Genomic DNA, 115,343 nt, shown 5'->3' with positions numbered 1-115,343 from the left:
GCGTGGAATACGAGCTCACCGCCTTCGGCCGCTCCCTCGAGCCGGTGCTGCTGGGGTTGCGGGATTGGGGTGAGAAGTACAAGGGCCGGTTGGAGCGCATGGGGTGAACGCACCCGACTCGGGCAGGCGGCGCCGACGACGCCTCAGTAGTTCCAGGCGACGCAGTCGGTCGTCGTGCGCGTGACGAACTCGGCCAGCGTGCGCATGTTCCTGACGAACGTGCTCGTGTCGAGATAGTCGCCGGGGGTGGCACCACTTCGCGGGCCACCCGGGCTGTACGTCGTGATCCACCGCTCGTTGTTCACCGCCGTGTCGACGGCTTGCGCCGTGTCGGCGCGAAGCTGCTGGCACGAGCGCTTCATCATGCTCGTGTCGCTCGCCAGCCGGTCGTACTCCGCATGGATCGCGGCGAGCTGCGACGGACCCTCCCACCCGTAGTTCTGGTAGGTCGGCGGCGCGGAAGAGAACTGGGCCGGGTAGCCGCCGGGCTTCACCGTGTAGAAGCCGATGTTCGACGGCGAGGTGTCGTCGAGCTCGATGTAGCGGTGGATGAGCGTGTTGCCCGCGTGGTCGACGTTCTCCAGGTACGCGAGCGCGGTCCCGACCGCGGCGCGGTTCGCCGGCACGCTCGGGTCGAGCTGGTAGAGGCGAAGGAGCGCCCACATGACGTCCTGGCTCTCCTGGCCCGCGATCGCCGGAACCTCCCAGTTGCGCGCCCAGCGCGGCTGCATCTGGAGGTCGTACTGCTGCGCCCAGGCGGGCTGGGGCTGGGGCATCTGCGCACGGCGAAGGAAGTCACCGTACGCGGTGAGCATGGCCTGATAGGTCGCTGCCTGCGCGGGATAGACCTCTCTTGCCTGGTACAGCATCTCCACGAAGGCCGACGCGAGGTTGTCGTTCAGGGTCGGGTCGTCCCAGTACTCGGTGGTGTACGAGTTCGCGTAGCAGGTGGCGAGGCCACACGAGGTCCCGATCGACGGCGGATAGCTCGCCGCCAAGGCCGGCCGCGCGGCGACGGGACCGGCGAACCCCTGTGGAAACCCGCCATTCGTCGGGAACTGCGAGGTCTCCACCCGCGCGCGGGCGTACGCGGAGGCGCCGGAGATGGCCGTGTTCGCGAACCCGAGGAGCTGATCGGTGCGCATCATCGCGATGAGCGCATTCTGGGTGACCTGGTCGTCGTAGGTCGTCGTCGTGCAGCCGCCGCAGCTGCAGCTTGCAGTGGTGTTGAGGTAGCACCCCTTCAGCACCGGCGTCGGTTTGAAGTCCGCGTAGAGGCGCCAGCCCCCCGACTTGATCTGCCCATGACGCAGCGCCATCGCCGCGTCCGTCGCGTAGGTCTTGAGCGCCGGTGTTGCCGGGTCGGCGAGGGCGGCTTCGACGAAGGCGATCGTCACGTCCGCCGTGCCGGGCGACTGGATCATGATCTGGTCGTCGTCGAGCTGGATATCGCCCCAGCGCTCGCTCAGGTTGGTGGCATTGTGGTGCCACGCATACCCGCCATGGCGCGCGACCAGATCGTGGAAGTACTTCGCCGCGTTCCGCATGCGTCCGAGCGCCTTCGTACGGAGCGGAGTCGTGGCCGCCTGCGCCGCCTCACCGAGCTCGATGGTAGAGGGCGAGCCATCGCCCTCCAGTTCGGTGTCCGCGGAAACACAGGCGAACGTCGAGATGGCAGGGGCGAGAACGAGCGCGAAAAGTCTTCTCATGCATGCAACGCATAGCACACCGGGCACTCAGGGCGCGGTGGTGGTGAGGGGAAAGTCCGCGCGCGCCCACGCCTTCTCGAAGTCCGCGCGGGTGCGTGCCGCGTCGTCCTTGCGGCCCTGGCCCTCGAGCGCGAGGGTGAGGCCGAAGAGGCTCCAGCCATTCTTCGGGTTGCGGCGGAGGTCCTCGCGGTAGACGGCTTCGGCCTCGCGGAAGCGTTTGGCCTCGAGCAGCGCGGCGCCCTGGTAGTGGCGCACCGGGTAGAACCAGTCGGCGGGCTCGGCATAGGACAGACGGTCCGCGGCGTCGACGGCCTCCTGCCACAGGGCCAGTGACTGTGGGCGGCCCTCCGCCTGCGCCAGCCGGGCCTTCAGCACGCGCGCCGCGACACCGAGTACGTCGCGAGCGGTGTTGAGGTTGGCGGCCACCGTGGGGGGCACCTCGGCGGCCAGACGCTCCAATTCGGCGAGCTCGGCGCGCGCCTCCCGCAGCTGCCCCTTTGCCACCAGGGCCATTCCATGCGCGTGCAGCCACAGGCCCGTCTGCACCGGGTACTTCTCCTCGGGACGGGGCTCGACGAGCAGGTCGTCCCAGCGGCCGAAGCGCACCATGGCGAAGAGGGGCTCGGCCACGAAGAAGTCCATGCCTGGCATCACCGAGAGCATCCCCGCGGGGAAGTGGTGCGCCGAGGCACGCGCGGCCGCGAGCGTCTCCTCCATACGGCCCTCCATGGACGCGGAGAAGGCGAGGAAGCCGAAGTTGTGCGCGGTGTACATGGGGTAGATGTGGCTGCGCGGCTGCGCCTTCTTCATGTAGGCCAGGTCCACCTCCGCGGCCTTCCTGTTGCTCGCCGAGGCGTCCGCGTAGCGGCCCACGCGCTGGTAGATGTGCGCGGGCATGTGCACCAGGTGCCCGGCGCCCGGTGCGAGCGCCCCGAGCCGGTCCGCGGAGGGCTCCGCCTTCTCCGGATGCGACGAGGCCTCCACCGCGTGGATGTAGTAGTGATTGGCACCCAGGTGATTCGGGTCACGCGCGAGCACGGACTCCAGCACGGTGACGATTTCCCCGGTGCCAGGCGCGGGCTTCCCCTCGAGCGACCACAGCTTCCACGGGTTGAGGTCCATGAGGGCCTCGGCGTAGAGCGTCTGCACATCGAGGTCGTCGGGGAAGCGCCGGGCCACCTCGCGCATGGCGCGCGCGTAGGCCTCGTTGAAGGGCTTCATGGCCTCGGGGGCCACCGCCTCGGCGCCGGGGTAGCGGCGAGAGAGCGCGGCGATGAGGGCCTGCTCCACCAGGGAGGCGCTCGGCGCCAGCGCTCGCGCCCGCTTCAGCGCCTCCCAGGCAACCGGGGCGTTCTCCGCCAGCATGGGCATGTTGTAGTTGGGCCCGAGCACCAGGGCGATGCCCCAGAAGCACATGGCGCAGGTGGGGTCGAGCTGCGCGGCGCGAGCGAACGAGCGAGCTGCCTCGTCGTGGTTGAAGCCGTAGGCCAGCCGCAGGCCCTGGTCGAAGAAGTCCTGGGCACCGGGCGAGGCCGTGGTGACGGACCGCTCATGGGTGCTCAGTCCGTCGAGCAGTACGGCGCCTTCGGCCAGGCCGTCCAGGGTGGGCGCGGCGGGGGGACCGTGGGAGAAGGCGGGCGCAGCGACGAGCGCCAGCGTCAACATGCAGGCAAGGGACAGGGAAGCACGCATCGGGAGGCGCTCCGGTGAAATGAGCTCCGTCCAAAGGTGGGCGCGCGAACGTTCCCCGCCCATGCGGCGCCGGGCCGTGCGCTCGCCATGCCGCTCCCGCCAGGGGGGACGGGCTTCCGGAAGGCCGCGAAGCAGGGGGCTTTCGCCCGCGAGGGGCAGGCCCTCGGCCTTCTCGACGAGAGCCTTCCCGGTGATAGGAAACGTTCCCGCCATCCTCCAGCCAGGGGCGCCTCAGGTGGCGAAAGCCACCGGCGCGGCTGACATCATCCGGTCCAAGCCAGCTATCCTACGACGTGTCCGGCCCCCCAGGACGTTCACACCTTCCGATCACTCGACCGAGACCTGACATGAGCCTCCCTTCCTGCGCGCGTAGACTGTTGTCGAACCTGTGGCTCATGGGGGCGCTCGCTCTGACGGGATGTGACTCCTCTGTCGACAGCGACGGGCCGTACGGATGCAACAACTCCTGCGTCGAAGACTACGACTGCCCCGGGGCGCTCTACTGCCTCGACGGAGCATGCTTCGGGACGGAGTGCTACTCCTCGAACCAGTGCGCGGACGAGGGGAGCTCCTGCTCGGTCGGCGGAGACTGCTGCATGGGGAACTGCAACGGAGGAGTCTGCCGCTCGGGTTGCTCGAGCGGAGCGGACTGCGCCAACAGCGGGCAGTGCTGCAACTCCTACAGCGACGGAAAACGCTGCGGGCTGTGCTAGACGGCCGAGCGCGATGTTCGCACGACCTCAGGCGGTGCGCCTGAGGTCACCTCGGCGCAGGCTTGGACTTGCAGAGCGCATGCGTCCGATACGTCCCATCCGTATCGCGCCGAGGGCTGGTTGCCGTCGCCGCGCTCGTCGCCTGTGGCGTGGCGCTCACATCCGCATCGTCCGGGAGGATGAGGCGTAGGAATGCCCATCGGAGGCAGCGGCCTGCCCAACCCGGGAAGGCGCGTCGCCACAGGCGCAAAGTGACACGGCCGCGTTCCCGCCGGTTTTCTACCCGGAGGGCAATTGCGCTGTCGCGCCAGGCGTCCCTTTCCGGGCCGCCCGCGACGGGCTCGCGCCGTGCAACCGCCCGCCCCCGCCGGAATCGTCGCGTGCAACGGGGCCTCGGGGCCCTGGCTCGCACTCGCAAGGAGGGGCGGATGCAGCCGGGAGGGCAGCAGTTGAACGAGAGCAGGAAGGCGGAGCGGCTCGAGCTGCTCACCGGCACAGCCGCACGGGGTCCGTCGGCCGTGGCGGAGTTGGCACCGAGGCGGCGGCTCAGCGCCGGAGGTCCCAGGCCGGGCCTGCCCTCCTGGACGCACCTGCTCCTCCTGCTCGCGCTGCCCACGCCACTGCTCGCCTGCGGTGAGGCGCGTCAGCTCTCGCTCCCGTTCGCCGCCCAGGTGCACAACAAGCCCCTGCGCTGCGATGCGAGCTACGAGAAGATCGGTGCCTCGAGGACCTCCCTCCAACTGCAGGACTTCAAGGCGTATGTCCGCGACGTCGCGCTGGTGCGCGAGAACGGGGCGAGGTACCCCCTGGTGCTGGAGCAGGATGGACACTGGCAGCGCGACACGGTCGCCCTGCTGGACTTCGAGGACGGCACCGGCAACTGCAACACGGGCAGCCCGGAGCTCCGCACCGAGGTGGTGGGCCTGGTGCCCGACCTCGACGACTACACCGGCGTGGAGTTCACGCTGGGGGTGCCTCCCGAGCTCAATCACAAGAATGTGGAGTGGGTCGACCCACCCCTCGACGTTCGCAGCATGTGGTGGAGCTTGACGAACGGCTACAGGTTCCTTCGTCTCGACGTGCGCGCGGGTGGCAACAGGCCCTATGCCTTCCACGTCCGTGCCGACGGCTGCACGGGGACGCCAGACATCGGCGTCCACTGCAGCGCGGAGAATCAGGGCACCGTCTTCCTCACGGGCTTCGTTCCGGGGCAGAGCCGGGTCGTCTTCGACGTGGCGGCACTCTTCGCGCACACGGACTTCGAGAGCTCCGGGGACGGGACGACGGACCCCGTCGCAGGGTGCCTCTCCAGCGCCGACGACCCGGAGTGTGCCGCGCTGTTCGGCCAGATCGGGCTCGGCGGGCCCCATGCCGCCAGCGGCGCGGACGCCTTCATCCGTGTCGAGTAGGTCCGGCGATGTTCGCATGGACCGGACTGTTCGCCCTTCTAGCAACGGAGTAGTGAGACATGCCGCGACGTTTGGGATTGAGAGCAGCAGGCGGTGCTTTACTCATCGGCCTGCTCACGCATTGCGGGAAGGCGAAGGAGCCGTCGCAGGAGCTCGACTCGGCGCAGGTGCTGAACATCGTCTGCGGGCACGAGGATGCGAACCCCGCGCAGGAGAAGGGCTGCGAGGGGAAGGCGTGCGTCGTGAAGGGCCACGTCTTCGGAACGGAGGTGGCCTACTTGTGGTTGGACGAGGGGGACCTGGAGAGCGCGGACCTCATCCTCAAGGACACCTGGCCCGTTCCCCGGTTCGACCCTGTCCACCTGCCGCCGCCGCTGACCTGGACCGAGGACCCCTACGGCGAGAAGTTCTGGCGCTACGTCTTCTACGGGTTGCGGCCCACGGCCCACCTCCTGTGGGCCTTCCGGGAGACGGGAGACCGGCGCTACCGCGACAAGCTCATGGACGTCTTCAGGAGCTTCGCCGCCGACAGCAAGAACTCCGTCTTCAGCCAGGACAAACACGGCACCGCCTACCGGGCCATGGTGCTCGTCAACTCGTACTGGAAGCTCAAGCACGCGGACGCCCTCTCCTTTCAGGAGTCGAGGCTGCTCGAGCAGCTCATCCTCCAGGACGCGCGCTTCCTGGAGGACCCGGAGCATTTCGAGGCCGGGTTCAACCACGGGTTCGCCGAGGCGGCGGCGTTGCTGCTCATCGCGGAGAACTTCCCGGACTTCAAGGACGCGCCCCGCTGGCGTGAACTGGCGCTCGCCCGCTACGACGATCTGCTCTCGGACATCATCGGCTCGGACGGCTTCATCATCGAGAACTCCGCCTACTACCAGTTCTACGTCTTCACCCAGGTGTATCAGCTGGCGCAGTGGGCCCGGAGCCACGGCGTGGAGCTGCCCCCGCAGGTGTGGCCCGTGCTGGAGCGGATGGCCCACTTTGCTTCCTACATCGTGCAGCCCGACGGGCGCATCCCCATGCTCGGGGCGAGCCAGCGCCTCCTGGTGCGCAAGCATCAACCGGTGTTGCTCGCGCGGATGGGCGCGGCCTTCCCCGAGCTGGCCCACATGCTGACGGCGGGCATGTGCGGCAGCGCGCCCACCGAGCGCCTCGCCTTCTTCGGGAGCTCCGGCGTCGCCGTGCTGCGCTCCTCGTTCGACCCTGGCATGGACTACCAGGCCCAGACGCACCTGGTGTTCGACATGGGGCCCTACCGCACGGACCACAGCCACCTGGACGCACTCAACGTGGTGCTCTACTCGGCCGGGCGCACGCTGCTGACCGACTCCGGGATGTTCACCGAGGAGCCGGGGGAAGAGGAGACCTACTTCCGCAGCACCCGCGCCCACAACACCGTGACGGTGGACGGGCTGGACCAGCGCGCGGGGAACGCCACTCCTGGTCTGTCCGCACAAGGGGGGCGGTGGCTCTACCAGTCTGGCTACCACACGCTGTACGAGGGAGTGCGGCACTGGCGCGCGGTGATGCTGCTGGAGAAGGACGTCATCCTGGTGTTGGACCGGCTCACCTCGGAAGGCTCGCACCGCTTCGAGCAGCGCTGGCAGTTCCAGCCCGACCTCACGGTCTCCACGCAGGGCTCCTCCGCTTCCGTCACCGACGCGACGGGCAAGCGCGTCCTCCAGGTCGCCCAGGCCCTGCCCGAGGGGCTGTCCGTCTCCACGGTGCGCGGGGCCACCAAACCGTACGACGGGTGGTACTCGGAGGACTACGAGGTGCGCAAGGCGGCGACGGTGCTCGTCTACCCGCGCGAGGGCGCCCAGGGCCACTACGCCACCCTCTTCACGAGTGGTCCGAGCGCCATGTCGCCGGCCCGCGTCTCGGCCCGGCCGCAGCCGGACGGGCTCGAGGTGTACGTGTGTGCCGCGGGCCGCGGCTATCACATCCAGGTGCAGCGGCCAGCCGAAGCGGACGAGGCCCTCACCGTCACCGCTGCCCCCGCGGCCTGTGGGCCGGAGGGCGCCCCTGCGTACAGAGGCGCCGTGGAGTGAGGGCCGACGGGCCCCTGGCCCGTCCTACGGTGCTTGGGGGCCGACGTCCGCGGGGGTGAGCGGACGGCGCAAGGCCGAGCCGCTCGCCACCTGGTCCGCGCCCACGTCCAGCGCGCCGGCGCGCACCTGGCCATCCATGTCCGTGGTGAGCTTCAGCCCGCTGGTGGAGGGGCGGGCCGCGCCGACCACCGGGCTTCCGGCGGACGGACGCAGCAGCCCATCCGCCGCGCGCACCAGCCTGGGGTCTGCCCGCACGTAGCCATTGGACGCAATGTCGCCGGGCGAGGCCGCGCCCCAGAGCATGTTGCCGGTCGCGGTGAAACCTTCCGGGGCCCGCTCGAAGTCCACCAGCGTCCCCTGCGCACCGACGAGGAGGTTGTTCTCGATGCGCAGGTCCCGGGCCGGGATGGGCCGGGTCGAGGTCGAGGCGCCGATGACCAGGTGGGTCGGCTGATTGCCCACCAGGGTGTTGAAGGCCACCGTCACCCGGGCGGCCACGCTGCAGTCGGTGCCCTTGCCCGTGTCGTCCTCGGTGCAGCCGCTGCTGAGGATGAGCGTGCCCTGGGCGCCCGTGCCGGTGCTGCCCTCGAAGTAGTTGTTCGTGATGAGGTGGTCATGGCCGTAGACGCGCATGCCCCCCGCGTTGTTCAGGATGAAGTTGCCGTCCACCACGTTCTTGTTGCCGTGGCGCAGCACCAGCGAGCCCTTGTTGTTGCGCAGGGTGTTGCCGCGGAAGACGTTCTCCGAGCTCTTGTTGGAGATGACCTCGGGGTCACCGTTGCACGCCTCGAAGAGGTTCGCTTCCACGAGCGTGTGCGCGCTGATGGGACCGCGCTTGCTGTCGCCGATCCGCAGGCACTCGCCACCCTCGGTGTCGAGCGTCAGCTTGTGGAAGTAGTTGTGGTCGATGCGGTCGCGCTGCGAGATGCCCAGGCTTCCGTCCGCCGCATCGCCATAGACGGCGAAGAAGACGTTGGAGCTCGTCTTGTCGTGGAAGTCGTTGTGGTCGATGCGGTTGTAGCCACTGCCCGCGCCTTCGAGCCGCAGCCAGGTGCTGATGGACGTCGTGTCCTTGAGGGCGAGCTCGTTCCGGGTGAAGCGGACGTGGTTCGAGCCGACGATTCTCAGCCCGACGTCTCCCTCTTCCACGCCGTGCGTCAGCTTGAAGCCCCGCAGGATGACGTGGGAGGCGTCTTCCACGTGGAAGCCCGCGGCGCCACTGAGGGTCGCCTTGCCCACGGTCTGCGCAGTGATGACGATGGGGTCCTGCTCCGTCCCCTGGACCGACACCTCGATGGGGGTCTGGTTTGTATAGCTGCCGTCGGCGAGCTCGATGCGATCACCCGGAACGGCGGAGGCAATCATGCTCCGCAGCTCGGTAAGGCTGCGTGCGGTGCGCGTGCGCTTGGGGGTGGGAAGGACATCGGCCTGCTCGGCGGGGGGCGGCGGCGTCCCGGGGGTGGGTTCAGGCGTGCCGGTGCCGGGCGTGGGATCAGGAGTGCCAGTGCCGGGCGTGGGATCCGGGGTGCCGGTACCGGGCGTGGGCTCCGGCGTGCCGGTGCCAGGCGTGGGTTCAGGAGTGCCAGTTCCGGGCGTGGGCTCAGGGGTGCCGGTGCCGGGGTCAGCAGGTTCGGGGACGGGCGCGGAGGGGTTGGTGCCCGGGGAGGAGTCATCCGGCGGGGTTGCCTCTGCATTTCCGCCCCTGTCACAGCCTGCCGTCAGAAGGAGCGAGAAGGTCATCACAGCGCATGCCACTTGAAGTTTACGCAAACGTCGTTTCCTCCAGCGGGCCCCGCGCGAGGCACACCGCCACGCGCGGGAGAGGTCTCCCGGACGTGGCAGGCGCCACCCTTGGCGGCGGGTCCTGCCTGGTTGTTTGAGTGGAAGGCCTCATCCCTCGCGACGGCAGGCGAGCGACGAGCCTTGCGACGCATTCCGTAACGCATCCAAGGTTATTGAATTCCGCTCCACCGTGGCTGCTCTCGGGCCGAGAGGACGTGCGCTCCAGCGGCCGCGCCTGGAGGAGCCGAGCGGCGATGGGACGACTCGCCAAGGCCTCAGCGCGTCACGGTGGGGAGTGCCCTGCCCTCCAGCCACGCGTCGAGCATGGCCTCCTCCAGCAGGCGCCCGACGACGTGGTAGCGCGAGAGCATCGCCGGTGAGGTGAGCGCGTCCTCGCAGAGGACCTCCGCCGTCCCGAGGTAGGACGCATGGCACATCGATACTCGCGTGCCGTCGTTCCACAGGAAGCCCACGTGGTAGTCGAGCCCGACGAGGTAGAGACCCTCCCCCTCGCGCTTCACCCGTTCGACGACCTCGCTGACGGGACGGCTCCGGAAGCGCCACGTGCGACGCGGAGGCACGAGCGTCTTCACGATGTACTCGGCGGGCTGTTGGGCCATCCGGACGCGCTCGACACGGAACCCCGCATCCGCGAGCACGGTGGAGACGAGGTAGCCACAGGCAATGCTCCCGGAGCGCGGCGTCCGGGTGTCACCGTAGAACTCCCACGGCGTGCCGTACCAGGCGGGCAGGAGCTGCCGGGTGAGGGCCTGGAGCACGACGGCGCGCGCCTCGTTCCGGATGGCGTCACGGTCCACTCCCGGCTGGAGCCACCTCGTGGCGAGCGCACCGCGCCGGGCCGAGAGGTCCGCCAGGACTTCCGCGTAGGGCTGCTCCCTCGCGGAAGGGACGTCCTCCGCTGGCAGCGCGGTGAGGGCCACGAACAGGAGCGTGGAGAGCATGTGGAGGTGGACGCCTGGACGCGGCCCACCGTTCCCTCCGCACGGAAGCTCGGACCGCCTCACCCCACGCATGGTGCCACACGCCGTCGCAGCCACTCCGCCGCCGAGCGCAGGTCCGCCTCGAAGTGGATGCGCGCCTCCGCCCGCTTGCGAGGGTCCGGCATGCGCAGCAGTGCCGCCGGATGAAATGTCGCCATCCACCCGTCCACCCACGGTGTCTCGAACACCTGCCCGCGGCTGAGGTGGATGCGGAACCCCGGCCCCAGGAACGCCTGCGCCGCGGTGTCCCCGAGCGCGACGATGAGCCTCGGCCGCACCGCCGCCACCTCCGCCTCCAGCCACGCCCGGCATGCCAGCACCTCTGTCCGCCCCGGTGGCTGGTGCAGCCGCCGCTTCCCGCCCGCCCCCTCCGTCCATCCGAAGTGCTTCACCACGTTGGTGACGTACAGCGCCGAGCGCTTCAGCCCAGCCCGCCCCAGCACCTCGTCCAGGAGCTGTCCCGCCGGCCCCACGAAGGGGCGCCCCTCGCGGTCCTCCATGTCCCCTGGCTGATCGCCCACCAGCATCAGTGGCGCCCCCGCCGGCCCCAGCGGCTCCAGCACGTCCCCCTCCGGTGCCTCCGAGCGCGGCATGCCCGCGCCGAAGGTGAGCCGCTCCAGGTCCCAGTGCACGCAGGCGTCCGGCGTGAGGATGCTCCAGCGCATGGACGGGAAGCGGCGCACGAAGAACGGAGCCACATGCCGGACGATGCGGTGGTCCGGCCGGTGCCACGCGATGAAGTGCTCCGCGCCGTTCCGCTCCACCCTGCGGAAGCGCACGAAGGCCGTCATCTCGTGCACGTCCCGCCGCACCGCCCGCTCCATCATCCGCAGGCGGTGGACATCCTCGTCGCGGTCCACCTCCAGCAGGTTGCGCTCCCCATGCGTCAGCCGCCAGAGCACGCGGTACAGCAGCGCCCAGCGCTCCGCGTCCCGGTGACACACCACCTTCTCCGCCAGCCCCAGGAAGTCCCGAGGCACCGCGGGCGTAGGCGGCCCCGAGGCCAATCCCAGCTCCGTCACGGGGACGTCCAGTGCCAGCAGCGAGCCCCGCGCCGCTCCGGCATCCTCGAAGAGCACCCGCTCTGGTGGCTCTCCGCGCGCAATCAGCCCCCGCGCCACCGCGCGGAAGGACGCCAGGTCCGGCCCCATGCGCACCCGCATCAGCGCGGACTCACGCTGGCCTCCTCTGCTCGCGCAAGAGACGTCGTACTTCGCCGCGTCGGCGAGAATCTGAAGCTTCTGGTGGACGGCCATGAACGCTCGGTCGTGGTCTCCGGACGGCCCCACTGGGACACCCTCCCCTCACCGCACGTCCTACCTCTCCGGTCTGACATCCGCCACCCTCCCTCCAGCGTCTGACCGGGAAGGCCCCGTCCTGACGCTCTCCGGGCAACCCACCTGCCAGAAAGTCCCGGCCGGCGCCCCCCGGACGGACAAACGGAGCAGGAGCGCCGCCCTTCTCCCCAGCGCCTCCGAGAGTGCCCGGACGTGGCCCGACTCCTGCTCATTCCTGGCCCACATGAATGTGTTCGAATGCTGGGCACTGACCCTGGCCTCCGCTGGCGGCGGTGTCGGAATGGGGCTCGGCTACAGATGGGCAAGGCCGTCCGGCGCGTCCGCGTCGAGAAGGCCGAGTGGCAGATTCGCATCCGTGACGTCGTGGACGACGGAGCACCGGACCCCACTCCTTCCGGCTTCAATGATGAAACCATGAAGAGTCCGTGAGGAATGGCACCCGTGTCTGCCTTTAGGGTCATCACAGTCGATCCTGAAGGGAGCACGCGATGACGCAGCAGAAGCGGCAGTGGGCGAAGTCTGTCGTTGGGTTCATCCACGTCGTCCTGGTGCTGCTGTGCCTCGGGCCCGGGACGGCGGCCGCGGAGCTGCCCCTGCTCTCGCTGCCGGCCATGGGCTCGGAGAGCTGGCGGACGGACCTGCTCGCCGGCACGAACCAGGTCGGCATTGGGACGTACCTTCCCTTCCCCTGCACCCATGAGTCGGACGGCCTCGTCCTCGAGGCCCGGCAGGGCTTCCACCGCGCCGCGTTCAGCGCCGACGCGGCCTACCACCTGCGCATCACGCCGTCGTACCGCGATGTCCTCTCAGACGAGCTCAACGTGGCAATGCAGTGGGGGCTCCACGTCCACACCGCCACCCGCGCCAGCGACGACGCGGGCGTGGGCCCCGCGCTGGGATTCTCCGTGTCGCGCCTGACACGCGACGTGCCCGTGGCGGAATACCTGGAGGGCTTCGTGGGCGTGCAGGGGGCCACGGTGATGGCGCCGGGCAGCGCACGGCTCGACGTGCCCGTGCGCGCCAGCCTCGGCCTCCAGGGACGCGTGGGGAAGGTCCACGTCCTGCTCGTCGCCCGGGGCGGGTACGACGACCTCCGGCTCGTCCTGGGGAACAAGCCCACCGTGGAGGCCACCCTCGCCGTCGGCCTGTGGCACTTCGAGGAGATGTTCAGCCGCTTCACCCGGCAACGCTGACACCGTCGCTCGCGAGCCAGGGATACGTCGGGAGTGGGCTCCAGCGCGGGAGCCCACTCCCGCCGTGCCTTCGCCTACTGGCAGTCGTCCAGGTTGTAGTTGAAGTCCTTGCGCGGCGTCTGGCCCGGGTCCTGGTTGATGGCCGCGATGCTCAGCTCGCTGTAGGAAACCGTCTGCGTGCCGCCAATCACCATCTGCGTCTTCTGCACGCGCGTGGTGGACAGCACCACCTTGCCCGTCGTGCCGTTGGGCTCGATGCGGAAGCAGTTCATGATGCGCGGGTCCACCGTGGACTTGTAGCAACGCGTGTACTGCCCCAGCACCGTGCGCTTCGTGTACGTGCAGCGGCAATCCCACGGGTCGTACTCCTCGGACACGTGCGCGGCCTCGTAGCCGGTGGCCGTCTGCACCACCTCCAGGTACGTGCCGTCCTGCGGCTGCTCACACCGCAGCAGCGTGTCGCCGACCGCGCCCTGCTCGACCTGCACCAGCTCCGGCACGGCCTCGGCCGTCGGCTGCTGCGGCTCCTGCTGCGGCGCGGCCCCACAGCCCAGCCCCAGGAGGGAAGTCACGAAGATGAACGCCGAGAAACGCAGGGAGGAACGCATGGCAGCTCCAAGTGTGGAGTCAGGGTCATTCCCGACTCACGCGCATGGGAGCCTTTCCCGCGATTCCACGCAATACACTTCTGTGTGAATCCCGCAGCGGCCCGCGTTCGGGGCAGACGCGGGCACCACCTCGTGCGTCCCGGCCGAACGCCGCGCCAGGTCGTTTCGAGGCCCCGCGCTGGGACGACCCGTGGGCACGGCGGTTGCTCAGGCACGCGGCGCAACCCACGACATTCCATGAGGAGCGCCCCATGAACGAGCTGACCCATCTCCAGGTCCCCGTGGCGAAGCAGGAGCCGGTGCCCGCACCTCGGTCCCCCGCCGCGCCCACGCAGTCCGCGCAGCCTGTCCCGGCCACGGCCAACACCGGGTTCACCCTGGTCAACACGACGCCCACGTCCGCTGAGTTCCGCGTCATGCAGGGCTCGAACCAGGTTGCCAAGGTGAGCGTCGCCCCGGGTGCGAGTGCCAGGATGCCCATGGGCGATGCCTATTCGGTCTCCGCGACGACGATGATCAACGGCCTCGCGCTCACCACGGCCACCGTCAGCTTCAAGGCCCACTCCGCCTTCCTGATCGCGCGGGTGAAGTTGAGCGCGCCCGGCCTCTACGGCTTCGAGCTCCTGCGAATCGGCGCCACCCAGCCGAAGGCCATCGTCCTCGAGAACACCTGGCGCGCGCCGGTGACGTTCAACATCACGCGCAACGACAGCCCCTTCGACATCGTCACGGTGGTGGACGCGTACGACGAGCTCCCGGTCAGCACCGCGCAGCAGTGGCAGATCTTCGCCATCGTCAACGGCATCACCACGCCGTCGGTGCAGACCACCAACCCCGACGCCACCATCACCGTGTACCCCGACACCGACGACGACAACTACACCCTGACGGTGTCCTGAGGGGCGGCGCTCACTCCTCCTTCGTGAGCGCGTCCACCTGCTCCTGAAGACCCGCCGTGTCCTCGAAGAAGTCCTCCACGGGCTGCGCGCGGGCGAGCCGGAAGGCCGGCGGCAGCAGCGTGCGCGGGAAGTCGAGCCCCTCGCTGAAGCCCTCGTTGCCCAGCCAATCCCCCGCGCGGGACAGCGCGCCGAACACGAGCGTGACGACGACGAGCACGCGCATCAACCGCCGGGGGTCCCACCGCGTCACGTAACGCAGGTGCCAGTAGAGCCCCCACCCCATCAACCCGAGGAAGGCGAGGTAATGCACTCCCGGCAGCCCGCCGCCCAGCGCCAGGCTGAAGCCCACCAGCGTGAGCAGCGCGGGGATGACGATGGAGCCCAGCAGCACCAGCGTGCCGATGGCGGCATGCGTGCGGTAGTGGAACTGCCGGCGGGCGATGCGGCTCGCCACGGACCAGCCGCCCGCCCACACGAACATGAGCGCCAGCGGCGCCACCACCGCCACCGTCAGCTCGCCCCAGTCGGTGCGCCCGTAGTTGGTGAGGTACCCCTCCAGGAGGCTCGCGCCCACCAGGGCCGCCAGCGCCAGGGCGAAGGTGCGGGGCTGCTCGAAGACGCGGGGGCGCGGCGCGGTGGGCGCGGGCCCGACGACGGTGTCCTCCACCGGGTGGTTGCGCGGGCGGAAGCGCAGCACGGTGTCGCCCACCGCCACGCGGGTGTCGGGTGTGAGCTCCAGCTCGGCGAGCGGCGCCCAGGGCTCCACGCGGAAGGTGCCGTTGTGGCTGCCCACGTCGCGCAGCATCAGCACGCCATCCTCGCGGCGTTCGATGCGCAGGTGCTCGGGGGACACCTTCGGGTCGTCGAGGATGACGTCGTTGGAGTAGCCGCGCCCCACGCTGACGGGGAAGCGCTCCAGGCGGTGGCGGGCATGGACGGCGTCGCCCTCCAGCACCTCCAGGAAGATCACTTCGTCCACGACAGCCCCTCCAGGTAGCGGCGGGCAATCTTCCGGCCGTTGTCCGCGGTGAAGCCGGCGAGCGTCAGCGAGGTGTCCACGCCGCTGGTGCCCGCGTTCAGCGTGGCCGCGCGCAGCACCACGTCGTAGAGGCCGGGGAACTTCCGGTAGGCGCGGAGGCACAGCGCGGCGCGCACCGGCAGGCCGCCCACGTCCACGAACTCCGACTTGCAGCGGTAGTTGGTGACGTCCTGGCGCGTGGCCTCCACCGCGTCCGGGTCCTGAGCGAACAGCGCGCTGTAGAGCGCGGAGAAGCGCAGCGCGCCCAGCTTCTGACTGGTGGCGTGCTGGTGCAGGTAGGCCACCACGCCCGTGCGGTGGTTCGAGGACACGTAGATGTCCTCCTCGGACGAGCACTGGTAGTTCGTCACCGTGTACGGCACCTCCGGGTCATGCGGCGTGTCTCCCCAGCACTTGAGGAAGGGGCTCCAGCGGCCGGGGACCTGGTAGCCGCCCAGTGCCTGCTTCGGCAGCGGCGCCTCCATGAGCCGCTCGGTGAGGCGCTCCTGGTTGTCCATGAGCTGCGCGCGCACGCGGTCCAGCAGCGCCTGCGGGTCCGCGGCCGTCTCCTTCAGCGCGCGGGCGAGCAACTCGCGCGCGTAGCGCACCGGCACGAGGAAGCCCACCTGGTTGCCCATGGTAGCCACGTTGATGCCCACCACGCGGCCCTCTCCGGTGAGCGTGGGCCCGCCGCTCATGCCGGGGTTGATGGCGCCGCTGAAGTGGAGCCGCTCGTAGAGGGCGTCCTGGATGAAGCCGTTGTAGGTGCCCTCGACGATGGTGGTGCCCAGGTCCCTCGGGTTGCCCATGGCGAACAGCCGCGCGCCCTGCGGCGGCTCGCGGTCCTCGAGGGCGAAGAAGTCCGTCACCGGCGTGCCCATCTGGATGACGGCCAGGTCGTGCACGACGTCCACGTCCACGAGGCGCACGGGGACGGGCTCCGGGCTGCCGCTCAGCACCAGCTCCGCGGTGTAGTCCTCGGGGTGGATGACCACGTCGGAGACCACGTGGTAGTTCGTCACCGCGTGGCCGGCGGCGGAGACGAAGAACGCCGAGCCGATGGACGACCGCGTCCCGGAGCGGCGCTCGATGATGCGCACCTGGGCGACGCGGCCCTGGATGCGCTGGAACAGCTCATGGGTGGCGGGCGGCAGCGCGGAGATGGGCACCGGCAGCGCGGCCTCGGGGGCTCCGGCGTCCGGCGTTGGCGGGCCGGGCTCCACGGGAGCCACCGGCGCCTGCGCGAGCACGGCGGCGAGGATGAAGGCGAACATGGATGCGTCCCACCCTACCCCACCCCGCCTGGCTCGGGGGCTCGGAGCGGCGGGGGGAATGTCGGAGGCGGACAGGGCGGTGGGCCGCTCCCGGGGCGGGCGCCCCATGCACGCCCGGCCTCCCGTGCCGGGAGTGCGGGTGTGCTCACTTCCTCGCGACCACCACCCGAGCACCCTGGCGCATCTCCCCCGGAGACGTGGCGTCGAAGCGCCGGGCCCATTCGTCCGTTCCCGTATCCGAGCTGACGTGGAAGCCCACGGCGCCGAGCTCCGCCGCGATGACCTCCGGCGTGTGGAGCGAAATCTGCGGCTCCTTCCAGAAGCGCAGCAGCAGGCTCAGCGCGTGGGGGCCGGAGGGGCGGGTGTTGTACTGGATGATGGCCGTCGACCCCGCCGCCGAGCGAGCAGCGAGCACTCGCAGCGTGGCGCGCATCGCGGTGGAGGTCAGGTACATCACCACGCCTTCCCAGAGCCACACGGTGGGGACGCCCGGCTCGTGGCCGGCCTGCGTGAGTGCGGCGTCGAGCGAGTCGCGCTCGAAGTCGACGGGCACGAAGGTGAGCGACTTCGCGAGGACGGGCAGCACGGCGGCGCGGCGCCGCTTCCAGGCTTGCGTGGAGGGATGGTCGACCTCGAAGACGCGGACGTCGGACAGCTCGCGCAGCCGGTACGCGCGCCCGTCCAGCCCCGCGCCGAGAATCACGACCTGCCGTGCCCCTTGCGCGAGCGCGTCCCGCAAGTGGGCGTCAATCATCAGGGTGCGCAGTGCGAGCAGGTCCGCGCCCTGCCGAGCGTTGGCGAGCGACTCGGAGAGCGGACGCCGCCGCGCGCTTCGCCGGAAGAGTGCAAGGAGCTGCGACCACGGTGCGGGCAGCAGGTGCTGCGCGGTGGGGTCCTGGAATCCCTTGGCGCTCGTCACCCCGAGGTCGGCGAGCGCGCGGAGGAAGGCCACCATGGCCGCGGTCTGGCTCGGCTTTCCCTCTCTCATGGGCGCGACTTGTACCAGGGTTCGCCTGCCCGGACGCGCAGTGCAGTGACCAGGGCGAGCGCGCGAGGGTCACCTCGATGACAGGGAGCGGGCGGGCTCCACGCCTGGGTGCCTGCCCTCGCATTCAACGGCGGCGCGGGCGAAGAATGCGCCCTCGCACGGGCACGGCTTGTGGACAGCGCCTGCCTTCACACCTCGGGAGATGAAGACGACATGGAGATCAAGGGCACGGCGCTCCTGGCGAGACAGGATTCCGTGGTGGCCGACTTCGGTGAGCCGGCGTGGCGCTCGTTCCTGACGGAGTACGCGAAGAAGGACTCCGTCTTCACGAAGCCGGTGATGCCCATGACGTGGATTCCGGCGGAGTCCTACGTGCGCTTCTCGGAGGCGCTGCTCGCGCGCTTCTACAAGAACGACCCGATGGCGTACTGGACCTTCGGTGAGAACGCCGTGGAGCAGGCGCTCACGAAGGGCCAGCTCAAGGCCATGTTCGCGCAGGCCGACTACCGCCGCTTCCTGCAGTTCTTCCCCGGCGTGTGGAAGGCGTACTTCAGCGCGGGCGTCGCCCACGTGGACGCGGGCGAGGGCTACGCGGAATTGCGCATCACCGGCGTCCCCAGGCCGCACGCGTACTTCGAGTACATCACCATGGGCTTCATGAAGCGCGGGCTGGAGGTGCTCGGCGCGAAGAACGTGAAGTCAGAACGCCTCAAGGGCTTCTCCCAGGGCAATGCGGAGTGCCTCTACCGCTTCCAGTTCACGGGCTGATTCAACCCACCGAGCCGTGGCGCACGCGACGCCTGCGCCACGCGGTGTACGAAGCCACCAGCGCTCCCGCCAGGGCGCCCGCGAGCGCGCCCAACAGCCTGCGCGGCACAGGCCCCGCAGCTGTCGTCGGCTCCAAGCGAAACGTCTCCAGCGAGGCGCGCACGCGGGGCTCCAATTCCTCCCACCGCACCGCGGGCGCACTCACCGCCACCACCGCGTGACGCCCCTCCGACGCGAGCCCCGCCACCAGCACCGTGCGCACCTGCCCCGCCTCGCGCAGCGTGCCGAGCACTTCCACGCGCGGCACCGCTCCGCCCAGCCGCTCCACGCGCTCGGGTGACAGCGTCAGGCCCAAATCCCTCTGGAAGTGCTGCATCACCGCCGCCGCGAATTCGTCCCGCGCGGAGGGACTCGCGGAGAAGCCTCGCTCCACCACGGACACCAGCAGCGTGGCTGCCTCCGGGCCATCGCCATCCGCGAGCGCGGCGGAGAGGGCTCGCGGTGCGTCCGCCTCCAGCGCCACCGTCCCCGCGCGCGAGCCGGCGTACTGCTCCCAGCGCACCATGTGGAAGCCCTCGGGCGGACGGAACTGGTAGCCGTCACGGCGCAATTCGGAGCCGAGCGCGCCAGACAACGCCACGAGTCCCACGGCCCAGAGCGAGGAGTGCACGGCGCACAGCATAGGGCGCCACGTCCCGCCTGCCGACCCCTGCCCCCATCCATGCAATCCACGGCATCCATGCGATTCGCGTTATCCTGGAGGCTCCCCGCTTCGAGCCCCGAAGCAGCAAGGAGCCATTGCGATGCGCATGTCCCCGACGCGAATCCTCTTCCTGGCAGCAGGCCTCCTGCTCGCATGTGGAGGCGCGGCGACGCCCGGTGCCACGGACGACAGCCCTGGCGAGCCCAAGCCGACCCGCGACGCCAACGTCATCTGCTACTCCGTCTGCGGCGACAACTACTGCGACGTCAACGCGGAGTCCTACAGCTGTCCCCAGGACTGCGGCAGCAACACGTGCGGCGACCACATCTGCTGCAACGAGACGCCCTCGCTCTGTCCCGAGGACTGCCCGTACGCGTCCGACTACTGCTACTTCACGCCCATGGGGCTGACTGGCGAAGCCCCGGAGCGACTCGTCGGCGAGCAGGAGCGCCCGCGCTTCACGCCCAGCCTCGTGTGCTACCCGGAGTGCGGTGACCACCTCTGCGATGTGAACTCCGAGGCCTACAGCTGCCCCGAGGACTGCGGCACCAACACGTGCGGCGACAATGTCTGCTGCAACGAAAACCCCTCCGTCTGCCCGCAGGACTGCCCCTACGCGTCGGACTACTGCTACTTCACGCCGCAGTGGTGAGGTGAGCCGCGCGCTCTGGGGCGGCATTCACCCTGCCGTCCCGGGTCGCTTCCAGGCATTCGACGCTCGCACGCGTTCGTTGTGACATCCCCCCGACGTCGCGGGTAACCTCCCCGGCCTGATGAACCCAGCAGCCCGGGCCGACATGGAGGCACGCGCCGATCGCGCCCTGCGCCGGGGTGAGCTCGCCGAGGCGCTCCACCTCTATGAGTCGCTCGCACGGGCCTTCCCCGACGACGCGGCGCTCGCCCTCAAGCTCACCAACCTGCGCGACTCGCTCCAGCCCTCGGAGCTGCAGGCCCTCCAGGCCTTCCAGCCGCCAGAGGAGGAAGCGTCCCTGCCCCTCGCCCCCTCCTCTCCCGCGCAGGAGGGCGAGCGCCTCTTCGCCCTCGGGGACTACGTGGGAGCCGCCGCCGCCTACCGCCGTGCCCTTCAAGAGCGCCCGGACAGTGAGCTGCTCAAGGAGCGGCTGATCGAGCTCTACGCCCTCGCGCGCGAAATGCCCCTACAGTCACCCACAGACAAGGCCCTTCCCAAGGCGGCGGAACCCCGCCTCCAGGCCCTGCTGGACAGGGTCGCCTCGCGGCGCCGCCTCAAGCGCGACTGACGGAAGAGCCCGTCTTCACTCGCAATTCCGCCGTACCGGGTGATTCGCGCGTTGCACCCCCCGGAGGGCACCCCTAGAATCAGGTCCGACGTCGCTGTCATGGTGTCACATCGTCCCTCTGACACCCGCGTCCGACCTGTATGCCCCAATCCCTCCGACTCGGCGTCCTCACCGGTGGTGGCGACTGTCCCGGGCTCAACGCGCTGATCCGCGGCCTCGTGAAGCGGGGCACGCACGAGTTCGGCCACGAGTTCGTCGGCATCGAGAATGGCTACATGGGCCTGGTCGAGCCGGGGCTCGCCCACCCGCTCACCGAGGAGGACACGCGCGGCATCCTCCCCAAGGGCGGCACCATCCTCGGCACGTCGAACAAGGCCAACCCCTTCGCCTACGCCTTCCATGAGAACGGCCACTGGGTGGAGCGGGACGTGTCCGACCAGGTCCTGCGCCGGTGCGAGGAATTGAAGCTGGACGGGCTCGTCGCCGTCGGCGGTGACGGAACGCTCTCGATTGGCCACCGATTGGCGGTCAAGGGTCTCAAGGTCGTGGGCTGTCCGAAGACCATCGACAACGACCTCTCCGGCACGGACCAGACGTTCGGCTTCGACACCGCGCGCCTCATCGTCACCGAGGCGCTGGACCGGCTGCACTCCACCGCCGAGGCGCATGACCGCGTGATGGTGGTGGAGATCATGGGCCGCCACGCCGGCTTCCTCACGCTGGACAGCGGCATCGCCGGCGGCGCGGACGTCATCCTCATCCCCGAGATTCCCTACCGGGTGGACGCCATCCTGGAGAAGCTCCGCCGCCGGCACATCCGCCGCCGCAGCTTCTCCATCATCGCCATCTCCGAGGGGGCCTTCCCCGAGGGCGGCGCGCTCGCCGTGCTGGAGAAGGCCGAGGACGTGCCCGGGCGCGGCGTGGTGCGGCTGGGCGGCTCCGGCAAGGTGTGCGCGGACCTGCTGGCAAAGCACATCGAGGCGGAGATTCGCGTGACGGTGCTGGGCCACCTGCAGCGCGGCGGCAGCCCGAGCGCCGCGGACCGGGTGCTGGCCACGCGCTACGGGTGCAAGGTGTTGGATCTCGTGCGGGACGGGCAGTGGAACCATATGGTGGCGCTGCGCGCCAACGAGGTGGTCGCGGTACCGTTGAGTGAGTCGCGCAAGGAGCGCCGGGTGGACCCATCCGGGGAGCTGGTGCGCTTCGCGAAGTCCATGGGCATCAGCTTCGGGGACTGAGGGGGAGGACTGCCGCACACCATGACGCTCGTCGGCCGCCATATCGGTCGCTATCGCATCCTCGAGCAGCTCGGCTCGGGGGGCATGAGCGTCGTGTACAAGGGCCTGGACACGGCCCTGGACCGCGAAGTCGCGGTGAAGGTGCTGCACCCGCACCTGGCCGGCAAGGACGAGTCCCGCCGCCGCCTGGCGCGCGAGGCCCGCGCGGTGGCCAAGTTGCACCACCCCAACATCCTCGAGGTCTTCGACTTCTCCTCCGCGGACGCGCAGGACGCGTTCATCGTCACCGAGTACATCCGCGGCGTGACGCTGAAGTCCGTCCTCGACGAGGGGCCCATGGACCCGCCGGAGCTGGCGGCCATGGTCATCCACGAGCTGGCGGCGGCGCTCGCCCATGCCCACGAGGCCGGCGTCATCCACCGCGACCTCAAGCCGGAGAACGTCATGGTGCGCGAGGACGGTGTCCTCAAGCTCATGGACTTCGGCATCGCGAGGCTGCTCGACATCGAAGAGCGGATGACGGTGACGGGCACGCTCGTGGGCTCGCCGGCCCACATGGCGCCGGAGATCATCGAAGGGCTGGAGGCCGGTCCCGAGGCGGACGTCTTCAGCGTCGGCATCATGTTCTACGCGGCGATGACGGGCCGGCTGCCCTTCACCGCGGCCAACACCACGGCCACGCTCAAGCGCATCCTCGACGGCGACTACGAGGACCCGCGCCGCCGCGTGCCCACTCTGTCGGACGAGCTGGCGGAGATCTGCGGCACCTGTCTTCAGCGAGATCCGACGCGGCGCTATCCGGACGCGGCGAAGCTGCGCGATGCGCTGGCGGACTACCTCGCCGGCCTGGGCTTCTCTCGCGTGGGCGAGGAGCTGGTGTCCTTCTTCGCGGACCCGCACTCGTACCGGAAGCTGGCGCGGCAGCGCATCGTGGCGTCGCTGCTGGAGCGCAGTGAGCGCCTGCTCGCGGAGAAGCGCACGCCGCGCGCGCTGGGCAGCCTCAACCACGTGCTCGCGCTGGATGCGACGAATGCCCGCGCGCTCGCGCTCCTCAAGGGGTTGCAGCGTGCCCAGCGCGTCAAGACGTGGCGCCGCCGGGGCATTCGCGCGGGCATTGGCCTGGCCACCCTCGGCCTGCTCGGACTGGGCGGCTGGAAGGTCCATCAGGCTCGCGCGGGCCAGGACATCACGGGCCCCGTGGAAGGCCCCCGCGGTGACGGCACGGGTCCTGGCGCAACGGGAACGGGCGCGCTCACGCAGCCGGGCAACTCGGGTACAGGCGCCACGGGCGGGCTGATGCAGCAGGGTGTCCCGGGCTCGGGCGCACCCTCCCAACCGGGCGCGAAGGGGAGCAACGCGACGGGGACGGGCGCTGTCGCGCCGCGGCCTCCCGCGATGGCGCAGCCGCCGTCCCTCAAGGACGAAGAAGCTCCGGCACCCATCGGCTCCGCCACTTCGCAGGGCCCGCGCACCACGCCTCCGGGCGGCCTCACCCCACGCGAAGACTCCTCCCCCACTCCGGGCGGTGCTCGCACCGGTGTCACCCGCCCCGCGCTCGCCTCTCCGGATGACGCCGCGCTGCGCAAGCCGCTGGTGCACAAGGTGCCGGTGTCCATCCTGGTGCGGCCGTATGGCATCATCCGGGTGGGCGACGGCGTGCCCAGCGCCCAGCCGCTCCAGAAGCACGACCTGGAGGTGACGCCGGGGCGTCACGACGTCACCATCTCCTGCGACTACTGCGAGGACGTGGTGGACACCATCGACGTGAGCGCGGACGGGGAGAACGTCTTCCACCTGCGCGCCCAACCCAAGCCCACGAAGCTCTCCCTCGAGTACGAGCCCGCGGACGCCATCGTGCGCGTGGGCGACGAGCAGCGCACCGCGCAGGAGAGCCTCCAGAAGCCCTTCGAGGTCCGCTCCCCGCGCGGCCCCGCCGGCTTCCAGCACACCGTCGTGGTGGAGATCTCCCACCCCGGCTTCCTGCCGGAGCGGCGCGTGGTGCACCTGCGTCCCGGCAAGCCCGAAACCCTGAAAGGGAGCCTCCGCCCCGAATGAGCCGCGGACGCTTCCTGCTCCTCTTGTGGGCGCTCGTCCTCGCGGCGCCCGCCGCGCTCGCCCAGGACTCCGGAGACCCGGAGGTGGACGCCCTGCGCGCCAGCTTCGAGTACGGCAAGTACGCCGAGGTGTTGGACCGCGCGGGCGCCCGCATCGACCGCGGCGGGCTGGCCGAGGACGACCTGGTGGAGTTGCACAAGCTGGCGGGCCTCGCGGCCTTCAACCTCGGCCGCACCGAGGACGCCACGCGTCACCTACGCGCCCTGCTCCGGTTGGATCCGGACTACGGCCTGGACCCCTTCGTCGTCCCGCCCCCGGCGGTGGCCTTCCTGGACGCGCTCAAGGAGGAGATGTCCAGCGAGCTGGAGTTCCTCCGTCAGGAGCGGCGCCTGCGCCAGGAGCGCGAGAAGGCCGAGGCCGAGCGCCGCGAGCGCGAGCGCGTGGAGGCCGAGGTGCAGCGCCGCCGCGCCGAGGAGCTGGCCAGCCAGGTCACCGTGCGCACCGTGGAGAAGCGCAACTTCCTCGTCAACTTCGTGCCCTTCGGCGCCGGCCAGTTCCAGCAGGGCCGCAACAGCCTCGGCATCGTCTTCGCCGCCACCGAGGGCGCGCTCGCGGTGACGAGCATCATCTCCTTCTTCGCCTACGACTCGCTCTTCGAGGAGCAGACCATCGACCTCGACAACGTGCTCGACCCGGACGGCAAGGCCTCGGTCCGCATCCGCTACATCCCCACCAGCCGCGGACGTCAGCGCGACACGTGGCAATTGCTCAAGCTGTCCTCGGCCGCGGGCTTCTACACCATCTATGCGCTGGGCGTGGTGGACGCGCTGTACCACCACGAAGACCAGGTCATCCGCACCACGGTGGAGCCCCGCCCGGAAGCGCCCACGCCCTCGCCCAACCCTCCCCGCCCGCCGCGCGTGGAGGCGAACACACCTCCGCCGCGCTTGAGCCTGTACTCCACCTCCGGCGGACTCGGCGCCGGCCTCACCCTCTTCTTCTGAGCCTCTCCAGGTACGCGACGCCATGGCCAGCCTCACCGTCCGCTCTCCCGATGGCAAGGTCCGCTCGGTCTCCCTGCTCAAGCGCATCACCAGCATCGGCCGGGGCCCGGACAACGACGTGCAGCTCGAGGACCCGGGCGTGCCCGACAGCGCCCTCCATGTCACCTACGACGGCAGCCGCTACGAGGTGGGCAGCCTTGGCGCTACCTTCCACGTCAACGGCAAGAAGCGCGACGCGCACGCCCTGTCCACCGGCGACGTGGTCCGCGTCGGCGGCACCGAGCTGACGTTCGCCCGCGAGGACGCGCCCCGCGCGCCGCCTCCGCCGCCCACCCCGCCCCGCGAGGTGAGCCGCACCTCCAGCCCGGACTCACACACGTCGGAGCTGCCCGGCGTGCCGGGCCGCGAGCTGGTGCTGCTGCGCCGCCTCACCGCGTTCAGCGAGCGGCTGCTGGGGCTCTACGACGTGGAGCGCATCCTGGAGGGCCTGATGGACGAGGCCATCGAGGTGACGCGCGCCGACAAGGGCTTCCTCATCCTCATGGAGAGCGGCGACCCCCGCGTGAAGGTGGCCCGCAACGTGGCCCGGGAGAACATCGAGGACGCGGTGGAGAAGCTGTCGGACTCCATCATCGCCAAGGTGGTGAAGGACCAGAAGCCCATCATCGTCGCGGACGCGGTGGACGCCCCCGAGTTCAAGGCCAGCGAGTCCGTGGTCAACCTGCGCGTCCACTCCGTCATGTGCGTGCCGCTGATGCACAAGGGCGACCTGTTCGGCGTCATCTACGTGGGCAATGACCGGCTGGTGAATCGCTTCGAGCCGAAGAGCGCGGACATGCTCACCATCTTCGCGGCGCAGGCGTCGCTCGTCCTGCAGAACGCGATGCTGGTGAACGACCTCAAGCTGGACAACACCGAGCTGCGCCGGAAGCTGGAGGACCAGCGCTACGGCGACATCGTCGGCGCGTGTCAGGGCATGCGCGACGTGTACAAGCGCATCGACAAGATTGCCCCCACGGACATCTCCGTGCTGATCACGGGCGAGACGGGCACCGGCAAGGAGCTCATCGCCCGGGAGATCCACCGCCGCTCTCCGCGCGTGAAGGGCCCGTTCATCACCATCAACTGCGGCGCCATTCCGGAGAGCCTCCTGGAGAGCGAGCTGTTCGGCCACGTGAAGGGCGCCTTCACCGGCGCGGTGGCCACCAAGGCGGGCAAGTTCCAGGCGGCCATCGGCGGCACGCTCTTCCTGGACGAGATTGGCGAGATGCCCCTGCAGCTCCAGGTGAAGCTGCTGCGCGCGCTGCAGGAGAAGATCGTCTACAAGGTGGGCGACAACCGCGGCGAGCCGGTGGACATTCGCGTGGTGGCCGCCACCAACAAGGTCCTCGAGGACGAGGTGAAGAAGAACGCCTTCCGCGAGGACCTCTACTACCGGCTCAACGTCGTCACGCTGAAGCTGCCGCCCCTGCGCGAGCGCGGCGAGGACGTGGTGGTGCTGGGGAAGTTCTTCCTCTCGAAGTACTCGCGCGAGTTCAACTCCAAGGCCCGGGGCTTCACGCCGTCCGCCGCGGTGTCCATGCGCAAGTACGGCTGGCCCGGCAACATCCGCGAGCTGGAGAACCGGCTGAAGAAGGCGGTGGTGCTCGCGGACAAGCCGCTGCTCGGCCCGGACGACCTGGACCTCAAGCCGGAGAACCTGGAGCCCATCATGCCGCTGCTCCAGGCCAAGGAAGAATTCCAGAAGCGTTACATCAACGAGGTGCTCGCCCGGAACAACGGCAACCGCACCAAGACGGCCAAGGACCTGGGCGTGGACCCACGCACCATCTTCCGCCATCTGGAGAAGCTGGAGGCGGAGAAGTCGGGCCGGCCCCTGCCGCCCGAGGAGGGCGACGAGCTGCTCTAGTGCCAGCGGAGCGGACCGCACGGACGATGGAACGCACGACGCGGCGACAGACCTGGGCGGTGCTGCTGGTGGCCACGGCGTGGGCCGCCACCGGCTGCCTCATTCCCCAGGACGACACGCAGCTGGACCGCGTGCCCGAGTTCATGAACCGGCCTCCCCGCATCGTGGAGAGCCTGGTGTCGCCGCAGGCGCGCATCATCTCCGACTTCGGCGCCGGCCAGTGCGACCTCACCTTCGAGGTGGTGGTGGAAGACCCGGACGTGGACGACCGCATCGTCGTGCACTGGTACGTGGACTACAACCCGCAGGACCCCCGCCAGGCCTACCGCCAATACGAGCTGACGAACACCCGCGAGCCCCGGCGCGCGGACCGGGGCACGCTGCTCATCAGCCTCGCGTCCGCCAACAACCCGCTGAGCACACCCGGCCCCCACCTGGTGGAGGCGCTCGTCAGCGACTCGGAGCTGGTGGACCGGGTGCCGCGCTCGGAGACGGTGGAGCTGCCGGACGGCACCGTCATCCAGAACCCGGGGTTCGTCACCACGTACGCGTGGGCGGTGAACACGGTGCAGGGGGACTGCCGGTGACGCGCCGGGGCGCGGGGCTCGCGCTGCTGGCGGTGCTCGCGGGCGCCGGGTGCGCGCTAATCGAAGAAGAGCCGGACCCCAGCCAGCTGGTGTGCAGCTCGGATGACGAGTGCGGCGTCGACGAGGTGTGCTTCCCGGACGGCTGTGGAGATCCGGGCCGCGACATCGTCGTGGAGGTGGTGCCCAACCCGCAGAAGCGGAGCAACGCGCAGGACTTCCGCGTGGAGGACCTGCGGCCGGAGCAGAACCTGTCGCTGTTCGCCCCCTCCTCGGTGGCGGGGCTCGTGATGCGAGCCACGTCGCTGCCGGCGGCGGACGGCGGCGTCGCCATGCGCCCCTACTCCGAGCCCCTTCGCCTGCGCGCCACGGGCGAGAGCCTCCTGCTGCCCGGCGTGGTGCGGCAGTACGACGCATCGCTGGTGCCCATCAATGGCACCTGGGCGCTGCCGGTGGGCACCGGCCGGTACACGGTGACGCTGACGGCCGATGACGTGGAGATGCCTCCGGTGCGGGGCACCAGCAGCGTGGAGCCCGGCGCCACGGCGCCGCTGGACATGGTGCTGCCCGCCCCGGACACGCTGGCGTGGCTGAGCGGAAGGGTGGAGCGCGAGGACGGCGTGCTGGTGGACGCGCCGCTCGACATCCAGGCCCTGGACGCGGACCTCACGGCCCTGTCCCAGCGCGTGTCGGTGGCGCGCGGCACGGGCGACTTCACCGTCGTCATTCCCCGCGAGGCGTCGCGGCGCACCGCGGTCCTGCTGCGCGTGACGGCCACCGGCACGGCTCCGTGGGTGCCGCAGAAGACCTTCACCGTGGACCCGCGCGCGCCGCTCACCGCGCCGCTGGAGCTGGGCGACTACGGCACGCCGGTGCGGGTGACGGGCCGGGTGGTGGGCCTGGACGGACGGCCGGTGGCGGGCGCCACCGTCTCGCTCCAGGGCGAGGTGGGCGGAGGCGGCACCTTCCGCGGTCCGCTGGCCACCTCTAGCACCGAGGGGCGCTTCACCGTGGACACGTTGCCGTCCGCGCCGGGTGGGACGCTGTCGCTGGTGGTGGTACCGCCGCCCGGCTCCACCGCGGGCCTCACGGTGCAGTCGGTGGAGGTGCCGCGCACCGGGGCCGCGCTGCCGGACGTGCTCTGCCCGGACCGCCGTGTCGTGCGGGGCGCCCTCCTCCAGCCGGACAACACCACCCCGGCGGAGGGCGTGCGCGTGGTGGCCGAGCCGGTGGGCCAGGTGCCGGGCTGGCCCCGTCCGCCCTCGGGCGGCGAGGCGCTGGGCGCCACGGCCGACGGGGGCGTCTTCGAGCTGCGGCTGGACCCGGCCGTGTACCGCGTGGACTTCGTGCCCACGGAGAACCTGCCGCGCGTCAGCCGCACCGTCACCGTGCTGCCCGGCGAGGACGACAGCAAGCAGGAGCTGGCCACCTTCCCGCTGCAGAAGGGCCGCACCGTCAGCGGCCGGGTGACAGAGGGCGACGCGGACGCGGGCAGCGCGCGCGTCGTGCCCTATGCCTCCATCCGCTTCTACCGGGTGGTGACGCTGGAGGGCCGGCCCACCACGGTGCTGCTGTCGCAGGCGGTGTCGGACCAGGAGGGCCGCTACACCGCGCTGATACCGGTGCGCTGACGGCTCAGGGCAGCCGGCCGGCGCCCGGATTCTTCCGCGCGGTGGCGAAGGCGGCGTGCAGCGCGTCCACCGCGCCGCCCACCTCGCCCGCGTACTGCACCGCGTGGATGGTGTAGAGGTCCTGCACGCCCTCCAGGCGACGGAACACCGCGCGCAGCGACTCGCGGTCTCTCGAATCGAGCCCGCACATGGACTCGCGCTGGCGCAGCCGCTCCAGCCAGGCTGTGCGGAAGCCCATCCACTGCCGGTCCACGTTGCTGGCGGGGGAGACGCGCACCAGCTTCTCGCGCTCGGACTCCAGCTCCGCCCACAGCGCCTGCGCGCCGTCCAGGCACTCGCGGAAGGTGAGCAACTGGGCCGCGGCGGGCGGCCTCTCCGGCGTCATGGCGGCCACCGAGCGGCTCACGTTCCAGAGGATCCACACCGAGAATAGCGTGGTGAGCAGGATGTAAACGCCGTACGCGCCACCGCGGTAGCGGCGGAAGCGGGGGTCTTTCCGGGGGTCGGGAACGGACACGGGGCCCAGGTCTTACGACCGTGGACCCCGTGTGGCAACGCTTCCGTGTCTCCCACCGTCAACCGGTGGGAGGTTTCGGGCCCCTCCGGACGCCCAGGGGCCTACTGGCCGGCGGGCGTGGCCACCGCGGGCGCGGCGGCGGGGGCGCCCGGGGCCGCGGCGGCCTCGGGGTTCATGGCGCGCTTCACCGTGGCGATGCGGCCACGGAACTGCGGCTGGTACTGGCTGTTGGGGTAGGTGCCGGCCGCGTCGCGCGCGGTCTCCAGCGCCTTCTCCATCTGGCCGACCTCCTGGTACGACTGGGCCAGCAGCAGCATGGCGTAGTCGCGCGTCTTGGAGGCCTTGTCGCCCTCGACGAAGCGGGCCAGCAGGGGCACCGCCTTGTCGTGCTGACGGGAGTTGTTGTAGGCCGTGCCGAGGAAGAAGGACGCGTCGAGCGCCTGCTCCTGCGGCGGGTTCATGGCCAGGAAGCGCTCCATCTCCGAGATGACGCTCGCCATCTCGTTCTTGCGGAAGGCGATCTTCCCGCGCTCGAAGGCGGCGTCGCCCGTCTCACGGCGCAGCGCGGTGGCGCGGTCGTTGAGGGCCTGGCGCTCCAGGGAGGACAGGCGGGAGGTGTCCAGCTTCACCAGCGCGTCGATGCCCTTGAGGCGCTCGTCGCCGGGGAGCGTGGTCATCATCTTGTAGACCTCGCCCGCAGCGCGCTGCGCCGTCTGGTGCGTGGCCACGTCCCCGCGCTGCTTCTCCAGCTGCGAGGACAGGTCGGCGACCATCTTCTCCAGCCGCTCGCGCTCGTTGGTGGCGCTGGAGCTGCGTGCGCTGGTGATCATCAGCGCGGCGCCCACGGCGATGACAGCGAAGAGGACGTAGGCCACGGCGGACGAGAGCCACTGGCGCTTCTGGAAGTCCTCGTGACGCTTGCCGACCGCCTTCACCTCCGCATGGAGGTTCTTCAGCAGGTTGTCGCTCTTGATGACGAGGTTGCGGGCCTCGACGATTTCGCGGCGGAGATCCGCCAGTTCCTTCTCCACATCGGTCTTCGGCTGCTCTGGCATGGACATCTTCCTGGGCGCGGAAACGACTTCGGCCGACTCACGCATCGTAAGGAGTTCTCCGGGGCGTATGGCGATAAATTCCGGAGCGGAACAGCCCCGCGCGGCCAGTCCATTTCCGGAAAGCAGACAGACGGGCCTCGCCCGCCCGCCTCCCCTACCTGCTACCGGGCAGGGGCCGCGACGGCTCGGCCGGGAAGCTGTATGTCACTCCCACGGCGAACCAGCTACCTCCATTGCTGAAGCTGCCGATTCGGGCCTCCTTTTCGTCCTTGGGGCCCACGGGCCCGCGGAGGAAGGCGAGCCGGTACTCGGCCGTCACGCCCCAGCGCGGCGACAGGCGCAGCGTGGTCCCGAGCGAGCCCATCCATATCTGGGTGGTGGTCTCCTGTACTGTCTCGCCTCGGCGCTTCGACGAAGCGAGCGAGGGCCCGGTGGAGATGCCCGCGAAGGGCAGGAGCCCATACGGGCCCACCTCCGGCAGCACCGTCTGGAAGCGCAGGCCCACGGCGGCGCCGTAGCTCAGGGTGTCGATGGTCTGCTCGCCCTCGGGCGAGTTGACGTAGAGCCGCCCGCCGGTGACGAACAGGTCGATGCCCAGCTCCACCAGGTCGTTGATGGCGTAGGCGAAGGTGCCCACCGCCAGCGGCCCGCCGGAGGCCTCGCGGGCGCGCGGCAGGTCCTTGTTGAGGTCGCGGCTGTACCAGCCCTTGTAGAACGTCTCGTTGGACGTGAAGCGGTAGCCGCCCTGGATGGAGATGCGCCCCACCCCGTCCAGCGACGTGGAGACCTCTTCTTCGGCCTCGTCGGAGTCCTGGGCGACGGCGGGGGCGGCGATGAGCAGGGCGAGCGGCGGGAGGAGGCGGCGGAGCATCAATGGACTCTGGGGGCCCTGGCGCAAGGCCGGGGCTTCAGGGGCGCTTGGGACGCAGCGCGATTTCCAGGAAGGTGGTCTGCTTGCGGCGCAGCGATGCGAAGAGGCAGCGCACGACGCACAGCGCGCCGAACTCGCGGAGCACGACGTCCAGGTTGGCCACCACGTCCCGCAGGGTGATCACACCGCGCATGTGCCCGCTCCTGTGCGTTGCCGTGGGTGTCCGTCGCGTACGTCCTTGCAGGGTCCGCCCGGTGCTACAGGCGTGTGGCGCACCGTAGCAGGGGACTCCCACGCGTCAATTTTCCGGCGGGCGCAAGCGCGCGGTGTCACTGGGGATTCCGCTCGGGCGAATCAGCGGGCGCGGCGCTCCAGCTCCAGCAGCGGCATCTCCAGCACCACCACCGTGCCGTGGATGCAGGGGGGGTGGAAGTCGGCGCGGTCCAGCTCGCCCAGGAGCGCGCGGAGCTGCGCGTCGGTGAGGGGCGTGGCGCTGGCGCGGCGCGCGGCGTGGCAGGCCATCACCCGCACCGCCTCCGCTAGGGACACCGCGTCCAGCGTGGCCCCCTTGGGCGGCAGCGCGCGGGCTAGCGCCTCCAGCAGCGAGCGCGCATCCGCGCCCTCCAGCCCCGGCGGGGCCGTCTTCAGCGCCACCGTGGTGCCGCCGAAGGGCTCCACGTCGAAGCCCAGCCGCGTGAGCGCCTCACGTCCTTCCACCAGCGCCTTCGCCGCCGGCAGCGGCATCTCCAGCGTGGTGCCGAACAGCGACGGAGCTGGGGGCGGCTTCTCGTCCTCCAGCGCGCGCAGGTAGCCCGTCAGCCGCGCCCGCTCCAGCGCGGCGTGCGGGTCCAACACCACCAGTGTGCCGCCGGGGCCCTCGCACACGTGGAAGCGTCCGCCCAGCATGCCCATGGGCCGCAGCGCCGCGAAGTAGCCGGGCGGCGGGGCTTCATTGAGCTGGGGCTGCGCCTGACCGAAGGCGGGCGCCTGTCCCGCTCCCGGCGCGAAGGGCAGCCCTCCCGGCCGTGTCCCCGGCGGGATCGGCCCGGACGGAAGTGGCCCCAGCGGCGCGCGGCCAGGCCCGGCCGGCGCGCCCGGTGCGTCCATCGCCGTGGGCAGCGGCGCGCCCCACGTCGCCTCCTGGGCGCGGGTGAGGAAGCGCTCCACGGCGAGCGCGTAGTGGGCGGCCTCGCGCGGCTGGCCCGGCTGCGGGGCGTTGGCGTCCGCCGCGGCGCCCAGCCACGGGGCGGCGCGCAGCATGCGAGTGAGCGCGGCGGTGAGTGCCTCCTGCACGCCGCGCGCGTCGGCGAAGCGCACCTCGAGCTTCTGCGGGTGCACGTTGACGTCCACCGCGCGCGGGTCCACGTCGATGTGGAGCACCACCACCGGCTGCCGGCCCGACGCGAGGAAGTCCTGGTACGCGCGCTGGATGGTGCCGATGAGGCCGCGGTCCCTCACGTAGCGGCGGTTGACGTAGGTGTAGAGGCCGCGCGCGTTGTTGAAGGTGAATTCAGGTGACGCGGCGTACCCGGTGACGGTGACGCCCAGCCGCCGCTCCTCCACGGGGAACAGGTGCGGGTGCGCGGTGGGGCCCAGCGCCGCGGCGATGCGCTCGCGCGGGTCGTCCGGGCAGGCCCCGCTGGAGAAGAGCGTGCCGCCCTCGTGCGAGGCGAAGAAGCCCACCTCCGGGTACGCCAGCGCCAGGCGCACCACGGCCTCCTCCGCGTGCTTCAATTCGGTGTCGCCCCGGCGGAGGAACTTGCGGCGCGCGGGCACGTTGAAGAAGAGGTCCTCCACGGTGATGACGGTGCCGGTGCGCGGCGGCGCGTCCTCCACCAGCGGCGGGCCTCCGCCCTCCACCACCACGCGCGTGCCCACCTCGGCGCCGACCTCCGCGGTGTGGAGTGTGAAACGGGAGACGGAGGCAATGGCCGGAATCGCCTCGCCCCTGAAGCCCATGGAGTCGATGTGGAAGAGGTCGTCCAGCTCGCGCAGCTTGCTGGTGGCGTGACGTTCCAGACACGCGACGGCGTCCTGGCGGCCCATGCCATGCCCGTCATCGGACACGATGATGCGGTCCACGCCCCCGCCCTCCAGCTCGACGCGAATGGTGCTGGCCTCGGCGTCGAGCGAGTTCTCCACCAGCTCCTTCACCACGGAGGCGGGGCGCTCCACCACCTCTCCGGCGGCGATCTTGTTGATGAGGACGTCACTGAGGCGGGCGATACGAGCCATGACGATCGTTCACCCTCCGCCACACAGAAGACGTTGTAAAGCGCGACGGCACCGGTGTTGGCTGACATTCCCGAGCGGCTGGGCTAACACCCGACACCGCGAATGGACGTGTCACGACCAGGCAAGGGGCGGCTTCGCGTCGCGATCACCGGCGCGAGCGGGGACTACGGAAAGCTGCTCATGCATCGGCTGGAGAGAGATCCAGACGTGGAGAGCATTCTCGTATTGGACGTGGCACGTCCCGAGGGTTCCAAGGTCGAGTACCACCGGGTGGACCTCACCCGGTACGACGCGGAGGGCGAACTGACCGACGCGCTCACCGACCGCCCCGTGGACGCGCTCTACCACCTGGCCTTCCTCTTCGGGCCCATCCGCAACGGCTCGCTGGCGCATGAATTGGAAGTCATCGGCACCATGAACGTGCTGACCGCGGCGGGGCGCGCGCGGCTGCCGCGACTGGTGGTGCCGTCGATGACGGCCGTGTACGGCGCGCGCGGCAACAACCCGGCGCTCCTGCGCGAGGACTCGCCGCTGCAGGGCTGTCCGCACAGCCGCTTCGTCACCGACAAGGTGGAGGTGGAGGGACAGGTGCGGGCCTTCCGCGAGCGCCACCCGGACATGCGCGTGCTGGTGCTGCGCTTCGCGCCGGTGCTCGGCCCCTCGGTGGACAACCCCGCCACGCGGCTGCTCAAGCGCGGCGTGGTGCCCACGCTGCTGGGGTACGACCCGCTCTGGCAGGGGCTGCACGAAGAGGACGCCGCGCGGGCGCTGCACCTGGCGCTGCGCGCGGAGACGTCTGGCGAGTTCAACATCGTGGGCCGGGGCGTGCTGCCGCTGTCCGGCCTCATCCACCAGGCGGGTGCCCGCCCGCTCCCCCTGCCGGGGCCGCTGTTCCGGGCCGCGCTGCGCACATTGGACGTCGTGGGGGCCGGCACGTTGCCCATGGCCCTGCTCGACTACATCCATTACTCGTGGGTCGCGGACGGCGAGCGCGCCGACTCCGGACTCGGTTTCATCCCCTTCCACCACGTCAGGGACGCCGCTGCGGCGCTGAGGAGGAGCTAGTCATGGCCAAGGGAGTCCTCGGGAACGACCCCTTCCAGCGTGGCGCCGCTTCTCGCGCCAGTGACGGTGGGAAGGAGCCCACCGACGACACGCGCGCGAAGCCCGCGAACAAGGGGGCCGCGAAGAAGGCCCCGGCGAAGACGCCCGCGCGCGCGAAGGCCGGAGGGGGTGCGAAGGCGGTGTCCGCGGAGGCCGCATCGGCGCACGCGGGGAGTGGCAAGGCGGCGTCCGCCGCGAAGCCACCCGTGGCCGCGAAGGCAGGGAGCGGCAGGAACGGGGCGGCGTCCACGAAGCAGCCGGCGGCGGCGAAGACCGGAGGCTCGGCCGGCAAGGTGCGGAAGGAGCCCGCGGCGCATGAGGCCGAGGAAGCCACCGCGTCCGCGAACCGGCGGCACGTGACGGCTGACGCGAGGCGGAACGCGGGCACCCACGAGCAGCAACTCGGAGCCGAGGCCACCCACGCGGCGCACGCCTCCACTCCGGTGGAGGAAGACGCGGGCCTCCCCCTGCGCGAGCCCGCCGCGCCCGTCACCCCGCGCAGGCCGCCGCCGCCTCGCAAGCCGGTGCTGGCGGAAGAACTGGGCGCGCGCACGGAGCGGCAGCGCGAGGTGGACCACGCGCTGGCGGAGGCCCTGGCCGCCGAGGTGGCCGAGGCCACGGCGAAGGTCGCGGTGGACGAGGCGTTGGAGCGCCGGCCGGGCCAGGAGCAGGACGTGGACCGGCTGATGGCCACGGAGATGGCCACCGAGCTGGCCGAGGCCGCGGTGGAACAGGTGCTCGACCACAGCCCGCCCTCGCAGCGCCCGGAGCGTGAGCGTGAGCTCGCCGCCGCGGTGGCCGCGCAGGTGGCCGAGGCCGCCGCCGAGGTCGCCGTGGCCGAGGTCCTCGACCGCCATGCCAGCTCGCAGGCGCAGTCCACCTTCGGCGTGGGCGAGGACGAGGAGGAGCGCGCGGCCGACGCCGATGAAGGCATGGACGGCGCGGGCTACGACCTGGAGGCGGAAGCGGAGGGAGGCTTCGGCCCCGGCGATGACGACGAAGAGGAGGAAGAGGAAGAAGAGGAGGACGCGGAAGGCGCCTCTCCGTGGGACACGTCCGGGATGGAGCTGTCCGTGACGCTCTCGGTGCAGGACCCCGAGGACCGCGACGCCTCGACGCTGGAGCCGGAGGAGGAGGTGCCGGACGTCTCGCGCGACGAGCTGCCCCTGGGCCGCCGGACGCCGCCGCTGTCGCTGGTGCCCCCCGCCGACGAGGGAATTGGACCGCGCGAGCCGTTCTTCACGGACCAGGCCCGCGAGCCGGAAGGCCCGCGTCCCCTCGCCCAGCGCGCCGCGGGGATGCTGTCCCTCGCCAGGGACATCGCCGGCCATGCGCTGGCGAGCCAGGGACTCGGCCGGGCGATGGGCGCGATGAACGGGCTGGTGGGCGCGCTGCGCGCCGGGCTCGGCACGGGCGGCGGCGCCAACATCGACGAGTACGGCAAGGACCCGTCGCTGGTCGATCGCCTGGACCCGGTGCTCGAGTTCCTCTACTCGCAATACTGGCGCGTGTCGGTGCAAGGCGCGGACCACGTGCCCCAGGGCGCGGCCATCCTGGTGGCCAACCACTCGGGCGCCCTGCCCTACGACGGGCTGGTGATGTCGCTGGCCATCACCCGCGAGCGCCCGGACCTGCGCGAGCCACGGTGGCTGGTGGAGGACCAGGTCTTCCACGCGCCGGTGCTGGGGACGCTCTTCAACCGCCTGGGCGCGGTGCGGGCCTGCCCGGAGAACGCTCTGCGGCTGCTCGACGAGCACCGCCCGCTGGTGGTGTTCCCCGAGGGTTACCAGGCGCTCAGCAAGCCCTTCGCGGAGCGCTACCGGCTCAAGCGTTTCGGGCGCGGCGGCTTCGTGAAGCTGGCGCTGCGCACGGGCGCGCCCATCGTCCCGGTGGCCATCGTCGGCGCGGAGGAGACGTCTCCGCTGCTGGGCCGGCTGCCCGCGTCCTTCCTGGGCCTGCCCTACGTGCCGCTCACCCCGCTGGGTCCCCTGCCCCTGCCCGCCAAGTGGAGCATCCGCTTCGGCGAGCCGCTCGGCATGGAGGGCCTGCCGCCCGAGGCCGCGGACGACATGGGCGAGGTGCAGCGGCTCACCGAGCGGACCCGTGAGTCCATCATGGGCATGCTCCAGTCGCTGCTGCGCGAGCGCCGCTCCGTCTTCGCGGGCTGAGCACGCACAGGGCCCCGGTTCCCCGGGGCCCCGCGACTTCAGCCCACCACGCGGTTGCGGCCCGCCGTCTTGGCCTCGTAGAGCCGCTCGTCCGCCGTGCGCACCAGGTCTCCCGCCTCGCGGTGCTGGGGCTCCAGCGTGGCGATGCCCACCGACACGGTGACGGGGATGGGCTGCTTGTCGAACTCGAAGCGCTGCTTCTCCACCAACCGCCGCGCCTTCTCCGCGAGCTGCCGCGTGCCGCCCAGGCTCACCTCCGGCAGGAGGATGGCGAACTCCTCGCCGCCGTAGCGGGCGAAGACGTCCTCGCGGCGGATCTTCGTGCGCACCGTGGACGCCAGCTGCTTCAGCACCGAGTCACCCGCCAGGTGCCCGAACTGGTCGTTCACCTTCTTGAAGTGGTCGATGTCCAGCAGCACCAGCGACAGCACGCGCTCGTAGCGCCGGCTGCGCGACAGCTCCCGGTCCAGCTGCTCGTCGAAGTAGCGGCGGTTGTAGATCTGCGTCAGGCCGTCCATCGTGGTCAGCCGGTAGATTTCATCGTGGTACGCCGCCTCGATGTTGCCGCCGGCGATGTACTTGAAGATGGTGCGACCAATCTTCACCAGGTCGCCGTTGCGCAAATCGCGGGTGCCCTCCACCAGCTCGTCGTTGATGAACGTGCCGTTGGTGGAGCCGAGGTCACGGATGCGCACGCCCTCGCGCGTGTTGGTGATGCCCGCGTGGTTGCGGCTCACCGACTCCTGGTCGATCTGGATGTCCGCCTTCGACGAGCGCCCGATGAGCGTCTCCTCGCGCGTGAGGTCGAACTTCCGCCCCAGGTCCAATCCGTAGATCACCACCAGCGCCGCGTCGAGGTTGACCGGCCGGTCGGAGATCTTCGAGATGACCGTGACGACCGTCTCCTTCTGCACCGTGCCTCCCGAGGGTTTCAACGCTACCACCCGGTAAATCCCGAAAGCGAGTCACACACGGGAGTCCGGGTGGGGCTCTCCCGAGGGTGCAGCGGCGACCTACCACGCCCTACCCCATCAGGGGATATCCACGCCACGCACGGCGGCGACGGGCGGGCGCAGGGGGACGCCGTCGCGGTCCGCCAGCTCGGCCGTCAGCGTCACCCCCATGCCCGAGCAGGTGGCCGGCAGCTGCAGCTCCACCTGGCCCTGGCCCTGGGACACATCCTCATCCCCGAGCAGCACGGTGCCCGCGCATCCGGAGCCCCCTTTCAGGGACAGGCGCACATGGCCGTCAGCCTCGTTGCCCGAGCCCACCTTGAAGCGGGTGACGACCACGCGCACGGCGCTGCCCCGAACGAGCGCCTGGCCCTCCAGCTCCGGGTACAACCACGTCACCTCCGGCCGCCCCACATCCAGTGCGGACACGGCGCGCGTCAAGTCACTCACGTGCTCCATCCCCGGGCCCTCCGCCGCGGCCAGGCGGGCCGGGCCCAGCCTGTCCCCGGAAGCCGCGCCACCCACGATGAGCACCTCCACCTGGAGGCGCGCGCGCGAGCCCAGGGCGTCGCCCCAGGCGGTGCGGTCCTCGATGCCGGCCGGCGGACGGGGCACGCGAAAGCCCTCGCGGGCGGACGCCGGGTCCGTCAGCACCGTCCAGCGGCGGCCGGAGCGGTCGGTGAAGACGACGCGCACCAGGCTGGCCTGCTCGTCCACGTCGGCGCGGAACTGCCGGCCCGCCAGGCCCTGGTACGTGGTGGAGTTGAAGTTGTAGGCGGCGCCCTCGGGGATGCCGAGGAAGCCCGAGCCCAGGTCCACGGGCCGGTCACCTCTCGGGTCGAAGTCCAGCGTCGGCAGCTCCGCCACCAACGTGGTGGTGGCCACGGCGGAGGCCGCGTCGTCGCGTGAAGCGCCGGAGGTGGCGGCCACCACGAGTCGGTACGGCTGTCCCTCCAGGCCGCCGTGCGCGGGGGCCATGCGCACCAGCACCAGCCCGGCGTCGGACAGCCGCGCGTCCTTGTCCGTGTTGGGGTCCGCCGGGTCCACGTTCGACGCGGCGCCCAGTCCCAGCGGCACCAGGCCCCGGCCGGGCGCGGCCACCATGGCCAGCACATAGGCGCGGTCCAGGTATGCGTCGCGGTAGCGCGGCAGCTCCGGCACGCGCACGGCGAAGGGGAAGGCCAGCCGCACGCCGCCTGTCTCGAAGGACACGGCTTGCGAGTACTTCACCGCCTCCAGGTCCGGCGTCCCGGTGTCGATGCCGGGCGTGGGGGCCAGGGAGAAGCGCGTGTCGCGCCGCACCGTCGAGGCGAAGCGCGGCGAGCCGGGCACCAATTGCCCCAGCAGCAGCAGCGGGTCCGTCCCCGGCTCCAGCGCATTCAGCGGCAGCTCCCGCAGCGGCAACGCTCCTTGCAGGGCCCACGCGGCGCGGGTGCCACAGGCGCCCTCGCGCACCGCCGCCTCCGGCTCCAGCTCACCGTCCGGGGACGTGTCACAGACACCAGTCACGCCGGGCGCGCGTACCTCCGTGGGCAGCGTGCCGGCCAGCCACACGCCCGCGCCCGAAGGCAGCTTCAGGCGCCGCCGGCTGCTGCCCAGGCCGACCTCCACCTCGCGCTCGGGCCCCAGCAGCGCCTCCGGCGACAGCTCGGCGGGGAGCCCTGGCACCGACAGGCCCGCGACTCCCATCCGCAGCGCCTGCGCCGATGCATCCGGTTTCTCGCCCGCGTCGAAGGCGCCGCGCACGCCGCCGGCGCGGTCCAGCGGATTGCGCCGCAGGGCCAGCCGCACATCTCGCGCGCCCGTCGCGTCATGGCGCGACAGCGTGAGGTAGCCGTAGCTCGGGTGGAAGACGGACAGAGCCACCTCGCCCGTGGCCGGCACCCATGCGGCGCCCTGGGGCCCCGTCACAGTGCTGGCCGTCACGCTGCCGGCCATGGAGGACACCGCCACGGTGGCCAGCGGCACCGGGCGCCCGGTGAGCTCATCCACCACCAGCACGCGCACGCCGCCTGACGGCACCTCCGCGGGCAGCACGGTGATGCGGGCGCGGCAGGTGGCGTTTCCGACGCGGGCCTCCACCGCGTCGCGCTCGTCGCCGGGCTCGGAGAGGGTGAAGGCGGCGCGGAGTCCCGTGCCCGCCCCCGTCACCGCCGGCGCGAGCGAGCGCCACGTCGCGCCCTCACGGGTGACCAGCGGCGTGCCCGCACGCGCGTGGGCCCACACCGTGAACACGACGGACATGCCTGGGCGGCCCACGACGACGTCCGGCGTCACTTCGCAGCCATCCGCCAGCTCCGCGGAAGGCGGCGTCACGCAGGCGCCATCGCGGCACACCCCGTCCGCACCGCAGTCCGTGTCCTCCGCGCACACACCCGGCAGGCACCGGTTCAAGTCGCACTGGCAGCCCAGGGGCGAGCCGTCGCACTCGGGCAGCGCGTACTCGCCACGCCGGTCCGCGCGGCAGTCCGAGGGGGTGCGGCACGCGGGGGCACAGCGCGCGACGGCGGTGTCGCAGAAGAAGAACGCCGCGTTCGGACAGTCCTGGTCCACCGCACACGTGCGCGGCGGCGGCGTGTCTCCGGGGATGTCGAACCCCTGGTTGTCGTCCGCCGCGCAGCCGGCCAGGGCCAGCAGCAGCAGCGCGCACGCGGGGCCGACCAGCGGGTGGGAACGAGGTGAGGGGCTCATGCGGTGCGGCTCCAGGGGGGACCGTCCGCGACCTTACAGGCAGGCCGACCTCCGTGCGACGGTCGCCGACATCCACCGCTCTCCTTCCGACAGCCAGGGTGCCCGCCCGCCCGCTTTCCCCCTCGGCACACAAGGCGAGGGTTGGCTTTCGGGTGGCCGGGAACCACAATCGCCCGCCATGGCGCGCAGCGAGCCCAAGACTCTCGAAAGCCTCCTTCCCCGTGTGCTGGCCCGCCTCGCGGAGGAGTCCGGCCGTGGCCAGGCGCTGAACCCCGTGTGGGCGTCGGTGGTGGGCCCCCACCTCGCCCGCCACACCCGCCCTCATGCCCTGCAGGGCACCACGCTGGTGGTGACGGTGGACGGCGATGAATGGGCGCGGAGCCTGGAGGCCGAAGCCACCTCGCTGTGCGAGCAGCTCAACGCGCGGCTCGGGGCGGGCTCGGTGAGGGCCCTGACGTTCCGGCTGGAGGGCCGATGATTGCCCTGCTCGCGCTCGGCGTCTTCCTGACCGCGGCTCCGCCTACGTCCGTGGGGGACATGGAGGCCGCGGGCGCGCGCCACGTGGTGCGCGAGTTCGAGCGCGTGGGCCGTCGCGCGCCAATACAGGATGCCACCCTGGGCGCGGCGGCGCGGCGGCTCGCCCAGGAGGCGCTCACCGAGGACACCACCGGCGCGCCGGACCTCTTCGCCCTCACCGAGGCCGTCAGCGACGCGGGCGGCGCGGACCCGACACCGCGCACGCTCGTCATCCGCGCGTGGACACCCAAGAATGGCCTGGAGACCTTCCTCGCGCGCACGGACTTCAACGCGGAGCGGGCCTCCCACTTCGGCCTGGGCGTGGCGCGGGTGGGCGAGCGCACCGCCTTCGTGCTGCTGCTGTCGGACCGCAAGGCGGAGCTGCAGCCCTTCCCGCGAAACCTGGCTGGCGGCGAGCACGCCGCGCGCACGCTCTGCGGCACCCTGGTGTCGCCCCTGCGCAACCCGGACGTCTACGTCACCCGCCCGGACGGCGACGTGGACCGCGTCTCCATCACCCGCCGCGGCCCCAACGGAGAGTTCTGCGCCCGCCTCGAGCTCGCCACGCCCGGCAGCTACACGGTGGAGGTGGTGGGCAAGGCGGGCGCCGGTCCGGAGGTGGCGGCCCTCTTCCTCACCCAGCTCGGCGTGCCCCGCCAGCGCGGCGCGCGCGCGGAGGACACCGAGCCCACCACGCTGAACGAGGCCCGCGCGGCCGTGTACGAGCGCATCAACTCCCTGCGCCGCGCGCACCGCCTGCCAGAATTGGCGCCGGACCGGGTGCTGGACCGCGTGGCGCAGGCGTACAGCGACCGCATGGCGTCAGAGGGCTTCTTCGCCCACGTGGCGCCGGACGGCTCCACGCTGACGCAGCGACTGCCGGACGACGCCCGCTACGTGCGCGCCGGGGAGAACCTGGGCCTCGCGTCCGGGCCGCTCGCCGCGCACTTCGGCATCGAGCACAGCCCCGGCCACCGCCGAAACCTGCTCGACGCCGGCTTCCGCTTCATGGGCGTGGGCGTCACCTTCCGGAAGGTGGACGGAAGGGAAGAAGCCATCCTTACCGAGGTCTACACCGCCGCTTCCCCCGCCGTGCAGAACTTCGCGGACCCGCAGCAGGAGGCCTACGACACGCTCGCCCGCTGGCGCACGTCGCACAAGCTGCCACCGCTGGAGCGCAGCGCGGCGCTGGACGCCCTGGCGCAGGCCCACGCGCGGCGCGCGCTGGATTTGGACCAACCGTCGGCGCAGCCCGGTGGGGCGCCGCTGCACGAGCGGGTGTTCCAGGTGCTGCCGGACGCGGGCACGGCGGCGGTGGACTTCTTCGTCGTGTCGGACCCGACGGCGCTGCCGGAGTCTCGCAGCCTCGCGGACGCCACCAACAACCGGGTGGGCGTGGGCGTGGTGCGGGGAGACTCCCGTCGCTTCGGCGTCAAGCAGTACTGGGTGGCCGTCATCTACGCCGCGGTCCCCTGAAAGACACGTGGGCGCGGCGACCGTCACCGGCGTGACGCCCCTCTTCTAGAGAGCAGGGGCGACCCCGGGACGTGGAGCAACACTCGCTAGACGGGACGACGCTGTGTGGCGTAGGCCTCGAGCCCCATCTGGGGCGGCGCCACGTGCTGGTACATGGGGCACTTCATGCACGTGAAAGACTGCCAACCCCGCCGGACGGCCTCGTCCAGACAGTTGTCATAGTGATGGCAGTTGAGGTTGCGATGCGTCTCGACGCCGGCACGCTTCGGCCCGGCCTCGGGGTTGATGGTTTGCGGCAGATCGGCTGGACACGGCTTCATGGAGCCCTCCCTCTGAGCTGTTTCCCCCCCCGAGCGCTGTGAACGAGCAGTGCTACCGGACGACGTACCCACCTATTTGGTGGGAGAACCGGAGTGGCGCGTAACGGCCGCGCAAAATAGTGATTCACTCCAGGTGACGCAATGGGTCGACTTCTCCTACCCAAGTGCACGTAATCGCCTGGACTCTTTCGGCGAATGTTGACGGGTGACGAACAGTCCGGACCGCCTCGATGCCGCGGGGATCTAGGACTTGTCGCTCGTTCTGTCAAACCACCCCCCTGAGAATGCAAGGGGAATGATCGGGCTTCGCATCTCGTTGGCAGGCCGCAAAGCCGCGTCAGGAAAGGAAGACCACATGAGTTGGACCGGGCTGGTGGCGGGTCTGGTTGCCGGGGTGGCCCTGGGACAGTCTCCAGCGACGCTGGAGGCAGTGCGGCTGCACAAATCCGAGGCGGCGAGTCTTGCGCGGGACGAGCTGGCGGCCTGTGTGGCGAAGAAGTGCCCGGACGCCGGGCGGCTCGCGCTGCTGGCGGGCACGCTGGCCCTCTCGGACGGGCAGGCGGCCGAGGCAAGAGAGCTCCTGTCCGCTCACCCTGCCCCCGCGGCCCTCGCGCCCTACCACGCCTTCTACCTGGGCCAGGCGCGCTTCTACGCCGGGGACCCGGTGGGCGCCGCCGCGGACTTCGCGCGCGTGCTGGAGGCCCAGCCTCCCGCGCAATTGGCGGCCCGCGCCCGCGCGCGCCTGGGCGAGTCCCTGCTCGAGGCCGGCAAGGCGAAGGAGGCGTCCGCGGTGCTGGAGGGCGCCGCGAAGGCCATGCCTACTGCGGAACTGTTGTATCAGCGTGGCGTTTCTCGCGGCGCCTCGGGCAACCGCGCGGGCCAGGTGGCGGACCTGCTCGCGGTGGCGCTGCGCTTCCCCACGCACCCCTACGCGGATGACGCGGTGAAGTGGCTCACCGAGGGCAAGAAGCCCGCCGCGAAGCTGGGCTTCGCCGAGCGCACCCGCCGCGCGGACGGCTTCCTGGACGCGGGCGCGTCGCAGCGGGCGCTGGACGAGCTGGAGGCGCTGGAGAAGGGCTTGAAGCTGGCGAAGCCCCAGCAGGCGAAGGTGGCGCTGCTGCGCGCGCAGGCCTTCTTCGGGCTGAAGCGACTGGAGGACGCGGAGAAGGCACTCGCGGTGGCGGAGAAGGGCCCGCCGGACGTGGCCTCCGAGGCGGCGCTGGTGGTGGCGCGGCGCGCGCTGCGCTCCGACGACAACGTGCGGGCCCGGACGCTGATGGCGGCGCTGGACGCGAAGTACCCCTCGCAGGCCGCGGGGGATGAAGGCGCCTTCTTCGCGGGCTGGTTGGACTTGCAGGGCGGACGCTTCGCGGACGCGGTGAAGTCCTTCGGCGCCTTCGACACGCGCTACCCGCGCTCGCGCCGCCGTGACGAGGGGCTGTGGTTCCGGGCGCTCGCGCACCTGCGGCTGGAGGAGTACGCGAAGGCCCGCACGACGCTGGAGTCGCTGGTGGACGCCTTCCCGCGCAGCAGCATGGTGCCGCAGGCGCGCTACTGGGTGGCGCGCAGCCGTGAGTTGGAGGGCGCCAAGGCGGACGTGGTGGGCCCGGCGTACGACGCCCTCATCACCTCCGCGCCGGCGTCCTTCTACGCACTGATGGCGGCCGAGCGGCTGAAGGAGCTGGGGCGCACGCCGCCCGTCCACTTCCCGCTGCCGCCGAAGCAGCTGGAGCTGCCCCGCCCGCCGGAGCTGGAGCTGGCGATGGAGCTGACGCGCGCGGGCCTGTTCCGCGACGCGGCGGACGAGGTGGAGGCCCACGCGGCCCGGCTGCGCACGGCGGACCAGGCACTGCCCTTCGCGCACGCGCTCTTGAAGCTGGGCGAGTACGGCCAGGCGCACGCGGTGGCGGCGCGCTACCTGTGGGGCCGCGCCTTCGGCTCGCGCGAGCCGGACGCGCTCGCGGCCTTCTACCCGCGCGCCTTCTCCAACGCGGTGGAGCAGGCCGCGGCGCAGGCGAAGGTGGACCCGTTCCTCGTCTGGGCCATCATGCGCCGCGAGAGCGCCTTCCGGCCGGAGGTCATGAGCGCGGCGGATGCGCGCGGGCTGATGCAGATCATCCCCCCCACCGCCACGGCCATCGCCGAGCGCCTGTCGGAGCCGGCCCCCGCGCCCGCGGACCTCTTCTCGCCCGAGCGCAACATCCGTTACGGCGCCTGGTACCTCTCACGGCTGATGGAGCGCTTCGGGCACCCGGTGCTCGCGGCCGCGGCCTACAACGCCGGCCCGGGCCCCACGGTGAAGTGGACGCAGGAGCGCGGCACGCTGCCCCTGGACCTCTTCGTGGAGACGATTCCGTTCAAGGAAACGCGCGGCTACGTGAAGCAGGTGGTGGCCGACCTGTTCCTCTACCACGCGTTCTACGACGCGAATGGCAAGGGCCTGCGCCTGTCGCTCAAGGTGCCGGAGCCCTCGGTGGAGGGCGTCACCTTCTGACGGACGTGGCGTCCTGACGACGTACGGCCGCGCGGCCTACTTCCGCGCGGCCATCCGGCGCAGGATTTCGGCCTCCAGCGAGTGCACCACCTCGGAGAGGGGGCTGCTGCTGGAGTCCACGCGGAGGGCATCCTCCGCGGCCTTGAGCGGGGCCACCGCGCGCGCGGAGTCGTCCTGGTCGCGCTTCATCTGGTCGGCGAGCACCTCTTCCAGCGTGCTCTCCACGCCCTTCTGGAACAACTCCTCGAAGCGGCGCCTCGCGCGCACCTCGGGGTTGGCCTCCAGGAAGAACTTGGCGTCCGCGTCGGGGAACACCACCGTGCCGATGTCGCGCCCCTCCAGGATGGCGCCCTTCCCCGCCTCCAGCGCCAGGCGCCGCTGGAGCTGCAACAGCCCCGCGCGCACCACCGGACGGCCCGACACGCGCGACGCGGCCATGGAGATCTCCGGCGTGCGGATGTCCCCGGACACGTCCTTCCCGTCCAGGAACACGTGGTTCTCCTCGCCCACCACCTGGAAGTGGATGTGCACGCGGCCCAGCAACACCTCCAGGGCCGCGTCATCGTCGAGCGCAATCCCCTCGCGCGTCGCCAGCAGCGCCACACAGCGGTAGATGGCGCCGGTGTCCACCAACGCGAAGCCCATCCGCCGCGCCAGCAGCTTGGACACGGACGACTTGCCCGCGCCGGCCGGGCCGTCGATGGCGACGATGAAGGGACGCGTGCTCACGTGAAAATCTCCTTCAGTGCCACCACGCAGCGCTCGTTTTCCTTGGGAGTCCCCACGGAGATGCGCAGGCAGGTGGGGAAGCCCTGGCTCGCGAAGGGCCGGACGATGACGCCCTTGCGCAGGAGCAGCTCGTACAGCTCCACGGCCGGCCGGTGGAAGTCCGCGAACACGAAGTTGGCGTGGCTGTGCGTGAGCGTCGCGCCCAGCTTCGGCAGCTCCTCCGCGTAGTAGCGCAGGCCCTGACGGTTGTTGTCGCGCGTGCGCTGCACGTGCTCCGTATCTTCCAGCGCGGCCATGCCCGCCGCCTGCGCCACCACCGTCAGGTTGAACGGCATGCGCGTGCGGTGCACGTAGCCCGCGAGCTTCGCGTCCATGATGCCGTAGCCCAGACGCACGCCAGCCAGCCCGTGAATCTTGCTGAAGGTGCGCAGCGCGACGAGGTTGGGGTGCTGGTGGAACAGCTCCACCGCGCTCACGTACTCGGGCCACTCCACGAACTCGAAGTAGGCCTCGTCGTGCACCACCAGCACCTCGCGAGGCACCGCGGCGAGGAAGGCCTCCAGCGCCTGGCGCGAGAAGGCCGTGCCCGTGGGGTTGTCCGGGTTGGCCAGGAACACCATCCGCGTGCGCGGGGTGATGGCCTTGGCCATGGCCTCCAGGTCGTACTGGTAGCCCGCCTTCATGGGCACCTCCACGAACGGGCGCCCGTGCGCCTGCGCGGAGATGCGGTAGGCGGAGAACGAGCCCTTGCAGAGGAGGATTTCGTCTTCCGCCGTGGTGAAGGTCCGGATGAGCAGCTCGATGAGCTCGTTCGAGCCGCTGCCCAGCACGACCTCTTCCGGGCGCACGCCCACGTGCGTGGCCAGCCGGCGCACGAGGTGGAAGGACGTGGCGTCCGGGTAGAGGTGCGTCGCGGTGGAGGCCGTCCGCATGGCCTCCACGGCACGGGGCGAGGGGCCCAGCGGGTTCTCGTTCGAGGCGAGCTTGATGACGCCCTTCAGGCCGTACTCACGCTCGGTCTCTTCAATCGGCTTGCCCGGGACGTAGGGCTTGAGGGTCTCGACGTAGGGTGGAACGAGAGGTCGCATGCAGGGCCTGGAGTAATGCCTTCAACGCCCGGAGAACACGCCCAACGCGCGGAACTTCTCGTACCGGTCCTTCACCAGTTCATCGGGCGACAGCTCGGCGAGCTGGCCGAGGTGCTTGCGAAGAACCTTCCCCAGCGCCTCGGCCATCTTCGGCGCGTCGCGGTGCGCGCCGCCCGCGGGCTCGGGTACCACCTCGTCGACAATCTTCATCTCCAGCAGGTCCTTCGCCGTGAGCTTCATCGCGTCCGCCGCCTTGTCCGCCTTGCTGGCGTCGCGGAAGAGGATGGAGGCACAGCCCTCCGGGGAGATGACCGAGTAGACGCTGTTCTGCAGCATCAGCACGCGGTTGCCCACGCCAATGGCCAGCGCGCCGCCCGAGCCGCCCTCGCCCACCACGGTGGAGATGATGGGCACCTTGAGCCCGCTCATCACCTCCAGGTTGACGGCGATGGCCTCCGCCTGCCCGCGCTCCTCCGCGCCGATGCCCGGGTACGCGCCCGGCGTGTCCACGAAGGTGAGGATGGGCTTCTCGAAGCGCTCGGCCAGTTCCATCAGCCGGCGTGCCTTGCGGTAGCCCTCCGGGCGCGGCATGCCGAAGTTGCGCGCCATGTTCTCCTTGGTGTTGCGGCCCTTCTGGTGGCCCATCACCATGACGGGCTTGCCGTCGAAGCGCGCGAAGCCGCCCACAATCGACGGGTCCTCGCCGAAGTGCCGGTCTCCACACAGCTCCACGAAGTCCGTGAAGAGGTGGTGGACGTAGTCGAGGAAGTACGGCCGGTTCGGGTGGCGGGACATCTGCACCACCTGCCACCGCGTCAGGTCGCTGAAGATCTCCGTCTGGAGCTTCTTGGCCTTCTTCTCGAGCTTGGAAATCTCGGACGAGAAGTCCACCGAGCCGCTCGTGGACAGGACCTTGAGCTCCTCGATCTTCTTCTCCAGCTCGATGAGGGGTCGCTCGAAGTCGAGCGCATAGCTGGTACTGGTTGCCATGGCGCGGGACTAGCACCAGGGTAAGGCCGCTTTCAACGCGCAAGAGGTTACGCACCCCTTGGAATCGGCAGGCCCGCCTTCCGTCGGAGGTACATGCTCACCGCCCCGCTGCTGCTCGCCCTGGCCCTGACGGCCGCCGTCCCCGCCCCCGCGGCGAGGACGCTGAACACCGAGGGCTACCGCCTGTACCAGGCCGGCCGCTACCCGGAGGCCCTGGAGAAGTTCCAGGAGGCCGCCCGGGAGGCGCCTGACTATGCGCTCGCCCGCTACAACGTCGCCGCCACCCTGGGCCTGCTGCGCAAGCAGGGCAAGGTGTGCGAGTACAGCGCCCACCGGGACGTCATCGTCGAGCACCTCACCCAGGCGGTGAAGCTGGACGCGCGCCGGCTGGCCCGGGCGAAGGTGGACCGGGACTTCGACGCCATCCGCGACACGCTCGGCTGGCAGCGGCTGCTGGGCCGCACCCCGGAGCGCGAGGCCGACGTGCCCCGCCTGCTGACCGCCGTCTCCTGGTTCGGCCCGGGCGTGGGCGTCTACGGCACCACCCAGGGCCTGCGCTTCCAGGCCAACGGCAGGGCCGTGCTCTGGACGAAGCAGGTGGGAGACGACGGGAAGCCCCGTCCCGGCGAGGTGCCCGGCACCTACGTCGTCCGAGGCCGCCAGGTGGAGCTGCGGCTGAAGGGCCGGGCGCCGCTGGTGGGTACGCTGACCGACAAAGGCGCCCTCACCTTCCCCGAGCTGAGCACGTTCACCGACTCACCGTCCGAGTGCGATGCCTGAGACACCCCGGCGAGGAATGACAAAGGCCCACCACTCGGGGTGACGTGGCCCGCACGCTTACACGTCGAGCGGGCAGGCGGCCCTTGGCACCTACGACGCAAGTGGTCATCGTGCGCGTCGGGGGGCGGGGCGGCAGTTCTTTTCGGGGCGGATACCGGGCGGAGGCACGCGGGTGGCGGGCCCCCTTTGACTCACCAGCAGGCGCCTCAGGCGGCCTTGATCTTCGCGGCCGGCGGAGACAGCGCGTACCACGCGGTGCGGAACGCCTTCAGCTCGCGCAGGCCCGCCGGGTGACGGCCGAGCGCCGGAGCCATGGTGACGGGCAGGCCGATCTTCTTCTCAATGGCCTTCGCCGCGTTCAGCTCCAGCTTGCGCCGGTTCTCGCACTTCTCGCAGGTGGACTTGGGGCCCACGCGGTTGACGAGCACGCGCTCCACCGGGAGCTTCTTCTCCTTGAGGTACTCCACCAGCCGCTCGGTGCGCGCCGCGGCCAGCTCCTCGCCGCGCGTGACGACGACGAAGCGCGCCTCGCTGGGAGAGGCCAGCGCCTCCTCGAAGCGCTTCACGTGCTTGATCATCGCGGCGATGTCGTCCGCCAGGTCGCCCAGGCCCTTCGCGCGGTGCTTGCTCAGCGCGGTGTGCAGCGCGTTCAGCCACGTGGTGGCCGTGTCCGCCAGCTCCACCACCCGCACCGACGTCACCACCGGCGAGGAGTCCACGACGATGCGCTTGAAGCGCTCCTGCACCAGCGCGTCCGTGAGGCAGGACAGCGCCGCCAGCTCGTCGATGCCCGGGGGCGCGCAGTCCAGCAGGTTGCGCAGGTAGAGCAGATCCGCCGGCACCTCGCTGCCCGCCTTGGGTGCGCCCTCGAAGGCCTTCTCCGCCTTCTCCTTCAGGCGCTTGCGCAGGGCATTGAACCAGCCGGAGATGTCCAGCTCGCGGGCGTACAGGCCCTTGGTGCCCTTCACCTGCGTCTCGGTGTCCGTCAGCCGGCTCTGCAGCACGTCCGACAGCGAGTGCGCCGGATCCGTAGAGATGAGGAGCACCGGCCCCTCCTTCTCCGTCAGCGTCACCGCGGCGGCGGCCGCGCACGAGCTCTTGCCCACGCCGCCCTGGCCCACGAAGAAGATCAGCCGGGTGGGAGGCAGCGGCGGCGCGGCGATGGGCGGCATGGACGGCGCGCGCACCAGGGCCGGCGGCCCTTCGGCGGCGGCGAACTCCAGCGCCTTCGTCTCCTTGCCACCCGCCCACGCCTTGGCGAGCAGGGCCAGCCCGTCCAGCCCGCGCGGCGCCAGCTCGCGCCGGCCCAGCAGGTTCACCGGGACGGCCTTGTCCAGCGCCTGGTACTTGCGAACGTGAGGGGCCTGGAGGCCCCGGCGGCCCATGCACGCCGGACAGCCGTCGCGGTCCTCCACCTGGTTGACGATGATCTCCGTCACCGGCAGCCCGCGCTCGCGCAGCTGCGTGAAGAGCATGCGCGTCTGCGCCTCGGGCACCGGCTCGGCCAGCGCCACGAGGTGGAAGGCCGTGCGCGCGGGGTCCTTCAGCAGCGCCAGCAGCTTCTCCGCCTTCTGGCCCAGCTGCTCCAGGTAGCCCGGCGCCGCGGGCTCCGCGGCCTTCTTGCCCTTGCCCGTGGAGGCCGACTTGTCACCGCCCGCCTTCACGAAGCCCAGGAACTTGCGCAGCCCCACCGGCAGATCGAACAGCCGCAGCGTGTGGCTCGTAGGCGAGGCGTCGACGATGATCCGGTCGAACTCCTTCTCCTTGCCCTCCAGCAGATCCACGACGTGGAAGAGCCCCACCAGCTCCTCCAGGCCCGGGACGGCCTGCTGGTACAGCTTGCCCATGTCCTCCTCGGAGATGTGCGTGCCCTTCGCCGCGGCCTTCTGCAGCGCGGGCAGGTAGTCCGCCAGGAAGGGCTTCATCAGCGTGGCGGGCTCGAGCTCCATGGCGTAGACGCCACCCTCGCCCTTGCCCGGCACCAGCTTCGTCGGCTTCGCCGTGAGCTTCTTCTTCACCAGGTCCGACAGGGAGCGCACCGGGTCCAACGAGACGAGGAGCACCCGTTCCTTCGGCGCGTCCTCCGACAACCGCAACGCGTACGCTGCCGCGAGCGTGGTCTTGCCTGCCCCGCCCTTGCCGCCGAAGAAGTGAAGAACTCGCGCGTCGCTCATTGGGTTGTGGCCTTCCTTGTGCCCCCCCGGCGGCACCTGATGCACACTCCTGGACGGCCTGGAAAAAGGCGTCGGAGTTGCCCGGTGCGTACGTCCTGCGGCCGGGCCCTCCCTGTGGGTGGGAGATTACCGCAGAATCCCCCGTCCAGAGGTCAAAAGTCAAGAATTGACGCGGGGTTTCGAGGCTGGAGGGGCCCTGTTCGGGCTCACCTTTCGAGCCCCCTCCGAGTCCCGCCAAGCGTGCGGAATCCGGAGGGGAATTCCTACCTGACAGGTCAGCGAACGACCAGGCTGTTGGCGCCCATGGGTCCGTCGCTTCCCTGCCCGCCCAGCGGGCCGCCGTGGCCGCCCGGAGACTGCTGGGCGCGGGCCTCGGCCGCGTAGCGATTGAGCTTGTTGTACAGCGTCTTCTCGCTCACCCCGAGCACCTCCGCCGTCCGGGCCTTGTTGTTCCCGTTGCGCTGGAGGCTGCCGAGGATGTACTCGCGCTCCACCGCGTCCAGGCTCAGGCCGAAGGGCAGCCGGAAGGTGTGGCGCTCCGGGGCCTTGCCCGCCATGTCCGGCGGCAGGTGCTCGCGGGTGATCAGCTCCCCGTCGCAGAGGATCACCGCGCGCTCCACCGCGTTGCGCAATTCGCGGATGTTGCCCGGCCACTCGTAGTTCTTCAGGACCTCCATGGCCTCGGGGTGCACGCCGTTGACGCGCTTGGCCGAGTCCCCGCGGTACTTGTCCACGAAGTGCTGGACGAGGATGGGGACGTCCTCACGCCGCTCGCGCAGGGGCGGCAGGTGGATCTGGAACACGTTGAGGCGGAAGTAGAGGTCCTCGCGGAAGCGGCCCGCCTTGATCTCCTGCTTGAGGTCGCGGTTGGTGGCGCACAGCACGCGCACGTCGACTTCAATCTCCCCCTTGCCGCCCAGCCGGCGCAGCTTCCCCTCTTCCAGGACGCGCAGCAGCTTGGCCTGCAGCTCCAGGGGAATCTCGCCCAACTCGTCCAGGAACAGCGTGCCGCCGTGCGCCATCTCGAACACGCCGGGGCGGCGCTGATCCGCGCCGGTGAAGGCGCCGCGCTCGTGGCCGAACAGCTCGGACTCGATGAGCGTGGCCGGAATGGACGCGCAGTTGATGGCGATGAAGGGCTTGTCGCGGCGCAGGGACAGGTTGTGCACCGCGCGCGACACGACTTCCTTGCCCGTGCCGGACTCGCCGCTGATGGACACGCTGGCCTTGGACGGGGCCACCTTCTCCACCAGCTCAATCACCTTCCGCATGTTCGCGGACTGGGCGATGAGGTCCGAGGAGCCGAGCTGCTTCAGCCGCCTGCGCAGCGTCTGCACCTCGCGCATCGTCTCCTTCTTCTCCAGCGCCCGGTCGATGCAGACCTTCAGCCGCGCGGTGTCGAGCGGCTTGACGATGAAGTCGTAGGCGCCTTCGCGGATGGCCTCCACGGCGGCGTCGATGGTGCCGCGCCCCGTCAGGAACACCACCGGGCAATCCGGCAGCTCTTCCTTCAGGTTGCGCAGCAGCCACAGGCCATCCGTCTCCGGCATGGCCAGGTCCGACAGGACGACGTCCGGCCGGAACTCGCCCGCCTTGCGGAGGGCGTCGTGCCCGTCGAATGCGATCTCGACCTTGTGGCCCCAGGTGCTGAGCATCTCTGCCAGCGCCTCGCACGTGTCGCGTTCGTCATCCACGGCCAGGATTCGTGCGCTACCCAAGATGAAGACCTCCCGTACTGCGTCGTGACGCGAAGTTGTCTGAATCCAAAAGAAGAAGTCGCCGTGAGAAACGGCGCTCTAGCCGCGAGGGAACACCAGCCGGCACTGACCGCCGCGGATGTGCGGCTCCACGCCCAGCTGCGCACAGCGCAGCTCCAGCGCCGCCACCACCTCCGGCATGGGCTCGGCCGCGCTGCCCGAGTCCTCCACCTCCAGCACCGCATGGGGTCCGTCCGCGCGCACCAGCACCCGCACCGACCCGCCCCCTTCCGCCCGGCGGAAGGCGCGCAGCAGCGACTGCACGAGGAAGAAGCCCACCTCCGAAGTGTCCGGCAGCCGCACCCGCACCCCGGCCTCCACCGCGGACTGCACCTGCACCCGGCGCTTGCGGCCCTCGTGGCCCAGCACACCCAGCGCGCGCGTGGCGGCCTCGGACAGGTCCGTGTCACCCGGCGTCGCGCCGCGGTGGACCACGAACTCGGAGAACAGCTTCAGGATGCCGTCCACGCGCTGGATCTGATCGCGCATGGCCTTGAGGTTCTTCTCCTGCGACGGAGGCACCTGGCCCGTCTCCGCTTTCAGCTTCTCCGACAGGACTTCCAGGTGGATGGCGAGCGCGTTCAGCGGGTTGCGCACGTCGTGCATCAGGCTGTCCATGAGCGTGGGGACGGCGCCATAGCGGGCCGCGCCCACCATGGGGTCCGCCGACTCCTGGACAGAGGGTGCAGAACTGGACACAGCCGTCGAGCTAACCAACGGAAACTCCTCGGGTTTTTGCCGCCTTCCCACGCCGCCGCCCTTACCGGAGCCAAGAGTTAGGGAGCCCCTTCCGGAACGTCAACCCTGGGTCGGTAATTCTTGCCGGAAGCGGCAAATTCCCGTGTAGGGACGCCTACTTGGAGGGCCCCCCGAGTGTCCGTCAGCCGACGAATCCGGGCCGTCCGCGATCAGCGCGGGCCGCCGGATGTCTGGCACTGGACGAAGGTACGATTCACACCGTCGTCGGCGGGGGGCGCGCGGCCTCGCCCAGGCCGACGAGCTCGAGCTTCAGCCGGGTGGCGAACTCGAAGATGCGCGGGTCCCTGTAGAACTCGCCGAAGACGATGCGCACCAGGCCCGCGTTGGCGATCAGCTTGAAGCACGGCCAGCAGGGGCTGGCGGTGGTGTAGATGGTCGCCCCGTCGATGCTGACGCCGTTGGTGGCCGCCTGGATGATGGCGTTGGCCTCGGCGTGGACGGTGGCCACGCAGTGGCCGTTCTCCATCATGTGGCCCACGTCGTCGCAGTGCGGCAGGCCGCGGATGGAGCCGTTGTAGCCCGTGGAGAGGATGGTCCTCTCGCGCACGATGACGGCACCCACGTGCTTGCGATCACACGTGGCCCGCGTGGCCACCTGCTTCGCGATGTCCATGAAGTACTGATCCCACGAAACGCGTCCGGACATCCCTACCTCCGGGCCGGGGTGTAACCCGGCCGGGGCGGGATGCCAGTTCTCCGCCAGGGCCCGGGCGGACGCTTCGTGGGCTGTCTAACGCCCGGCCGCCTGGGCCACGCCGCCCTCGGTGGAGGCCGCGCGCTCGAGCAGCCGCGCGAAGCCCTTCGTCTGGAGGAACAGGCGCACCTTGGCGCTGGGCGCGGCGAACGTCTCACCGGGCATGGGCACGTCGAAGCTGTAGCTCTGCTCCTGCACGGCGAAGTCCACCTTCGCGGTGCGGTAGCCCTCGACGATGGCCAGCAGCCGGCCCGTCTCCAGGCTGAAGATGCCGCCGCCCGACGCGCCGTAGCCGATGGGCGCGTCCGTCTTCACCATGCTCGGGCGCTTCGTCTCCTTGTCCCACTCCACCTGCGACAGCATGCCGCCGGACAGCGACAGCGCGCGGCCGAAGGGGGACGCCGCCACCACCACGTCCTCGCCCAATTCCAGCTCCGCGTCGTCCGCCAGCTCCACCGCCGGCAAATCCAGGCCCGGCACGCGCACCAGCGCCAGGTCCAGCTCCGGCACGTGGCCCGTGGCCGCCACCTCTCCGGTGTGCTCGAGCACCTCGCCCTGACGGTCCACCATCACGCGCAGCACGGGGTCCTTCAAGTGGCCCATCTCCACCGCGTGCGCGTTGGTGACGACCCAGGCCACCGCCCTGCCCTGCTCGTCGCGCTCGGAGCCCACCACCACGCCCGACGCGGTGCTGCGCGCCTTGCCGCCTTCCACAATCTGCAGCCGTACGTTGTGCGGGAGGATGCGCCGCACCTGCTCCTTTCGGGAGGGACGCGGGGCCTCGGCCTTCGCGACGACGCGCTCCGTCACCGTGGCCGCAAGGGCCGCCGGCTCCACCGGCGCGGGGGCGCTGGCGGACTGCTGCGAGGGAGCACTGGCGCAAGATACGAGGGCGAGCAGGGCGGGGACGCCCGGGAAGAAGCGGCTCATCGACTCTCCGGCGAGGGGGGACGGCTGCGCTGCGAAGGTTCAACTCACTTGCAGCCCGAATCATCCCGGGCCTCTCCCGGCATTGGAAGCAGGCGTCCGGCGTGGCCCCGTCCGCCTGCCCGCTCATGCGAAGGTGTGTTTCACCCGTAGCGCTTCTTCATCAGGAACAGGATGGCGTCCTTCGCGCAGAACTCGCAGTAGCCGTAGCGCTCCGACATCGCCTTGAGCGTGCTCTGCACCTGCGTCTGCTCGCGCGGGGTGAGCTGGTTGCGGTCCTCGGAGAGGTACTTGAGGACGTTCTCCTTGTTCTTGCGCAGCACCCGCTTGCGCTCCTCGAAGTAGTGGTCTCTCAGGCGCCGGAACATGTCCGGGAAGATGCGCGGGTAGTCCATCTCCAGATCGGGATTGTCCAGCCGGTGCGCGCCGATGGAGGAGATGAGGCCGCGGCGGAACTCGGCGGCCTCCTCGCCCTTGGGCATGACGATGGCTTCCACCTCCGCCATGCGGTGCTCGTCCGGCTTCTCCATCTCCCCGGTGACGCGGTTGCGCATCTTCTCGCCGCGCACCCAGTGGCTGACGTTCTGGATGTAGCGCTCCACCAGCTCGCGGTACTGGCCCTCGGAAACCAGGCCCATGGACTCGCGGACCTCGCCGTCCACCCGGTCCAGGTACTCCGTCTCCGCCACGCGCACGAAGGCGTCATGGTCGTGGTAGCCGTCCACCACCTCCTGCAGGAGGAACTCGTAGACGCTCTTGTCCTTGCAGATGGCCTCCAGCTCCTCCAACACGGCCAGGGCGTTGAGGCACTTGTAGTCGGGGTTCTGCGCGGCGTTGAACAGCGCCGTCTTGATTTCACGCGCGCTGGCGCCCGAGCGGCCCTCGTAGTTGGGGTACGCGTCCGACTCGGTGAAGAGCTCTTCGCGCAGCTTCCGCAGCTCCTTGGTGTTGGCCAGGCTCAGCCGGTCCGGCGGGGCTCCCTCCTCGTAGAGGTGCAGCTTCTCCACCGGGGTGACGTGGTCGATGAGCTCCTTCACGTCATTGGGGTAGCGGTCCGGAATGGGCTTCTTCAGGCGCGTGAGCACGGCCCACATGGAGGCCACCTCGGTGGCGTGCGGCGCCACGTGCTTGCCCACGGTGGTGGCGGTGATCTGCGCGTCGTAGATCTGCTGCTCCGTCCTGTAGCGGCGCAGGTAGGGCACGCGGACCAGCTCGATGCGGCCCTTGAAGGACGCGAAGTCCGGCAGCTCCTTGAAGGCGCCCAGGTGCTTCTCGTTGGCGGAGGCGATGAGCACCTCGTCCAGTTGGAGGACGAAGGGCTCCAATGGCACCTCGCCCGTCTCGCTGAAGCCGAGCAGGTACTTGAAGGCCTCGAGCGGCCTCTTGAGCAGGTCCGCGTACTCGATGAGGCCGCGGTTGGCGTGGACCAGGGGGCCGTGTGGCTCGTAGAGGACGGTGCTGTGCAGGGGGGCGGGCACGTTGAGCTGGGTGCGGTCCGCGGTGATCTGCTGGACGACGGCGTCCACGCTCATCTGCGGCTCCACCGTCACCGTGCCCACCTGGTAGCGGCGCGACACGTAGAAGCGCTCCACCTGGACGTGGCGCATCACCTTCAGCCAGTCCCCGCCGTAGGAATTCAGCAGCGCGGTGTAGATGCGGCGGCACTTGGAGCACAGCTCCCCGTCCCGCACGTAGTCGGAGAGGATGAAGTCGCCCGTCTCCCCGTCCCCGTTGCCCAGCCCCTTCTTCTTGAGGGCGGACTCCAGCAGCTTGCGGCGCTCGCCTGGCGGCACGGCGAAGAGCGGGTGGTCCCTGAGCTCGCACGGCATCCGCAGGTCGATGGACTCCGCGTCCAGGTGCGCGTAGGTGGTCACCTCCTCCTGGCCGCTGTCGCGCTCACCGAAGCCGATGGAGCCCTTGATAAGCTTCTCCGAGGGGAAGACCCAGGCGATGCGGTAGAGCGCCCCCTGCGGCTGTCGCGAGTACGCCTCCATGCCCTCCTTGAGGGCATTGACGAGGGTGGACTTGGCGCTGCCGTTGGGGCCGTGCAGGAGGATGAGCTTGTTGATGCGGCCGGCGCGCACGAAGTTGCCGAGCAGGCGGTAGATGGAGTTCTGCACCTCCTCCTGGCCGGCCACCCGGTCGCCCTTGTCGCCCCCCGGGGCATCGAACACCTTGAAGCGCCGGATGGTGCCGGTGGGGTGCGGCACCGTCTGGGTGCCGAAGTGGTCCATCACGTCCCGCAGGTACTGGGCGGCATTGCGCGCCTGGGCCTTCGGGTCATTGAAGAACAGGGAGAGGTATTCCTCGAAGGACAGGATCGACCGGTTCTTGACGAAGTCGGCGTTCACCTGCGCGCCCACTTCCTGCAGATAGCCCTTCGCGTCCACGGGTGTCTCTCCTCGGTACGGGGTCAGTTCGATGTAGCCATGGCGCCGGACGGCCGCACGCCCCCGTCACGCTGGCGAACTTTTCCGCCGCCCGCGCGGATGTCCAGCCCCCGTCAGGGCGTGTGTTCGGGGCCACGCGATCCGTCCTGGCGAGGAGCCACGCCTCCCACCCGGGGGAGCAGGGGACCGGGGTGTAAGCATACTCGCGCAGGTGTTCGCGGTGAGATAGCGTCCATTCTTCTCCCCTGCGACGCCCCCCACCCGGAGTCCAAGCACGATGCACAAGGAGCCCATCATCGGCATCGATCTCGGCACGACGAACTCGTGCGCGGCGATTGTCGAGGACAGCGGGAACGTCAAGCTCATCCCCTACAAGGGGGGCGAGTACACCATCCCCTCCATCTTCGCGATCGACGACAAGGGGAACGAGCTGATCGGCTACGAGGCCAAGCGCCAGTGGCAGCTCAACCCGCGCAACACCGTCTATGGCGCGAAGCGCCTGGTGGGGCGGACCTTCGGCAGCGACGTCGTCGACACCATGAAGAAGGTCGTGGCGTACAACATGCGCCCCGGCAAGAAGAACGAAGTCACCCTGGACGTGGGGAAGAAGGAGTTCACCCTCCAGGAGATCAGCGCGAAGATCCTCGCGAAGATCCGCGAGGTGGCCTCCAACTACCTGAAGATGCCCATCAAGCGGGCGGTGGTGACCGTCCCCGCCTACTTCAACGACCGGCAGCGCCAGTCGGTGAAGGACGCCGGGAAGCTCATCGACCTGGAGGTGGTGCGCATCATCAACGAGCCCACCGCCGCGGCGCTGGCGTACGGCGTGGGCAAGGGGCTCAAGGAGAAGGTCGTCATCTACGACCTGGGCGGCGGCACGTTCGACGTGTCCATCATCGAGATCCGGGACAGGGTCTTCGAGGTGAAGTCCACCGGCGGCGACGTCTTCCTGGGTGGTATCGACTTCGACAACGCCATCATCCACCACGTCCTCAAGGACTTCGCGGCGAAGACGGGCATCGACCTGGCCACGGACCCGGTGGCCATGCAGCGCATCAAGGACCTGGCCGAGCGCACCAAGATTGACCTGTCCGCGCGCGAGGAGGTGCCCTTCAACATCCCCTTCATCACGATGACGTCTCAGGGCCAGCCCCTGAACATCGAGATGAAGTTCACCCGGAAGATGCTGGAGCAGCTCACCAACCAGCTCGTGGACCGCACGCTGCAGATGGTGGCGCGCGTGCTGGTGGACTCCGGGCTGTCGACGAAGGACATCGACGAGGTGATGCTGGTGGGCGGGCAGACGCGCATGCCCATCGTCCAGGACCGGCTGACGAAGTTCTTCGGCAAGCCGCCCAGCAAGGGCGTGCACCCGGACGAGGCCGTCGCCATCGGCGCGGCGCTCTACGCGCACTCGCTGCAGGACGACACCAACCTGCGCATCCAGCTGCTGGACGTGATTCCCATGGCCATCGGCCTGGAGAAGGCGGGCGGCGCGTTCCACGTCGTCTTCCCGCGCAACGCGCCCATCCCCAACGCCAAGCAGCTATTGGCCACCACCAGCATGGACAACCAGACCGAGCTGGCCATGCGCATCTACCAGGGTGACCACGAGCTGGTGGCGCGCAATGACATGCTCGGCGAGTTCACCTTCTCCGGCATCCAGCAGGCCCGCGCCGGCGGCGTGCAGGTGGAGATCACCTTCGACGTGAGCGTGGAAGGCATCCTCACCATGCGCGCCAGAGACCCGTCCACGGGCAAGGAGATGAGGACCACGGTGCGCGTGACGCAGAGCTGAAGCGCCCTGCCCTCCCCGCTGCTACCGGGAGGGCCTTGCCGCGAGCACCGGCGTCCCCGGCGCGTCGTGAGCCGGAGGCTGGGACGACACGAAGGGCGTGGCCTCGTCCGGGGCCACGCGGGTGTCGCCTGCACGGCGCACCAGCTCGAAGATGACCACGGGCGCGCCCGCCCCGTGCAGGGCCTGCTCTCCCTGCGGCGTGTACTCGAAGGGCTGCTTCGCCAGCTCGCGTGCGCGGTCGCTGACCAGCACCTGGCCCCGCGCGGCCCGGGCGGCGAGCCGCGAGGCGGTGTTCACCACGTCGCCCAGCACCGTGTAGTCCAGCCGGCCCGAGGCCTTGGCGCCGATGCTGCCGGACACCAGCTCCCCCGAGTCCAGGCCGATGCAGACGCCGTGGGCGTACGGGGCGCTCTCGCCGCCCCGGTCCGCGAGCGTGCCGAGCTGCCGGCGGATGGCGAGGCACGCCTCCTGCGCGCGGTCCGCGTGGCCCGGCCCCCGGAAGACGGCCATCACGGCGTCCCCGATGAACTTGTCCACCGTGCCGCCCCGCGACAGCACCTCCGGGACGATGGCCTCGAAGTTGGCGTTGAGCCGGCGCAGCGACTCCGCGGGCGGCTCCTGGTGGAGCACGGGCGTGAAGGCGTCCACGTCGACGAACACCACCGTGCCCTCCACCCGCTCTCCGGCCAGCGCGTCCGAGCCCTGCAGCAGCGGGGGCAGCCGCTCCAGCACGCCGCCGGGGACGAACATGCGCAACAGGCCGTTCTCCTCCGTGGAGCGGATGGTGCTGCGCAGCTCGCGCACGTGCTTCAGCGTCTTGACGAGCGTCGTCTCCAGGTCCGGGAAGTCGATGGGCTTGGTGATGAAGTCGTAGGCGCCGCGGTTCATCGCCGTGCGGATGTTGTTCATGTCGCCGTAGGCCGACACGATGACCACGCGAGTCAGGGAGCTGACCTCGCCCACGCGCGACAGGAAGGTGAGCCCGTCCATGCGCGGCATGTTGATGTCGCAGAGGACGACCTGCACGTCGGGGTGCTGGCGCAGTTGCTCCAGCGCCTCCTCGCCGTCCGCGGCGAAGAGGAACTGGTAGACGGAGCGGCGGATCTGCTTGCGGAAGCTCTGCTCCATCAGCACGACGATGTCCGGCTCGTCGTCCACCACCAGCACCTTCGCCGGGCGCGACGGGCGGCCCGCGTCCACGCGCGAGGTGAAGGCCGCGGCCAGCTCGTGCGCGGACTGGTAGCGCAGCGAGGGCTCCGGGTCCAACGCGCGCGCGAAGAAGGCGTCCACCTCCGCGCCCAGCTCGGGGACGATGCTGGAGGGCGGCGGAGGCGGCGGGGGCACCTGGCCCAGGCGCATCTGCCGCAGGGACTCGAGGGCGAACGGGTGCTGCCCGGTGAGCGCGCGGTACGCAACGACGGCCAGCGCCCAGAGGTCGCAGCGGTGATCCAACCGGGGCTCGACGCCGCGCAGCTGCTCCGGGCTCATGTAGCGGGGCGTGCCCGCCATCTCCTCGTCCGGGTGGGGCTTCGCCGCTCCGCCGGACATCAGGAGCGCGAGCCCGAAGTCGAGCACCTTCACCAGCTCGCCGCTGGCGGAGCGGGCGAGGAAGATGTTCGCGGGCTTGAGGTCCCGGTGGATGACACCGGCGGCGTGGGCGGCCGTCAGCGCGCGGGCCGCCTGGGTGAGGACCCGGTCCACCATGGCCAGGGACAGCCGCTCGCGGCGCAGGAGGAGCGCCTCCAGGTCCTCCCCATCGAGCAGCTCCATCACGATGTAGGGCGTGTCGCCGGCGAGGTCGCAGTCGTGGACCTGGATGACGTGCGGGTTCTGCAGCCGGGCGATGGCCTGCGCCTCCCACTCGAACTGCTGGCGCGCGAGCGGGGCCGGGGCACAGTGGGACGCCATCAGCTTCAGCGCCACGTGACGCTGGAGCTTGGGATCCAGCGCCACCCAGATGGTGCCCATGCCGCCCCCGGCGAGGCGTCGCTCCAGGACGTACCTGCCGCCAACGGTCTGGCGATCGGACATGCCGTGTTCATCCATGGTGGTGGCCTCGGGGGGGTCCGCCCCGTGCGACGGGAGTGGGGGGCTCCCGCAAGACGCGCGAATCTTCTCACACCCTGTCTGCCGGGGGTACTGCGTCACGCAGGTATCACCCTGCCTTCCTGACCGGACAGGCAGGCGGATCCACCCGGTGCGACCGTGATCACGCCTGAGCCGACACGGCGGCCTCACGCCCGCTCCTGGATCATCCCGAGGCCCGAGCCCGGGCATGCCGCACACCAGGCGAAGGTCCTGCCATCCCCACCTCCTTCCCGGGTCGGGTTGCGAGCCCCGGAAGGCAGGGATAGCCTCGCCTCTCACGAGGGGCCGCCCCTTGGCGCGCACGGGTGGAGCAATGACCGAGGTCCCCGGCTACCAGGCTGTCATCGAGCTGGCGTGCGCTCTCTCCAGCGAGCTCGTCCCGGGCAGGCTGATGGGCAGGTTGCTCACCTGGGCCCTCGAGCACACCGGCGCGCTGCGCGGCGTCCTCATCCTGAAGAAGCCCGAGGGCCTGTTCATCACGGCCGAGGGCTCGGCGGAGGCCGAGGACGTGGTGGTGGAGCAGGCGGTGCCGGTGGAGTCGTGCACCGTGCTCCCGGCCTCCGTCATCCTCCACGTGGTGCGCACGGGCGAGGCGGTCCTCCTCCACGACACGGCAGCCGGCGAGGCCTTCTCCGAGGACCCCTACTTCCGCACCGCCCGGCCCGCGTCCCTGCTGTGCAGCCCGCTCGTGAAGGACGGCTCGGCCACCGGCGCGCTCTACCTGGAGAACGACGCCACGCGCGGGCCCTTCACGCACGAGCGGCAGGAGGTGCTGCGCCTGCTGTCGCGCCACGCCGCCGTCTGTCTGGAGAACGCCGCGCTGTGCGCGCGCCTGAAGGAGCAGAACCAGGCGCTGGAGAGCAATGTCGAGGAGTTGCGGCAGCAGCTGGTGGCGCAGGACAAGCTCGCGTCCCTGGGCGCGCTCACCGCCGGCATCACCCACGAGCTGCAGAACCCGCTCAACTTCGTGACCAACTTCTCCAACCTGTCCACGCGGATGGCCGCCGAGCTGGAGGAGACGCTGCGCGGACGGGGCGGCCAGCTGGATGCCGAGACGCTGGAGGACGCCCTGGGGCTGCTGGAGGACCTGCGCCAGAATGCGCAGCGCATCCACTCCCACGGCAAGCGCGCGTCGGACATCATCAAGACGATGCTGCGCCACTCGCGCCGCTCCGAGGGGACGCGCTCGCGCGCGGACTTCAACACGCTGGTCCGCGACAGCCTCGGCCTGGCGGAACAGGGGCTGCGCAGCCGCTCGAGCGGCGCCACCGTGCAGACGGAGTCCGAGCTGGACGCCTCGGTGGGCACGGTGGAGGTGGTGGCCAGCGACATCAGCCGCCTGTTCATCAACATCCTCGAGAACGCCTTCTACGCGACGCTGCAGAAGCAGGCGAAGGCCGGCGTCGGCTTCACCCCGTGCGTCACCATCCGCACCCGCCGCCTCGGAGACACGGTGGAGCTGCGCGTGCGTGACAACGGCACCGGCATCCCCGAGCACGTGCGCGAGAAGCTCTTCCACCCGTTCTTCACCACCAAGCCCGCGGGCGTGGGCACCGGCCTGGGCCTGTCGCTGTGCCACGACATCGTCCAGGAGCACCACGGCCAGATTCGCGTGGAGAGCACCCCCGGCGAGTACGCCGAGTTCATCATCACCCTGCCCGCCCCCGCCGCGGCCTCCGCGGCCTGAAAAAGCGAAGGCCCCTCTCCCCGGGCTGGGAAGAAGGGCCTTCTGGCTTCGAGGAGAAGCTTGGGCGGCTAGGCCGTCTTCTTCTCCTTCTCCATCACGAGCTGCGGAGGCTCGTGCTTGGTGATCACCTGCTCGGTGATCTTGCACTCCTTGACGCCCTCGCGGAACGGCACGTCGTACATGATCTCCAGCATCGCGTCCTCCAGGATGGCGCGCAGGCCGCGCGCTCCGGAGTGACGGCGCATCGCCTCGCGGGCGATGGCGCGCAGCGCTTCCTTGGTGAAGGTCAGCTTCACCTTCTCCATCTCGAAGAGCTTCTGGTACTGCTTCACCAGCGCGTTCTTCGGCTGCGAGAGGATGATGACGAGGTCCTCTTCCTTCAGGTCGTTCAGCGTGGCGATCATGGGCAGGCGGCCGATGAACTCGGGAATCATCCCGAACTTCATCAGGTCCTCCGGCTCCGTCAGCGCCAGCAGCTCGCCCACGCTGCGCTCCTCGCGGTGGGTGATCTTCGCGCCGAAGCCCAGGCCCTTCTCACCCACGCGGCGCTTGATGACGCCGTCGATGCCGTGGAAGGCACCACCGCAGATGAAGAGGATGTTCGTCGTGTCGACCTGGACGTACTCCTGCTGGTTGTACTTCTTCCCGCCGCGCGGCGTGACGTTGGCGCGGGTGCCCTCGATGATCTTCAGCAGGGCCTGCTGCACGCCCTCGCCGCCGACGTCGCGGGTGGCGCTCGGCATGTCACCCTTGCGGGCAATCTTGTCGATCTCGTCGATGTAGACGATGCCGCGCGCGGCCTTCTCCACGTCGTAGTCGGCGTTGTGGAGGAGGTTCTGGATGATGTTCTCCACGTCCTCGCCCACGTAGCCGGCCTCGGTGAGGCTGGTCGCGTCGGCGATGGTGAAGGGAACATTGAGAAAGCGCGCCAGGGACTGGGCCAGCAGCGTCTTGCCGCTGCCCGTGGGGCCGATGAGCAGGATGTTGCTCTTGCTCAGCTCCACGTCCTCGCCGCCGGGACTCTTCACTCCGGGGCGCGGCCGGGCGGCCGGCTTCTTCTGGTAGATGCGCTTGTAGTGGTTGTAAACCGCCACCGCGAGGACCTTTTTCGCCTGGTCCTGGCCAATGACGTAGTCGTCGAGGAACGCCTTGATCTCCGCCGGTGTCGGCAGGGAGACCTGGGGCTTGCCTTCCTCTCGCTCGTTCTCATCCGCGATGATGTCGTTACAGAGCTTGATGCACTCGTCGCAGATGTAGACCGTCGGCCCGGCAATCAGCTTGCGGACCTCGCGCTGCGATTTTCCGCAGAACGAACAGGACAGGTTGACGTGGTGCTCCTTCTTCACTGCCGCCTCCGAGTTCACCGACCCCGGGTCCCCCGGAGCCTGCTACGCCGTCCACCGCTCCCCTACCCTCACGGCCTGCCCACGTCTCGAACAGCCGTCAGGCCCACCTACACGGGGCCCTGAACCACTATAGGGCCCTCCCCTTCGGGCAGGAAGCCCGGCGGTACAGGCCCGTTGCCGAGCGTACATGCCCGGCCACGGGTCAGCGTTCAGTAACAGCGGTTCAGGCGTCCGTCACGCCCGCGGCGATGTCCTCCACGTCCTCCGCCAGGGCGGACGCTCGCTCGGCGACGGCGTTCGGGATCCGACGGCACCCCGCCAGCTCACTGGCGAGCTTCCGAGCCATCTGCGCCAGCTTGCGCACCTGGGCGCTCTCCGGCGGGGGCTCGGGGGCCGGGCGCGGGAAGCGCTCGGTGAACTCCTTCTTCAGCTCTGTCGGGGACTTTTCCGGGCTCCAGATGCTGTCGCGGAGGGACTTGTACTCGGTGGGTGAAAGCTGCCCCCGCTCCTCGGCGTCGGCCAGGACTTCAATCACCTCGAAGGCGGGCGCCTTCTCGGGGAACTCCTGCGCCTTGAGCTCCTCCTCGGGCTCGTGCTTGGCCAGGAAGCTGAACGACCGGGTGAGCTTCAGGGCCGTCTGCTTCTTGATGTGCAGCTCCTTGAGACAGTAGGCCTCGAAGGTGGGATAGCCCCACTCTTCGAACTTGGCCTCGTCCCGGACCTGAACGAGCAGCTGGCCCAGCTCGGCCCAGGTGGACTTGAAGCGCTTGGCGGCCACCAGGACGGTGTGCCGGAAGGTCCCCGGGGGGACGCTCAGCGCCTTCTTCGCAATCTCGACCTCGGCAACGGAAGCAGCGGACATGGCCCTGGTATCGGCCATGCCCGGGGGGTGGGCAAGAAAGTGTCCCTACCCCCGCTTGCCGATGGTGAACGACAGACCCACCGTGGCTCGCTCGCCCTCGTAGGCCCGGAAGGGCCACTTCTGCAGCTCCATCAGGAGGCACTCGTAGAGTGGCCCCTTCTTGAACTGCGGGTTGTCCACCCAGAGCTTGGACACCTTGCCGTCATTGCCGATGACGAACTCCAGGGGGATTTTCGCGTACAGGCCCGGCGTGCGCTCGGCCTCGTCCTTCAGGCACTTGAAGAGCGTGGACTTGTTGCCGGACACCACCCGGTTGATGGCGGACTGGTCGAACTGCTGCGTCATCTCCAGGCCGTCCGGGTCCGTCCCCACGCTGCCGGCCGGGCGCGGCGGGCGCTTCGGGTCGGCGCGGGTGGCGGAGGCCACGGCCGTCTTGCCGGTGCCGTTGGTGCCGGTGGCGGGCTTGGTGGTGGTGCCCGGCTCCGTCCCCGGGCGGCGCGTGCCGTTGGTGGGGTAGTCGAAGAGCTCCTCCTCGTCGGCGCGGGCCTGGGCGAGGCGGATGGTGGGCGCCTCCATCTCGATGCCCTCGAACTCGTCCTCGCCGCCGAGCCACCCGTAGACGGCGGCGTTGCGCGCCACCCACAGGCCGCCGATGCCGAGCAGCACCACCAGCACGCCCGCTCCGGCGCTCAAGTAGGTCAGCCGCTTGCGGGACTTCTCACGCTCCACCTGGACGGCGGCGTCCACGCGCGCGCGGGCCTCCGCGCGGGCCACGTGCACCCGGAAGGCATCCACGTCCGCCAGGCGCTGGAAGTGGCGCTCCCCCGCGGGAGCCACCGGCGTGTCCGGGGTCAGCTCCCCCGAGACGAGCTTCTCGACAATCTGCCCGCCGCTGACGGGCCCCAGGACCAGGTCCCCCTGTCGAAAGAGCCAATGTCCTTCCACATCCACCGCAAAGTCTTGTCCGGCCGCCATTTCGCGCGCGAGTATCCCGTGTTCCCCCACACACTCGCAACGCCGTGCTCCAATCGACTTCCAAGCGGATTCCCGTCGCACTGTGGATCTGGTACCGCGGCGGAAACTTCCGTGGCTTCCAGCGTCAGCCGGAGGGGCCCACCGTGCAGGCGGCCCTCGAGGAGGCGCTGGCGTCCGTCGGCGTACCCGCCACCATCATGCCGGCGGGGCGTACAGACAGGGGCGTCCACGCGCGGATGCAGGTGGTGAGCGTGCGGCTGGAGCCGGGCGATTCAGCGGAAGCGCTGGAGAAGCGGCTGCCCGCCCGGTTGCCGGACGGCCTGGGGCTGTGCGCGGTGCGCCGGCCCGGCTCCTTCCATGCGCAGTGGAGCGCGAGCGGCAAGGCGTACCGCTACCGGCTGCGGCTGGACGGGACGCCCGACGCGGCGTGGGCGCCCTACTCCCTGGACGTCGCCGGTGAGCCACTCTTGCAGAGCGGCGCGCGGGTGATGCCCGAGCGGCTGGAGGCGCTGCTGGGCCAGGCGGTGGGGACGCGGGACTTCATCGCCTTCCATGAGAAGTCCAGCCCTCGCAAGCCGCGCACCCTGGAGTCCGCCACCCTGCATGCGCTGGGCGGGGGACTCTATGAAGCGAGGCTGAGCGGGGACGGCTTCGCGCGCTACCAGGTGCGCTACCTCGTGGGGAGCGCGCTGAAGGTGGCGGCGGGACTCTTGCCGGAAGCTGAGTGGAAGGCGGCGCTGGAGACGGGGGCGGCCGTGGAGGGCTTCAAGGCGCCCGCGCACGGCCTGGTGCTCTGGGAGGTGCGCTACCCTCCCGGGTTGGACCCCTTCACGGCTGGAGAGCGTCTCCACCCTCCGGGGCTGCCGCTGGAGCCACCCTTCATTTCGGGGTGACGTGCGGCGGGGTCCGAGCAGCGGTCGTCAGTCGACCAGCCGCTCCTCGTACTTCGCCAGCAGGTCCGAGATGGCCTCCCGCAGGTACTCGCTCTGACGGATGCGCGTGGAGCGCGACAGCTCCTTCAGGGCATCGAGCTTCTCGCGGTTGAGCCGGAAGACGACCGAGGTGAGGCGGGGATTCATGTCCAAGTGCGCAACCTCCTACAGATGCGCACACCATCTCACAGACCTCGGGGATCGCAATTTTTTCACTGCGATCCTACCGGGAAGATCCACTGCACCCCGGTGAAGGCTTCGGCATCCCCGCGCAGGCCTGATCCGAACCCGAGCGTCAGTCCCAGCCCGCCGAACACCGCGAGCCGCTCGGAGAAGGTGTGTCTGAGGCCCAAACCTACGCGAGGCCCCACCCACGGCCCAGAAAACGGCCTCACGAGCACGCCCACGTCGAAGAAGGTCTGCCACGCGTCGACGCCGAAGAAGTTCCGGTAGCCCCCGGCGAACGACAGATCCGGCCCGCGCAGGCTGCCTCGGATCAGCACGAAGAGCTCGTCCCCGTCGTAGCCCACGGTGCGGGTGCCGCCGAGGTCCAGGTGCGCGTCCACTCCCTTCTCCGCGTCGCCGTCGTCCCGGTCGATGTACTCGGTGTACGCGGCGCCCGGGCCGAGGATCAGCGAGAGGGCGCGGCGGTCCTCGTAGTACGGCGTGTCGACGGGCTCGGCGGAAGCGGCCACGGGCAGGCCCACCGCGAGGGCCGGGCCCACCGCGCGGATCATCCATGTCAGCCAGCGCCCTCTTCCAGACGTCATGCACCGCTCGCGAGTCATCGGGTGGGCGCGCTTTCTACCAGCCTTCCCTGGACGCGAACGGGGGTCCGAGGCGACCCCAATGTCTCTCATTTGACAAGACAAACCCGCGAAATCTAGGGTCCGCGCCTCTCCAGGAGTTTCAATGTTGAAGTTTAATTTCAGTGCAATTGCTATTGCGTTGCTCATGGCGGCTTGCGGTGGGGCGCCGTCCACGCAGCAGGAGCCTCGGGAGCCCCAGGCTGGCGAGGGCGTGCTCCAGCTGCCGCTGACTTCGACGACGTCGGAAGGCCAGCGCTACCGGCTGGTGGGGGCGACCTTCGCCATCACCGGGCCGCAGTCGGTCAACATCACGGACACGTCGCCGGACACGGTGAGCGTGCCGCTGCCCGCAGGCGCCTACTCCATCCGGCTTGAGGGGCAGTGGCATCTCGAGCGCGCGGACGCGCCCGGACAGAGCGTGCAGGCCAGTCTGATCTCGCCCAACCCGATGGCCTTCTCCCTCGATGAAGGTCAGGCGCGCGCGGTGCGGTTCATCTTCAAGGTCCCTGGGAGCGCCACCGCGGACGTGGGTATCTCCGTGGACACGGCGGGCTGGGTCACCGGCACGTTCGACTTCGCCCCGAACGATCCGGAAGGAGATCCCCTGAACTCCCTCGCATCACTGGCGGGGACGAGCGTGCCGTTCGTCATCAACTGGGATACGGCCACGGTCATCCGCGTGAATGAGGGGTACCCCAAGGCCATCACCGTGGAGACAGGTCCCATCACCGTCCAGTTCGGGGGTGCCTACTCCGAGTTGCTCCACGACAGCCTTGCGACATCGCTGCAAGGCGCCCAGGCCCGGTTCTCCGTGTTGGCAATGGGGGGAGGGCTGCTCGCTTTCAGCGGGGTCCAGTTCCAGTTCCCAGGCGGTCAACGCGAACCCTTCAACCTGTCCATCGGACCGTCGAATGGTCCATTCGCCGGGGTCGTGGACGAGAACGGTCTCCCCGCAGCGCGACCGTTTGATGTCCAGACTCCATGCTACCTGTCGCGGTCGACGCCTGGGCTCTTTGGACACGTGGAGGGCACGGCGCGGATAAACGTTTCGGCTCAGTAGGTCCAGCCCTCGTGAGGCGGTGAAGAGCCCGCGGCCCGTGTGGCCGCGGGCTTTCCTTTTTCAGCCCACCCCGAAGGGCCGCGCAGAGAAGGTGTCCAAGCGGCCCCTCCCCTGCCGACCCCCACTTGAAGTGACACGCCGCCCTAGCGCTCCGCGTCTTGCGGTTTCTGTCGGGCGACGACGAAAATGCCGCCATTCCTGAAACGGCGTTCAAACCCTGCATCAGGGTCTTCCAGGCGGGAGGCCATGGTGGGAGGGGGACGAGCGCCCAGCGGGCACGAGGAAGCCGTGGCCTTCGAAGTAGACGAGCGAACCATCGCCGCTGACGTGGACTCCCTGTTCACGCCGAGCACCGGCCCCGGCACGGGGGAAACTCCCTCCAATCCGTCGTACGGGGACACAGCGTCGGAGGGCCATGAGCACCTGCCCCGGCCCGGCACGCGCATCCACCACTACGAGCTGATTCGCCAGCTCGGCAGTGGCGGCATGGGCACCGTCTTCCTCGCGCGTGACACCCGGCTGGGCCGCCGCGTAGCCATCAAGTTCCTGCACACCACGGACCCGGATGTCACCCGGCGCTTCATCCGCGAGGCGCAGGCCACCGCGCTCTGCAGCCACGAGAACATCGTCATCATCTACGAGGTCGGCGAGTTCCAGGGCAGCCCGTACATGGTGCTGGAGTTCCTCCAGGGCCAGCCGCTCAACAAGCTCGTCAAGGGCAGCCAGCGCCTGCCGCCCTCGCGCGCCGTGGAATTGATGGTGCCCGTCGTCCGCGCCCTCGCGTGCGCGCACGAGCGGAAGATCGTCCACCGCGACCTCAAGCCCGACAACGTCATCGTCACCGACGCGGGCGGCATCAAGGTGCTCGACTTCGGCATCGCCAAGGTGCTCCAGGGGGCGGAACCCTCGGTGGAGGTGGACCTCGACGAGGCGCGGCCCGCCGAGCCCGCGGCGCCCTCGCCCGCTGACGCCGACGGGGGCCGGGAGAAGGCCGAACTCACCCGCAGCGGCGCCATCATGGGAACCATGCCGTACATGTCCCCGGAGCAGTGGGGCATCGGCGTGGACATCGACCACCGCACGGACATCTGGGCGGTGGGCATCATGCTGTTCCGGATGCTGGCCGGAAAGCACCCGCTGGATCCGCTGTACGGCCCGCAGCTCATGGTGACGGCGCAGCTCGACGAGCCCATGCCCCGCCTGGGCGACATGTGTCCGGACGTGCCGCCGGACCTGGCGGCCGTCGTGGACCGCTGCCTCTACAAGCTCAAGGACCTGCGCTTCCCGGATGCGGCGTCGCTGCTGCAGGCGCTGGAGCCGTTCCTCCCCGGCCGCTACACCCGGGAGCTGCGCATCGACGAGAGCCCCTACGCGGGCCTCAGCTCCTTCCAGGAGTCGGACGCGGACCGCTTCTTCGGCCGCTCGCGCGAAATCGCCGCGCTGGTGAACCGCATCCAGGACCGGCCGCTGCTGGCCATCGTCGGTCCTTCCGGCACGGGCAAGTCGTCGTTCGTGCGCGCCGGCCTCGTGCCCGTACTCAAGCGCTCCGGCGAGACGTGGGAGTCGCTCGTCATCCGCCCCGGCCGCCAGCCGCTGGCGGCACTGGCCAGCATCGTCGCGCCGCTGGTGAGCAGCTCCACCACGCTGGAGGGTGACATCCAGGAGCAGCGGCAGCTCGTCGAGCGCCTGGCCCAGGAGCCCGGCTATGTGGGCACCGTGCTGCGCAGCCGCGCCCGCCGCTCGCGCCGCAAGCTGCTGCTCTTCGTGGACCAGTTCGAGGAGCTCTACACGCTGGTGCCGGACGCGCAGGAGCGCCTGGCCTTCACCGCGTGCCTCGCGGGCCTCGCGGACGACGCCACGTCCCCCGTGCGCGTGGTGCTGTCGCTGCGCTCGGACTTCCTGGACCGGGTGTCCGAGGACGAGCGCTTCATGGCGGAGCTGAGCCAGGGCCTCTTCTTCCTCTCCCCGCCCAACCGCGAGGGCCTGCGCGACGCGCTGGTGCAGCCGGCGGAGATGGCCGGGTACCGCTTCGAGACGCCGCAGCTCGTCGAGCACATGCTCGAGCACCTCGATGCGACGCAGGGCGCGCTGCCGCTCCTCCAGTTCGCGGCGACGCTGCTGTGGGAACAGCGCGACACGGCGAGCAAGGTGCTCACCGAGCGCAGCTACCAGTCCATGGGCGGCATCGCCGGAGCGCTCGCCACGCACGCCGACAGTGTCCTCGGGGAGCTGTCCCACGCGCAGCAGGCGCTGGTGCGGGCCGTCTTCCTGCGCCTGGTGACGCCGGAGCGCACGCGCGCCATCGTCTCCATGGGAGAGCTGCGCGAGCTGGCGAAGGACGCGGGCGAAATCCAGCGCCTCATCGACCACCTCGTCCAGGCGCGCCTGCTGGTGGTGCAGACGGGCGGCGGCGCCACGGGCGCGACGGTAGAGCTGGTCCACGAATCGCTGCTGCACAGCTGGCCCACGCTGCGCCGCTGGCTGGACGAAGGCCAGGAGGACACGGCCTTCCTGGAGCAGCTGCGCAACGCGGCCCGGCAGTGGCAGGCGAAGGGCTTCGACGCCGGCCTGCTCTGGCGCGGTGAGGTGGTGGAGGAGGCGCGACGCTTCCAGCGGCGCTACCGCGGGGAACTGCCGAAGCTCCAGCGGGACTTCCTGGAGCACGTCCTCGCGCAGGAGCAGAAGGCCGCGCGCCGCCGCCGGGCGCTCGTCATCGGCAGCACGGCGTTCCTCGGCATGCTGGCGCTCGCCGCGGTGATTGCGCTGGTGGTCATCCGCAACGCGCAGCAGGAGGCGGAGCGCCAGGCCGTCATCGCCAAGAGCGCCGAGTCCGAAGCGCGCGAGGCGGAGACGGTGGCGCGCACGCGCCTGGCCGAGGTGCAGGCCAAGGAGCTGCAGCGGCAGAAGGCCCAGGAAGAGGCAGAGGCCGCCAATGCCCAGGTCGCCGTCGCCAACAACGAGCTGCAGAGCAAGAACGACGAGCTGCTGGACGCGCTGGAGAACGCCAACAAGGCGCAGCTCCGGGCGCGCTTCGCGAAGCGGTACGCGGAGAAGAACGCCGTGGCCGCGCGCAAGGCCCAGGATGAAGCCATCCATGCCGCGAAGCAGCTCCAGTCCCTGCTGCGCCGGGAGCAGGAGCGCGTCCAGCGCCTGCAGACCCAGCTCGGCAGCCCTGTCATCGACGAGTTGAAGTGAAGCCCCCGGGAATGGTGATGAAGCGCTCCACAATCGGACTCCTCCTGTCGCTCGCGCTCCTGGTGCCCGTGGCGACTCCGGCCGCCGCGCAGGGCGAGTCGCCGGCCTCGGCCACGACGAAGAAGCCAACGCGCAAGGGCGTGAAGCCGTCCCCTTCCACGAACGGGACGAAGCGCGTGCGCAAGGCCGCGAAGTCCACCGACTCGCTGGCTCCGGACGCGCCGCGCGCTGCCAAGACGACGAAGCGTCGCCTCCGGAAGGGCGCGGCTCCCACTCCCGCCGAGCCCACCGCCGAACCTGTTGCCGCGGAGCCCCTGGAGGCGCCGGCACCCGAGGCGCCCGCGGTCGCCGCCACGCCTCCGGAAGCCGCGCCCGCCGAGCGACGCTCGACGGTGGTGCTGTCCGGCGACGAGCGCCCCTGGGCCCGGGGCGTGCCCCAGCAGAAGCAGCAGGTCGCCATCGACCTGTTCCGCTCGGCCAATGCCTTGTTGAAGGAGTCCATCTTCCTGAAGGCGGCGGAGCAGTACCGGCAGGCGCTCGCGTCGTGGGACCACCCCGCCATCCACTACAACCTGGCGCTGGCGCTCTTGAACCTGGACCAGCCCATCGAGGTGCGCGAGCACCTGGAAGCGGCGATGCGCTACGGCGAGGCGCCGCTGGATGCCGAGAAGCTGGAGAGCGCCCGCGCGTACAAGGCGCTCGTCGAGAAGCAGCTCGCTTGGGTGGAGATCTCCTGCGAGACGCAGGGCGCCTCGGTGGTGATGGACGGCAGGCCCCTGTTCGTTGGCCCCGGTCGCCATTCAGGTTGGGTCCGCGCCGGCCCGCACTCCCTCGTCGCCACCGGCGAGGGCTACCTCACCCAGGAGCAGAGCCGCACGATGTCCCCGGGCGAGAAGGTGACGCTGGACCTCAAGATGTTCACCTCCGAGGACCTCATCCAGTACCGGAGGAAGTGGTCCGCGTGGAAGCCCTGGGCGGTGGTGGGCGCAGGCGCGGCGCTCGCGGCGGGCGGCGGCCTGCTGCACATGATGGCTCGCGATGACTACACCCAGTTCGACACGGCCATTGCGACCTGCGGAGGCTGTGTGCCGGAGCCCGCCGTCGCGGACCAGCGCACACGCGGAGACACCTTCCAGAAGGGCGCCTTCGCCGGGTACGCCGTGGGCGGCGCGGCGCTGGTGACGGGCGTGGTGCTCGTCTATCTCAACCGGCTCCAGCCCCACCAGGTCGACCCGTCCGAGGCCGCGAAGCCGTCGGCGAGCGTCACCCCCCTTCTCGGCGCTGGCGGCGGCGGCGCCTCCGCGACGTTCCGCTTCTGAGGCCCACCATGCGACGCAACGCCTCCCCTTCCCTCTCCCCCGGGCTGCTCGTCCTGCTCGCGCTGGTGCTGCCGTTCCTCGCCTGCGTGAAGCCGGAGAGCGTGACGTGCCCCTCGGGCCTCGTCTGCCCTTCCGGTCAGCAGTGCGCGGCCCGGCAGGACGTGTGCATCAAGACCTCCTGTGGCGACGGCATCGTCCAGACCGGCGAGGCCTGTGACGACGGCAACATCCTCGAGGGCGACGGATGTAGCGCGGACTGCGGCTCGGATGAGACGTGCGGCAACGACACCGTGGACGTCGTCGCCGGAGAGGTCTGCGACGACGGGAACACCCGGAACGATGACGGCTGCAGCGCCAACTGCCGCTCCAGCGAGATGTGCGCCAACGGCACGGTGGACAGCACCGTGGGCGAGAAGTGCGATGACGGCAACTCGCGCTCGGGCGATGGCTGCAGCGCGGACTGCCTCTCCACGGAGTTCTGCGGCAACGGCTACGTGGACGTTACCCGCGGCGAGAAGTGCGACGACGGCAACAACGACAGCGGCGACGGGTGCAGCGGCGACTGCCGCTCCGAGGAGAGCTGCGGCAACAACATCGTCGACGTCGCCCGGGGCGAGAAGTGCGACGACGGCAACAACGTCAGCGGCGACGGCTGCGGCTCCGACTGCCGCTCCGACGAGTCGTGCGGCAATGGCATCATCGACGTCGCGGCCGGGGAGGTGTGTGACGACGGCAACGCCGCGGATGGCGACGGCTGCGCATCCGACTGCCGCTCGGGCGAGGGCTGCGGCAACGGCGTGCGCGACCTGGACGAGGAGTGCGACGACGGCAACGCCGTCGACACCGACAACTGCCTCCACAACTGCAAGCTGCCCCGCTGCGGCGACGGCGTCACCGACCGGCAGTCACCCGGGCTGGAGCAGTGCGACACGGCGGGCGAGTCACCCGAGTGCAACGCCAACTGCACCGTGCAGGCCTGCGGCGACGGCTTCGTGAACGTCAGCGCCAGCGAGCAGTGCGACAACGAGGGCGCGGTGAACTCCGCCAACTGCGACGGCGACTGCACCATCGCCTTCTGCGGCGACCGCTACCGCAACCCCGCGCGGGGCGAGCAGTGCGACACGGGCGGCAACTCCATCACCTGCGACTCGGACTGCACCCTGCCCCTCTGCGGTGACGGCCTGCTCAACGTGACCGCCAACGAGGCGTGTGACTCCGGCGGCGAGTCCTCCTTCTGCGACTCCGACTGCACGCCCGCCTTCTGCGGCGACGGCCACCACAACCCGGCCGCGCGCGAGGAGTGCGACGACGGCAACGACACCGAGGAGGACGACTGCCTCAAGGGCTGCGTGCGCAACACCTGCGGCGACAGCTTCGTGGACCTGGAGGGCCCCTCCGTGGAGGCGTGCGACGACGGCAACCGGTTCACCGAGACGGAGTGCTCCTACGGAACGCGCAACTGCACGCGCTGCAACGCGGCGTGCTCCGCGCCCCTCACGCTCACCGGCCGCTTCTGCGGCGACGGCGCCCGGAATGACGACAGCGAGGTCTGCGACGACGGCAACAACACCACCGAGTCCGAGTGCGTCTACGGCACCCGCAACTGCACGACGTGTGACGCGACCTGTGCGACGTCGCTCAAGCTCACCGGCCGCTACTGCGGCGACGGCGCGAAGAACGACGACAGCGAGGTGTGCGACGACGGCAACACCAACACGGAGTCCGAGTGCCCCTACGGCACCGCGAGCTGCACGCTGTGCAACAGCACCTGCGGTGCGCCCCTCACGCTCACCGGCCGCTACTGCGGCGACGGCAGCCAGAACGACTCGAGCGAGGCCTGCGACGACGGCAACAAGGTGACGGAGACGGAGTGCGAGTACGGCACGAAGAACTGCCGGTCGTGTGATGCCACCTGCTCCGCGTCCCTCAACCTCACCGGCCGCTACTGCGGCGACGGCCAGCAGAACGACCCGCGCGAGGCGTGCGACGACGGCAACACCACCACGGAGACCTCCTGCGACTACGGCACCCGCACCTGCACGAAGTGCAACGCCACGTGCACGGCCCCGGTGGAGCTGACCGGCGCCTTCTGCGGCGACGGCCGGAAGGACCCGAACGAGGCGTGCGACGACGGCAACACCAACAATGAGACGTCGTGCGACTACGGCACGCAGAGCTGCCTCGCGTGCAACTCCACCTGCACGGGCGTGCTGAGCCTCACGGGCCCGGTGTGCGGCGACCGCATCCGCAACGGCAACGAGGTCTGCGACGACGGCAACACGACGACGGAGGACTCGTGCGACTACGGCACCGCGAGCTGCACCCTGTGCAGGTCCGACTGCATGGAGGAACTGGAGCTCACCGGCCCCGTCTGTGGCGACGGCTTCAAGAGCAGCACCGAGGTCTGCGACGACGGCAACACCACCAACGAGAGCACGTGCGCCTACGGCACGCGCAACTGCGTGGCCTGCAACTCCACCTGCAATGGTGAGCTGAGCCTGTCCGGTCCCTTCTGCGGCGACGGTGCGAAGAACCACGCGAGCGAGGTCTGCGACGATGGCAACGGCATCGACGAGACGGAGTGCCCCTACGGGCAGAAGACCTGCACGCTGTGCAAGGCGGACTGCTCGGCACCGCTGAACCTCACGGGCACGTACTGCGGCGACGGCGAGCTGAATGGCGGGGAGTCGTGCGACGACGGAAATGCCGACGCCTGTGGCGCGTGCAGCGCCACGTGCTCGCGCACCCAGCTCACCCAGGCCCGGGGCCGGATCCACGCCGCGTCCGGCTCGAACATCGTGGACGGCGAGGCCTTCCTCGTCTCCGACGGCATCCACTCCTACGCCATCTTCGAGTTCGACCGGAACGGCGTCTTCAATGCGGCCAACATCCGCATCAGCTACACCGGCGGGTCCACTGACGCCCAGGTGGCCCAGGCCATCGTGACGGCCTTCCAGAACGCCCCCAACCTGGACATCACGGCCACGGCCGCGGCGGGCTCGAAGACGGTGGAGCTCGTCAATGACCAGAACGGCTCGCACGGAAACCAGGCCATCATCGAGTTCGTGCAGAGCTCCCGGTTCCAGGTGGAGAGCATGTCCGGTGGCTCCGGACGGGACTGCCCGGAAGGGGTCCGCTGCACGCAGAACGTGGACTGCGAACCCGGGCTGACCTGCGGCGCTGACGGACTGTGCGGGACGCCCTGAGGCCATCGGCCTCCGTGACACCCACCGTGCCCCCAGAGCGCTCGGGACGGTGGGTGCTGCTCGCGGTGGGCGCGGGCACGTTCATGTCCGCGCTGGACGGCAGCGTGGTGAACGCGATTCTTCCAGTGCTGCGCACGGAGCTGCGCACGGACGTGGCCACCATCCAGTGGGTGGTGACGGTGTACCTGCTGGCGGTGAGCGGGCTGTTGCTCGGCTTCGGCAGGCTGGGGGACACGCGCGGACACAAGCGCGTGTACGTGCTGGGCTTTGGCGGCTTCGTGGTCAGCTCCGTGCTGTGCGGACTGTCTCCCGGAGTCGAGGCGCTCATCGCCTTCCGCGCCCTCCAGGCCGTGGGAGCGGCGATGCTCCTCTCCAACTCGGCGGCCATCCTCACCGGCAGCTTCCCGCCCGAGCGGCGCGGGCGGGTGCTCGGCCTCCAGGCGATGATGACGTACCTGGGGCTCATCGTGGGGCCGTCGCTCGGCGGCTGGCTCACGCAGCACCTCGGGTGGCGCTCCGTCTTCTACATGAACCTGCCGGTGGGGCTGCTCGCGATGGGGCTGAGCCTGCGCTTCGTACCGCGCGATGCCCCCATCGCCCGGGATGAGCCCTTCGACTGGACCGGCGCGGTGCTCTTCCTCACGGGCATGGTGGCGCTCCTGCTCGGGCTCAACCAGGGCCATGCGTGGGGCTGGGGCTCGCCGGGCATCGTGGGGCTGCTCGCGGGCGCGGCGGTGGTGCTGGGCGCCTTCGTCGCGCTGGAGTGGCGGCTGCCCGTGCCGATGCTCGACTTGAGCCTCTTCAGGAACGTCACCTTCCGCGCGGCCAGCGCGACCGCGCTACTCAACTACATCTGCATCTACTGCCTCGTCTTCCTGCTGCCCTTCTACCTGCTGCAGGCGCGCGGGCTGGACCCGGCCCACGCGGGGCTGCTCCTCACGGCACAGCCGGTGGTGATGATGGTGGCCGCGCCGCTGAGCGGGGCACTGTCGGACCGCATCGGCTCGCGCTGGCCGGCGATGGTGGGCATGGCGGTGCTCTCGGGCGGGCTCCTGCTGCTGTCGCGGCTGGGCGCCTCGACGCCGCTCTCGCACGTGGCCGTGGGGCTCGCGGTGTGCGGGCTGGGTGCGGGCATGTTCATCGCGCCCAACAACAGCGCGCTGCTGGGCGCGGCCCCGCGCCACCGGCAGGGCATCGCCTCCGGAGTGCTCGCCACCTCGCGCTACGCGGGAATGGCGCTCGGCGTGGGACTCTCCGGCGCCATCTTCACGACGATGCTCGCCGGACACGCGGAGCCGGACTCGGCCGAGGCGCTCACCCGGGCGGTGGGCCGAGGCTTCCAGGTGGCCTCGGCCCTGGCCGCGCTCGGAGCGCTCGCGGCCGCGGTGCGAGCACCGGACGGCGCCGGACGCTGAGCGCCTCTCGCCGTCGTTCCCGAGCCGCCGCCAGCGCCGGTACCGCTAGCCTGCCCTCGCGAGCTCCGAGCGCGCATCGGCTGAGACGGGCGGGTGAACGGGGGACTCCCGTGGGTCATCGAGTGCGCCGCGCAGCTTCTTCGCGAGGCTCCGGACGTGAGGCTCCGCCAGCATCGTGACGTGGTTGCCGGGCACGACGTGGACCTCGACGCCCTCGGTGGCGAGCGGAATCCACGCCAGCTCGGGATGCGGTGGGTTGGTGGCGTCCCGCTCCCGGGCATGGAAGAAGACGAGCCGGCCCGGGTACGGGCGCGGTGCGTACGCGAACATGGCCGCGGCGTTCTCCTGGAACACCCGGAGGAACACGTCGCTGCGAGGCAGCAGGGTCTCCAGCGAGCCTTCGTGTCCCGTGGGACGCAGGAAGAGCTCGCGGAACAGCTCGGGCGCCATGCGGCGGAAGTACTCCTGGATTTCGTCAGGAGAGCCCAGGCTGACCGGCATCTGTCCGGGGCCGGGGGTGTCCATGAGCACGAGCTGCTCCACCTGCTCATGCCGCGCGAGTAGCTGCTGGGCCATCTCGTAGGCCACCACGCCTCCGAAGGAATGTCCCGCGAGCAGGTAGGGCCCGGACGGCTGGCGCGCGCGCACGGCGTCCAGGTACAGCGCCGCCATGCTCTCGATGGTCCCCGCGTGGGCTTCCCCGGGCTCCAGCCCCCGCGCGCGCACGCCGTAGACGGGCAGGCCCGGATCGAGCATTCGCGCCAGCGCCTGGTACGTAAAGACGGTGCCGCCCACCGGGTGAAGCAGGAAGAGCGGACGTCGGCGGGGGTCTCCCCGATTCAGCTCGACGAGCAGCGACGAGTCCCTGGCGGGTGCACCGCGGGTGGCCTCCTGGATGAACGAGCCCAATCGCGCAATCGTCCGGTGCTCGAGCACCCGCTGCTGCGGAAAGTCGATCTGAAACGTCTCGCGAATCCGCGTGCCGAGCTGCACGGCGAGCAGCGAGTGTCCGCCCAGGTCGAAGAAGTCATCGTGGCGGCCTGGCTCGCTGATGCCCAGCAGCTCACGCCAGATGCGCGTCAGGGCTTCGTGGGTGGGGTCTGCTTCCGTGAGCGGAGCACTCGCGGTCGCCGGAAGGACGGGCTCGGGCTCCTCGACTTGCTGGCGGGTGGGCACCCGCGAAGGGACGGCGTGCGTCCCCACCTGCTCGGCCCAGTAGCGTCGCCGCTCGAACGGGTACGTCGGCAGGGAGACGCGCCGGCCCCGCTCGCCCGGCGTCAGCTCCCGCCAGTCGACCGTCGCCCCACGGCTCCAGGCCTCGCCCACCTGGGACAGGAAGAACTCCGCGTCGTCGGCCCCCGTGCTCGGGCGAGGAAGCGACGAGAGCACGGCATGGGCCGCGCCAAACCCCGGGCACTGGCGGACGAGTCCGCCCAGGGACTGGCCCGGGCCCACCTCCACAGGCAGCCGCTCCGCTCCCTCCAGCAGACACGTCAGTCCCTGGGTGAAGCGCACCGGCTGGCGCAGATGCTGGACCCAGGAGTCCGGGTCCATCGCCCGCGCGGCCGTCATCCACGTCCCCGTGACGTTCGAGACAATGGGAATGCTCGGTGCCGCGAGCGGGATGCGCCGCACCTGCTCGTCGAACGGCTCCAGCGCCGACTCCATCATCGGCGAGTGGTAGGCGTGAGAGGTCCGCAGGCGCCTGCATACAGTGCCGCGCGCTTCCAGCCGCTGCTGCAACCCGGAGATGGCTTCCACCGAACCGGCCACCACCGTCTGCGCGGGCGCGTTGTACACCGCGACGGAGAGGTGCTCGTCGAGCAGCGGGCGCAGGGCGTCGGCGTCCAGCCCGACGGCGAGCATGGCTCCGACGGGAGCGGCCTGCATCAGCCGGCCCCGGGCGCAGACGAGCCCCAGCGCGTCCTCCAGTGAGAACACACCGGCAAGGCACGCGGCCACGTACTCGCCGAGGCTGTGGCCCACCATCGCCTTCGGAATCACGCCCAGGGACATCCAGAGGCGGGCCAGCGCGTACTCGATGACGAAGAGGCAGGGCTGCGCCAGCGCCGTCTGGTGGATGCGCTCGTCGGAGGCGTCCTCCAGGAGGAGCAGCTCGCGCACGTCCTGGCCCAGGTGTGGCAGGAGAAGCTCGGCGCACCGGTCCACCTCGGAACGGAAGACGGTGTGCGCGGCGTAGAGCCCGCGCGCCATGCCGGAGTACTGCGCGCCCTGACCGGGAAACATGAACACCACCTCGCGGTCCCGGGCCATGCTCGAGGAGCGCTCACCTTCCGCGAGCTCACGCGTCAGCCGCTCCAGGCCCCGCACCGCACCCGGCATGTCCCGGCAGACGAGCGCCGTGCGCTGCTCGAAGGCGGTCCTCCCCTGTTGAAGCGTGTGGGCCACGTCGGACAGCGGCACGTCCGACCGCGAGGCCAGGGCCTCCCCCAGGCGCTTCGCCGTCGCAGCCAGCGCCGCGGGGGTGCGCGCGGACAGGGGCAGCACACGCCAGCCTTCCGTCTCCTGCACGGTGGGAATGGCCGGGGCCTCGGCCACCACCACGTGGGCATTGGTGCCGCCGATGCCGAAGGAGCTCACCCCGGCGATGCGCGGCAGGCCGTCGGGCGGAGTCCAGTCCGACAGCCGCGCGTTGACGGAGAAGGGCGTCCCGTCCAGCCCGAGCGCGGGATTCGGCTGATCGAAGTGCACGACGGGCGGGAGCTGGCGGTGGCGCAGGCAGAGCACCGTCTTGATGAGCCCGGCGATTCCCGCCGCCGAGTCCAGGTGGCCGATGTTGGGCTTGGTGGCGCCCAGCGCGCAGGCGCCCTGGAGACCGGTGCCACGCTGGAAGGCCCTCGCCAGTGCGGCGACCTCGACGGGGTCGCCGAGCGGCGTGCCCGTGCCATGGGTCTCCACGAACGAGACTTCGTGGGGCAGGACGCCGGCCGCGTCGTGCGCCCGGCGGATGACTTCGGCCTGTCCGGTGATGCTCGGCGCGGTGTAGCCGAGCTTGCCCGCGCCGTCGTTGTTGAGGGCAGTGCCGCGAATCACCGCGTGGACGGTGTCCCCATCGGCCAGGGCCCTGTCGAGCCGCTTGAGCACGACAGCGCCCACGCCGTTGCCTCGCACCGTTCCCCCGGCCCGTGCGTCGAAGGCGCGGCAGTGGCCGTCGGGCGAGAGGATCATCCCCGGCTGGTAGACATACCCTCCCACCAGCGGCACCGAGATGGACACGCCACCCGCCAGCGCCAGGTCGCACTCGCCGGAGAGCACGCTCTTGCACGCGAGGTGCACCGCCACGAGCGAGCCCGAGCAGCCCGTACGCACCGTCATGCCCGGCCCGCGCAGGTCCAGCTTGTAGGAGACGCGGGTCGCCAGGAAGTCGCTCTCCAGGCCCAGCTTGAGCTGGTAGGCATCCGCGGGCTCCGAGGAGACCGGGAGCGGCTGATAGCTCGTCGCGCTGGAGGTGGCGAAGACGCCGACGGAGGCGTCGTGCGTCTGGGGCGGATAGCCCGCGTCCTCCAGGGCCTCCCACGCGCACTCGAGGAAGCGCCGCTGCTGCGGGTCCATCTGGCTCGCCTCGCGCGGGTTGACGCCGAAGAAGTCCGCGTCGAACAGGTCCGCGCCTTCGAACACGCCCTTGGCCCGCACATACCCCGAGCGGCCCGACAGCGCAGCGGGGACACCGGCCTCGGCCAGTGCGTCGTCACTCAGTTGCGAGATGGACTCCACGCCCCCTGCGAGGTTGCGCCAGAACTGCTCCAGGTCCTTCGCCCCCGGGAACTGCCCGGCCAGGCCGATGATGGCCACCGCGTGTTCCCCTTCCGTCTGGGGCAGGACCGTGCGGCGCGGGAGCTCCGGCGCGGGCGCGGCGGAGAGATGCGCCGCGAGGGACTCGACGGTGACGTGCTCGAACAGCTCCACCATGGAGGGCTCGCGACCGAAGGCCTGCCCCACCCGGGCGCGCACCTGCGTCAACAGCAGCGAGTGTCCACCGAGGTCGAAGAAGCTCTCCGTCGCACCGACCCGCTCGAGCTGGAGGACCTCCTGCCAGATGCGCGCGAGGATGCGCTCGGCCTCGGTGGTGGGCGGCCGCGAGCGGGGAGCGCGCGTCCGCTGGACGGGGATCGCGAGCAGCGCCGCGCGGTCCACCTTGCCGTTGGACGTCAGCGGCAGGCGCTCGCACGCGACGAAGGCGGAGGGCACCATGTACTCGGGCAGGGACTGCTTGAGGAAGGCTCGCAGCGCGGCCTCCTCCGGCTCGCGCCCCTCGTGCGCCACCGTGTAGGCCACGAGGAACTTCCCACCGGAGGGCTCCTCCCGGGCGAGCACCGCCACGTCACGCACGTCCGGGTGCGCGCGCAGCCCGGACTCAATCTCTCCGAGCTCGATGCGGAAGCCGCGAAGCTTCACCTGATGGTCCACCCGCCCGAGGAACTCGAGCCGTCCGTCGGGTAGATGGCGCGCGAGGTCGCCGGTCCGGTAGAGGCGGCTCCCAAACGTGCCGCTGAAGCAGTCCGGGATGAAGCGCTCGGCGGTGAGCTCGGGGCGGCCCAGATAGCCGCGCGCGACTCCGTCGCCGCCGATGTACAGCTCGCCCGCCACGCCGCGCGGCACCGGCTGGAGCCGTGCGTCCAGCAGGTACACCCGCACGTTGCCGACGGGCCGGCCCAGCGTCACCGGCGCGCCCGCGGTGCACAGCGCGTAGGTGGCGTAGATGGTGGCTTCGGTGGGCCCATAGCCGTTGAAGTAGCGACGGCCCGCGCTCCAGCGCGCCACGAGGGACTCCGGGCTGGCCTCGCCGCCCACCATGATGGACTTCAGGGCCGGGTATTCCCCCGAGGGCAGCGCCGCGAGCGCGGACGGAGAGAGGACGGCCGCGGAGATGCGCCGCTCTCGCAGGAGGCTCGCGAGCTCCGGCCCGGGCACGAGCGACTCCCGCCGCGCGAGGCAGAGGGCAGCCCCCGAGACGAGCGGGGAGAAGATCTCCTGCACCGCCATGTCGAAGCTCACCGAGGCGAACTGGAGCATGGTGTCCCCCGGGCCGAGGGGAAGCACCCGGGGCTGCGTCGCGAGCAGGTTGCTGACCGAGCGGTGCTCGACGGTGACGCCCTTGGGCCGGCCCGTCGAACCCGACGTGTAGATGACGTAGGCCGCGTTGCCAGGGCCCACGCCGCTGTCGGGCGCGTCGCAGGGGCCCGTCAGGTCCTCCCCGCCCGCGCCGATGAAGAGCCGCGCGGCGTCGCTCACGGGCAGCCGCTCCGCGAGCGAACGCTGCGTCACGAGGGCCGTGAGCCGCGCGTCCGCCACCATGAAGGCGAGGCGCTCGGAGGGATAGGCCGGGTCGAGCGGAACGTACGCGCCCCCCGCTTTCAAGACGCCGAGGAGCCCGACAATCAGCTCCGGCGAGCGCTCCACGCACAGGCCCACGCGGACCTCGGGCCCCACTCCGAGCCGACGCAGGCGATGCGCGACGTGGTTGGCGCGCGCGTCCAGCTCCCGGTACGTCAGCGCCTCGTTCTCGAACAGGAGCGCGACGGCATCCGGCGTCCGCTCCACCTGCCGGGAGAACATTTCGTGGAGACAGACCTCCGACTCGACGTCCGTCGCGGTCGCGTTCCACTCCACGACGAGTTGGTGCTCCTCCTCTCGCGGAAGCAGGCGCAGCGCGGCGAGAGGCTGGTCGAGCCCGGTGAGGAGGGACTCCAGCAGCGTGACGTAGCGCGCGGCGAGGCGCTCCACGGTGGCCGGCTCGAAGACATCGGCATTCACCGCCCAGAGGAACTGCGTCCCGGAGTCGCGCGTGGCATGGACGTGGACCGAAAGGTCGCCAGCGAGTCCGACGTTGGAGGCGGTGAGCCGGTCGACCTCGAACGGGGTCGGCTCCGCGGACGCGTCGAGCCGGAGGCGCGGCATCTGGGTGAACGTCGCCTGCACGAGCGGAGAGCGGCCCGCGTCGCGCGGCGGCTTCAGCTCTTCAATCACCTTGGGGAGCGGGTAGTTGCCGTGGGCCAGGGCCTCGCGCAGCGTGCGCGCGGTGTCCTTGTAGAACGAGCGGAAGGACACGTCCGCCGGAGCCCGGGAGCGCACGGCGAGCGTGTTGACGAGATACCCCACCACCCGGGAGTGCCACTCCTCGCTGCGCCCCGAGGAAGGGACTCCCACCAGCAGGTCCTCCTGTCCGCTGTGCCGGTGGAGCAGGGCCTGGAAGGCCGCGAGCAGCAGCGCATAGAGGCTGGTGCCCTCCCCCTTCGCCAGCGCCGCGAGCGACTGGGCCAGGGGCTCGGCCAACGTCGTCACATGGGTGTGTTGACGGAAGCTCTGCCGGGCCAGCCGGGGGCGGTCCGTTGGCAGGTTCAGCACCGGCGTGCAGCCCGCGAGCTGCTCGCGCCACCAGGTGCGCGCCCGTGCACCTTCGGCGCTGGCCAGCCACTGCGATTGCCATTGGACGAACTCGTCATACTCACGAGTGGGCGGGGGCCCGAGGTCGGCCTCGCGACCGCTGGCGACGGCGCTGTAGCTGCGCTGGAGGTCCTGGAGCAGCAGGCCCAGCGAGCCGCCATCGAGCGAGAGGTGGTGGCAGGCCAGCAGCAGCACGTGCTCACCCGGGCCGCGAGCGTAGAGCGCGCTGCGGAGCACCGGCCCGTGCTGGAGGTCGTAGGGGCGGGCCGCGTCGGAATACAGGCGCTGGAGCATGGCGGCCTCGTCGAGGTGCGCCGCCTCGACGTGCTGGAACTCGAAGTCCATCCGGTCGTGGAGGACCCGGTGCGGCGCGTGCTCCGTCTCGGAGAACGTCGTGCGAAGCACGGGGTGCCGCGCCACGAGGAGCGACAGCGCGCGCTTCAGCAGCTCCGGGTCCAACGCGCCCCTGAGTCGAAACCCGTACGCGAGGTTGTACGCGATGGGGTCCAGCTTGGAGGCGAACCACAGTGCCTGCTGGTTGTACGAGAGGGGCCCGCAGCTCGACTCCAGGCCCGTGGCGTGGTGGGACTGCGACTCAACGGGATGCGACATTCGCCCTCAAGTCTTCTCGGTGGGTCGGGAACGACGTGCGCTGCCAAGGGGGCTGGGTTCGGGGCGACACGCCTTTCGGCCAGCCGACCCCGAACACACATTGGCTGTTGTTCAGAGACTCCTAACGACCCGGGGCTCGCTTGTCCGGTTACCGAGCGGCACGCCAAACAGGCGCACCTGGCTGTATCAGCCGTCTCGGCGACTCAAGCCCCGGAGCCTGGAGCTCACTCGCACTCCAGGTGAAGCGTCTGCTAGCCTTGGCGGATGCTTCCCCGCGCGCTCGTCCCCAGCGTCCTCTGCGTCTTGGCCCTCTGGCCGTTGGGTGCCTTCGCCTGCATCAACTCGATGGACGTCAGCGCCAGGGACTTCAGCCACTTCTTCTGGGCCGACCTGTTCCTCTGGACCGCTGGGGCGGTGTTCCTGAACCGTGTGGTCCTGTTCAACGTCCTGGGCCCGGCTGCCATGGGACAGCCCGAGCCGTCAGGGTTCCGCCGGGTCTTCTTCCTTCTCGTCGGAGCCGCGCTCTTCCTGCTGGTGCTGGTCTCGGCAGCCGGGCCGCTCCTCAATCTCAACGCGGATGACCTGGCCAGCTGCTCGCCGAGCCTCTCCACGGTGTTGTCGCTGGTGGCCTTTCCCGCGGTGCTCTTCAGCCTCCACGCCGCATTCTTCCACAGCCCGGGCAGGCGGCTGTTTGGCGATACGGGGCGGAGGAATGTCGTGAGCATGGTTCTCACGTCAGCCCTGCTGGTGGTGGGGTTGTGGATTGCCCGTGAGCTCTACATCATCCCGCGGCTCTGCCGGACCGGGACGAGCTTCTTCACCGGGTCCGATTACTGAGCATCCTTCGTGGCCCGGCGCTCCCTCCCGCTCGACTATGTGGCCGGTGCCGCGCTCCTGGTGGCCACGGCGGTCGGCGTCTTCGTGCTGGTCCGTGACGCCGACGTGCTGGCGCTGCGCTTACCGACGCGGGTCCTTGCCCCCACGAAACGCTCGCTGGAGAGCCCGCGGGACGCCGTGGAGCACTTCCAGTGCAATCGGTGTCACGTGGTGCCCGGCCTCGAGCCGGCATCGGCGCGGCTGAACGAGAACTGCGTGACGTGCCACCAGGCCATCACCGCCGGTCGACTCGACCTCTGGTACAAAGAGGCGGACGTCCAGCGGTGGAAGGAGCATCTCACGCACCTGGTGCGAACCCCGGACCTCGGCTCGCTGGGCCAACGGGTCAAGCGCAGCTGGCTCACCACCTGGCTCCAGGCGCCGCACGTGGTGAGACCGCTCTACGGCGCCACCATGCCCAGGATGAGGGTGGGCCCGAGGGACGCCGAGCTCATCGCGGACTTCTTCGCGGTGACCGAGGAGGAGTCCGGAGAACCCGCCCGAGGTGACGCGGCGGCGGGCCGGGCGCTGTACGAGAAGAGCCAGTGCGCCAGCTGTCACTACCGTGGGGACGCTCCGCTCGCATCCCTGCGCTACGGCGCGCCGGAGTTCCACGGCCCCTCGGCCCGGAGGCGGGCCCCGGACCTGCGTCATGTGCGCGAACGAATGTCGCTCGCGCAGCTGCGAAGCTGGCTGGGCGATCCACAGCGCGTCCTCCCCGATACCGAGATGCCCACCTTCGCGTTCACCGCGAAGGAGGTCGAGGACCTGGCGACCTTCCTGCGCGAGCCCCTGCCGGAGGTGGCAGCCAGGCCGCACCCGCAGTACAGGCCCCGCCTGCTCGAGCGCGAGGTGCACTACCCGGAGGTCGCGCAAAAGCTCTCGCGCCACCTCTGCTTCCACTGCCATTCCGACATGAGGCGTCCCGGGGATCAGGGACCGGGCAACACCGGCGGGTTCGGCTACGACGGCGTCTCGCTCGACCTGGCCACGCGGGCCGGCATCCTCCGTGGCATCAAGCGGGACGGACGGTTCCGCGGGCTCCCGGATCGGCTGGAAGATGGCACGCCCCGGTTGGTGGCCAGCCTGCTCGCCCGCCAGGCCGAGCTGGAAGGTCACTCCCATCCGGAGGTGCTGGGCATGCCCCTGGGCCTTCCGCCCATTCCCGACGAGGAGATCGATTTGATTTCCACGTGGATCGAGCAAGGCGCCCCCGAGTAGTCACCTCCACTGACGCTCACGGGCCGCATCCCCGGCTGCGCCCGCTGGCGACGGGGGACGTGCTCAGGCCGCGGCGCCAGGGCCCTGCGATGAGTCCAGGCGGGCCGGGCGTTCCATCGGCAGCGTGACGATGAACCGGGCGCCACCGCTCTCCCTGTTCTCGGCGGTGATGGTTCCTCCTACCCGCTCGACGTACTCGCGGCAGAGCGCCAGACCCAGCCCGGTCCCCTCTCCGGGGGGCTTGGTCGTGAAGAAGGGGTCGAACATGCGCTCCAGCACGGGCCCGGAGATTCCCGGCCCGTTGTCCTCCACGTAGAGAACGACCGTTTCCTGCTGCTCCTTCGCACCGATGCGGATCTCCGGCCCGTTGGGGGCTTTCGTGGCGGCCGTCGCGTCCACCGCGTTCGTCAGCAGGTTCAGCACCACCTGCACGAAGCGGCCCTTTCCGAGCCGCACGAGCGAGAGCTGGGAGGGAACCTCGTCGATGACGCGCACGCCTCCGTGCAGCTTCGACCTCCCGAGCCGGAGCGCTTCCGCGACGACCTCGGCGGCGGAGCTGGTGTCGCCATCGCTCGAGTCATCGCGCGCGAAGGACTTCAAGTCCTTGACGATCTGATGGATGCGCCGCACCCCTTCGAGCGTCTCGTCATGAATCTCCGCGAGCTCCTGAGGGTCACACGCCTCGCCACGCGCTCGCAGCTCCTCCAGATGGCGCAGGTTCGAGCTCACGAAGGTGAGCGGGTTGTTGATTTCATGCGCCACGCCCGCAGCGAGCTGACCGACCAGCGCGAGCCGCTCGAAACGGCCTCGGCGCCGCTCGCTCTCGGCGAGCTGCCGCAGGGTCTCCGCGCGCTCCCGCTCGTGGCGCAGCTTTTCCTGGAGGACCCGGTGGTGCGCGTAGGTGCCGTACATCCCGATGAGGCCGGCAACCACGCTCATTCCGCCCCAGAGCGCGGCCTCGCCCACGCCGACGCCGCCGCGTCCGACGATGACCATGACGCCGACCGCGTTGAGGACGGTGCTGACAACGACCGCGCGCAGGTCCCCATGCGCAATCGCCATGAAACACAGCGGGATGGCCATGTTCCAGAAGAAGAGCGGGCTCTGCGAGCCCCCGGTCTGGAGGACAATCACCGGGAAGCAGAACGCCGTCACCACCGCGACGAGGGTCGCGTGCCAGGAATGCTCATCCAGCGGGGTCCGGCTGAGCAGCCCGAGCAGGACCATCGTGCCACCCCAGACGCACCGGGCTGGCAGCGTGGTGAGGGTCACCTGGCCCAGGATGGCCCAGTCCATGACGACACAGGCGATACAAAGAACTCCGCAGAACACGTACCCGGCGCGAATGGCGTCGAGGCGGCTGGGAGCGCCCCCACCTCCAGCGGAAGCGAAACCACCGAGCCTCTGAAGCCATTGTCGTGTGACGGTCCTCATCCGAGAGAATCATCGCACAGCCGTTCCCGGTTGCCCCCTATGGTATCCGTGCGAGCCGTCGCACGATGTATCAGCCTGCCGACGCCGCTGGAGTGAGTGGGCCTGGAACCCGGTGTTCCCTGGTATCCCCTCGACTGGCGTGAGTGCCAGCCTGTCCTCCGAGGAGCCTCATCGGCCGAAGAAGGGCCCTGACATGCGCGTCCGCTGGAGAGCTCGGCGCGCGTGCCAGGAACGGCACGTTCCGCCACCTGGCGTCACGTCCAGGAGCGGCTCGACGACTCCAAGTCGCTGATTTCCGAGCGGGTCTGCCCCGCCACGCGTCCTGGCCCTGCCCTTGCTCATGTGCCTTCCCGTACCCCGCCACGAACGCGAAGGCGCTCGCGGCACACCCGGAGCTGCACATGAAGAAGACGCTGATGGGCTGGCTGGTGATGTTCGCTGTGGCTGGCTGCGGTGAGGATGTGACTGCGCCGGAGGACACGGCGGATGAGACCGCCCGGAGCCACGACTCGCTCGTGACAGACATCCAGTCCATCCGAGGCGACACGGTGTGCCCTTTGAATGAGTACCTGATGCCCGTCGCGGAGGCGCGCGCCCACCAGGAGCAGCTCTGCGCGCAGCTCGGCACCTGGGACATCGTCCGGCTGGCGGATGGGGGCTCGATGGCGGGCCCCGGCTATGGCTGCACCGTGGAGGACCTCGACTTCCGCGCGATGGGAACCAGCCTCTGCACGCCACGGCCGCTGCCGGTTTACTTCAAGTCGCAGGGAGACTACGTGTGCCCGGCGAACTCCACGCTCATGAGCCCGGAGACCGCGGTCTCCAAGCGCACCGAGCTCTGCGCCTACCTGGGCAAGTGGGACATCGTCCGTCTGTCAGGAGGCGGCTCGATGGTGGGCTCCGGCGCTGGCTGCGTCATCCGGGTGCAGGACACGCAGCCCATGGGCTGGTCCCTCTGCGAGCCCACCGGCTTCCCCTTCTCCAGGGTGTCTGGTGACGGGCCGTGCACGCCCGGAACTGCCGAGCTCTCCCCCCAGGAGGCCCGGGCCCGGCAGAGCGAGATCTGCGCAACGCTCGGCAAGTGGGACATCCAGCGGCTGTCGGGGCGCGGAACGATGAAGGGCCCGGGAGCCGGCTGCGTCATCAAGGACTGGGAGCCCAACCCCGTCGGCGCGACCCTCTGCAAGACGCGCTAGGCCCACCGAGGCCTCATCCCGCTTCCGAGCAAGGCTCGAGGCCCAGCGTCTCGCTCGCGAAGCGGGGACATCTGCTCGATGAGCTTCTGCGTCTCGTCGAGGGCGCTCCGCTAGATGTTGATGCGGGAGCTGACCGTCCGGATGTCCAGCCCGAGCGCGGCGAACTCGGAAGCGTGGGTGCGTAGCAACTCCACGAAGCGCGGATGCACGTCGGCCTCTTCGTTGGCCAGGAGGAGGCCGTAGTTCGTCTTGGAGAGCATCCAGGAGATCCACAGCATCTCCGTGGCCGCGTCGGGCGGAGGGGCGACGTCCAGGTCCGCCTCGGTGGACAGCGCCCCGCCCTTTCCCCAGCGCAATCCCAGACAGGTGTACAGCACCTCGCCAGCGTCCTCCCACTGGAGGTTGTTGGCCCACGCATGCCGGAAGGTCGCGAAGTAGATGACGTAGCGGCAGAGCTGCTTGAGCGCGTCCAGCTCTCCCGGCTGGGGCACGTCCGTCCGGGTCACCGCGCTGACTGCCTTCGGCGCCGGCTCCACGGCCTTCTCATCCAGATTCATGCGCTCCGAGCGCACGAACCAGGGAGCGTCCTTCCCCGGTACCTTCGCCCGAAGGTAGCGGCACACGAAGGCGGGCGCGGAGTGCGCGACGAGGTCGTCCGAGAAGCGGCGCACCTCGCACCACTGCGCCTCCAGCTCGGCCCCATGCTCCGCGAAGAAGGCGTCCACGTGCTCGCCGAGCAGCTTCCAGAACAGTCCCGCGGCCCGGGCATAGCGGTGCCCCTCACACACGGGCGGCGCGGGCGCGAAGCCCCGCCAGTCGTAGCTGCCCAGCAGATGCTGCAGCCGCGACTCGATGGCCCGCTCGGTCAGCGCGCTGGCCCGGGTGATGTAGCCCGTCGGCCCGACGAGGAACCCGTTGGCCGCGTGATTGATGAGGACCACCTCGCGCAGGTGGGGCATCAGCAGCCAGCGCAGCGGGCTGTGCCGCAGGTTCCGGTGCGCCGCGATGGCATACTGCTCGACGTTGAAGTGGCACTGCCCCAGGTGGTTGCCCAACTCCGTGTCCAACGTCGCGCTCACCCGGGCCATGCGCTTGGCGGCCTCCCAGTCCGCGCCGTCCGCGGGCGTGAAGCTCCGGCGTGTCACGGGTGAGCCGGGCGCCGTCGCGCCGGGCTCCCGCATCCCCAGGATGATGCGCACCGGCACGAGCCGGCCTTCCACCAGCCGCAGCCTCACGTCCACGTCGGGCAGGCAGTGGATGCCGTCCTGCTCGTACGCGTTCCAGGGGAGGTAGAGGCGGAAGGAATGCGCGTCCCCGGGGACCTCGGGGTCGCGGTCCAGGATGGTGGAGAACATGCCGTTGAGCAGCCGCTCTCCGAAGTAGGCATCACTCCGGGTGGAGCCTGGCGCCTCCCGCTCCATGCGGACCGTCATCGACTCCGGGTAGTCGGCCTGGATGCGGTCCAGGCCAGGCGCGTGTCCCAGGCGGGCCTGGAGCAGGTGCTGGCGCTTGATGATCTCGATGGGGGCAACGGCCTTCAGCATCGCGAGGGCCCGCCCCGGGGCATAGGCCGTCGGCGGCGTCCCCTCCTCCGTCACGAGCAACCGGGCCAGCGGTGTCCCCGGCTCATATTCCCAGTAGGGCAGCCGCAGGATGCCGAAGTCGTGATGGAGCCCACCATGGTTGTCGGGCCCCTGCTCCGAGCCGATGCGCCGCCAGGTCTCCACCACCCGGCCATCCTCGCGGAAGGTGTGCTGGGGCTCGAAGAAGCGGACCTCCAGGTCCGGCAGGTCTCCAGCGCCCGCATCCTCCGGGTCATAGCGGATGGAGAAACCGCCTTCGGAGTCCGTGAAGCACTCGCCCAGGAAGTCATCGGGCGCGCCGAAGTCCCGGTCCCAGAGCTCGACCTTGAGGTGATGCAGGGGAATGGGGCCGTGGGGGCCGTCCTGCTGGAAGACGATGCGCCCCACGGCGACGGCGGGAAGGCTCGCGGGCTCCCTCGGGGTGCGGGGCGCGCGGACGCGGGGTGCCAGCTCACGGCTGAGGGCGAGCCGCTCCTCGAGCGCCAGGCCGGAGTACCACCGGGCAAGCTCCTCCGGCTCGAGGACCTCGTTGCCCTTCCCCCGGCCCTTGAACCCCAGGGACTCCATCAGGCGTCGCAGCGCGGTGAGCATTTTCCATCGAGAGTACCATGGCTTGCAGTGTTCACTTTTTCCGACCTACCTTCTGGCCGCGCCAGGCCGAGGGTTCCATGACTGTCGATTACAAGCTCACGATTCGCACGGACGCGCGGCTCGGGGCGGGGACGGACTCCACCATTTCCGTCGTGTTGGTCGGCACGCGGGGGGAGAGCGGACCGCACACGCTGGACAAGCGCTTCCACAATGACTTCGAGGCCGGTGCCGAGGACGTCTACACCGTCGCCGCGGAGGATGTGGGCGAGCTGGTGCTGCTGCGGTTCAGCAACTCTGGAGGCGTCGCGGGAGACTGGCTCCTCGACACCGTCTGGGTGACTTCGGGCGGCCGGAGCTGGTTCTTCCCCTTCTACCGGTGGGTCCTGGGCGGCTCGACGACGGAGGTCCTGGAGGGCTCGGCGAGGCTGCCGCAGCAGGTGAAGAGCGAGCGCGAGGCCCGGGCCCGTCACGCGCAACTCCAGCTCCGCCAGAACATGTACCTCTGGCGTCCCGCCGAGTCGACCGCCGAGCTTCCCGGCTCGCTCGACATCAGCAAGGAGCGGCCCCTGCCGAAGGACGAGCTGTACCGGGGCCTGAGCGAGGGCAGCTACGAGGTCGTCATCGCCAAGACGCTGGCGTCCATCAAGCTGCACCTGCCCGTGCTGTCCAAGGCGTGGAACGGGCTCGTCGACATCTTCGACTTCTTCAAGGGCATCGAGATGCCCAAGCTCGCCGAGCGCTGGAAGGACGACCTGGAGTTCGCGCGGCAGGCCGTCCAGGGCATCAATCCCCTCCACATCCAGTCCATCCCCCACCTGCCCGCGGGCATGCCCCTGTCAGAGTCGGACGTCCACGGCCTGCTGGCGCCGGGCGACACGCTGGCGCGCGCCTTCGAGGCGAAGCGCGTCTTCCTGCTCGACTTCGAAATCCTCGAAGACATCCGGATGTTCCGGAAGGTTGGCGAGGACGGCGTCGAGGAGCGGCGCTGGGCGCCCGCGTCCCGGTGCCTGCTGTACCTGGACGACACGCGCCAATTGCGGCCCATCGCCATCCAGCTCGGGAGGGATGCGGAGACCGCCCCGGTCTTCACGCCCAATGATGGCGAGTACGACTGGCTGGCGGCGAAGGTCTACGTCCGTTGCAGCGAGGGGAACACCCACCAGATGGTGGGGCACGCGCTGCGGACCCACTTCGTGGCGGAGCCGTTCGTCATGGCGACGATGCGAAACCTCCCGGACCCGCACCCCGTCTACAAGCTGCTCCGCCGCCACTTCCGCTACACGCTCGCCATCAACGAGGGCGCGCGAAAGGGCCTGCTCTCCGAGGGCGGCGTCTTCGACGACTTCATCGCCACCGGCGGTCCCGACAAGGGCCACCTGCAGCTGGGCAAGAAGGGCTACCAGCGCTGGAAGCTGTCCGACAACAAGCCCCGCCTGGACCTCGAGCGCCGCGGCGTCCTCGACCCCGCCGTCCTCCCCTACTACCCCTTCCGGGACGACGCCCTGCCGTTGTGGGATGCCTTCGAGGAGTATGTCGGCGGCGTGCTCCGGCACTTCTACCGGTCCGACGCCGACATCGTGGCCGACGCCGAGATGCAGCACTGGTGGGCGGACCTCACCGAGCGCGGGCTGCCTGTCGACAAGCTGCCCTGCCGGGAGCTCCAGCGCGTCGATGACCTGGTGGACATCCTGACCACGGTCCTCTTCACGGTCAGCGTCCACCATGCCGCGGTGAACTACCTCCAGTACGAGCACTACGCCTTCGTGCCCAACGCACCGCTCTGCCTGCGCCGGGAGCCGCCGAGGCAGAAGGGCGTCATCGGCCCGGAGGACATCGCGGCGATGATTCCCAGCAAGTCCCAGGCGCTCTGGCAGGTCGCCATCGGCCGGGCGCTGTCCAGCTTCGGTGACGACGAGGAGTACCTCCTCCACGAGAGCGGCTGGCGCGAGGACTACTTCCAGGAGCCGGAGCTCGCGGCCATCCGCAGCAGGTTCCACGACCGGCTGCGCGCCCAGCTCGAGGTGGTGAAGGCTCGCAACGCGAAGGCCGAGGTCCCCTACACCGTCCTGCGGCCCGACAGGATTCCCTGCGGCATCACCGTCTGAGGCGCACGCCCTTGCCCAACCTGCTTTCGCGCGGTCTGTTCAACCTGTTCTTCGGCGCGCGGCGCAAGGCCTTCGCGAGCCTGCCCGGGCCCCCGCCCGGCCTGCTGGGCAACCTCGGAGACTTCCTCGGCCCCCCGCCGTGGGACGTCTGCGCGCGCTACGGGCGCACGTACGGGGGCAGCACCCTCATCTGGATGGGGCCCAGCCCGGCGCTGGTGCTCAACGACCCCGCGCTCATCGAGGAGGTGCTCGAGACACGCCGGCTGGAGTTCGAGAAGGGCAACATCGGCGAGCAGATCCGCCACTCCACCACGGACGACACGCCCTTCATCGCGAAGCAGGGCGAGGACTGGTCACGCAAGCATGGGATGGACCCGCTGGCGCAGCCATGGACCGATGCGTGGCAGGCCGCGCAGGTGGGGCCGCTGCGGGCCGCGGTGGCCGAGTCGGTGGAGGCTCTGCTACGCGAGCCGTCCATCGACCTGACGCCCGCGCTGCGCCGACTGACCTTCGAGGCATTCTGCGTGGCCACCGTGGGAGAGAAGCTCCCCACCTCGGCCTACGACGACTTCATGCTCCTGGCCGCGGCCGCCGACGCGCGCATCCAGGCAAAGCTCCCACTGAAGTTCGTCTCCCCGCCCAAGGGCTTCGCGGCTGCCAAAGAGCGCTTCTACGGCCTGTTCGCCGAGAAGATTCGCGCGGCGCGCGCGGCTCCGAATCCCGACCGCGTGGACCTGATGTCGTGGACGCTGCGCGAGATGCCGGACCTCGACGACACGCTGCATGCCCACCTGCTGGGCGGGTTCTTCTTCGGGGGCGTCTTCTCCTCGAGCACCACCCTGGTCGGCGCCTTCCACCAGCTCCAGAAGTACCCCAACGCCGAAGCGCGGCTGGCCGCCGAGGCCGCCTCGCTGGCGGACGCACCGCTGACCGCCGAGCGCCTGCGCGACGCTCCGTGGTCCGAGGCCGTCACCTACGAGGCCCTGAGAATCCTGCCCGCGGTCCGCATCTTCCTGCGCACGCCGTCTTCCGAGACGCGGCTGGCGGGAGTGACGTGGCCCGCGGGCACGACCCTCATGATTTCGAATCAGCACCTGCACCGCGACCCGTCCCACTGGGCGAACCCGGAGGTCTTCGAGCCGGCCCGCTGGTTGGACGGCGGCGCCGCCAGGGATCCGCTCGGCAGCGGCCACTTCTTCCCGTTCGGGCGTGGCCCTCGTGCCTGCGTGGCCGGGGCCTTCGCGATGGTGTACCTGCGGACGGCGCTGCTGACCATCGCCTCTCGCGTCCGCGTCCACGTCGACGCGACGGAGCCCTTCGAGGAGGGCTTCTTCTTCGGCGTGGTCCTTCCCAAGGGCGTCACCGGGAAGCTCCACTCACGTCAGGCAGCGCACCCTCAACCCTCCTCCGGAGCCCCTACAGCCCCCGCTGTGAAAACCGCATGACCTTGTTCCGACATCCCCGAGACCGCATCCCCGTCCTGCTGTTCTTCACTGCCTTCGCGCTGGACCTGACGGTGTACTTCACCGCGCGAAGCTGGTGGCTCCCCATCCTGTGGCTCGTCCTGTGGGCGATTCCCAAGGGGTGGATCTGCGCGTGGAACCACCACCACCAACACCTGCCGATGTTCCGCCACGCCCTTCCCAACCGCCTCCTGGAGATTGTGTTCGGGTTCCAGACCGGGGCGACGTCACATGGATGGTTCCTGCACCATGTGGTCGGCCACCACCGCAACTACCTCGACCAGGAGAAGGACGAGTCGCGTTGGAAGCGCCGCGACGGGACGCCGATGGGCGAGCGGGAGTACTCCATCGTCACGACGCTCGTGGCCTATCCCCGCGCGTTCCGCGTGGGACGGGAGCACCCGCGGGCCCTCCGCATCTTCCTGGGGATGGGCGCGCTGCAGGTGGCGCTGCTCGGCCTGCTCTTCTGGCACGACTGGTACAACGCGCTCTGGGTGTTCCTGCTCCCCATGTGCGTGTCCCTCTACGTGACGGTCTGGGCCACGTACTTCCACCACGCGGGGCTCGAGGCGGCGGAGCACACACACGCCTCGTACAACATCGTGCATCGGGGCTACAACCTGATGACGGGCAACCTGGGCTACCACACCGCGCACCACGCGCGGCATGGCCTGCACTGGTCCCAGCTCCCCGCGCTCCACGCGCAGCTCGCCCGGGACATTCCCTCCACGCTCTACCGCCAGCCCGGCATTCCATTCGTGTGGTCCGGCGCGGAGGCGCAGATCGAGCTGAGCCCCGGAGACGCCGAGCCCCTGGCCCGCTGAGGCCCCGCCGCACGATGGAAAGGCGCACCTCGCGGGGGGAGCGCAGGCCGCGGGGGCCCACACTCCCGGGCTCCCTGCCTCGCCCCCGCGCGCAGCGCCACATGAGCAGGAGCAGGCCGGAGGTCCTCCAGGCAGGCGCTACTCGACGTAGTGCTGGCTGACCAGGATGCTGGCGCCGTTGTACGTGTCGACGAAGAAGACCTTCGAGTCGTACACCCAGGGGTTCGGGTGGTAGTGGATGTAGCAGCCGAAGAACGAGTGATTGGTGGAGCGCCCCCCGAGGTCGGCCAGGCCCGGGGCGGGATTGAACGACGCCTCCGCGAACACGTGGGAGGCCGCGACGGCGTCGCTGACGACTCCGAGGACCTCGCTCCCGTTGGCCAGATTCGGGCGATGCGTAGCGCCCTGCGGCAGCAGCGCCGGGTCGAGGCCAAAGCACTCCATGGATGTCACCGGGTCGTTCTGCGCCGCGGCGACGATGGGCCGCCAGTCGAAGTGCTGATCCAGCCGGATCTGCGCGTCGGGATGGTCGAGGCCGTTCACCTTGCCGACCAGCTGCTCGAACGGCCGCCAGCGGGTGGCGGCGTTGCGCAGCGAGCGGAAGACCGCGTTCCCGACGCCCGAGGCGTTCGACACCGCGACGACGCCCGCGTACGGCCGGGTGACGGTCAGGGTCTCGACGACAGTCTCATTGATGAGGAACGAGAGCACGCCCTGGAGCTCCTCCCGGTTCGCCTGATTGACGAAGTCGACGAGCGCGGCCGCTTCGACCGTGGAGACGGCGACCTGATCGTAGATACCGCTGCAGCCCGCGCCGACGTACCCGCCGTTCTTCGCCGCCGTGTAGAGCTGCTGGAGGCGCGTCTCGGCGACGCCGTTCACCGCGAACACCGACGCGACCGAGCTGAACGGCTGGGAGGCGCGCGCGTTCACGATCTCCTGCGCCACGTTGCTCGGCAGGTAGGCGTCGAGCTGGGCGAAGGTCGCCGTGTTCGCGTAGTCCAGGAAGCCGTGGCACTCCGGCGCGGTGTCCCCGAGGTCGTAGTTGAAGACGTTCGGGCCGCACTCCTCCGGGAAGCCGTCGTGGATGGCCGCGGCCACCTGCGCCGTGCCCCAGTAGAGATAGGCGCCATAGGAGTTGTCCCCCGCGCCGTATTCGATCTCCACATAGAACTGGTTGGTGTAGCTGTCCCGCAGCACGAAGCGGTTGATCAAGTCCTCATCCACCGCGTCGAAGGCCTCTTCGATGGTGATGACGTCGGTGTGCGTCGACTCGTGGACCGCCGCGATGATCTGCGCGCGGTCGAGCGCGGAGAGGCTCGGGATGGAGGCCGGGGTCAGCACCTCGTGGGTAATGAGCTGATTGCCCATCGGGCAGGGGCCAGGCCCGAGCGCCGATTTCGCGCTCCCCATCTCGACCTCCGGGCTGCCCACGTCGACGGACGCGCCGCAGCCGGTCGCAGTGAGCACGAGTGAGCCGAGAATGGTCGTGACGAGCTTTGTATTGCGAAACATCACCCCTCCTGCTGTTGAGCACCGAAGAAGAAGGTCGTGGGCTAGCACGGGGGAAATTCGAATGTCGAGGGGCTGGGTCAGTTCCCGAGGATGTTCGGCACGAGGAACGGCGTGTACCACGCCATCGACGGAGCGTCGGCGGTGTGAGCGCCGCTCGTGAGCGAATACGGCGCAAGGTCCCAGGGCGTCCATCCCAGCCAGACATCGTTGTTGCTGTTCATGTACGTCAGGAGGCCGCCGATTGCGCTCGCGCCATTGGCCGTGCCTGACACAGCCCCCAGCTCGGACAAGAACAGCTTTCGATTGTGGGTCCTCGCCCAGGTCGTGACCGTCGACACGAGGTTGGCATAGGAGGAACCGGACGAGGGATGGTCCTGATAGGCGTGCATGTCGAACGCGTAGTTGTTCGCGCTGTCGTGGATGGCCAGCGCCGCGACCGAGTCCAGGGGACCGCCATTGGGCGCGTACGTGTCCCAGTGGTCCACGTCCGAGGAGCGGCTGTTCGGCACCAGGATGAGGTGCGTGGAACCGGTGGCGCGGATTGCATCCATCACCGTCTGGATGGCCGCGAACCACTGCGTCGAGGTCAGCGGGAAGTCGTGAGACTCGTTCATCAGGTTCAAGATGACCTTGGGGTTCGCCAGCACGAGGTTCGTCAGCTTGACCCAGACGTCCGCCAGATGTGCGGGTGTCAGGACTCCATCCCCCATCACGCGCTGGACATATCCGGGCACCTGCACGCCAGCCGCGTCGTGGGTGTTCTCCGCGTAGCGGTTGTAGTTGTGAAGGTCGAGGATGACGTAGAAGCCTTCGGTCGTCGCCGCGTTGATGTAGGCCATCATCCCCGACACGTACGAGGGCGTGAGTGGCCCGTTCAACGTGTGCTGCACCCGCTCCCACGAGATGGGAAGGCGGATGGTGTTGAACCCCTTGGACTTGAAATACGCGAGCTCGCTGGCCGTCTGGCTTGCCGTCGGTAGCTCGTAATAGGTCTGGCCCGTCCAGCCATCCCAGTCGTTGCCATACTCGGGCCCGGCCCTGTTGATGCCGCGAAAGAGCACGCCCGTGGTGTAGGTCCCGGGCAGGGAGGTGTCTGGCGCGGAGACCGTGAACGAGACCTCGGGGCCGTCGTGCCAGGCCCCGGTGGCGTCCTGCCAGGTCGCGTAGCTCACCCAGGAGCCCACGGGGTCGGAGGCGGTGAAGTCGCGCGATGCGGTCAGCGTCAGGGTCCCGCCCACCGGGACGCTGACCGGGCCCTGGACCGGCGTCAGGTCGTCGTACGGCCCGCCACCGTGCGATGCGCCCGGGCGGCGAGCCGCGATCATCACCTGCTGCACCGAGACTGCCGCGCTCGTGCAGTTCTGGTAGGTGACCTTGCCCGTGAGGGACTGGCCTGCTTGCACTTCCACCTTGTCCAGCCACAGCGGCTCCGAGATGGCAAAGGCCGAGCCCGCGCAGCCCCCCACCGGACAGTCGACGACGACCTTGTCGACGAGCAGGTTGCGGTCCTCGCTGCCCGACATGCCATCGTTGGTGAAGGACACACGGATTTCCCGCGAGCCCGCCGTGGCGTTGTAGGTGAACACGTACTCCTTGTAGGTCGTCGTGTTGACCGCAACCGACCCTATCAACGTGCCGCCGACCGCCACCGTCATCTGCGGCCACACCCCGGCAGCCACGGTGCCGCGCGCCGTCACTTTCAGGGGCGTCGAGCCCGAGGCGAAGGTGTGGTTCGTGGAGATGTAGCCATTACTCCAGATGTTCCAGCCGCCCGCGGTCGCTCCACCGGTCGAATGCGACATGGACTCTGCCTCGTAGGTGCTGCTGCTCGGACATACCGACACCTCCTGCGGCGGAGGGTCCTCGAGGTCGAGGTCCGCAGCGCGGGAGTCACGCCCACATCCTCCGAACAGGGCCAGTGACACCAGGACCAGCAGCGAGGAACCCAACTCCCGATACGCGTTTGACCGCATGCTCGATTCTCCTTCGTGGGCAGTTGGCTTGCCGTGCACGTGCCAGCAGCTCCCGCCGCGACCCGAGTCCATGCATGAAACTCCCTGCAATCGAGGGGCGTGTTGTTGCCCGCCGTGAAGTCGCGGACACTCGGGTCGACAGGAGGCGTGTGCACCGCGGCGCAACTGTCGTGGTCAATAGCGCGAGTGCCGTTCTCCTGGGCCATGGCGAGCCGCGGTGCGCGGTCGCCGGCGTTGGATAGAGGTGCCAGGTGACGGATGTGACAGGCGCTGGCCTCGACTCCGCCCCCTGGAGCCTCCTCAGTGCACGCTGCGCGAGTGGTGGGCTTCAGGGTGGGAGGGCTGCGTGAGCTCGCTGGACTCCGAGTGCAAGAGCACGCCGACCGCGGACGGGGCGCCCTCGCGCGCCGAGAGCGGGAAGTAGCTCGCCAGCAGGCGGGCTTTGCCGCGGGTGCCGTCGCGCTGTGCGGGCACCAGGTGGAGGTCGGTCAGGGGCCGCCCCGAGGAGAGAACCTGGGAAACGGGGACCTCGAGGTCCTGGGCCAGGACGGGCGACACCTCGCTCACCCGGCGCCCGGAGAGGATGGCGGCGCTGGTCTCCCACAGCTGGGCCCAGGCGTCGTTGACGCGCAGCACGCGCAGCTCCGGGGAGAGGATGGCCATCGGCACCGGGGCGGCGGCCATGAGCGCATCGGTGAGCACCAGCGGCTCGGGGGCCAGTTGCAGCTCGTCCAGCGCCGCGGTCCTGAGCCGCTCCTCGGCCTCGCGCCCCATCACCTCGCGCTCCCGGTCGCGCAACAGCCCCTCGTGCCGGCGCAGGTGCTGCGACTGGAGATAGAGGTCCACGAACACCGCCACCTTGGTGCGCAGCATGTCCGGGTTGAAGGGCTTCACGATGTAGTCGACCGCGCCTTGCGCGTAGCCCCGCTGCACCAGCGAATCCTCGCCGGAAAAGGCGGTGATGAAGAGGATGGGCACGTGGCGCGTGCGCTCCCGTCCCTTGATGAGCCGGGCCGTCTCGAAGCCGTCCATCCCCGGCATCTGCACGTCGAGCAAGATGCAGGCGAAGTCCTGCTGCAGCAGCGCCGCCAGCGCCTCCCGCCCCGAGCGAGCCAGCACCAGGCGCTGGCCCAGCGGCACCAGGATGGCCTCCAGCGCCACCAGGTTGGCCGGGATGTCATCCACCAGCAGGATGCTGGCTGTCTCCGTCTCTGAGCGTGTCATGCCCCGAAGGGTAGGCACTCCGTACATCGCAGGGCCGGGCCCCACGTCCACTGAGCAGCCAGGGGGGCGGCCGCCTTCCCGTACGTTCGAGCGCGACTCGCGCTGAAAGGACGGCCTCAGGCGTCGCCGCGTCCTCGGTACAAGGGGCGCGGGGTGTGCCCCTCCTGTAACTCGAAGCGGGCGCAAGTCCTGCGCCCTCAAGGAGGGGCAGAGCCGAAGCCGGAAGAGGTGAGCGGGCCGGCGGAGACAGCGTCGAGGTGGAGCCGAACCCAGCCTAGTCCCGTCGTAGCTCGAAGGTGGCGGTGACGTAGTCTGCGTCGGTCTGGACGTAGGTCAGGACCGTCCCGCTGTTCGAGACGAATAAGTCGAAGTGCGAAATGCCTCCGAGGTTGTCGGTGAGCGTCGCGGCGCCGCTGCAGTCGGGATTGAGGGTGTAGGTGCCCGAGTAGACGATGCGCGCTATCGCACCATTGGTATTGACGGTCGCCGCACCGGTAAAGGTCCCATCCCCGTTGAAGACGTCACGACCGGCCTGTGCGAAGGGGACCTGGTCGGACCCACTCACGACGAACCCACTGTTCGCATAGACGTAACTGCCCTTCAGCATGCGCGGCTTGCATTGGGAGTTCGTCGAAGACTCCGCTGCGGGAACCTCGCCAAATGCATCGTGCGCAAGTCCCAGGAGACCGACCGTGAGGACACTTCCCATGACGTACCATTGGAATCGCTTCATGTTCCCTCCTTCGGTTCAGGCGATCACAGCCCTGTGCACAGCGGGACGAAGGGTGGCACGGCCCGGGTGTTCTCGAATCAGACCCGGGTAGGTCTCGGCTGAGCAGTAATGGACTTCCAATCACTCTTCTGCCGACTGACTCAAAGCTCCTGTAAGGGGTTTCCACATCACCTCTCGATGCAATTCAATGGCAAGCGACATCTCGCAAATCCAGCCAGAAGTCTGGCCACGATGACGCCCTATGTGTGGGGGAAGATCTGCACGGAGCTCGCGCTCCGCGGGGTGAGCCAGTACGCCCTCTCGAAGCTGCCATCCCGAGTTCCCCGAAGGCCCCGAAACCGGGCCCCACCCGGTCAGGGCGGAGCCCTATTCCGCCCTCAGCGCGACCTGGGGGTCCACCCGCGACGCGCGGCGCGCGGGCAACCAGCTGGCGAAGACCGCGACCCCGATGAGCAGCAGTGCGAGGCCGCCCACGGTGAGCGGGTCCGCGGGGCTCAACCCGACCAGCATCCCGCGCAGCGCCTGCCCCACCGCGAGCGCGGGCCCCACCCCCACTGCGACGCCCACCAGCGCGAGGCGCAGGCCCTGCCGCAGCACGAGGCCCACCACCTCTTCCCCGCTCGCCCCGAGCGCCATGCGGATACCGAGCTCCCGAGTCCGCACGCTCACCGCGTACGCGACGACACCGTAGAGGCCGAGGCTCGCGAGCAGCAGCCCCACCAGCCCGAGCACTCCGGCCACCGTGCCCCCCACCTTCTGCGGGAGCAACGCGAGCCCCATGTGCTCGCGCAGCGGCCGCATCATCATCGGGGCGAGCACCGGTTCCTGCACGCGCAGGCCCTCGCGAAGCAGCGCCAGCGCACGCGCCTCGTCCCCGTCGCGGGTGCGCAGCATCACGGCCGCGTTGCCCGTGTAGCTCTGCGCGATGGGCGCCCACACCGCGGGCCGGGGCACATCACCCCAGTCGTGGTACATCGCGTCGCGCACCACGCCCACCACCTGCACCTGCGTCTTGCCCAGCGTGAGGGTGCGGCCCACGGGGTTTCCCTCCGGCAGGTAGCGGCGGACGAAGGACTGGTTCACCACCGCGACGTGCAGGGACTCGGCGCTATCGGCCGCGCTCACGTCGCGCCCCTGCACCAGCGGGATGCCGAGCAGCGCGAAGGTGCCCGGCGTCAGCTCGGAGTAGTCCACCTCGAAGGCCGTCTCCCCCGGCGGCGGAGGCAGTCCCGGCACCTCGAGCGACTCGGTGCGCCGGCCCATGTCCAGCGGCGCCACCGAGGCCAGGCCCGCGGCCTCCACCCCGGGCAGCGCCGAGAGCCGCTCCACCAGCGCGCTCCAGTAGGCAGGCCCGTGCTGAGGGTCCAACCCGCCCGTGCGCAGGTCCACCGAGGCCATCACCACGCCGTCCGGGCGGAAGCCCAGCTCCAGCCCCCGCGTGTGCTGCACGGCGCGCATCAGCAGCCCGGAGCCCGTGAGCAGCACGAGCGTGAAGGCCAGCTGGCTCACCACGAAGAAGGCCCGCAGGCGCGAGCCACGCTTGTTGCCAGAAGCATCCCCCTTGAGCACGGGCATCAGGTCGCCGCGCGCACCGCGCAGGGAGGGCACCAGGCCGAAGAGCGCGCCGCAGGCGAGCGCGCTGAGGAGCGCGAAGAGCATCACCCGGGCGTCGGGCCGCAGGTCGATCGCGACATGGACCGGGATGGGCAGCTCGAACGCAAGCAGCGCGTCGGTGGCCCAGACGGACAGGAGCAACCCTCCCGCGCCACCGAGAATGAAGAGGAGCAGGGCCTCGGTGAGCAGCTGGCGCACGAGCCGCCCGCGGCCTGCGCCCAGCACGAGCCGCACGGCAATCTCGCGCTGGCGCGCAATGGCGCGCGCGAGCAGGACCCCTGAGACGTTGACGCAGGTGATGACGAGGATGAGCCCTGTGGCGACCAGGAGCACGGCGGCGAGCGCGGACAAGGGCTGCTGCAGCTCGCGCTCCACGTTGCCGAGCGAGTGCGCCCGAATGCCGCGGTTGCGCAGCGTGTCCGGGTGGGCGAGCGCGAGCGACTGGCCCAGCGCGGCGAGCTCCGCCTCGGCGGCCCGCGGACTCACGCCCTCCTTCACGCGAACGATGGCCTCGAGCCAGCCGCCTCCCCGCGCCTCGAGCAGCGCACGCCCGGGCAGGATGCGGGGCTGCTGCGACACGCTGACCCAGGCCTCGCGCGATACCGTCACACTGGGGCCATGGAAGTCCGGGGGCGCGATGCCCACCACGGTAAAGGACTGGCTGTTGAGGCGCACCGTCGCGCCCAGCACCGCGGGATTCGCCCCGAAGCGCCGCGTCCACAGCCCGTGGCCCAGCACCACCACCGGCGCGGCGCCCGCCGCGTCATCCTCGGGGGTGAGCAGCCGGCCCAGAACCGGCTTGATGCCCAGCACTTGGAAGAAGCCTGCGGAGACGAGCTGCCCCGCGACGAGCTCTGGCACCGCGCCCTCCGTGTCGCCGAGAGAGAGAGGCCGATCGGCCCAGGCTCCCACCGCCTGCAGCGTCGAGGCATGCTCGGCCACATCCAGCAGGGTGGGCCACGAGAAGGCGCTGCGCGGGGAGCCCTCCGAGGAGGTCGCCTGCAGCGTCAGCAACTGCTCTGGGGCGGTGAAGGGCGGCGGGCGCAGGAACAGTGCGTTGACCAGCGTGAAGCTCGAGGTGAAGGCCCCGAGGCCTACCGCGAGCGACAGGATGGCGACGGCCCCCACCAGGGGAGTGCGCAACAGCAGCCGCAGGGCGAGTCGTAGGTCCTGCGTCACTCCAAACATGTGTGCCTCGTCGAAGCGGGGATAAGGACGGTGGGTGGAGCCCTTCTCCGCCTCTCGTGCCCCGGGCCACTGCCAAGCCCATGCCATCGCATCCGGGGACCTCTCGCACAATGGTCCCGCCCGTTTCCGACGGCCGTCCGGGGTCCTCCGTCACCCGACTGCGCATCCATGGGACGCGGCCTTCCCGGGAACGAACAGCGCGGCTTCTCCTCGGGAGGGACCTGCCGGGCACGGAGTGCCCGGCAGACGGCAGGTCTGCCGGGCATCGGACACGCGGACGGCTACCTCGTGGCCCTCGAGCTGGAGCTCAGGAGGTATGTGCCGGCGGAGTTTCCCGGGCAGCGATGATCAGCGAAGGGCCTGATAGCCGTAGCCTGCGACGATGACCGTGGAGAGCAGGTTGCTGTGGGCGGTGCCTTCATACAGCCTGAAGCTGTAGGTGTGTCCCACCTGGATCCACCACGCGAACTCGCAGCCAGACGAAGCCCGGGTGAAGAGCAGCTCGGACTGGCCGTTATCGCTCACCCAGACCTCACCAGTCGACGCGTTGTTGACCTGCCAGCAGATCTGCGTCTGGCCGAGGCTCGTGACGTTGGTGTTGATCCACACGGCCGTGGGGTTCGCGGTGACGGTCCCCGTGGCGTAACCCCCTCCTCCGCTACGACAGATCCAGTTCGCGTCGCAGTAGTAGCCGCCCGGGCAGTTGCCCTCCTCATCACAATCAAGAGCCAGTTGATGGACGTCGCCATCGCGTGAATCGCTGACGTCCGGATCCGACACCTGCGCCGGCTCGACAGTCTCCGCCGCGCTTCCGCAAGCGCTCACTGCCAGTGCCACCGCGAGAAACGCTGCGCTCAGCCATCGGCTTTTCATGCACGACTCCTTGTAAGAGTTCAGAGGGAGCAGATTCATGGTTCCCTGGTGCAGCCTGAGTGGGTGTTCGGCTCGTCCCCGAGTTCATGTTGTTGGGACGAGCAGGCCCCCCTCAGGTTGAGGGAGCCGACGAGGCGCAAATTGATGCAGAAGATCCGCGAGCTGCCGGGCACACGCCGATGCAGCACCTGAGATGCAGGCCAGGCGGGGACTGCACCAGAGTCTTTTCTGGGGTGACACGGAGTGGAGGCGGCGGGAATCGAACCTGCCGCTACCGCTCCAGCGCGGCTCAGCTCACCACAGGCAACGAGAAGCCCCCGTCGCGGGGCAGGGAGCGCAGGCTCATGGCTCCAACGGGGTGGCTCGCGCCCGACTGTACACGCGGGTCAGAAGGTGCCCTGCCCCGGCGTGAGGATGCGGTCCGGGACATAGCGCCGCTTCGCGTGCTCGAAGCGATCCCAGAAGGTTGGTGTCCACAGAGGCGGATCACTCCCATCGCGTCCCTGGCACGACCTGGCACATGTGGATCCGCTCGAAGCCGTCCTGGGGCTTGCAGGCGAGCACCCACGGCGTGGCGGTCTCCGGGGCGAGCGGCTGAATCTCCTTGCCGAGCATGCACATGGCGCGGTCGGCCGTGAGCCACTGGCACCGGGCGGCCGTGATGGGCTCCTTGGGCGTGCACTGGGCCTGCTCGCGCCGGAGCGCCATGGGAACGGGCGGTAGCCTCCCCGTCCTGAGCCAGTCGAGCTCGGCATCTCCCTTCGAGACCTTCCGGGTCCGGGTGCACATGGAGGTTGCGAAGCGCCCTTCATACAGATGGGCGTAGACGAGGTACTCCTCTCCGGACTCGAAGGAGTAGCTACAATCACCGCCGCCGTCGTCCGTGTCCACGACGAGCTTCGCCCCTCCGGTGGCGCCCTTGAAGGCCTCGATGACTTCGATGCGGACCTGCCGGGACGCCACAGAGACCACACGGCCATGAACGATGACGCCGGCCTCGTCGCGTGCCGTGCGAAGCGCGGTCGGGAGGTCAGTCCAACCGCCACAGCTACAAGCGTCGGCGGAGGACGGCAGGGCGAATAGCGCACTTCCCAGCAGCAGGGCGATGAGCCTCATCCACGCAATCTACCTGGATTCGGGCGCGGCCCCCACCAGCCCGTCTCAGGGCCAGCGCGTGGTGAGTATGGGCGGGTAGCAGCCCTATGACATCTTCGCCGGGGAGCGATTCCCGCTGCGGGCAGATGCGTCCACGGGCGCGCCGGCGTGCTCAGCGGTGCTTGAAGAAGAACGTCATGCGACAATCACGGACCGACCATGTTGAAACGTGACGACGTCATCCACGGAATCGACCTCGCGTTCAAGGATGCGGCCATTCCACGAACCGAGGAAGAGCTTGCACCGTCGGGAATTGAGGCCAGATACGTTATCGACCACTTCTTCGGTAAGACGCGGAACGACGTGGAATCCCAGACCTTCCTTGGCTCGCTGTACATGGAAGACTTCTCGTACATGACCGACGCCGCCGTCCTGTACTACTTGCCGGCGGTTCTCCGCATCATGCTGGCGAATTCGACCGACTTCGAGCTGTGGATTCATCTCCACGGCTTTCTTCGTCGCATTGATGGTGACTGTCCCGCCCCTGCGTTGACGGCTCTCAGCGTCGCGCAGCGCAAGGCGATTGCGGACTGGGCAGACACTCTCAGCCAAGAGTGGGCATCGTCGAAGTGGATGTCGCAGTTCTCCAAAAAGGCCGCCAGGCTGGCATGGACTTATCGCTCAGCTGGCTGAAGGACTCGCGAATCTGCGTTGGCTGCTCCGCGCGCGTGATCAGAAAAAGTCCCGGCTGACTTCCCCCGGCTTCGCCACGAGCCGGACCCCATCGTGGCCCTGACGAACGGTCCGCCCCATGCCGAGCACGAGCTTTTCGAGGATCGCGTCGACGGCCCTGAGCGCGGGGGCGGCGGCGGCCCTTCTATCGGGGCGCGGGGTGATCGGCGGGTCAATCAAGGGTCGAAGCCGAGCCAGCGCCTCGCCGGGCAAGAGCGGCTCTTCGGCGATCTTCATCTCGAGCCAGGTGGCTGAAATGGGGCCGGCGAGCCCGTAAAAGCCGAGGGTCTTGTCGTAGTACGCGCGGAAAGCATTCGAGAGCGCGGCGCGCGAGACGCTGCCCTCCCAGGCCGACACCACGGTGGCCAAGAGCTCGATCGCCGCGCCCTCAAGATGGACTTGCTCGGCGAGGTTCCCGTCGCCGTCCGACGCGAGCTCGCGGCGGTTCTCGTTCCACCTCTGGCGCGCCCGCAACAGCAGGCGCCGGGCTCGCTTGTTGGGTCGAGCGAAGAGGAGCCATGGCCAGCAGGAGTCGAAGTCGCCGGCCCACGCATCGTCGGGATCGAGCCTCTCTGCGAGCCGCTCCATCTCCGCGTCGTCGGTCGAACCGGATGCCATCCATTCGAGCACCAGCGCGAGGGCGTGGGCCTTCTCGTTTCCGCCCTGTCGCAGCTCGGAGACCTTGGTGACGATGTGCTCGCGCCCGCGGTCGAGCTGGCCGAGCACGGCGAGCCGGAACAGGTCGTCCTCGCCCTCGGGGACGAACGGTGCCTCGTCGAGCCGATCCGCGAACGCCTCCCAGCTCGTGCGCTCGACGTACACGCCGTCGGCGGCGAGTGCTCGTCGAGCGGCGCGAAGCTCGTCACGGAGCTTCCTGCTGTCGGCGCGCGAGCAGCCTTGGAGCCCCACGATGACGACTTGGGCGACCGGATAGGTGTCACGACGACCGGCGACGAAGAGCCACGACGTCAGCGCATCGTAGTCCTCCGCGGAGACCACCCCCATCACGAAATCCCGTGCGATGGTCCAGAGCATGACCGCGATCACACCTACCAAGGAGACCGTGTTGCGGGCGACCCACGCGGGCTCGAGGAGCATGGCCACGAGAACGGCCACGACGAGAGCGCCGAGCGCGAGAAGGCGGAGGCGGCGGCGAGTCATTGGTAGAGCGCTCTATCGAGCCGCCGCCGCGAAGGCGACGGGCAAGTGCGTATTGCGGCCAAGGTGAGCGCCTGATGAAGCTGCCGCTCCAGCGCGCGCTGCGGGCGGCGGGCATCAGCCGCGAGCAAGGGCGCATCGGCTGGCACGACCTGCGGCACACCTACGGCAGCCACCTCGCCATGAGGGGCGTCCCGCTCAAGGTCATCCAGGAACTGATGGGCCACGCGACCATCGAGATGACCATGCGGTACGCCCACCTCGCTCCTCCCGCCGGGGCGCGCGAATCGAAGCCCACCGGACCGAGGCCGAGCCCTTCCACCGCCGCTCGCGACAGGCCGTCGTGGGCCAGGCGTTGTCCCGATGCATCCGGGCCACCCTGGAGGCCCTCCCGGACAAAGGGAGGGAGACTGGGCTGGTCATCGCAGCCCTGAATGGGGATGCCTACAGAGCCCAGGACTGGGGCACGGCGCTCGCTCGCGTCCGAGACCTGAACCTGGGCGAGTCACGCCAGTGGTACCCTGCCCAGAGCTTCGGGGAAGTCGGCGCCGCGACCGGGCTCGTCGGGCTCTGCATGGCCATCCGGGCATTTGCCCGCGGTTATGCCGCTACCCGCGGCGTCCTCGTGTGGACCGCGGGAGATGATGGAAGCCGGGGCGCTTTCTACGTCAGGGCTCCGAACAGGCAGTCCTTCGAAGACGGGAGGAAATAGATGACTACCGGCAAGCACGTCGCGCTCTCGAAGCTCAAGGAGCACAAGGACGAGAAGGGCTGCGTGGCATCGCGCGTACAACAAATCGTGCATCAATCTCCTCAACAGCTACAAGCAGTCGCTCTCCGAGGATGAGGAGGGGCACGAAATCACACCGGCCAACGTGGATGGCATTCGCACCAACATCGAGACCTGGGAAGACAACACCTACAGGGTTCTCGTCAATGTCGGACGAGCGACTGCGATTGCCAGGAAGGCTGCGGCCAAGGTCAACGACGTCTTCAGGACGTAGACAGGGTGGCGGACTCGGAAATGGAAACGACTGGGACGGGGACGAGCGAATACTTCATCCTGGAGTGGACAGTGCTCGACGGATATTGCGCCGTCTTCAACCTCCCGGAGGGGATGCCGAAGATTCACAAACCCGCGCGCGGCATCCGTATGGGGAGCGAGTTCCCGGAAGGGCTGCGGTTCAGCATGGCGAAACAGGAGCCTGGGCTGAAGATCGCGGATGTCATCCCGAACGCCGTGAACTACTTCATGGTGTCGAAGCGGATGAAGGAATTCCTGGAGCAGCATTCCGGCGCCGACATCGAGTTCCTCCGGTTCGTGCTGCTGAACCATCGCGGACGTGTCGCGAGCGAGGACTGCTATATTGCGAACGTCATCGGCATGCAGGACTGCGTGGACATGGACCGGTCGGACGGAGACCGGGATGCGCTGAAGCCGGACCGCTTCATGTACCTGCGGCGCCTGGTCCTGAAGGAGGACAAGCTCGACCCGGCGGCGAAGCTCTTCCGCACCTCCGCGGTTCCCCGGCTGATGATCGTCCGGAAGGACCTCAAGGAGCAGGTGGAGAAGGAAGGCGTCACGGGCATCACCTGGTACCCCGTGGGTTCGGAGGTGGAAATCACCCTATGAGCCATGACTACGTGGGCGTTGCCCGGTACAACATGTCTCTCACCCTCCGCTCCAGCCTGGAGGGGATGGTGCGCCAGGACGAGTACCAGGCCGACCACGTCTCGAACGTCTGCGTGGCGTACTGGGTGCTCGGCATCTGCGCGCTGTTGCAGAAGGCCGACGTGGAGGCCTTCGCCGGGCTGCTTTGCAAGGCGGGGCAGGCCCGGCTTCACCTCCTGGCGCTTGCGGAGACGCTGCCTCTCCCGCCGGAGCGACTGCCGGGAAGCGACAACATCGGCTTCAGCGATGCGCTGGCCGTCGGAGACCTCGTGACCGCGAGGTCCATTGCCCGGCTGTCTACGCGCCGCCACCTGGAGGGTGTGGAGTACGAAGAGGATTTCCTCTTCTCCCAATTCCTCCGCCAACTGCTGGGATACCCCAGAGCCCCGGACGCGCTGCACCGCGTGCTGGCGCGCTGGGAAGAGGTCCTGGAGGGTGGAGCCGATCCTCGGCGAGAGGCCTGCCAGTCCCTGCTAGAAAAGGACGCCGACGGCTTCCGGGCCGCGTTCGAAGCGCTCCTCCGCGAGCGGAAGCGGGAGTTCAGCGAGTACGGCCGGCGGCTCGATTTCGATGCCGAGGTGGGAGCGACGACAGGCAAGATCTACATGGACGGGCTGGCACTGTTGAGGGTGGCAGAGTTGGAGGCCCTGCCTCCCCTACCCGCGCTCGAGCAGGTCCCGCCCCTGGCAAGGGTGCCGCTCGGAACGCCGCTGCCCGCCGCAGACGCCTGGAGGGTGGCCTGAAGCGCACGATGGCCAGCGGCACGTAGCCCGCGGCTCTGCTCGCTCCGCGCGGATGGCCTGGAGCGGACTGCAGGGAGGCGGCGGGAATCGAACCCGCGGACAAGGCGGAAGCAAAATCCTAAGCAGGTCGCGCTGTTACCGGCTAACGCCTTGATCTCACGCCGGATCGTTCCCCCGCTCCGTCCCGTCTCGTCCCGTCTCGTTCCGTTCAATTCCCCGCTGGAGGGTCACACTGGGGGCACATGGGGGCTCATCGCCTCGATTTGAGCCCCGCGCGGGAGAGCTCCCTGTCAATCTGCGTGAGCGCAGACCGTGCGGTGGCGGCGAGCTTCTCCGTGGGTACACAGACGTTGCAGTTCCGCACGTAGAGATACATGCCGGCTCCCATGGCGGCCTGGCTGGTCACTACAACGTGGCTGGAGGGGCCCAATGCGACAGCCTTGTTCTCCCTTCCAAAGTCCTCCATGCGTTGCATCAGGGCCCCGTCGGACAGCTGGTACAAGCGGACGTCCGAGCGGGTCGCCACGGTGACGAGCTGTGAGCGCGTGTCGACAGTGCAGGAGACCACGGGCAGGCCGTTGGTTGGGAGCACCATGGCGGTCTTGTCACGCTTCCATCGCCAGATGAGAACCTCTCTCGAGGTCCAGATGACTGCGGTGTCGCCCGCGCTCTCGTCCAGTTCGACCGCGGCACACTCCGCAGGTGGGCGCTCGAGTCGCGCGATGACCGCCCAGTCGCTGGCTCGGTGGACCTCGATCGCACCTGCGGAAGTCGTGAGCACATGGGTGCCGTCCGGCGACACGGCGAGGTCGCAGTATTTCACGCTCGACCCCACGCGCCGTGTCTCTCCGCTGGATGGTGTCCATACCGTGGCTCCACCGCCTGGGAGCGCGGCGACCGCGATGCCATGGTTCTTGGCGAAACGTGCCACGAAGCCCGCGCCAAACGAATGGGATGCCACCGTATGACCGTCGTGCAAGTCCAAGACGAGCGCTTTACCGCGCTCGGTCGAGATCAACAGGTGGTCATCGGTCGTGTTGAAGGTGACACGGGAGCGCTCCGGTTGCAGGAAATTGTCGCTCAGGTCGTACGATTTCCCGGAAGACATATCCCAGAGGAGAATGTCGCCAAAGACGTCGCCCGTAGCGAGCAGTCGGCCATCGCTGGAGAGGCTCATCGACACCACTTCCTTGAGCGTGGGTCTCCCCCGCCCAGGCACGAGCATGCGGTACTGGAACGGCCAGAGCCTCAGCACACCCTCCTGGGTCAAGGTGCCAACCATCGTGCCGTCACGGCTGAACGCCGCGCCGACGACGGGCGTCTCGTGGCCTTTGAGGTCGATGAGCTGACGGCGGTTCCACCCTTGCCACACTGTGGCGGTATCCGCGGTCGCCGTCATGGCAAACGCCGCGTCAGACGTGATGGCAAGATGGCTGCCTGGAAGCCGGATGGATTGGCTGCCGTCCTCGGGTTTGCTGCACTCATCCTCAACGCAGGTCCATGGGCCGCTGGGGCGCCGCGGTGCACGGAAATAGATCTCCGGACGACTGGCATACAGCGTGAGGTCGCGGCCGCGTCCCGCCACCCAGATGACGCGCTGATATCCCACATCCCCCTCCGCGGTCCCTTTGGTCCATACGGTGAGTTGACCGGCGTGGAACCAGACCCGCGCCACCCCCTTGTCGAGGGTGAGAAACGTGCGGTCCTCCTCCTCACCCAGCCTGCGGCCACGAACGGTTCCATCGGCGAGCCCGAGCAGGAGCGTTCCTTCTTCAGGGTGGAAGGACACATGGCGGACGGAGTTCGCCGGATAGCTGAACTGGGCGACTCTCGCACCGGTCGCTGCGTCCCACACGCTCACGTCTCCCTCGGCAGACGCCGTGACGATCTGTGTGCCGTCCTCGTTCCACTCGGCCGAGACGACGTTCTTCGCGTCGAGCGTGCGCAGGTGCTCACCGGCTTGCAGACCCCAAATCTCCACCGCGTTCTCGAGAGTGACCGCCAAGAGCGAGTCCGAGCCGAAATCGAAGTCTCGATAACGGCCGGGTATGACTCGCCACGGCTGAGGTGCCGCCAGCGCCAGACGGAGCGCCCCGTGTGCCTCCGCCGTGGGTTCGTGCTCGACGGCCTTCAGGGCGATGCGAATGGACTCGAGCGGGTCGAAGGTCAGCGCGGTGAGCGCATCGTTGGCGCCCCTGCGGGACGCTGCGACCTTGCCTTGCCGCTTCGCCTCGCCAAGTGCCTCCTGTCGTGCGAGCTCCGCCCTCTCCCGCGCCGCCTCGGAGTCTCGGAGGCGAGCGGCCGCTCTCGCTGCCTCGGCTGACGCCGCGTCCGCGCGCTCCGATGCAGCGCGCGCGCGCTGGTCCTCGAGTTCTGCTCTCCGTGTCGATTCATCCGCGGCGGCCTTGGCGCGCTCTGCCGCCTGACGCTCCACGTCCGCTCGATGGCCGAAAAATGCTAGAGCCGCGACAGCCAGAAGCAGCAGGCCCAGCGCGGAGAGTGCAAGCACTCGAATCCGTATCTTTGCACGGGTGAAGCGCGACGCGCTGAGGACACGCTTGACGACCTCCGGGGACGGAGACCCTTGCCCCAGTGCCTCCGAAGGCTCCGGAATCGGCTCCGGCCCCCTGACCAGCTCGCGCCATCGCGCGGTAGCCAGCGCACCTCCTACGTTCACGAGGCACACCGGCCGGCGCGTTGCGAGAAACTGCCGGATCTCCGCCTCCACGTTCTCCGACCTCGCCGATGAGTCCGTGGCAATGACGACGAGCATGCTCGCCCGTCCGAGAGCACGCCTCAGGGGTGCTGGGAGCTCAGCGCCTACCGGTGAGGCCCATTGATCGACGTAGGGCGAGAGCCCGTGCTCGAGCAGCGCGTTCGCAAACTGAAGCACATAGGCGGTGTCTCTGCGCGAGTACGAGACAAAGACGTCATCCCCCAGGAACAGCCTCGCAAGAAGCCCTGTGACAGTCCTGCGAAGCGCTCGTGGTTCCGAATCATCCCGCCCGTCTCCCCCGGTCATGTCGGTCCCACCGTGCATGCGTCAGAATGTACTACTCTGACCTGCTATGTCATATGCATCAAAGTGCGGAGACGTAAGGGGAGTCCTCTATTTCCATACAGGAGGGATGACTCCAAGCCTCGGGACACGGTTTCAGTCCACGTCGGTGCAGGCGCTGGCTGTAGCGAGCCAGCGCCCGCCGGACAGCGGTGAAGAGTCGCTCGAGGGTCCGGTGGCACTCTCAACCAGACGATCCATCGAGAACGCCTGGAGGCATTCGTCCGCGGCGCGTCGCACGGCCGCGAGTGATCCCTCCCGGCGGGGAGGAGGCGGGGCCGCAGGAGGGGAACCCGTCGTTGGCCCCAGGTGTAGAGGAGCCGAAGAAGAGGCGCTCGCCACCTGTGGACTGGGCCGGACTGCTGCGCCGTCGTTTCGCGTTGGACATTTTTGCCTGCGCCCATTGCGGAGGCAGGCACCGGGTGTTGGCCTGGCTTACGGCCCGGCAAGCGGTGCGCTCGATATTGGGAGCACCTGGGCCTGCCCTGGCAGCCGCCGAGGCTGGTCCCGGCCCAGGGGTCAGTCCAGAGCGTGGGCCACGCGACGATTGAAATGACCGAGCGCTACGCCCACCTGAGCCCGGACACGCGCAGAGAGGCGGTCGGAGTGCTCGACCGGCCACTTGCGCCTGCGTGCGACATACGTGCAACACGGATGGAGGAAGCCGCTAACCATCCGTAAAGACGTACTAAGAAAACACCGTATGCTCACATGCCGCGCCCCACTACCCCGGTGGTCCACCCGGCGATGCCGATGTCGACCTTCTCGCCGGGCGCCTGGCCTTCCCTGTATGTGCGTCAGGTCGGCTCCCACGATTGACCTTTCGGGGCCTGCTCGGGCTTCACTCACGTTGCGCTCATCAGCTTTCGCTGTAGCGCTCCAGCAGCCAAGACCCGCGCTGGGAATGTGCATAGGGGCGGGAAGTTCTGTTCGAGGTCACGCAAGCCTGCTGGTACCAGTGACCGGTCGCAGTTAGGCACTTGCTGACCTTGTGGAGGCTGTCCACCAGATTGCGGTACTCCGAGGGAGCGTTGGTGGTCCCGGAAATCCATTGCTGGTAGGTTGTCGCTTCCCTAGGATGCAGGTCATGTCCACGGTCCTTGTCACCGGAGCCACAGGTTTCTTGGGCGGTGCCATCGCTGCCGAGTTACTGAAGCCCCCTGTGTCAGGGAACATGTCGCCTCGGCTGACGTGCCGAGTTGACGACGCCCTGGGGGCGAGAGCAGGCAGAACGCGGTGCCGTACACGGATGCATTCAAGGCGCAGATGGTGAAGCGGATGGT

83 protein-coding genes and 1 pseudogene (1 of these 84 running past the window's edge) are annotated in these 115,343 nt (G+C 69.7%); 39 read left to right on the top strand and 45 right to left on the bottom strand.

The genetic code is table 11. The annotated features are described in order from the left end of the window. A protein-coding gene (locus G4D86_RS46845; protein WP_164002008.1) for a winged helix-turn-helix transcriptional regulator crosses the window boundary here: on the top strand, positions 1-107 show its end. The gene continues 238 nt to the left of window position 1, outside the view; only the last 107 of its 345 coding nucleotides appear in the window; the start codon falls outside the window, past its left edge; it ends in the stop codon at positions 105-107. Between the two features lie 36 nt (positions 108-143). On the opposite strand, the gene G4D86_RS46840 is transcribed toward G4D86_RS46845, so the two are convergent. Continuing rightward, positions 144-1,709 (bottom strand): pectate lyase, encoded by a 1,566-nt coding sequence (locus tag G4D86_RS46840; RefSeq protein WP_164002006.1) that lies wholly within the window; start codon positions 1,707-1,709, stop codon positions 144-146. Between the two features lie 27 nt (positions 1,710-1,736). Continuing rightward, positions 1,737-3,401 (bottom strand): tetratricopeptide repeat protein, encoded by a 1,665-nt coding sequence (locus G4D86_RS46835; RefSeq protein WP_240360868.1) that lies wholly within the window; start codon positions 3,399-3,401, stop codon positions 1,737-1,739. A 1,162-nt stretch (positions 3,402-4,563) separates the two neighbouring features. Here G4D86_RS46835 and G4D86_RS46830 point away from each other — a divergent pair. After that, positions 4,564-5,523, top strand: coding sequence for an MbnP family copper-binding protein (locus tag G4D86_RS46830; protein WP_205520376.1), 960 nt, complete (start codon positions 4,564-4,566; stop codon positions 5,521-5,523). 59 nt (positions 5,524-5,582) lie between these two features. Continuing rightward, on the top strand, positions 5,583-7,580 hold the full coding sequence (locus G4D86_RS46825; protein ID WP_164002002.1) for an alginate lyase family protein: 1,998 nt from the start codon (positions 5,583-5,585) through the stop codon (positions 7,578-7,580). Positions 7,581-7,604: 24 nt separating this feature from the next. Here G4D86_RS46825 and G4D86_RS46820 read toward each other — a convergent pair whose 3' ends face one another. The 3 genes from G4D86_RS46820 to G4D86_RS46810 all read right to left on the bottom strand — a co-directional run bounded on the left by G4D86_RS46820 (position 7,605) and on the right by G4D86_RS46810 (position 11,619). Continuing rightward, positions 7,605-9,320 (bottom strand): chondroitinase-B domain-containing protein, encoded by a 1,716-nt coding sequence (locus tag G4D86_RS46820; RefSeq protein ID WP_275899236.1) that lies wholly within the window; start codon positions 9,318-9,320, stop codon positions 7,605-7,607. A 317-nt stretch (positions 9,321-9,637) separates the two neighbouring features. Continuing rightward, positions 9,638-10,324, bottom strand: a complete 687-nt coding sequence (locus tag G4D86_RS53550; RefSeq protein WP_240360867.1) for a hypothetical protein — start codon at positions 10,322-10,324, stop codon at positions 9,638-9,640. Between the two features lie 59 nt (positions 10,325-10,383). Beyond that, positions 10,384-11,619 (bottom strand): UdgX family uracil-DNA binding protein, encoded by a 1,236-nt coding sequence (locus G4D86_RS46810; RefSeq protein WP_240360866.1) that lies wholly within the window; start codon positions 11,617-11,619, stop codon positions 10,384-10,386. 339 nt (positions 11,620-11,958) lie between these two features. Here G4D86_RS46810 and G4D86_RS54070 point away from each other — a divergent pair, with 339 nt between their 5' ends. Together G4D86_RS54070 and G4D86_RS46805 are read left to right on the top strand one after the other, a co-directional pair. Then, complete coding sequence (locus G4D86_RS54070; protein WP_275899235.1) at positions 11,959-12,090, top strand: hypothetical protein; 132 nt, start codon at positions 11,959-11,961, stop codon at positions 12,088-12,090. 59 nt (positions 12,091-12,149) lie between these two features. Continuing rightward, positions 12,150-12,854 carry a hypothetical protein gene (locus G4D86_RS46805; protein ID WP_164001998.1) on the top strand — a complete coding sequence of 235 codons (705 nt, stop codon included), beginning with the start codon at positions 12,150-12,152 and terminating at the stop codon, positions 12,852-12,854. Positions 12,855-12,928: 74 nt separating this feature from the next. On the opposite strand, the gene G4D86_RS46800 is transcribed toward G4D86_RS46805, so the two are convergent. After that, positions 12,929-13,462, bottom strand: a complete 534-nt coding sequence (locus tag G4D86_RS46800) for a hypothetical protein (protein ID WP_164001996.1) — start codon at positions 13,460-13,462, stop codon at positions 12,929-12,931. Between the two features lie 251 nt (positions 13,463-13,713). On the opposite strand from G4D86_RS46800, the gene G4D86_RS46795 reads away from it, so the two are divergent. Beyond that, complete coding sequence (locus G4D86_RS46795) at positions 13,714-14,361, top strand: hypothetical protein (protein ID WP_164001994.1); 648 nt, start codon at positions 13,714-13,716, stop codon at positions 14,359-14,361. A 10-nt stretch (positions 14,362-14,371) separates the two neighbouring features. Here the strand turns inward: G4D86_RS46795 and G4D86_RS46790 are convergent, their stop codons facing one another. The 3 genes from G4D86_RS46790 to G4D86_RS46780 form a co-directional block, all read right to left on the bottom strand. Continuing rightward, on the bottom strand, positions 14,372-15,340 hold the full coding sequence (locus G4D86_RS46790) for an FHA domain-containing protein (RefSeq protein WP_164001991.1): 969 nt from the start codon (positions 15,338-15,340) through the stop codon (positions 14,372-14,374). Then, entirely contained in the window at positions 15,328-16,653 is a 1,326-nt protein-coding gene (locus G4D86_RS46785; RefSeq protein WP_164001989.1) for a S1C family serine protease, read from the bottom strand. Before G4D86_RS46785 ends, G4D86_RS46790 begins: the two co-directional genes overlap by 13 nt. 145 nt (positions 16,654-16,798) lie before the next feature. Next, entirely contained in the window at positions 16,799-17,641 is an 843-nt protein-coding gene (locus tag G4D86_RS46780; RefSeq protein WP_164001987.1) for a class I SAM-dependent methyltransferase, read from the bottom strand. 213 nt (positions 17,642-17,854) lie between these two features. Between G4D86_RS46780 and G4D86_RS46775 the strand changes: the two genes are divergently transcribed. Further along, entirely contained in the window at positions 17,855-18,409 is a 555-nt protein-coding gene (locus G4D86_RS46775; protein ID WP_164001985.1) for a hypothetical protein, read from the top strand. A 1-nt stretch (position 18,410) separates the two neighbouring features. Here G4D86_RS46775 and G4D86_RS46770 read toward each other — a convergent pair whose 3' ends face one another. Continuing rightward, positions 18,411-19,091: a hypothetical protein gene (locus G4D86_RS46770; RefSeq protein WP_420821892.1), complete on the bottom strand. Its 681-nt coding sequence runs from the start codon at positions 19,089-19,091 to the stop codon at positions 18,411-18,413. Positions 19,092-19,218: 127 nt separating this feature from the next. Here G4D86_RS46770 and G4D86_RS46765 point away from each other — a divergent pair, with 127 nt between their 5' ends. The 8 genes from G4D86_RS46765 to G4D86_RS46730 all read left to right on the top strand — a co-directional run bounded on the left by G4D86_RS46765 (position 19,219) and on the right by G4D86_RS46730 (position 28,792). Further along, positions 19,219-19,764: a hypothetical protein gene (locus G4D86_RS46765; protein ID WP_164001981.1), complete on the top strand. Its 546-nt coding sequence runs from the start codon at positions 19,219-19,221 to the stop codon at positions 19,762-19,764. Between the two features lie 121 nt (positions 19,765-19,885). Then, the gene (locus G4D86_RS46760; RefSeq protein WP_164001979.1) at positions 19,886-20,371 is read left to right on the top strand and encodes a hypothetical protein; all 486 of its coding nucleotides are present in this window, start codon (positions 19,886-19,888) and stop codon (positions 20,369-20,371) included. Between the two features lie 140 nt (positions 20,372-20,511). Then, a complete protein-coding gene (locus G4D86_RS46755) occupies positions 20,512-21,609 on the top strand; it encodes a 6-phosphofructokinase (RefSeq protein WP_164001978.1) in 1,098 nt (365 codons plus the stop codon). 21 nt (positions 21,610-21,630) lie between these two features. After that, complete coding sequence (locus tag G4D86_RS46750) at positions 21,631-23,664, top strand: serine/threonine protein kinase (protein WP_164001976.1); 2,034 nt, start codon at positions 21,631-21,633, stop codon at positions 23,662-23,664. Then, entirely contained in the window at positions 23,661-24,668 is a 1,008-nt protein-coding gene (locus G4D86_RS46745) for a tetratricopeptide repeat protein (protein ID WP_164001974.1), read from the top strand. Before G4D86_RS46750 ends, G4D86_RS46745 begins: the two co-directional genes overlap by 4 nt. A 22-nt stretch (positions 24,669-24,690) precedes the next feature. Then, positions 24,691-26,577 carry a sigma 54-interacting transcriptional regulator gene (locus tag G4D86_RS46740; protein ID WP_164001972.1) on the top strand — a complete coding sequence of 629 codons (1,887 nt, stop codon included), beginning with the start codon at positions 24,691-24,693 and terminating at the stop codon, positions 26,575-26,577. A gap of 26 nt (positions 26,578-26,603) precedes the next feature. Further along, positions 26,604-27,164, top strand: coding sequence for a hypothetical protein (locus tag G4D86_RS46735; protein WP_164001971.1), 561 nt, complete (start codon positions 26,604-26,606; stop codon positions 27,162-27,164). Next, a complete protein-coding gene (locus G4D86_RS46730; RefSeq protein ID WP_240360865.1) occupies positions 27,161-28,792 on the top strand; it encodes a carboxypeptidase-like regulatory domain-containing protein in 1,632 nt (543 codons plus the stop codon). Before G4D86_RS46735 ends, G4D86_RS46730 begins: the two co-directional genes overlap by 4 nt. 4 nt (positions 28,793-28,796) lie before the next feature. Here the strand turns inward: G4D86_RS46730 and G4D86_RS46725 are convergent, their stop codons facing one another. The 5 genes from G4D86_RS46725 to mutL form a co-directional block, all read right to left on the bottom strand. Beyond that, entirely contained in the window at positions 28,797-29,309 is a 513-nt protein-coding gene (locus G4D86_RS46725; protein ID WP_205520375.1) for a hypothetical protein, read from the bottom strand. A 101-nt stretch (positions 29,310-29,410) separates the two neighbouring features. Beyond that, positions 29,411-30,409 (bottom strand): tetratricopeptide repeat protein, encoded by a 999-nt coding sequence (locus G4D86_RS46720; protein WP_164001966.1) that lies wholly within the window; start codon positions 30,407-30,409, stop codon positions 29,411-29,413. A gap of 109 nt (positions 30,410-30,518) precedes the next feature. Continuing rightward, a complete protein-coding gene (locus G4D86_RS46715) occupies positions 30,519-31,235 on the bottom strand; it encodes an outer membrane beta-barrel protein (protein ID WP_205520377.1) in 717 nt (238 codons plus the stop codon). 37 nt (positions 31,236-31,272) lie between these two features. Continuing rightward, on the bottom strand, positions 31,273-31,428 hold the full coding sequence (locus G4D86_RS52395; protein ID WP_205520374.1) for a hypothetical protein: 156 nt from the start codon (positions 31,426-31,428) through the stop codon (positions 31,273-31,275). Positions 31,429-31,589: 161 nt separating this feature from the next. Further along, positions 31,590-33,470, bottom strand: coding sequence for a DNA mismatch repair endonuclease MutL (gene mutL / locus G4D86_RS46710; protein ID WP_164001964.1), 1,881 nt, complete (start codon positions 33,468-33,470; stop codon positions 31,590-31,592). A 102-nt stretch (positions 33,471-33,572) separates the two neighbouring features. Here mutL and G4D86_RS46705 point away from each other — a divergent pair, with 102 nt between their 5' ends. Then, complete coding sequence (locus G4D86_RS46705) at positions 33,573-34,535, top strand: SDR family oxidoreductase (protein ID WP_164001962.1); 963 nt, start codon at positions 33,573-33,575, stop codon at positions 34,533-34,535. Positions 34,536-34,537: 2 nt separating this feature from the next. After that, the gene (locus G4D86_RS46700) at positions 34,538-36,742 is read left to right on the top strand and encodes a lysophospholipid acyltransferase family protein (RefSeq protein WP_164001960.1); all 2,205 of its coding nucleotides are present in this window, start codon (positions 34,538-34,540) and stop codon (positions 36,740-36,742) included. A 38-nt stretch (positions 36,743-36,780) separates the two neighbouring features. On the opposite strand, the gene G4D86_RS46695 is transcribed toward G4D86_RS46700, so the two are convergent. Both G4D86_RS46695 and G4D86_RS46690 read right to left on the bottom strand, forming a co-directional pair. Continuing rightward, positions 36,781-37,656, bottom strand: a complete 876-nt coding sequence (locus G4D86_RS46695) for a GGDEF domain-containing protein (protein ID WP_164002018.1) — start codon at positions 37,654-37,656, stop codon at positions 36,781-36,783. 117 nt (positions 37,657-37,773) lie between these two features. After that, complete coding sequence (locus G4D86_RS46690) at positions 37,774-40,386, bottom strand: carboxypeptidase-like regulatory domain-containing protein (RefSeq protein ID WP_164001958.1); 2,613 nt, start codon at positions 40,384-40,386, stop codon at positions 37,774-37,776. Positions 40,387-40,564: 178 nt separating this feature from the next. Here G4D86_RS46690 and G4D86_RS46685 point away from each other — a divergent pair, with 178 nt between their 5' ends. Both G4D86_RS46685 and G4D86_RS46680 read left to right on the top strand, forming a co-directional pair. Next, a complete protein-coding gene (locus tag G4D86_RS46685; RefSeq protein ID WP_164001956.1) occupies positions 40,565-40,864 on the top strand; it encodes a DciA family protein in 300 nt (99 codons plus the stop codon). Continuing rightward, positions 40,861-42,378 (top strand): CAP domain-containing protein, encoded by a 1,518-nt coding sequence (locus tag G4D86_RS46680; protein WP_164001954.1) that lies wholly within the window; start codon positions 40,861-40,863, stop codon positions 42,376-42,378. The genes G4D86_RS46685 and G4D86_RS46680 overlap by 4 nt, the downstream gene beginning before the upstream one ends. A gap of 86 nt (positions 42,379-42,464) precedes the next feature. Here the strand turns inward: G4D86_RS46680 and G4D86_RS46675 are convergent, their stop codons facing one another. Next, complete coding sequence (locus G4D86_RS46675) at positions 42,465-42,698, bottom strand: hypothetical protein (RefSeq protein WP_164001952.1); 234 nt, start codon at positions 42,696-42,698, stop codon at positions 42,465-42,467. A 355-nt stretch (positions 42,699-43,053) separates the two neighbouring features. On the opposite strand from G4D86_RS46675, the gene G4D86_RS46670 reads away from it, so the two are divergent. Then, entirely contained in the window at positions 43,054-45,192 is a 2,139-nt protein-coding gene (locus G4D86_RS46670) for a transglycosylase SLT domain-containing protein (RefSeq protein WP_164001950.1), read from the top strand. A 36-nt stretch (positions 45,193-45,228) separates the two neighbouring features. Here the strand turns inward: G4D86_RS46670 and cmk are convergent, their stop codons facing one another. From cmk to G4D86_RS46655, 3 genes are read right to left on the bottom strand one after another with little or no spacing between them, the layout of a single operon-like run. Further along, complete coding sequence (gene cmk / locus G4D86_RS46665) at positions 45,229-45,921, bottom strand: (d)CMP kinase (RefSeq protein WP_164001948.1); 693 nt, start codon at positions 45,919-45,921, stop codon at positions 45,229-45,231. Continuing rightward, positions 45,918-47,009: a histidinol-phosphate transaminase gene (gene hisC / locus G4D86_RS46660; RefSeq protein ID WP_164001946.1), complete on the bottom strand. Its 1,092-nt coding sequence runs from the start codon at positions 47,007-47,009 to the stop codon at positions 45,918-45,920. The genes cmk and hisC overlap by 4 nt, the downstream gene beginning before the upstream one ends. Positions 47,010-47,030: 21 nt before the next feature. Next, a complete protein-coding gene (locus G4D86_RS46655; protein WP_164001944.1) occupies positions 47,031-47,999 on the bottom strand; it encodes an acetyl-CoA carboxylase carboxyltransferase subunit alpha in 969 nt (322 codons plus the stop codon). Between the two features lie 93 nt (positions 48,000-48,092). On the opposite strand from G4D86_RS46655, the gene G4D86_RS46650 reads away from it, so the two are divergent. Then, positions 48,093-48,779: a tetratricopeptide repeat protein gene (locus G4D86_RS46650; protein ID WP_205520373.1), complete on the top strand. Its 687-nt coding sequence runs from the start codon at positions 48,093-48,095 to the stop codon at positions 48,777-48,779. A 206-nt stretch (positions 48,780-48,985) separates the two neighbouring features. Here G4D86_RS46650 and G4D86_RS46645 read toward each other — a convergent pair whose 3' ends face one another. From G4D86_RS46645 to G4D86_RS46620, 6 genes are all read right to left on the bottom strand, one after another. Then, entirely contained in the window at positions 48,986-50,953 is a 1,968-nt protein-coding gene (locus G4D86_RS46645) for an ArsA family ATPase (protein ID WP_164001942.1), read from the bottom strand. Between the two features lie 275 nt (positions 50,954-51,228). After that, complete coding sequence (nla6, locus tag G4D86_RS46640; protein ID WP_164001940.1) at positions 51,229-52,671, bottom strand: enhancer binding protein Nla6; 1,443 nt, start codon at positions 52,669-52,671, stop codon at positions 51,229-51,231. 78 nt (positions 52,672-52,749) lie between these two features. Continuing rightward, positions 52,750-53,367: a histidine kinase dimerization/phospho-acceptor domain-containing protein gene (locus G4D86_RS46635; protein WP_164001938.1), complete on the bottom strand. Its 618-nt coding sequence runs from the start codon at positions 53,365-53,367 to the stop codon at positions 52,750-52,752. Positions 53,368-53,662: 295 nt separating this feature from the next. Continuing rightward, positions 53,663-54,115 carry a deoxycytidylate deaminase gene (locus G4D86_RS46630; protein WP_164001936.1) on the bottom strand — a complete coding sequence of 151 codons (453 nt, stop codon included), beginning with the start codon at positions 54,113-54,115 and terminating at the stop codon, positions 53,663-53,665. 84 nt (positions 54,116-54,199) lie between these two features. Continuing rightward, positions 54,200-55,093 carry a S1 family peptidase gene (locus G4D86_RS46625; RefSeq protein WP_164001934.1) on the bottom strand — a complete coding sequence of 298 codons (894 nt, stop codon included), beginning with the start codon at positions 55,091-55,093 and terminating at the stop codon, positions 54,200-54,202. Positions 55,094-55,233: 140 nt separating this feature from the next. Further along, the gene (locus tag G4D86_RS46620; RefSeq protein ID WP_164001931.1) at positions 55,234-57,480 is read right to left on the bottom strand and encodes a PrkA family serine protein kinase; all 2,247 of its coding nucleotides are present in this window, start codon (positions 57,478-57,480) and stop codon (positions 55,234-55,236) included. A gap of 277 nt (positions 57,481-57,757) precedes the next feature. Here G4D86_RS46620 and G4D86_RS46615 point away from each other — a divergent pair, with 277 nt between their 5' ends. Next, entirely contained in the window at positions 57,758-59,278 is a 1,521-nt protein-coding gene (locus G4D86_RS46615) for an Hsp70 family protein (protein ID WP_164001928.1), read from the top strand. 21 nt (positions 59,279-59,299) lie between these two features. Here G4D86_RS46615 and G4D86_RS46610 read toward each other — a convergent pair whose 3' ends face one another. After that, the gene (locus G4D86_RS46610; RefSeq protein ID WP_205520372.1) at positions 59,300-61,309 is read right to left on the bottom strand and encodes a protein kinase domain-containing protein; all 2,010 of its coding nucleotides are present in this window, start codon (positions 61,307-61,309) and stop codon (positions 59,300-59,302) included. 370 nt (positions 61,310-61,679) lie between these two features. Between G4D86_RS46610 and G4D86_RS46605 the strand changes: the two genes are divergently transcribed. Then, positions 61,680-63,053, top strand: coding sequence for a GAF domain-containing sensor histidine kinase (locus tag G4D86_RS46605; protein WP_240360864.1), 1,374 nt, complete (start codon positions 61,680-61,682; stop codon positions 63,051-63,053). A gap of 68 nt (positions 63,054-63,121) precedes the next feature. On the opposite strand, the gene clpX is transcribed toward G4D86_RS46605, so the two are convergent. The 3 genes from clpX to G4D86_RS46590 form a co-directional block, all read right to left on the bottom strand. Then, a complete protein-coding gene (clpX, locus tag G4D86_RS46600; protein ID WP_164001923.1) occupies positions 63,122-64,399 on the bottom strand; it encodes an ATP-dependent Clp protease ATP-binding subunit ClpX in 1,278 nt (425 codons plus the stop codon). A gap of 223 nt (positions 64,400-64,622) precedes the next feature. Next, on the bottom strand, positions 64,623-65,279 hold the full coding sequence (locus G4D86_RS46595; protein WP_164001921.1) for a hypothetical protein: 657 nt from the start codon (positions 65,277-65,279) through the stop codon (positions 64,623-64,625). Between the two features lie 27 nt (positions 65,280-65,306). Further along, entirely contained in the window at positions 65,307-66,236 is a 930-nt protein-coding gene (locus tag G4D86_RS46590; protein WP_164001919.1) for an AgmX/PglI C-terminal domain-containing protein, read from the bottom strand. A gap of 44 nt (positions 66,237-66,280) precedes the next feature. Here G4D86_RS46590 and G4D86_RS46585 point away from each other — a divergent pair, with 44 nt between their 5' ends. Next, the gene (locus tag G4D86_RS46585) at positions 66,281-67,129 is read left to right on the top strand and encodes a tRNA pseudouridine synthase A (protein ID WP_164001917.1); all 849 of its coding nucleotides are present in this window, start codon (positions 66,281-66,283) and stop codon (positions 67,127-67,129) included. 27 nt (positions 67,130-67,156) lie between these two features. Here the strand turns inward: G4D86_RS46585 and G4D86_RS46580 are convergent, their stop codons facing one another. Then, complete coding sequence (locus G4D86_RS46580; protein WP_015349436.1) at positions 67,157-67,321, bottom strand: ribbon-helix-helix domain-containing protein; 165 nt, start codon at positions 67,319-67,321, stop codon at positions 67,157-67,159. Between the two features lie 59 nt (positions 67,322-67,380). Beyond that, on the bottom strand, positions 67,381-67,938 hold the full coding sequence (locus G4D86_RS46575) for a hypothetical protein (RefSeq protein WP_240360863.1): 558 nt from the start codon (positions 67,936-67,938) through the stop codon (positions 67,381-67,383). A gap of 142 nt (positions 67,939-68,080) precedes the next feature. Here G4D86_RS46575 and G4D86_RS46570 point away from each other — a divergent pair, with 142 nt between their 5' ends. The 5 genes from G4D86_RS46570 to G4D86_RS46550 all read left to right on the top strand — a co-directional run bounded on the left by G4D86_RS46570 (position 68,081) and on the right by G4D86_RS46550 (position 78,172). Further along, positions 68,081-69,037, top strand: coding sequence for a hypothetical protein (locus G4D86_RS46570; RefSeq protein WP_164001915.1), 957 nt, complete (start codon positions 68,081-68,083; stop codon positions 69,035-69,037). Between the two features lie 246 nt (positions 69,038-69,283). After that, positions 69,284-72,232: a serine/threonine protein kinase gene (locus tag G4D86_RS46565; RefSeq protein ID WP_164001913.1), complete on the top strand. Its 2,949-nt coding sequence runs from the start codon at positions 69,284-69,286 to the stop codon at positions 72,230-72,232. Positions 72,233-72,249: 17 nt separating this feature from the next. Continuing rightward, on the top strand, positions 72,250-73,551 hold the full coding sequence (locus tag G4D86_RS46560; protein ID WP_164001911.1) for a hypothetical protein: 1,302 nt from the start codon (positions 72,250-72,252) through the stop codon (positions 73,549-73,551). 8 nt (positions 73,552-73,559) lie between these two features. Further along, positions 73,560-76,757, top strand: a complete 3,198-nt coding sequence (locus G4D86_RS54065) for a DUF4215 domain-containing protein (RefSeq protein ID WP_164001909.1) — start codon at positions 73,560-73,562, stop codon at positions 76,755-76,757. A 14-nt stretch (positions 76,758-76,771) separates the two neighbouring features. Next, on the top strand, positions 76,772-78,172 hold the full coding sequence (locus tag G4D86_RS46550) for a DHA2 family efflux MFS transporter permease subunit (protein WP_164001907.1): 1,401 nt from the start codon (positions 76,772-76,774) through the stop codon (positions 78,170-78,172). Between the two features lie 45 nt (positions 78,173-78,217). Here G4D86_RS46550 and G4D86_RS46545 read toward each other — a convergent pair whose 3' ends face one another. Beyond that, positions 78,218-85,189, bottom strand: a complete 6,972-nt coding sequence (locus G4D86_RS46545) for a hybrid non-ribosomal peptide synthetase/type I polyketide synthase (RefSeq protein WP_164001905.1) — start codon at positions 85,187-85,189, stop codon at positions 78,218-78,220. 303 nt (positions 85,190-85,492) lie between these two features. Here G4D86_RS46545 and G4D86_RS46540 point away from each other — a divergent pair, with 303 nt between their 5' ends. Both G4D86_RS46540 and G4D86_RS46535 read left to right on the top strand, forming a co-directional pair. Next, positions 85,493-86,026 (top strand): hypothetical protein, encoded by a 534-nt coding sequence (locus tag G4D86_RS46540; RefSeq protein WP_164001904.1) that lies wholly within the window; start codon positions 85,493-85,495, stop codon positions 86,024-86,026. A gap of 9 nt (positions 86,027-86,035) precedes the next feature. Continuing rightward, positions 86,036-87,286 (top strand): c-type cytochrome, encoded by a 1,251-nt coding sequence (locus G4D86_RS46535; RefSeq protein WP_164001902.1) that lies wholly within the window; start codon positions 86,036-86,038, stop codon positions 87,284-87,286. 63 nt (positions 87,287-87,349) lie between these two features. Here the strand turns inward: G4D86_RS46535 and G4D86_RS46530 are convergent, their stop codons facing one another. After that, positions 87,350-88,582: a sensor histidine kinase gene (locus G4D86_RS46530; RefSeq protein ID WP_164001901.1), complete on the bottom strand. Its 1,233-nt coding sequence runs from the start codon at positions 88,580-88,582 to the stop codon at positions 87,350-87,352. A 539-nt stretch (positions 88,583-89,121) separates the two neighbouring features. On the opposite strand from G4D86_RS46530, the gene G4D86_RS46525 reads away from it, so the two are divergent. Beyond that, a complete protein-coding gene (locus G4D86_RS46525) occupies positions 89,122-89,916 on the top strand; it encodes a hypothetical protein (protein WP_164001899.1) in 795 nt (264 codons plus the stop codon). A 110-nt stretch (positions 89,917-90,026) separates the two neighbouring features. On the opposite strand, the gene G4D86_RS46520 is transcribed toward G4D86_RS46525, so the two are convergent. Then, a complete protein-coding gene (locus G4D86_RS46520; RefSeq protein WP_164001897.1) occupies positions 90,027-92,090 on the bottom strand; it encodes a lipoxygenase family protein in 2,064 nt (687 codons plus the stop codon). Positions 92,091-92,167: 77 nt separating this feature from the next. Here G4D86_RS46520 and G4D86_RS46515 point away from each other — a divergent pair, with 77 nt between their 5' ends. From G4D86_RS46515 to G4D86_RS46505, 3 genes are read left to right on the top strand one after another with little or no spacing between them, the layout of a single operon-like run. Next, the gene (locus tag G4D86_RS46515) at positions 92,168-94,195 is read left to right on the top strand and encodes a lipoxygenase family protein (protein WP_164001895.1); all 2,028 of its coding nucleotides are present in this window, start codon (positions 92,168-92,170) and stop codon (positions 94,193-94,195) included. 11 nt (positions 94,196-94,206) lie between these two features. Then, on the top strand, positions 94,207-95,640 hold the full coding sequence (locus tag G4D86_RS46510) for a cytochrome P450 (protein WP_164001893.1): 1,434 nt from the start codon (positions 94,207-94,209) through the stop codon (positions 95,638-95,640). After that, the gene (locus G4D86_RS46505) at positions 95,637-96,482 is read left to right on the top strand and encodes a fatty acid desaturase family protein (protein WP_164001892.1); all 846 of its coding nucleotides are present in this window, start codon (positions 95,637-95,639) and stop codon (positions 96,480-96,482) included. The genes G4D86_RS46510 and G4D86_RS46505 overlap by 4 nt, the downstream gene beginning before the upstream one ends. A gap of 138 nt (positions 96,483-96,620) precedes the next feature. On the opposite strand, the gene G4D86_RS46500 is transcribed toward G4D86_RS46505, so the two are convergent. The 7 genes from G4D86_RS46500 to G4D86_RS46470 form a co-directional block, all read right to left on the bottom strand. Further along, positions 96,621-97,997 (bottom strand): hypothetical protein, encoded by a 1,377-nt coding sequence (locus G4D86_RS46500; RefSeq protein WP_164001890.1) that lies wholly within the window; start codon positions 97,995-97,997, stop codon positions 96,621-96,623. Positions 97,998-98,074: 77 nt separating this feature from the next. Further along, on the bottom strand, positions 98,075-99,970 hold the full coding sequence (locus G4D86_RS46495; protein WP_205520371.1) for a cellulase family glycosylhydrolase: 1,896 nt from the start codon (positions 99,968-99,970) through the stop codon (positions 98,075-98,077). Between the two features lie 300 nt (positions 99,971-100,270). Next, positions 100,271-101,194 carry a response regulator gene (locus G4D86_RS54190; RefSeq protein WP_164001886.1) on the bottom strand — a complete coding sequence of 308 codons (924 nt, stop codon included), beginning with the start codon at positions 101,192-101,194 and terminating at the stop codon, positions 100,271-100,273. A 274-nt stretch (positions 101,195-101,468) separates the two neighbouring features. After that, positions 101,469-101,927 (bottom strand): hypothetical protein, encoded by a 459-nt coding sequence (locus G4D86_RS46485; protein ID WP_164001884.1) that lies wholly within the window; start codon positions 101,925-101,927, stop codon positions 101,469-101,471. Between the two features lie 366 nt (positions 101,928-102,293). Then, on the bottom strand, positions 102,294-104,729 hold the full coding sequence (locus G4D86_RS46480) for an ABC transporter permease (protein ID WP_164001882.1): 2,436 nt from the start codon (positions 104,727-104,729) through the stop codon (positions 102,294-102,296). A 348-nt stretch (positions 104,730-105,077) separates the two neighbouring features. Further along, positions 105,078-105,602 carry a hypothetical protein gene (locus G4D86_RS46475; RefSeq protein WP_164001880.1) on the bottom strand — a complete coding sequence of 175 codons (525 nt, stop codon included), beginning with the start codon at positions 105,600-105,602 and terminating at the stop codon, positions 105,078-105,080. A gap of 486 nt (positions 105,603-106,088) precedes the next feature. Continuing rightward, on the bottom strand, positions 106,089-106,718 hold the full coding sequence (locus G4D86_RS46470; protein WP_164001878.1) for a hypothetical protein: 630 nt from the start codon (positions 106,716-106,718) through the stop codon (positions 106,089-106,091). Positions 106,719-106,916: 198 nt separating this feature from the next. On the opposite strand from G4D86_RS46470, the gene G4D86_RS46465 reads away from it, so the two are divergent. Further along, on the top strand, positions 106,917-107,390 hold the full coding sequence (locus G4D86_RS46465; RefSeq protein WP_164001876.1) for a hypothetical protein: 474 nt from the start codon (positions 106,917-106,919) through the stop codon (positions 107,388-107,390). A 39-nt stretch (positions 107,391-107,429) separates the two neighbouring features. Here G4D86_RS46465 and G4D86_RS46460 read toward each other — a convergent pair whose 3' ends face one another. Then, on the bottom strand, positions 107,430-108,590 hold the full coding sequence (locus G4D86_RS46460; RefSeq protein WP_164001874.1) for a hypothetical protein: 1,161 nt from the start codon (positions 108,588-108,590) through the stop codon (positions 107,430-107,432). A gap of 74 nt (positions 108,591-108,664) precedes the next feature. Between G4D86_RS46460 and G4D86_RS54060 the strand changes: the two are divergent. The 3 genes and pseudogenes from G4D86_RS54060 to G4D86_RS46445 all read left to right on the top strand — a co-directional run. Beyond that, positions 108,665-108,868 (top strand): annotated as a pseudogene (locus G4D86_RS54060) (tyrosine-type recombinase/integrase); the annotation flags it as partial. Between the two features lie 743 nt (positions 108,869-109,611). Then, on the top strand, positions 109,612-110,220 hold the full coding sequence (locus tag G4D86_RS46450; RefSeq protein ID WP_164001872.1) for an imm11 family protein: 609 nt from the start codon (positions 109,612-109,614) through the stop codon (positions 110,218-110,220). 65 nt (positions 110,221-110,285) lie between these two features. Then, positions 110,286-111,002 (top strand): Imm49 family immunity protein, encoded by a 717-nt coding sequence (locus tag G4D86_RS46445; RefSeq protein ID WP_164001870.1) that lies wholly within the window; start codon positions 110,286-110,288, stop codon positions 111,000-111,002. 250 nt (positions 111,003-111,252) lie between these two features. On the opposite strand, the gene G4D86_RS46440 is transcribed toward G4D86_RS46445, so the two are convergent. Continuing rightward, on the bottom strand, positions 111,253-114,024 hold the full coding sequence (locus G4D86_RS46440; RefSeq protein WP_164001868.1) for a toll/interleukin-1 receptor domain-containing protein: 2,772 nt from the start codon (positions 114,022-114,024) through the stop codon (positions 111,253-111,255). Positions 114,025-115,343 lie beyond the last annotated feature (1,319 nt).

Origin of the sequence: Pyxidicoccus caerfyrddinensis (genome assembly GCF_010894405.1) — a bacterium.
Lineage (GTDB): Bacteria > Myxococcota > Myxococcia > Myxococcales > Myxococcaceae > Myxococcus > Myxococcus caerfyrddinensis.
The sequence above is the reverse complement of the archived record's forward strand: the minus strand, read 5'-3'. Positions and strand labels throughout refer to the sequence as shown.

Coding starts and splice junctions, on each gene's coding strand:
- G4D86_RS46515 (WP_164001895.1), top strand. CDS start 92,168: ATGACTGTCGATTACAAGCTCACGATTCGCACGGACGCGCGGCTCGGG.
- G4D86_RS54065 (WP_164001909.1), top strand. CDS start 73,560: ATGCGACGCAACGCCTCCCCTTCCCTCTCCCCCGGGCTGCTCGTCCTG.
- G4D86_RS46460 (WP_164001874.1), bottom strand. CDS start 108,590: ATGACTCGCCGCCGCCTCCGCCTTCTCGCGCTCGGCGCTCTCGTCGTG.
- G4D86_RS46785 (WP_164001989.1), bottom strand. CDS start 16,653: ATGTTCGCCTTCATCCTCGCCGCCGTGCTCGCGCAGGCGCCGGTGGCT.
- G4D86_RS46525 (WP_164001899.1), top strand. CDS start 89,122: ATGAAGAAGACGCTGATGGGCTGGCTGGTGATGTTCGCTGTGGCTGGC.
- G4D86_RS46800 (WP_164001996.1), bottom strand. CDS start 13,462: ATGCGTTCCTCCCTGCGTTTCTCGGCGTTCATCTTCGTGACTTCCCTC.
- G4D86_RS46840 (WP_164002006.1), bottom strand. CDS start 1,709: ATGAGAAGACTTTTCGCGCTCGTTCTCGCCCCTGCCATCTCGACGTTC.
- G4D86_RS46590 (WP_164001919.1), bottom strand. CDS start 66,236: ATGGCGGCCGGACAAGACTTTGCGGTGGATGTGGAAGGACATTGGCTC.
- G4D86_RS46605 (WP_240360864.1), top strand. CDS start 61,680: ATGACCGAGGTCCCCGGCTACCAGGCTGTCATCGAGCTGGCGTGCGCT.
- G4D86_RS46465 (WP_164001876.1), top strand. CDS start 106,917: ATGTTGAAACGTGACGACGTCATCCACGGAATCGACCTCGCGTTCAAG.
- G4D86_RS46810 (WP_240360866.1), bottom strand. CDS start 11,619: ATGGCCGTCCACCAGAAGCTTCAGATTCTCGCCGACGCGGCGAAGTAC.
- G4D86_RS46565 (WP_164001913.1), top strand. CDS start 69,284: ATGGTGGGAGGGGGACGAGCGCCCAGCGGGCACGAGGAAGCCGTGGCC.
- G4D86_RS46645 (WP_164001942.1), bottom strand. CDS start 50,953: ATGAGCGACGCGCGAGTTCTTCACTTCTTCGGCGGCAAGGGCGGGGCA.
- G4D86_RS46795 (WP_164001994.1), top strand. CDS start 13,714: ATGAACGAGCTGACCCATCTCCAGGTCCCCGTGGCGAAGCAGGAGCCG.
- G4D86_RS46760 (WP_164001979.1), top strand. CDS start 19,886: ATGAACCCAGCAGCCCGGGCCGACATGGAGGCACGCGCCGATCGCGCC.
- G4D86_RS46720 (WP_164001966.1), bottom strand. CDS start 30,409: ATGCGTGAGTCGGCCGAAGTCGTTTCCGCGCCCAGGAAGATGTCCATG.
- G4D86_RS46635 (WP_164001938.1), bottom strand. CDS start 53,367: ATGGTGGGCGCGGCCCGCTATGGCGCCGTCCCCACGCTCATGGACAGC.
- mutL (WP_164001964.1), bottom strand. CDS start 33,470: ATGGCTCGTATCGCCCGCCTCAGTGACGTCCTCATCAACAAGATCGCC.
- G4D86_RS46575 (WP_240360863.1), bottom strand. CDS start 67,938: ATGACGTCTGGAAGAGGGCGCTGGCTGACATGGATGATCCGCGCGGTG.
- G4D86_RS54070 (WP_275899235.1), top strand. CDS start 11,959: ATGGGCAAGGCCGTCCGGCGCGTCCGCGTCGAGAAGGCCGAGTGGCAG.
- G4D86_RS46805 (WP_164001998.1), top strand. CDS start 12,150: ATGACGCAGCAGAAGCGGCAGTGGGCGAAGTCTGTCGTTGGGTTCATC.
- G4D86_RS46775 (WP_164001985.1), top strand. CDS start 17,855: ATGGAGATCAAGGGCACGGCGCTCCTGGCGAGACAGGATTCCGTGGTG.
- G4D86_RS46480 (WP_164001882.1), bottom strand. CDS start 104,729: ATGTTTGGAGTGACGCAGGACCTACGACTCGCCCTGCGGCTGCTGTTG.
- G4D86_RS46745 (WP_164001974.1), top strand. CDS start 23,661: ATGAGCCGCGGACGCTTCCTGCTCCTCTTGTGGGCGCTCGTCCTCGCG.
- G4D86_RS46670 (WP_164001950.1), top strand. CDS start 43,054: ATGAGTTGGACCGGGCTGGTGGCGGGTCTGGTTGCCGGGGTGGCCCTG.
- G4D86_RS46685 (WP_164001956.1), top strand. CDS start 40,565: ATGGCGCGCAGCGAGCCCAAGACTCTCGAAAGCCTCCTTCCCCGTGTG.
- G4D86_RS46500 (WP_164001890.1), bottom strand. CDS start 97,997: ATGTTTCGCAATACAAAGCTCGTCACGACCATTCTCGGCTCACTCGTG.
- G4D86_RS46570 (WP_164001915.1), top strand. CDS start 68,081: ATGTTGAAGTTTAATTTCAGTGCAATTGCTATTGCGTTGCTCATGGCG.
- G4D86_RS46740 (WP_164001972.1), top strand. CDS start 24,691: ATGGCCAGCCTCACCGTCCGCTCTCCCGATGGCAAGGTCCGCTCGGTC.
- G4D86_RS46630 (WP_164001936.1), bottom strand. CDS start 54,115: ATGTCCGGACGCGTTTCGTGGGATCAGTACTTCATGGACATCGCGAAG.
- G4D86_RS46470 (WP_164001878.1), bottom strand. CDS start 106,718: ATGAGGCTCATCGCCCTGCTGCTGGGAAGTGCGCTATTCGCCCTGCCG.
- G4D86_RS46680 (WP_164001954.1), top strand. CDS start 40,861: ATGATTGCCCTGCTCGCGCTCGGCGTCTTCCTGACCGCGGCTCCGCCT.
- G4D86_RS46690 (WP_164001958.1), bottom strand. CDS start 40,386: ATGAGCCCCTCACCTCGTTCCCACCCGCTGGTCGGCCCCGCGTGCGCG.
- G4D86_RS46545 (WP_164001905.1), bottom strand. CDS start 85,189: ATGTCGCATCCCGTTGAGTCGCAGTCCCACCACGCCACGGGCCTGGAG.
- hisC (WP_164001946.1), bottom strand. CDS start 47,009: ATGCGACCTCTCGTTCCACCCTACGTCGAGACCCTCAAGCCCTACGTC.
- G4D86_RS46475 (WP_164001880.1), bottom strand. CDS start 105,602: ATGAAAAGCCGATGGCTGAGCGCAGCGTTTCTCGCGGTGGCACTGGCA.
- G4D86_RS46560 (WP_164001911.1), top strand. CDS start 72,250: ATGAAGCGCTCCACAATCGGACTCCTCCTGTCGCTCGCGCTCCTGGTG.
- G4D86_RS46505 (WP_164001892.1), top strand. CDS start 95,637: ATGACCTTGTTCCGACATCCCCGAGACCGCATCCCCGTCCTGCTGTTC.
- G4D86_RS46750 (WP_164001976.1), top strand. CDS start 21,631: ATGACGCTCGTCGGCCGCCATATCGGTCGCTATCGCATCCTCGAGCAG.
- G4D86_RS46700 (WP_164001960.1), top strand. CDS start 34,538: ATGGCCAAGGGAGTCCTCGGGAACGACCCCTTCCAGCGTGGCGCCGCT.
- G4D86_RS46520 (WP_164001897.1), bottom strand. CDS start 92,090: ATGCTCACCGCGCTGCGACGCCTGATGGAGTCCCTGGGGTTCAAGGGC.
- G4D86_RS46495 (WP_205520371.1), bottom strand. CDS start 99,970: ATGCGGTCAAACGCGTATCGGGAGTTGGGTTCCTCGCTGCTGGTCCTG.
- G4D86_RS46485 (WP_164001884.1), bottom strand. CDS start 101,927: ATGAAGCGATTCCAATGGTACGTCATGGGAAGTGTCCTCACGGTCGGT.
- G4D86_RS46755 (WP_164001978.1), top strand. CDS start 20,512: ATGCCCCAATCCCTCCGACTCGGCGTCCTCACCGGTGGTGGCGACTGT.
- G4D86_RS46835 (WP_240360868.1), bottom strand. CDS start 3,401: ATGCGTGCTTCCCTGTCCCTTGCCTGCATGTTGACGCTGGCGCTCGTC.
- G4D86_RS46705 (WP_164001962.1), top strand. CDS start 33,573: ATGGACGTGTCACGACCAGGCAAGGGGCGGCTTCGCGTCGCGATCACC.
- G4D86_RS54190 (WP_164001886.1), bottom strand. CDS start 101,194: ATGACACGCTCAGAGACGGAGACAGCCAGCATCCTGCTGGTGGATGAC.
- G4D86_RS46610 (WP_205520372.1), bottom strand. CDS start 61,309: ATGTCCGATCGCCAGACCGTTGGCGGCAGGTACGTCCTGGAGCGACGC.
- G4D86_RS46625 (WP_164001934.1), bottom strand. CDS start 55,093: ATGAGCCGCTTCTTCCCGGGCGTCCCCGCCCTGCTCGCCCTCGTATCT.
- G4D86_RS46615 (WP_164001928.1), top strand. CDS start 57,758: ATGCACAAGGAGCCCATCATCGGCATCGATCTCGGCACGACGAACTCG.
- G4D86_RS46595 (WP_164001921.1), bottom strand. CDS start 65,279: ATGGCCGATACCAGGGCCATGTCCGCTGCTTCCGTTGCCGAGGTCGAG.
- G4D86_RS46765 (WP_164001981.1), top strand. CDS start 19,219: ATGTCCCCGACGCGAATCCTCTTCCTGGCAGCAGGCCTCCTGCTCGCA.
- G4D86_RS46820 (WP_275899236.1), bottom strand. CDS start 9,320: ATGACCTTCTCGCTCCTTCTGACGGCAGGCTGTGACAGGGGCGGAAAT.
- G4D86_RS46440 (WP_164001868.1), bottom strand. CDS start 114,024: ATGACCGGGGGAGACGGGCGGGATGATTCGGAACCACGAGCGCTTCGC.
- G4D86_RS46445 (WP_164001870.1), top strand. CDS start 110,286: ATGGTGCGCCAGGACGAGTACCAGGCCGACCACGTCTCGAACGTCTGC.
- G4D86_RS46715 (WP_205520377.1), bottom strand. CDS start 31,235: ATGCTCCGCCGCCTCCTCCCGCCGCTCGCCCTGCTCATCGCCGCCCCC.
- G4D86_RS46825 (WP_164002002.1), top strand. CDS start 5,583: ATGCCGCGACGTTTGGGATTGAGAGCAGCAGGCGGTGCTTTACTCATC.
- G4D86_RS46530 (WP_164001901.1), bottom strand. CDS start 88,582: ATGGACTGGGCCATCCTGGGCCAGGTGACCCTCACCACGCTGCCAGCC.
- G4D86_RS46780 (WP_164001987.1), bottom strand. CDS start 17,641: ATGAGAGAGGGAAAGCCGAGCCAGACCGCGGCCATGGTGGCCTTCCTC.
- G4D86_RS46650 (WP_205520373.1), top strand. CDS start 48,093: ATGCTCACCGCCCCGCTGCTGCTCGCCCTGGCCCTGACGGCCGCCGTC.
- G4D86_RS46735 (WP_164001971.1), top strand. CDS start 26,604: ATGGAACGCACGACGCGGCGACAGACCTGGGCGGTGCTGCTGGTGGCC.
- G4D86_RS52395 (WP_205520374.1), bottom strand. CDS start 31,428: ATGCGCGGTGTGATCACCCTGCGGGACGTGGTGGCCAACCTGGACGTC.
- G4D86_RS46675 (WP_164001952.1), bottom strand. CDS start 42,698: ATGAAGCCGTGTCCAGCCGATCTGCCGCAAACCATCAACCCCGAGGCC.
- G4D86_RS46450 (WP_164001872.1), top strand. CDS start 109,612: ATGGAAACGACTGGGACGGGGACGAGCGAATACTTCATCCTGGAGTGG.
- G4D86_RS46770 (WP_420821892.1), bottom strand. CDS start 19,091: ATGCTGTGCGCCGTGCACTCCTCGCTCTGGGCCGTGGGACTCGTGGCG.
- G4D86_RS46655 (WP_164001944.1), bottom strand. CDS start 47,999: ATGGCAACCAGTACCAGCTATGCGCTCGACTTCGAGCGACCCCTCATC.
- G4D86_RS53550 (WP_240360867.1), bottom strand. CDS start 10,324: ATGCTCTCCACGCTCCTGTTCGTGGCCCTCACCGCGCTGCCAGCGGAG.